This window comes from Clostridium thermopalmarium DSM 5974 (genome assembly GCF_002995795.1).
GTDB lineage: Bacteria > Bacillota > Clostridia > Clostridiales > Clostridiaceae > Clostridium_H > Clostridium_H thermopalmarium.
The window spans coordinates 227,543-342,885 of the sequence record NZ_PVXN01000053.1; the positions used below are offsets into that span (position 1 = coordinate 227,543).

The window sequence follows — 115,343 nt, forward strand, 5'->3', positions numbered from 1 at the left end:
CAGTAAAGCAGAGTATATCTATATTATCTGCTTCCATATCTATATGGAAAACACCAGCAGTTTGTGAGGCATCTAGGATAAATAATAAACCATGGTTGTTGCAAATGTTGCCTATTTTTCTTATGTCCATTAAATTTCCAGTTAAGTTTGATGCATGAGTACATATAATAGCTTTAGTATTTGATTTTATTTTATCTTCTATTTCAGTATAATCTACATTCCCAAGATTATCGCACTTAGCAATAGAAATTTCAACGCCTTTTTTCTCAAGAGCATAAATAGGCCTAAGCACAGAGTTATGCTCCATCTCCGTTGTTATTATATGATCTCCTATGCTAAAAGAACCAGTTATGGCTATATTTAAGCTTTCTGTAGAATTTGAAGTAAAGGCAACATTTAAAGGATTAGATAAATTAAAAAGTTGTGCTATTTTCTCGCGCGCATTATATACAACTCTTGAAGCATTCAAGGATAATGAATAAGAACCTCTTGAAGGATTACCTAAAGTATTTATGGCATTGTATACTGCAAGAGACACCTGGGGAGGTTTTGGAAAACTTGTTGATGCGTTATCAAAATAAATCATATTACATACCTCTTTTTAACAATATACTAAGTATTATTAATTTTATCAAACAATATAATATCACAATTTTTAAATATTTTATCAATATAAAATATAAAAAAATTGCAAGAATATTGTCAGAAAACGGTTTTAAAAGATTGACAAAATGTAAAAACTCAACTAAAATAGACATAACTCAAAATTAAATAGAAATTATAAATTATAAATTCACTTAATATATCCCTTGGATATGGCAAGGAGTCTCTACCGGAAGCCGTAAATTTCCGACTATTAGTGGATTATTGCATATGGAGTTTTTATGCATTAGTCGTACTTTTAGATATAGAGGTGAGACTAATGCATTTTTTGTTATTAAAAATAACATGGGACAATCTTAAATGATTAAAATTTAATAAGATATTTTAAATTTATATGAAAGAGTGATAAAAAATAAATAATTTGAAGGGAAGTTGGTTATAGTGGCAATTATATTAAAACAAGGTTATACATTTGATGATGTGTTGTTAGTACCAAACAAATCAGAGATTTTGCCAAAGGATGTTACTCTAAAAACTAATTTAACTAAAAAAATAAAGTTGAATATTCCTATAATGAGTGCAGGTATGGATACGGTTACTGAGTCTAAAATGGCAATAGCTATAGCAAGAGAAGGTGGAATAGGGATAATCCATAAAAACATGAGCATAGAAAGACAAGCTGTTGAAGTGGACAAGGTTAAAAGACAGGAAAATGGAGTAATAACAGATCCATTTCATTTATCACCAGATAACACCGTGGAAGAAGCTTTAAATCTAATGGCTAAGTACAGAATATCTGGAATTCCTATAACAGTAGAAGGAAAACTTGTAGGAATTATTACAAATAGAGACATAGCTTTTGAAACCAATTATAATCAGCCTATAAAGAACATAATGACTAGTGAGAATTTAATTACTGCTCCAGAAAATACTACAGTTGAAGAAGCTAAGGAAATATTAAAAAAGCATAAAATAGAAAAATTGCCTTTAGTAGATGAAGAAAATAATCTAAAAGGTCTTATAACAATAAAGGATATTGAGAAAGTAAGACAATTTCCAAATGCAGCAAAGGATGAAAGAGGAAGATTGCTATGTGGTGCTGCAGTAGGAGTTACTAAAGATATGATGGACAGAGTAGATGCTTTAGTAGAAGCTAAGGTTGATGTCATTACAATAGATACTGCTCATGGACATTCAAAAGGAGTATTGCTTGCAGTAAAACAAATCAAAGAAAAATATCCAGAACTTCAGGTTATAGCAGGAAACGTGGCTACAGCAGAAGCTACAAAAGATTTAATAGAAGCAGGAGCAGACTGTGTAAAGGTTGGTATAGGACCAGGCTCAATATGTACTACAAGAGTAGTTGCTGGTGTTGGAGTGCCTCAACTTACTGCTGTTATGGACTGCGTTGAGGAAGCAAACAAATATGGAATTCCTGTTATTGCAGATGGTGGAATTAAGTACTCAGGAGATATAGTTAAAGCTTTAGCTGCAGGAGCTAAGGTGGTTATGATGGGATCAATGCTTGCAGGATGTGAAGAAGCACCAGGAGATGTAGAAATATTCCAGGGAAGAAGTTATAAGGTATATAGAGGAATGGGTTCTTTAAGTGCTATGGCATGTGGAAGTAAGGATAGATATTTCCAAGAAGACAGTAAAAAGTTAGTTCCAGAAGGTGTAGAAGGAAGAGTACCATATAAAGGTCTTGTTTCAGATACTATATATCAGCTTATTGGAGGAATACGTTCAGGAATGGGGTATCTAGGAGCTCCTACATTAGAGGACTTATTTAAGAATGCTAGATTTGTAGTACAAACTTCAGCAGGACTTAGAGAGAGTCATCCTCATGATATATCAATAACTAAAGAAGCACCAAACTATAGTACACAGCTATAATTTACAATTATAAAGAGAAGCTTGATTTTAAAGCTTTTAAATAGATAAAAATAAAGAATAAAGGAGATAAGCCTTATGAAGAATGAGTTAGTGCTTGTGGTGGACTTTGGAGGACAATATAATCAACTTATTGCAAGAAGAGTTAGGGAACACAATGTGTACTGCGAAATAATTCCTTATACAACTTCTATAGAAGATATAAAAAGTAAGAATCCTAAAGGAATAATCTTTACAGGTGGACCTAACAGTGTATATGGTGATGGAGCTCCAAGAGTAGATAAGGAAATCTTTGAATTAGGAGTACCTGTCCTTGGAATATGCTATGGACATCAGTTAACTGCTTACACATTAGGAGGAAAGGTTGAAAGTCCTGAAATTAGAGAATACGGGAAAACTGAAGTTAAGATTAACAATAAGTCAGAGTTATTTAAAGGCATAAATGAAATTGACCAATCATGGATGAGCCATACTGATTATGTATCACAAATTCCAGAAGGATTTGAGATAATAGCAACAACAGATCAGTGTTCTGTGGCTGCTATGGAAAATAAGGAAAGAAAAATATATGGAGTTCAATTCCACCCAGAAGTAGAGCATACTTTATTTGGACAAAAAATGCTTTCTAATTTCTTGTTTAATATCTGTAAACTTAAAGGCGATTGGTCTATGGCTTCTTTTGCAGAAGATAAGATAAGAGAAATTAAAGAATTGGTTGGAGATAAAAAAGTGCTTTGCGCATTATCTGGCGGAGTAGATTCATCAGTAGCAGCAGTACTTGTTCATAAGGCTGTGGGCAAACAATTAACTTGCGTTTTTGTTGATCATGGTCTGCTTAGAAAGGATGAAGGAGATCAGGTAGAGCAAATATTTAAGAAACAGTTTGACATGAATTTAATAAGAGTAAATGCTAAGGATAGATTTTTAGGAAAGCTTAAAGGAGTAAGTGACCCAGAGAGAAAAAGAAAAATAATCGGTGAAGAGTTTATAAGAGTATTTGAAGAAGAAGCTAAGAAACTTGGGCAAATAGACTTCCTTGTGCAAGGTACTATATATCCAGATGTAGTTGAAAGCGGAACTAATACATCAGCCACTATAAAGAGCCATCATAATGTTGGAGGACTTCCTGAAGATATGCACTTTTCTCTAATTGAGCCTTTAAGAGAATTGTTTAAGGATGAAGTTAGAGCAGTTGGAGAAGAGCTTGGAATTCCACATCATTTAGTGTGGAGACAACCTTTCCCAGGACCAGGACTTGCAATAAGAGTTCTAGGGGAAGTTACAGAAGAGAAGTTATTTATAACAAGGGAAGCAGATGCAATATTCAGAGAAGAGATTGCAAAAGCCGGACTTGAAGGTAAGATATGGCAGTATTTTGCATGTTTACCTAACATTCAGTCAGTAGGTGTAATGGGAGATGAGAGAACTTACTGTCATACTGTAGCACTAAGAGCAGTAACATCTTCTGATGCTATGACTTCTGACTGGGCAAGAATCCCTTATGAGGTTTTGGATAAGGTTTCTAGGAGGATAGTCAATGAAGTTAAGGGAGTAAACAGAATTGTATATGATATAACTAGCAAACCACCTGCAACTATTGAGTGGGAATAAGTTGAGTTTGTGATAAATTAAGTGCTATCAATAATTTGTTGTTGCTAATGTTTCTGCAAAGTAGGTTTTGATTTTATGGTAAATTTCCGTATATCAAAGCCTACTTTATTTTTATGTTTTTAATACTTTGTAACTTAATTTTAATGAATACATTTGCTATAAAATAAAATTAGAATATAATCTAAATAAAAGTTATACTTTAAAGTACAAGGAAGGGATATTATGCAAATTTCAAAAGACTTTGCACAGAGTATAGTTACTGAAATGAAAAAAATTATTAATCAAGATTTGAATTATATTAATGTAGATGGAACAATAATTGCAAGTACAGATAAAAATAGAATTGGAACTTTTCATGAGGCAGGAAAATTAGCAGCAATGAATGAGAAAAACATAGTAATCGAGTATGATGAACAATATCGAGGTTCTAGAAAGGGAATTAATTTACCGGTTTATTACAATAATGAGGTTATTGGTGTAATAGGAATTACTGGGGAAAGAGAAGAAGTAGAGAAGTATGGAAAGATCATAAAAAGAATGACGGAGATTTTAATTATAGAATTTTCTATGAAGGAATTAGAAAACAAGGAAATTGAGCAGCAGCGATTAATGCTAGAGAATATTCTCTTTAATAATGAAATGGAAGTTAGAACTGTTTTTGATTATAGAAATATTGAAGAATTATTAGAAAAAGAGGGTGGATTAATAATAGTTTCAAAGATTGTATATGATGATGAATATAGCTTGGAAGAGGAAAAAAGGATATTTCACATATTTAAAAATAGTATAGATGACAAACGAAGCCTTATTATGATTTATCAATCTATGATTATTTTACTTTTGTTTGGGAAGAATGATACGCTAATAGATTCTATAATTAAGAAAATTAAAGAAATAATTAATTTAAAGTATGGATATAAAGTTAAATTCGGTATAGGTCAAATAAAATATAATGCTGCAGATATAAAAAATTCATATATGGAAGCCTTAGATGCTTTAAAGTGGATTGAGAAAGATGATGAGAAAGAGATTTTATATTTCAATAATATGGATATAGAGATTATTATTGACATGATTGATAAGGTTACTGCTAAAAAGTATGTTACAAAGGTTTTACAAAACCTTTCACCAAAAGAAATTATAAAATATGAGGAAATAATTAAATATTATGAAAAATATAATGGCTCAATACAAAAAATTTCTGAAAAGTTATTTATTCATAAAAATACTCTTCAATACAAATTAGACAAATTATATAAAAAAACTGGTTTTGATATGAGGCGTTATCATGATTTTGTGATACTTAAAATAGCATTTCTCATTATAGAACATAATGATATGGATTCTATAATAAATTATTAGCGTAGAATTTAGACGAAATTTGGTATAGGTAACATTGAAAACGGTTATTATGTATCGGTATAATAAGTCCATAAAATATATTCTTTTAGAAAGAGAGGTATATTTATGGACGTAACAGTGACAGCATTAGGCGCAATTATAGGACTAGCAGTAGCTATTGTCCTAATTATTAAAAAGGTAAATCCAGCATACTCTCTTATGTTAGGAGCAGTTATAGGAGGTTTGACTGGCGGGGCTAGCTTAGTAGATACAGTTGCTCTAATGGTACAGGGAACCCAAGGAATGGCATCAGCCATATTGAGAATATTGGCAGCAGGAGTGCTAGCAGGAGTATTGATTGAGTCAGGAGCTGCTAGCAAAATAGCAGAAACAATTATTAGTAAGTTAGGAGATAAGAAAGCTATTTTTGCTATTGTGCTTTCTACATGTATATTAACAGCAGTTGGAGTTTTCATAGATGTAGCTGTAATAACAGTAGCACCAATAGCTATGTCAATAGCTAAAAAGGCGAATATATCTAAATCGGCTATTTTACTAGCTATGGTCGGTGGTGGAAAGTCTGGAAATATTATATCACCAAACCCAAATGCTATTGCAGCATCAGATGCATTTAGCATACCTTTAACATCTGTTATGACAGCAGGTATTATTCCAGCGATATTTGGTATTATTGTAACAATTATTATAGCTCAGAAACTTTCTAATAAGGGAGTACAGGTATTAAATTCTGATATTACAGAAGAAAATAATAATGAGAAACCAAGTTTCTTCGCTTCTATTTTAGGACCTTTAGTTGCTATAATTTTATTATCACTTAGACCAATTGCGGGAATAGTGATTGATCCTATGATTGCTTTACCGGTAGGAGGAATTATAGGATGTTTAATGATGGGAAAAATTAAAAACTTTAATTCTTATTGTACAGTTGGATTAGGAAAAATGACAGGAGTTGCTATATTATTAATTGGTACAGGAACTATTTCAGGCATAATTGCTAATTCACAGTTGAAAGATGTATTGATTAATTTCTTAACTGCAACAGGTGCTCCAGAATTCTTACTTGCACCATTAGCAGGTATTCTTATGTCAGCAGCAACCGCATCTACAACTTCAGGAACTACTGTAGGAAGCCAAGTATTTGGTCCAACTTTAGTAGAACTTGGTATGCCAGGACTAAATGCAGCAGCTATGATTCATTCAGGAGCTACAGTATTAGATCATTTACCACACGGAAGTTTCTTCCATGCAACTGGCGGTAGCGTAAATATGGATATTAAGGATAGATTAAAAATTATGCCTTATGAGTCATTAGTAGGACTTACACTCACTTTAGTATCTTCAATTATATATGGAATTATTCTCTAAGGAGGAAACTTATGAAATTCGTAATAGCACCAGATTCATTTAAAGAAAGTATGACTGCAAAAGAAGCGTGTGATGCAATAGAGGATGGACTAAAGATGTCTTTTCCTACAGCAACATTTACAAAGGTTCCTATGGCAGATGGAGGGGAAGGAACAACAAGATCTCTTGTAGATGCTACAAATGGAGAGATGTTTTCAGAAGTTGTATCAGACCCATTGGGTAATCCAGTGAATGCTTCTTTTGGAGTTTTAGGAGATAGAAAGACTGCGGTTATTGAAATGGCCAGTGCAAGTGGAATTGGACTTGTACCAAAGGAAAAAAGAAATCCTTTGTATACCACAACTTTTGGAACAGGAGAATTAATAAAAAAAGCATTAGAAAAAAATATTGATACAATTATCATTGGTATTGGAGGAAGTGCAACCAATGATGGTGGAGCTGGAATGATTCAAGCTCTAGGTGGTAAATTGTTGGACAAGCATGGCAACCAAATTGGATTTGGTGGTGGTGCATTAAGACAATTGGCTAAAATCGACATATCAGGTTTAGATAAGAGGTTGCAAAATGTTAAGATCATTGTTGCATGTGATGTTGATAACCCTTTAACAGGTCCAACAGGAGCTTCATATATTTTTGGGCCTCAAAAGGGAGCTACACCGGAAATGGTAGAAGAGTTAGACAATAATTTAAAGCATTTTGCTAAGTGCATTCGTGAGAGTTTAGGAAAAGATGTAGAAAACATCCCAGGAGCTGGAGCTGCTGGTGGGTTAGGAGCAGGGCTTTTAGCATTCCTTCCTTGTGAATTAAAGAGAGGAATTGATATAGTTATTGAGTATTCTAACTTAAGAGAAAAGATGAAAGATGCAGATTATGTTATTACAGGAGAAGGCAGCATAGATGCACAAACTCGTTTTGGAAAAACTCCGTATGGTGTTGCAAAAGTAGCTAAAGAATTTGATGTTCCAGTAATTGCTGTAGCTGGAAATATAGGTAGAGATGTAGATGTTTTATATGAGTATGGATTTGATGCTTTTTTCTCTATTTTACAAGGTGTAGAGACTTTAGATAAGGCTTTAGCTAATGGAAAAGAAAATCTAATTAGAACATGCAATGCTATTGGACGATTACTTCGTGTTAATAAAAAATAATAATGAAATAATAAAAATGAAAGTACCCATATTATTTGGGGTACTTTCATTTTTATTTAACTAATTCTATAAATTCTTTGCTATTTCTCACATTATCAAAATCTCTTTCTTTTTTAGCCTCTTCTTTTACACTTTCCTGCATATCTATAGCTATTTTTAAGTATTTAACGGTATTAGCAACATCTCCACGTCTTCCATATATGCTGGCTTTACCATAATAACTCCATACATATTTTTCAATTTCTAAAGCTTTATCGTACCAGCTTAGAGCTTCATCATAATATCCGTATAACTCATATGCTAGAGCCTTATTAAATCTTCCATATCCATAGCTTGGATTTATGCTTAAGGCTTTATCTATATTCTTCATGCCTTCTTCAAAATTATTAGAAAAACATTGACTTATGCCTTTTATATTGTAAGCTTTAAAAAAATTAGGATTTTCCTTTATAATCTCATCTGATATTTTTATTGCTTCTTCATATTTATGATCGAAAAATGCAGCGTAAGCTTTACTGTATTTATCTTCAAGAGTAGGTGGAGATTTTACAATTTTATTAAAGTCATAATCAGGAGTGGTTATCCTGTATATAAATGTATCTAGGTTATGAAAACTGCTTATAAAAACTCTATCCAAAGTTAAGAGTCCATCTGATTTATCAGACCATCTTCCGTCTGTGGTAAAGGCTAATTTATATCCAGCATTTTTTACAGCCTTTATAGTATTTTCGTTAAGTTTTCCATAAGGATAAGCTAAATATTTAATCTCTTTGTTTAAAAGCTTTTCAAGGGTTTCTTTTGAACTTTTAAGGGTTGCAAGCTGTTTTTCATAAGAAAGAGTACTTAAATCTTCGTGATTTGCAGTGTGGCTTTCAACATCAAATCCGTTTTTATCTAATTCTTTTATTTGAGAAGTAGTTAAATATTCATCTTTACCTATATAGCTGGATATAACAAAAACAGTAGCTTTGAATCCATATTTTTTTAATATTGGATAAGCTGTTTCGTAGTTATCCTTATAACCATCATCAAATGTAAGAACTATAGACTTTTCTGGAACAGGAACATTTTTCTCCATAAAATCATATAGTTCATCTAAAGTTAAAGTACTATAACCATTGTCTTTTAAATATTTCATCTGAGCTTCAAAATCTTCTTTAGGAATTCTAACTGGATTATCCTTTTCATATTTTATTGAGTGATACATAATAACAGGAATACCCTTATCATTGTATTTTAAAGCAATTATTTCAGTTTTAGGCGATGAATCAGCTGATTTGTCATTGGATTCAATAGAGTTACTTTTCTTTTCAGCATTAGAAACAGAAGAATTGTTATTTTTTAATGTTTGCTTTATACCACATCCATTTAAAGAAAACATGAATATAAGTACAGTCAATATATAAAATATTTTTTTCATAAAATTAATTTCCTCCAAAGCAAAAAAACATATATTTTTAGTATACATTGATTATATATCGTTTTCAATACAGAGGATGTAAGAATAGATACTTTCTTATTTTAGTAAATTATGGTAATATATGATAGTAATAATTTGTTGAAGGAGAGATTAAAATAAATGGGAATAGTAAGTGAGTAGTATGAATGTATTAATAAGGTGATTTTAAAGTATGTAAACGTAACAAACGTTTGTGCTGTTACTTGAATTTATTTAACAAATGAATTAAAATTTTCGTGAAGAAAAATATAACTATTTTATTAATAAGGGAGGGTCAATTTATGTCCATGGGTATAAGTTTAGATTTATCAAAGACTAAGCCTTACTTAAATGATCATGAAATAGAGCAGTTTCAACCTATGGTAAATGCAGCTCATGATATGTTGCATAACAAAACAGGTGCAGGAAGCGACTTTTTAGGGTGGGTTGACTTACCAAATAATTACGATAAAGAAGAATTTGCAAGAATAAAAAAAGCAGCTGAAAAGATAAGAGCAAATTCAGATGCTCTTGTTGTTATAGGAATAGGTGGCTCATACTTAGGAGCTAGAGCTGCTATTGAAATGTTAAATCATACTTTTTATAATATTATTTCAAAAGAAAACAGAAAAGCCCCACTAATATTCTTTGCTGGAAATAATATTAGTTCTACGTATATGGCAGAGTTAATAGAAACAGTAAAAGATATGGATTTTTCAGTTAATGTTATATCAAAATCAGGAACTACTACAGAACCTGCTATAGCTTTTAGAATATTTAAGGATTTATTGGAAAAGAAGTATGGAAAAGAAGGAGCAAAAGAAAGAATTTTTGCTACAACAGATAAAGCAAAGGGAGCACTTAGAACTTTAGCAGAAGCTGAAGGTTATGAAACTTTTGTAATTCCAGATGATGTAGGAGGAAGATACTCAGTTCTAACAGCAGTTGGACTACTTCCAATAGCAGCAGCAGGAATAGATATAGATGAGATGATGAGAGGTGCTCAAGATGCTAGCAAAGAGTACAACACTCCAGATTTGAAGAGCAATGCCGCATACAGATACGCAGCTGCAAGAAATGCCTTATATAATAAAGGAAAAACTATTGAAATGATAGTTAACTTTGAACCATCTCTTCACTACATGGGTGAATGGTGGAAGCAGTTATTTGGAGAAAGTGAAGGAAAAGATAATAAAGGTATATTCCCTGCAGCAGCAGATTTTTCAACAGATTTACATTCTATGGGACAATATATCCAAGATGGTTTAAGAAACTTAATGGAAACACATCTTAATGTTGAAAAGCCAAGAAAGTCAGTTATTATAGGATCAAGTGAGGATAATCTTGACGGATTAAACTTCCTTCAAGGAAAAGATATGGATTTTGTAAATAAGCAGGCATTTAGAGGAACAGTAGTAGCTCACAATGATGGTGGAGTTCCTAATATGATTGTAAATATTCCAGAATTAACTCCTTATTATTTTGGATATTTAGTATATTTCTTTGAAAAAGCTTGCGGAATGAGTGGATACTTACTAGGAGTTAATCCATTCAATCAACCTGGAGTTGAAGCTTATAAGAAAAATATGTTTGCTCTTCTTGGAAAGCCTGGATATGAAGACATGAAGGCAGAAATAGAAGCAAAGCTTAAATAAAGCTCACAATTAAAAATTAATGATGAATAAAATAAAATTAAGATAAGCTTAATTTTATAAAACAAGTCAACCACTACAGTAGTTTGATGTAATGATTGACTTGTTTTTAGTTTTACATTAGAAAAACATTATTAGCTAGAAATTGTAAATTGTCAATTATATTATTTATACACAGGATAGAAATTAGTGCTTACCTCTTTATTTTGCAGTGCTCTAAAGAGTCCAAGAGCAAGATCTTCTGATGTAGCTGTTTTCTTAGGATTTATTTTATTATCTTCTAACTCTATTAAATTAAGTCCTTTAGCTAGAGTAACGTATCCAAGATTATTTTTATCTACATCATTAGCATCATCGCAGTTAAGAGTAAATATATCTAGGCAATTAGCTATATTTTCATATTTAAGGAACTTTATTAAAGCCTTACACATTTCTTCTCTAGATACAGGAGCATTTATATCAAAGTTTTCTAAATCTTTATCTTCTATTATTCCATAGTATTTTGCCATAGTTAAATAATCCTCTGTAGAAAGACCATTTTGATTTGAATCAACGGCAGAGTCTTTTTTATTAGAATCTATCATTGAATTTTCATTAGCGTTTACTATATAAGGAGTATAACCAAGGGCATCAACTAGGTTTTTTATTAAATCCATATATTTAACTTGTCTTTTTAATTTAAAATCCTTTGTATCTATTAAACCTTTATAGGCTAATATACTTATTTCTTTTTCAGCTTTACTTCCTTTTATTTCATTTAGAAAATCTGAAATATCAAATTTAATTTCCTCACCATCATAGTCGTTTAGTATTTTACTATCAAGGGCATCAATAAAAATGTTAGTTGCATCTAAGGAATAAGTCAATTTTAATTCGTTCTTTGGTGTTTTTGGATCAGAGCTTGTGTTTACAATTATATATTTTAGTAAAGGCGTATATTTATTGTAGTAAATAGTTTTAGCCTTTGAGACATCTATGCTTGAATCAGGTTTAGGAAATTCTATGCTGTCATCCCAAGATAGATTCATGTTAGATACTTCACCAGTCTCTGCATTAAATTCTATATAAATATTATCATTTTCATAAGGTATATCATTTACCTTTCTTACAAATGAATATCTATAAAATCTCTCAGGTTCTGTTGAATCAGGTTTTTCACTGTAAATCAATTCTGTATGAGTCAAGTTATATTCTATATCCTTAATTTTATCTTTATAGTATTGTTCTATAAACTCTAAAGATTTATAATAACCTTCTTTCCAGGTTAATTTTGGAGTAAAACTTTCTTTATATTCATAAGGTGTATAATTATAAATAGATAGTATTTGACCATTTAAGGCATTAATTGATATAAATCCTTGTTTTATTAGGGTATTTGCTGTTTGTCCATTTTTATCTTTAACGTCTATTTTCTTTGTAAAAGGAGCAGACCATACTTTAGCTGAATTAGTATTAAGAGAACTGTTATCCTCTTTGTACCTTAAATCCCCTATAGTATATCCTTTACCATATATGCTGTTAATTACATTAGACATGATATTTAAAGCTTCTTCTTTTTTTAGAGCCTCTTTCTTATTTTCAAGCTTTTTATATTTTTTGTATATCTCATCAAGCTCTTTTTTGTTAAGATTTATAGTTTCTACTTTAGAAGTTGGAGTTTCACTTAAGGTTATTGGATTTCCTGTTTTTGCATCTATTATAAAGCCATTTTTTAAAGTAGGTTCATATACAAGTTTTATATTTTTCTTATTATTTGCGTTTTGATATTCATATTTATTTTTAAAGAGTTTATATTTTAAGGTCATATTTGTGTTATTCTTAAAAATAGTTTTTGCTTCATCTAAAGATATAGAGCCATCGCTGTTAGGAAATACTAAGGAATTATTCCAATTGTAATGATAAGATGTGATCTCTCCTGTAACCCCATCTACATTTATATATATACTATCATTTTCATAATAAGCATCATTTATAAATCTAACAAAATTAAAGCTGTAATTTGAAGAATTATCTCTATTTGAAAACCATCTGTCGGTTCCTAACTTTAAAGTTTTTAATTCCTCAGGATTTATTTTTTTAATAGCCTCTTGAGCGATACGTTTAGCTTCATCTATAGATAGAGTTGGAATTGATTTTTGATTGGCATTGTTATAGCTGTTTTTATTCATGGAAATTAATTTTCCACTGTTGCCGTCTAAACATAAACTTATGGTTGTATCACCTTTAAAAGATGAATTTTGCCAGTACATATTCCATACATAAGATTTGGTTTCTTTAATTGCGCTGATTACATAAGGTTCTAGGTTGATGTTAAATTTAAAATCCTTTTCGTTAACATCAATGTTAAAATACTTTTTTAAAATAGCTTTTCCTTTTAAAATAGCAGCTTCCTTAGAGATAGCTACATTTATATCTTCATTAGATGATATTTTATCACTAGATGAGGATACAACTTTTATGTTACTAGCGCTTTCGTAGGAAGTTGCAGCAAGCGCTTGTTGTGCAAAAGGAGAAATAAGAGAAGATGCTAATAAAATAGAAAAAAGTTTTTGTTTATTCATAAATATACCTCCTTATTATATAAATTGGACTCAATTGGGTTCGGCGGAATAATTTTCTTGAATATTCATATATAAATATATACGGTATAAAAATTAATAAGTTATTTAATTATTATTCAAATAATTTATAATTCAAGTTACATATGTGTTAAAATAAGTTTATTAAGGAGGGAAAGAGAGATGAGGATAATAGTTGATGCAGATGCCTGTCCTGGAAGAGAAGTTATTGAAAAGGCAGCTAAAGAAAATAAAGTAGACGTAATAATGTATTGTGATATAAATCATGTTATAACTAGTGAGTACAGCACAGTAAAAATTGTAGACAGCGGATTTCAAAGTGTAGATATGAGGATAGCTAATGAAGCAAAAAGTGGAGATATTATCGTCACACAAGATTACGGCGTAGCTGCTATGGCACTTGGAAAAAAAGCTTATGCAATAAGCCCTAAGGGATATATCTATGATAATGAGAATATAGATAGACTATTATTTGAAAGACATTTATCTTTAAAAGTAAGAAGAGGTGGAGGGAAGACATTTAACCCTAAAAAAAGGACGGAGGAAGATGATGAAAGACTATATAAAAACATTTTAAAGCTTATTAAAAAAGCAAATTATTAAAGTTGCTCATATAATATTATTGATTTATTATTGATGAGGTGGACTGTAGTGAATTACATAAGAAGATTCATAAAGGGAAATATGCATTTTTTATATTTACTTTTATTTGTCCCACTAATACTTGTATTTTGTTTTTGTGAAAAATTCATAACACCTAAGTATATAATTCATTCAAAATATGATGATTATATACCATTTATAAAGTTTTTTATAGTGCCTTATATGTTCTGGTTTGTGTATATGGCAATTGGTTTTGTGTATTTTGGATTAAAATCTAGAAAAGATTTTATAAAACTATTTAAGTTTATTTTTTTTGGTATGAGCGTCAGTTATGTTATATTTATATTATTTCCTAATTGGCAGAATATGAGGCCTATTCTAAAGGATAAGGATGTATTTTCAGTAGTTGTAGGATTTATTTATTCTGTAGATTCATCAACAAATGTTTTTCCAAGTATACATGTTATAAATTCTATTGGAGTAAATATTGCAATTTGTGAAAGTTCATTATTTATAGAAAGAAAGAGTATAAAGATTTTGTCATCATTAGTTATGATTCTTATATGCGCATCCACTGTATTTATAAAGCAGCATTCTTTAATTGATGTTATTGGAGGAATAGTGCTTTCCGCGGTTTTATATGTATGCATTTACTATATTCCTGAAAGACATAAGGCAAAATATAACGGAGAAGTGAAGCTTTCCTAAATGCAAGTTTTCTGTATGATCTTCGATATAAGAAAAATGCTGCGCACTTTTCTTATATCTTTTAGCTTGAATAAAACACATTCAATGATATGCCATCTACATCTATTTTATTAGAGTAAATAGTTTTAAAAGGTGTGGTACCAGCAGTATATTTGTCTACGACTTGGTGCCAAGTGTTTTTAGGAATATTAATTGATGTTGAAATTCTGTTTGCATTGTATATAACTAGTATATTTTCCCAAATATCATTGTTAGCGTGATTTTTAAGTAAGAAAGCCACAGTATTTTTATGGGTATTTTCTATAAATTCTAGATTATTTTTTATATCTTCAACTGAGTGCATTCTAAAAGCAGGATGTTCTTTTCTTAGTTTTATTAATCCTTTATAGTAATTAAACACATCTAAGAATTCAAACTTTCTATCATAATCAAGATTATTTACTTCATCAGAAGCTTTAACGCTGTCTTCAATTCCTTGCTTTGTTCTACAAAATTCCACTCCAGAATGGAGAAAGGCAACACCTTGACTGGTTAGAATTATTCCGTTTGCCAGCTTAACCATATGCTTTTTTTCATCCTCGGTATACTCGGGATTACTAAGCTGAAGCTTATCCCAAAGAGTATTATTATCGTGGCAAGATACATAGTTTATAGCTTGATTAGGAGAAACATATATAGGTTTAAAGTTGTGTGTAGAAATAGTGCATGCAGTAACACAACCCTTTATAATGTCCTCTAAGTTTTCTTTGCCGTTTATAAAGCCTCTGTCTTTTTTTAGAAACACATTTCCCTTTATGGTATCTCTTATAGTATCATTGAAGAATCCAATTTCAGGAATCTTTCTTGCATTAGCTTGTGTGGCTTTTATATTTTCAGGTAGGGTAGTGTTTAATTCCCACCCTTCACCATATATCATTATGGATTTATTTAATTTACTTAAAGCTTCTTTAACAGCTTTCATAGTATCAATATCGTGTAATCCCATTAAATCAAATCTAAAGCCGTCTATATGGTATTCTTTTGCCCAATATAGAGCGGAATCAACAATGAATTTTCTCATCATGCTGTGTTCAGAAGCAGTATCATTTCCACAGCTGCTTCCATTAGAAAAACTTTCATCTTCATTAAATCTGAAATAGTATCCGGGAAATATTTTTTCAAAGTTATTGTCCGTATTATTATACATATGATTATAAACTACATCCATGTTCACGCTGAGATTATTATTATGAAGATGTTGTATCATTTTTTTTAACTCTATAATTCTGCATTTAGGGTCATAAGGGTTAGTGGAATAACTTCCTTCTGGTACATTATAGTTTTGGGGATCATATCCCCAATTATATTTTTTAGGATTCTTCTCATCTGTGCTAATGTAGCTAAAATCAAAAAAGGGCATAATCTGAACGTGGGTTACACCTAATTCCTTTATGTGAGATAATCCAGTAGAGATACCTTTATTTGAAAAAGTATTATCTTCAGTTAAACCTAAAAATTTACCCTTGTAAGTTATTCCGCTATTTTTATTCATGGATATATCCCTAATGCTTATTTCGTATATTATGGCATCAGTATAATGCTTTAGTGATGGTGAAAAGTCTTTATCCCAATTTAAAGGATTCGTTTCTTTTAAATCTATGATAGCTCCTCTGAGACCATTTATTCCTACGGCTTTAGCATATGGATCCACAACTTCATTTATAGAATCATATACATGCACTTTATAAGTGTAGAAGTAATTTTTTAGATCACCTTTTATAGTTATGCTCCAAAGCCCATTAGATTCATTAAGACTTTTCTCTATTGGTTTTTCAGGGATATTTATATCTCCATTTTCATATAAAAGAAGAGAAATTGATTTGGCTGCAGGAGACCATATATTAAATGTAGAAAAATTTTTATTATAGGAAACGCCTAAATCTCCATCGTAGTAAAACCTATCATTAAATTCGGAGCTTGAAAATAGCCTATTATAACTTGCTTTAATCTTATTGTCCTCATAATATACATAGCAATAGAATTTTATATTGATATCTTTATTCAAAAATATTAAAAAGGAATTTTCGCTTTTTGCAGTATAATTATCTATGATTAGAGAATTATCACCATTTTTTACAAATAGCTTTTTTATATCAATGTCTCTAGGATCAGGAAAGCTTATTAGAATTTTTCTAAATCCTAAAACATGAGCTTTTATTTTATACATAAATTACCTCCTGATACATAAATAGGTTGTAACATTCTAATTATAAATCTTAAAGAATATCAAGTCAAAAGATTAATAAAAATCAATAAATATTATTATATTAAGAAAGCTATTAAAATATTCTTTTACAAAATATGGAACTATAGTATAATATTTATATTAGGAAAATTTAATCTATTTGTGCCTTAATACTTAAATTTAGAAATAAATTATTGGGCCATTTGTTTCGATTATGTTATTGAGGGGGGTTGTATGGTATGAATGAAATCATTATAGGATGCAACGTGGAATCTGTGCAAGAAGATAGTGTAGAGATGATTATAGATATTTTAAGTGAGCCTGAAGAAAATTTATTATATAAGTTCATTGCGGGATTTGATGGAACCTGGGAAACCCTAAAAGATTTCGGAAAAGAAAAAAAGGTTATATGGAAACCTAAAAATCAAGGAAATTATATTCTGATGGTACAAGCTAAGAAGGAAGATAGTACTAAAGCATTTGATTACGTATCAAGGAAAATTATATCTGTAGGAGATTTTAGTGAAAAGCTTATATCAAATATATATATAGATAAAGAGCGTATATCTGTAGGAGAAAAGGTTACTGTAAAGGTAGAAGCAAAAAATGAATTTGTAATGTTTAGATATTTGATAAAAGAGAATGAAAGATGGGTGCTTGCAAAAGATTATTGCACTGAAAGTAGTTTTTCATGGAGAGCCAATTCCCCAGGAAAGTATGAAATTTTGATACAGTGCAAATCTTTGGATTCAGATAAGAAGTTTGAAGATGCAATGAAGGTGGAATTTGAAGTAGTAGGTCTTTCAAAGTTGGAAATTACCAATTTCAAATGCCTTAGTCCCTCTTTATTAGTAGATGAAGAACTTTTATTTGAAGTTGAATCAAAGTGTGATGACAGCAGAACTATACTATACAAGTTTATAAAGATAAGTGAAGATGGACAAGCAAAGTGTATACAGGATTACTCTACTAAAAAGATAGTATCTTATACAGAAAAATGCAGTGGAAGTTATAGGTTATTATGTGAAGCTAAAGATATGTATTCTAACAATGAATATGATGATAGAGCTATAATCCATTATAAGGTTAAGCCTTATGAACCTGTAGTTATTGAAAGTTTTACTAGTGATTTAAGCTCTCCTCAAATAGTGACTCAAAAAATTACTCTAAAGGCAGTAGCAAGGGGAGGAAAGGATCTTAGATATAGATTTATAATAGAAGGAAGCAAAAATTATGACAGTGGCTATATAAGAAGCGATACATATGTATGGGATCCAAAACAGGAGGGGCATTATAAGATAAGCTTATGGGTAAAGGACATTTCTTCTAAAGAAAAATATGAGGCTTGTGATGAGTTTGAATTTGATATAGATGAAGTACCTCGGGAACCAATAAAAATAAAAGATGTAATCGTAAATAAGAGAGAAAATGTGCTGATAGGTGAAACTATAAATGTTAAAACAATAGCAGATGGAGGTATAAAGCCGCTGTATAAGTTTATAATTAAAAAAGATAAGAAAGAAATTGAATCTATTGGTTATAGGGAATGCAGCTGTATTAATTTTACTCCAGAAGAAGAGGGAAGATTTGAAATTGAAATAAGGGTAAAAGATAAATATTCAGATAAAGAGTTTGATGCACACCATATAGTTTCTATACATTGTTATGAATACATACCTGCAAAGATAGATTATGTATTAATGGAACCTAGAGAGTATTACTTAGTTGGAGATCAAATTGTATTAAACACTATAACTAGAGATACATCAAATACCCTATTAAAATATGTACTTAGCATAAATGATCATAAGGTAGAGGAAACAGAATATGTGAAAAAGAAAAAATATATACTTACTCCAAAATGTAGTGGAAGATATATAGTTAAAGTATATGCTAAAAATGAAAAGAGTAAGAAAGAATTTGATAGTACAAAACAAATAAGTTTAATAGTTAATGAAGCTCCTCCAATAACAAATACCATTCTAAAGTGTGACAGAATAGAATTCTATCACAATGAACCAATTACAGTTACAGCAGAAAGCTGTGGAGGAAAAGATATAATTTATGAGTTTTATTTAATGGAAAAAGAAGAATGGAATTTAGTACAAAGATACAGTAAAAAAGATTATTATACATTCATTCCATTTTCAAAAGGGATATATAAAGTACTGGTTTTAGCTAAGAATAGTCATAAAAATGTATCATATGAAGATTACTGCATGATAGAAATAAAAGTTAATGAAAAATTGCTCAGTGAAGTGGCCGCTGCACAATAGAACTAAATTGTGACAATCTTTAATATTGAACCTTCCATATTAGATTTACATTTAGGAAAGCTTCACTACGCAAAGAAGCTCTAATATTTCTGCAATTGTTTGTATAAATCAAAAAAACCGAGTAAATTGATGAGGATGTATCAACTTACTCGGTTTTACTTATGCATTTTCCATAATAATTTTAGATTTAGGTGTATCTTTTAAATTGATATTTTCTAAAAATTTCTTTACCTTGCAGTGTCATACTAATACCTAGATCAGTAATTTTTTATCATGTATGTTCTTGTGTATTAATTTTATAAACTAAGATAGATTTGTTAAATAGAGCTTAACACTAACAGATACTTCTTTTTGTCTGAAATAACACATAAAATCTGATAGAATAGTTTAGGATAATATAAATAAGGAGTGAATCATATGGAAAGACTAGATAAGATTTTGTCTAATTTAGGATATGGATCGAGAAAAGAAATAAAAGCTCTTGTTAAAAGCGGTATAGTTGAAGTTAATGGAGAAGTTGTAAAGAGCAGTGATGTAAAGGTGAATCCAGAAAAGGATGAGATAAAAGTATCAGGTGAAGAGATTAATTATAGGAAATATATTTATATCATGATGAATAAGCCAGCAGGAGTGGTTTCGGCTACCTTTGACAATTATGATGAAACTGTAATAGATTTACTTGAACCAGAACTTGCAGTTTTTAATCCTTTTCCTGTGGGAAGATTAGATAAAGACACAGAAGGACTGCTACTTATAACAAATGATGGGGAATTAAACCATAGGCTTACATCTCCAAAATGGCATGTAGATAAGGTTTACTATGCACAAATAGATAAACCAGTGGATGAAAATGATGTTAAAGCTTTTGAAAAAGGAATTGTACTAGATGATGGATATAAATGTTTGCCTGCAAGATTAGAAATTATAGCTTCAGATGAGCATGGTTCAGAAGTGAATATTACCATACAGGAAGGAAAATTCCATCAAGTAAAAAGAATGTTTGAAGCTAGAAATAAAAATGTATTATATTTAAAAAGAATAAAAATGGGAAATCTAGTATTAGATGAGAGATTAGAAGAAGGACAATATAGAGAATTGTCGAAAGAAGAGTTACGCATGATAAAAGAGAGATAATTTAGTAGAATGCAATACCTGGAACAATGAATTTAAAGGGATGTAAAAGATAATTACCTTTGTAATAGTTTATTTATAATTAATTCTGCAAAATGACTTGCATTTTTTTTCTTTATTTAATATAATAGCTTTTGTAAGGGAAAAATAAAAAGAATGAATAGCCCCCTTTTTATTTAAGTCAGTCCAGCCCCAGGACTGAACTTGCCCTAAATAATAAAAAAACACTATCTCCGGAGATAGTGTTTTTTTATTATATGTAGATTATTTTTTTGAGTATAAAAGCATATAAAATAAGGTTATAATATAAAAATGAAATTTTTATTTCATATTTTGCGGATGAAGAAATATTTTATTCACTATTTTATTAATGAGGTTGTCCATTCAAATTGATTTCTAGATGTTTTAAAATCTTTCCTTATGAATCCACAACATCTAATTTTTACAATGTTGAATATGTAAATCTTAAGTATTAAAATAGAGAGATGTGTAAATAAATATGGAGAAAACTACTTTAAAATGTTAAAATCTAAGTATGCTCAAATAGGTTAATAAAAATAGGAGTGAAATTTCATGTCAGAATATAAATCAAAATTAGAAAGCTTGGAAATGGATTATTTATGTGATGCTATTTTATCTTTAAAGACAAGAGAGGAATGTTATAGATTTTTCGAAGACATATTTACCATTAACGAGTTAAAAGCAGTAGAGCAGAGGCTTCAGGTAGCAAAAATGTTAAAACAAAAGAAAACCTATGCAGAGATAGCAGGGAGTACAGGTGCAAGTACGGCTACAATAAGTAGAGTAAATAGATGTTTAAATTACGGAAGTGATGGATATAATTTAGTACTAGATAGAATTGGTTGGAAGTAATACATATAAAGTCATAAGGAGGGATTATATGGATTTGAAGTCGCTATTAAACAAAGAGCAATACGAAGCAGCTGTGACTATAGAAGGACCTGTGCTTGTTTTAGCAGGTGCTGGTTCAGGAAAGACAAGAGTTTTAACCTATAGAATAGCTCATATGATACAGGATTTAGGAATTCCTCAATATAATATATTAGCTATAACATTTACAAATAAAGCTGCAGAAGAAATGAAAGATAGAATCAGAGGACTTGTTAAGTGCGACATAGATAATATGTGGGTATCAACTTTTCACTCTTCTTGTGTTAGAATATTAAGACGAGAAATAGATAAGCTTGGATATAGTAAAAACTTTGCTATATATGATTCTTCTGACCAAAAAACTTTAATAAAACAGTGCATGAAAGAGCTTAATATAAACGATAAAGACATAAGTGAAAAAGAAATAATAAATAAAATAAGTGAGCAAAAGGATAATTTGATTTCTCCAGAAGAATATAAGAAATTAAACGAAAGGGATTTTAGAAAAAATAAAATAGCGGATGTTTATCTTTTATATCAAAAAAAGCTTAAGAGCAATAATGCCTTGGATTTTGATGATTTAATCTATAAGACAGTAGAACTTTTTAAAAAGAATCCAGAAGTTTTAGAGTTTTATCAAAATAAATTTAAATACATAATGGTAGACGAGTATCAAGATACCAATAAGGCTCAATATGAGTTAGTTAAGATGTTAGCTTCAGCTCATAAAAATATATTTGTAGTTGGAGACGATGATCAATGTCTTCCAGGTGGCTCTCTAATACATACTGATAATGGAATAGTAAAGATTGAGGACGTGCTAGAAGGTCAGCAAATATATAGTGCTGCGGGCAATGGAGAGGTTACTAAAAGTACAGTAGAGAAAGTGCTAAAAAAGGAATATAAAGGCACCATGATTAGGGTTAAAACTAAGGGTGGAAGAGAGATTTCAGCTACACCTAATCATATTACTTTTACGTCTTTTAATATAGATGAAGATCTTCATTATGTATATTTAATGTATAAATCAGGAGTGGGATATAGAATAGGTCAAAATCAAAGAGTTAGAAATATATATAAAGACGAGTCTGATAACGGACTAGCAGTAATACTTAACATGGAAGAAGCCGATAAAATATGGATAATAAAGACATGTGAAACAAAATCAGAAGCAAGTTACTATGAGCAATATTACTCTGTTAAGTATGGTATACCTACTGCTGTTTTTAGGGATAAAGATGGAATTTCAGCTGCGGATCAAGAATATATTGACAAGTTATTTAAGAAAATAGATACCTATAGTGCTGCTGAAAAATTAATGGAGGATTTATATCTATTTAAGGATTATCCACATTATTTTAGTAGTGCAGTGACAAATGGAGAAGCTTCAAGAAAAATTATAAACATAGATTATTTTTCAAGTAAAAACTCTGAGGATAAAGGATATTATTGCCATAAAGTTAGTTTTACAACTTTTAATGAGGATGAAAAGAAGAATCTTTTAGAAGATGGATTTAATACAAGACATGATAAAGAAAACACTTGGATAATGGAAATGGAAAAACGCATATATGATGAAGCGGAAGCTCTAGGAAGAAAGCTTTGCTCAAGAGTAGATGGATTAAGTATTATTAGAAAAGCAAAGTTTGTCCAAGATAAATTATATTATTTTATGCCTTTTGGAAGTTTAAGACCAGGCATGAGTATAGCTACATACTGTAATGGAAAGATTGAAGAGGATATTATATCAGAAATAAGCTGCGAAGATTATGAAGGAATTGTATATGATTTAAGCATTCCAGAATTAAGACAATATATAGCAAATGATGTAGTTGTCCATAATTGCATTTATCAATGGAGAGGTGCAGATATTAAGAATATTTTAGAGTTTGAAAAAGACTATCCAGAGGCTAAAGTAGTTAAGCTTGAACAAAATTATAGATCAAAGGCTAATATATTAAATGCTGCTAATGCAGTTATAAAGAATAATTCACAAAGAAAGAGTAAAGTTCTTAGAACTGAAAATGAAAGCGGAGAGAAAATAAAAATATATAGAGCCTATTCAGATATAGATGAAGGAAACTTTATAGCAAATGAAATAAATAGAATCATGGAAAAGGAAAATAGAAGCTATAGAGATTTTGCTATTCTTTATAGAACAAATGCTCAGTCTAGAGTATTTGAAGATGTCTTTATGAAGAGAAATATTCCATATAGAATTTTAGGAGGATTAAAGTTCTACGATAGAAAAGAAATAAAGGATATAACAGCATATCTAAAATTTATAAATAATCTTCAAGATGATATAAGCTTGAGAAGAATAATAAATGTACCAAAGAGGGGTATAGGTGCGGCAACTATTGATAAGATACAGGAATATGCAAATTATATGGATGAATGCATGTATAGTGTGATGCTTGACATTGAAAGCATACCTGGAATTACTAAAAGAACTATAACTGCTGTAAATAAATTTACAAGCCTTATAAACAGTTTTAATAGGACAAAAGATAAAGTTAGTGTTTCAAAGCTTATAGAAGAAATACTGGAGAGTACAGGCTATCTAAAGGCTTTAAGAGAATCTAATGATATAGAGGATATGAGCAGAATCGAAAACATAAAAGAATTAGTATCAGCAGCAGTAGATTTTGAAAATACTTCAGAAGATAAGTCACTTTCTGCTTTTTTAGAGAAAATTACATTGGTGTCTGATGTAGACAACTATGATGAAAATGCAGATACTACGGTAATGATGACTTTGCACAGTGCTAAAGGTTTAGAGTTTCCAGTAGTTTTTATGGTAGGTATGGAAAACGGAATTTTTCCAGGGTTGCAGTCATTGGAAAACTTTTCTGAGATGGAAGAATCAAGAAGACTATGCTATGTTGGTATAACTAGAGCCAAAGAAAAGTTATATATGACTTCAGCAAGTACGAGAAATGTATTTGGGAGAACTGTAGCTTATTCGGAATCAGATTTCTTAAGTGAGATATCTCCAGAGTTAAAAGAATTGGTATCGGAAAGGAACATGAATTTTGAAAGTAAAACAACTAGCAGAGGAGTTTTAAATGGAGCCTTTGGTGGAGGGGGATTTAATTCTTATTCTTCACCAAGTTTTGGAACCAGAAAGGCAGAAGAAAAGATAAATTCAATGTTGAGTGATAGCAGTTTATTACAAGGGCTAGGTGAAAATAGAAAAAAAGCTGTGGAAGATATAAAATTAGACGAAATAACTCCTGGAAGAAAGGTTAAGCATGATAAGTTTGGGATAGGAACTATAGTTAGTGCATCTAAAACAGCTAATGATGTAAAGATTACTGTAGCCTTTGACAATATGGGAATTAAACACCTTATGTTTAGTATGGCGCCGATTAAGCTTATATAAATATTGATCTGATTACTGGCTATTAAAACAGAAGAGAGGTGGAAGGTGTGGAAAATAAAGGACAAAGAATTCATGAGCTGGTAGATGAACTTAATAGGCTGGCTTATGAATATTACACCTTAGATAATCCAAGTGTATCCGATAAAGAATATGATGAAAAGTATGATGAATTAGTAAGACTTGAGAAGGAAACTGGAATAGTACTTCCCTATTCCCCTACTCAAAGAGTTGGGGATGTGATTTTATCCCAATTTAAAAAGTATACACATAAGGCAAAGCTTTGGAGCCTTGGAAAGGCTCAAAATTTAGGAGAGTTAAGAGAGTGGCACAATAAAAATATGAAGGTGGTAGATGAATATAATAGAACTCATGACAAAAAGTTACCGCCTTTAAAATATATCATAACTAAAAAATTTGATGGACTTACTATAAATTGTACATATAACGAAGATGGAATATTGGTTACTGCTGCTACTCGAGGAACTGGAGAAGTTGGAGAAGATATTACAGCTCAAGTTAAAACTATAAAGACTGTTCCCTTAAAAATTGAAAACGATGCTGTGATAGAGGTTCATGGAGAAGCTATAATGACAAAAGAAGCCTTTGAGGAATATAATAAAGTAGCGGAGGTTCCTCTTAAAAACTTAAGAAATGGGGCAGCAGGTGCTCTTAGAAATCTAAATGTAAAGGAAACAGCAAGAAGAAATTTATCTGCCTTTTTCTATGATGTAGGATACAATGAAGGAACACCTTTTAAGACATATACTGAAATGCTTAATTTTATAAAAGAAAAAGGTTTTCCTATGGATGATTATATAAGAGAATGTACAACAGTAGAGGAAATAGAAAGGGAAATCAAATATATAGAAGAAATAAGAGAAGATTTAAATTATGAAATTGATGGAATTGTCATAGCTGTAGATGATATTTTTACTAGACAGCTTTTAGGGTATACAGTAAAATTTCCAAAGTGGGCATTAGCATACAAGTTTGAAGCACAAGAAGCTACCACAAAGCTTTTAGATGTAGAATGGAATGTAGGAAGAAGCGGAAGAGTTACACCTACAGCTTTGTTAGAACCTATAGATATAGGAGGAGTTACAGTAAAAAGAGCTACACTAAATAATATGGATGATATAAAAAGAAAAGGTGTTAAAATAGGAAGCAGAGTATTTGTAAGACGTTCTAATGATGTAATTCCTGAGATCATGGGAGTAGCAGAAGAAAAAGAAGATGCACAAGAAATAGTAGCACCTAAAGTTTGTCCTTATTGTGGAAGTGAACTTGTACAGGAAGGTGTTCATTATTTTTGTGAAAACACTCTTTCCTGTAAGCCTCAGCTGGTTAAATCTATTGTTCATTTTGGAAGTAGGGAAGCTATGAATATAGCTGGTTTTAGCGAAAAGACAGCAGAGCAATTATTTGAGCAATTAGATATAAAATCTATACCAGATTTATATAGAATCAAAAAGGAAGACTTAATGAGGTTAGAGAGATTTGGAGAGAAAAAAGCTCAAAATCTGATAGATGCTATTGAAAAAAGCAAGAATTGTGATTTAGCTTCATTTATATATTCTCTTGGAATTCCTAATGTAGGAAAGAAAACAAGTACAGATTTGGCAAAGAAGTTTAAATCTTTGCATAGGCTAATAGAAGCTGGTTTTGAAGAACTCATTTTAGTTGAAGATATAGGAGATATAGTTGCAAAAAGTATAATTGAATTCTTTAAGGATAAGAAAATATTAGATAGCATAGAAGAACTTTTAAGCTTAGGAGTAAAGCCTTACTTTGAAGAAGAGAACATAGAGGATAATATCTTTAATGGAAAAACCGTAGTTGTTACAGGCTCTTTAGAAAGCTTTACAAGAAGTGAAATAAAGGAAAAATTAGAATCTTTGGGAGCTAAGGTATCCAGCAGCGTAAGCAGAAAAACAGATTATGTTTTGGTTGGAAAAGACCCAGGATCTAAATACGATAAGGCTGTTCAACTTGGAGTTAAAATTATCAATGAAGATGAATTTAAACAAATGCTCAATTAATGAGTATGATACGAAATAGGGGGGAAGAAAAATGAAAAAGTTTATAAGTATATTGGCGTGGATATTTGTAGCGATTACGAGTCTATGTCTAATACTTACTATGCTTTCCACCTGCAGGTTTATAAATATGGATTATTTCAATAATTATTATATATTTCAAGTCAGCACAATTATAACAATGTTCCTGTGGAGCATTAAGCAGCTTGAACTAAAAACAAAAGAATGGATAAACTCTATTCTTTGTATGGCAATGGGATTTTGCACTATTATTTTCATGGTTATGGAAATATATTAAAATTGAAAGTTAGAACTTTAAATTTTTGAGAAAGAGTTATAGAATAAGCAATTAAAAGCTAAAAGGAGCTGTAGAAAAAAGTTATGTCTATAGCTCCTTTTTATATAAGGAAAGAAGGGGAAATTCATATGTCAATTTCAAAACGAGATGTAGAGCTTATAGCAAAGCTTTCTAATCTTAACTTTGGAGAAAAGGAAGAGGAAAAGATAATAAAAGATTTAGAACAGATATTAAAATATATGGAAAAACTTAATGAATTACATACTGATAACATAGAAGAAACCGAGAATCCTTATTATATTGAAAATAATTTTAGAGATGATGAAGTTGAGATATCTTTACATATTGAAAAAGTTATAGAGAATGCTCCAAAGAGCAAAAATGAATACATTTTAGTACCTAGAGTGATAAATTAACAAGGGGTGAAAAAATGGAAATTTATAAGATGAAGGCCCATGAACTTAGAGATATGATAAAAAATAAAGAAATTAAAGTAGAAGAAGTTGTAGGGACTTTTATAGAAAGAATAAGTAAAGTAGAAGGTAAGTTAGAAGCATGGTTATATATAGATGAAGAAAAGGCTTTAGTTAAAGCAAAGGAATTAGACAAAAAAATAGCCAGCGGAGAAGAACTTGAAGGACTTTGGGGAATCCCTGTTGGAATTAAAGATAATATAAGCGTTAAGAATATGAAAAATACTTGTGCATCAAAAATGCTGGAAAATTATATTGCGCCATATGATGCTTATGTTGTATCTAAGATAAAAGAAAAACATGGAATAATTTTAGGAAAGCTTAATATGGATGAGTTTGGAATGGGGTCGTCTACTGAAAACAGCGCATTTAAGAAGACTAAGAACCCATGGGATTTAAGAAAGGTTCCAGGGGGTTCCTCAGGAGGGTCAGCAGCTGCAGTAGCAAGTAGAGAGGTACCTTTAGCTTTGGGCAGTGATACTGGAGGTTCTGTAAGGCAGCCTGCAGCTTTTTGTGGTGTCGTAGGGCTTAAACCTACCTATGGTAGGGTGTCGAGATATGGTCTTACAGCTTTTGGATCAACTTTAGATCAAGTAGGAACCTTTGGAGCAGATGTAGAGGACTGCGCTTTATTGACAGAAGTAATATCAGGATTCGATAGGAGAGATTCCACAAGTGCCAACATACCAGTGCCTAACTATATCCAAAGTTTAAGCAAGAATTTAAAGGGAAAGAAAATTGGTGTGCCTAAAGAATTATTTTGTGGAAACCTACAAGAAGAAGTAACGTCAGCAATAAGAGAAGCTTTAGGAGTATTACAAGATAATGGAGCAGAAATTAGGGAATGTTCTCTTCCCTTTATAGAGTATTCTCTTGCAGATTATTATATAATATCCAGCGCTGAAGCTTCCTCTAACCTTGCTAGATTTGATGGAGTGAGATATGGATTTAGGACAAAAGATGCTAAAACTTTAGAAGAACTATACATAAAATCGAGAAGTGAAGGCTTTGGAGAAGAGGTTAAAAGGAGAATAATGCTTGGAACTTACGTACTATCAAAAGGATATTATGATGCTTATTATAGAAAAGCGTTGAAAGTAAGACAGCTTATAAAAGAAGATTTTAAGAAGGTTTTTAAAGAGTTTCATGCTGTAATTTCTCCAACATCTCCAACAATTGCTTTTGATTTTAATGAGAAGAGTAAGGATATAATGGCTATGTATAGTGCGGATATATACACAGTACCTATAAATTTAGCAGGACTTCCTGCTATATCGGTTCCTTGTGGATTTGTAAAAAATCTTCCAGTTGGGCTTCAGATTATAGGAGATTATTTTAAAGAGGACAATCTTTTTAATATAGCTTATAGCTATGAACAATCAACACAGTGGCATAAGAAAATTCCAAATATATAAAAAGGAAGGTGAGAACATGGAATTTGAAGCTATTATAGGCCTTGAAGTTCATTCGGAACTTTCAACTAAAACTAAGGCATTTTGTGGATGTGCCACAGAATTTGGAAAAAAGCCAAATACTCAAGTATGTCCTATATGTCTAGGACTTCCTGGGGCTCTTCCTAAAATAAATAAAAAGGTTGTGGAGTATGGAATAAAGGCAGGACTAGCATTTAATTGCACAATAAATAAGTCCACTAGAATGGACAGAAAAAATTATTTTTATCCAGATGCTCCTAAAAATTATCAAATAACTCAGATGTATTATCCATTATGTGAAAATGGATATATAGAAATAGAACCAGTTAGTGGAGAAAAGAAAAAAATAGAAATAGAAAGAATACATATAGAAGAAGACGCGGGAAAACTTATTCATACTGATGAAGGAACTTTAATAGATTTTAACAGAGCAGGAACTCCTCTTATTGAGATTGTATCAAAACCTGATATGAGAAGTCCAAGAGAGGCGGTTTTATATCTTACAAGATTAAGAGGTATACTTCAAGCTATTGGAGTTTCAGACTGCAAAATGGAGGAAGGATCCTTAAGGTGCGATGCCAATATATCAGTGAGAAAAAAGGGAAGTAGTGATTTTGGAGTTAAATGTGAGATAAAAAATATGAATTCTTTTAAAGCATTAGAAAAGGCTTTAGAATATGAGTACAAAAGGCAAATATCAATAATAGAGAAAGGAGAGAATTTAAAGCAAGAAACGAGGCGCTGGGATGAAGATAATAATATAACTGTATCAATGAGAAGTAAGGAAGAAGCCAACGACTATAGATATTTTCCAGAAGGAGATTTGATGGCTATAAATATTTCAGAGGAATGGATAGATGAAATCAGAAAAACTATTCCAGAACTACCTCATGAAAAAGAAGAAAGATTTGTAAGGGAATTTAATATTCCAAGATATGATGCTTCCATTCTTACTAGCAGCAATGATTTAGCAGATTTTTTTGAGGAAACAGCAAAGATAAGCTGTGATGCAAAGGCTTCATCCAACTGGATAATGGGGGATATTTCAAGACTTATAAATAAAGAAAATATTTCAATTAAGAATGTTAAGTTTACTCCAGCATATCTTGCAGAACTTATTAAACTCATAAATGAAGGAACTATTTCTAATTCTGCAGGCAAAATAGTTATAGAAGAAATGTTTTATAGAGGGAAAATGCCTAAGGCTATAGTTGAAGAAAAAGGGTTAATTCAAAATAATGATGAAGAAGAAATACTAAAAATAGTAAGGAAGGTTTTAGAGGAAGATCCAGAAAACGTTGAGCAATATAAGAATGGTAAAACTAAGATATTAGGATATTTTGTAGGACAGGTGATGAAAAGTACAGGAGGAAGAAGCAATCCTAAAATAGTTAATAGGCTCATATTACAAGAACTAAATAAGGTATAATGTTTTAATTGAAAGAATTTTACACGTATTTCTAAGTAATAAGCAAAGTATTGTTAATGTGTATTTATTAGCAATATTTTGTTTATTTTTTTTATTATATGGCAATAATTAAGATATATCTTGTATAAAATGGTGATTAATAAAATGAAAAAGATTATATGTGTGTGTTTAAGTATTATGATGTGTATAAGCTGTGGATGCGTACAAAAAAAAGTATACAGTCAAAATCAACGAGATTATATAGTATATAATATGGAAAGCCTTCCTGATGATTTATTAATGCTAAGCAGTAGAAGCATACGGCAGCAAGATCTAATCTTAGCTTTATTTGAAGGATTAGTATCTGTGGATTCAGAAGGCAACATTATTCCTGCTTTAGCTTCAGAATGGACAGTATCAAAAGATAAATTAACTTACACATTTAAAATAAGGGAAAATGCTGCATGGAGTGATGGAAGCAAGATAACTGCTAAGGATTTTGTGGAGTTTTTTGCCAGAATATTAAGAGAAGAAAATAATATTTATGCTAAGCAGCTTGAATGTATTTTTGGAGCTAAAGATTATGCAGATAAGAAAATAGATTTTAATGGAGTGGCAATTACAAATAAAAGTGATGAGGAATTGGAAATAAGGCTTAATTATCCCTGTAGCTATTTTCTAGATATAATCAGTAATCCTGCACTATCATTAAAAGAGAATTTTTATAATTTAAGACAATGGAAAAAAGAATATAAGAAGATAAAATATTCTGGACCATTTATAATTGACAATATATATGAAAATGGAGAAGTTTCTCTTAAGAAAAACAATAAATATTGGGATAAAGAAAATGTAAAAGCTTCAAAAATTCATATAAGAAGTGAAAAAAATGCTGCCTTTGCTTTAGCAAGCTATAAATATAATAATATTGATATTTTAACCAATGTTCCTTTTAGGGAAATAGAGAATATAAATCAAAATGAAAAAATAGTTAAAGAATTTTATAGAGAAGGAATAAGCTTAAACTTTAACTTAGATAAAAATAAAATTGCATCTAATTCTAACTTTAGAAAGGCAGTAAAATATGCAATTAACAAAGAAGAAATTTTAGAGGAACTTAACACTGTTTTAGAAAAAGCATCATTTTATATACCTTCAAATACTAAAGGAATGAATAGAACAGAAGATGAATTGGATATTAAAAAAAGTGCAAATGATATAAAAGATATGCTATATAACAGCGAATATGAAGGAGAAAATATAAGCTTAGTATATTGTAACAACAATGATGTTAATAAGAAAATAGCAGATCATATTGTTAAAAGTTTAAAAGATGTAGGAATTAAGATTACGGCTAAAGGATATAGCCATCAGGAACTAAAAGAAATTACATATAATGGGGACTATGATATGTTCCTTACAAATTATATGGGAGATTACGATTCTCCATATGCATTTTTAGAGAGATGGATTAGTAACTCATCTGAAAATATAAGTCAATATAAGAATTCTGAATTTGATAATAATGTATTAAGATCAAAAGTTATGGATAATAATGATGAAATGATAAAGGGATTCAAAGAAGCTGAGAAAATTTTAATGGAGGATGTGGTTTGTATACCAATTGGATTTTATAAAACTGTTTTATGCAAAAAAGCTTATATAAATGGTGTAGAAATAAATAAAAGGGGAAATATAATTTTAAAAAAGATATATGCTGAAAAATTAAAATAACCCCCTATTTAGGGGGTTTTACTCAAAGTGTAAAGTATTAAGAAAAATAAATTAAGATTTTTTCTACTATCAAAACTAGATTTTCTGGCTTTAAAGGTATGCTTTTCCTTATTATAAACTACATATTTAATAAATATAGGTGCGAATTCACTCATTTCAGGAGTTGGTATGGTAGGTAATTTAAAATATTGGTCATCTAGTAGATTTTCTGGTTTTGAGCTAAAGTCTTTATAATGTTCAACATCATCTAATGTAGGTATGTCAGGCCAGCTTAATACTATTCCAGAATCAATTAGTTGCGACTTAAATACGTCTGTAATAATTTTTTCATCAACATCATCCTCTAGGTGGTATTGATAGATCATAGAAATTAAATATAGTACGATTTCATCACAGGAGAATTTTATTTCTTTAGATTCTGTAGCTTTTATGAACATACACAAGTCTTTGTCATAATGGTTTTTTAAAATATCATTAATTTTGTTGCTTATTCTTTTAAATTTGAACATGTTTGTATGTTTAAAAAGAAAAGCTGAATTTAAGTACATTAGGCAAAGATACTGAATCTTATCGTCTGATAAGGAATTACTATATTCTTCATATAATAAATCAAATACATCTAAAATAAGAGGTTTAACATCCTCTATTTTTGAGTAGGTATAAAAAATATTTAGATTTAGACATAAATTGCACCTATCTTCAAAAGAGATATCGTAAATTTCATCTTTAAATTCCAAAAACATATTTAGAATATCTAAAGAGAAATTTTTATATGATTCTTTAGCTTCTCCTTCTAAGTAAGTGGAGCACTTATAAAAAGCATTCATGAGAAGAGCTTGTTCCCAGAACTTGAAACCTTTGTTCTTATCTTTGATTTTAAGCTTACCAATTAAAGGATCAGTACAATCTTTTTTATCTACAAAAACTCCTTCTAAGTTTCTAAGATTAGAAGCATAAAATTCCAACTGTTTCTTAGCTAGTTCGACATATGCATTGCTTAAAGCATACTTTTTTTTATCTATATCTTTGAACTTTTTATAGTAATCTGCAAGTTCTAAAAGAGCTAAGGTCATATATCCGTTGCTGGATATGTTAATATCTTTTTTAAAGTCATCTTCATCCCAATAAAGTTTATTATTCTTACTTTTTAATTTTGGATTAGCTTTCTTATATATACATAAAAGTGGAGAGTTTAGGTTTATTGTGCTAATATCTATGTTAGGTATGTTTTTTAGATTAGATTCTTTAGGATCTAAAATAATTCCACATTTTGAATTAAATACTAATTGTTTTATACTTTCCTTAGATAAGTGGAATAATTGACTTTCCACTTGTTCTAAGCTAAGCTTATTCATTCGCAGAAAGGGTCCTATATATCTTAACATATCTACACCACCATAAATTAATCCTTATATAAATAATATGAGAATGTATAATAAATGATGATAATTTTTTAAATTTAAGGGGAGATTTTCATGAAGATAGGTAAACTTGATTGGAAAGATTTAAATGAAATAATATCCAATAATAAAGGTTCTTTAAGAAAAGATGTAAGAATAAGAAGCGGCATTGGAGAGGATTGCTGTGTTATAAATTTTGGAGAATATGAATGTGTTATGTCAACAGATCCAATAACAGGGGCTGAAGGCAATATAGGAAAGCTTGCTGTACATATAAATTCTAATGATATAGCCTCTTGCGGGGTGGAACCTTTAGGTATACTTGTAACTATTTTAGTACCTCCTAAAACCGAATTAAAAGAGATTAAAAAAGTAATGGAAGAAATACATGAGGAGAGTAAAGTATTAAATATGGAAGTGTTAGGAGGGCATACTGAGGTTACGGATGCAGTAAATAGAATTGTAGTTTCGTGTACAACTATAGGCAAGACAAAATCGGGAAAGGCTGTATCAACTAGGGGAGCTCAAAAGGGAGATGATATAATTGTTACAAAGCAGTTATGCCTTGAAGGTACATATATTTTAGTTAATGACTACTATGACAAAATAAAGAATATACTCACTAAAGAAGAGATAGATGAAGCTAAGAATTATATTAAAAAAATAAGTGTTGTTAAAGAAGGAAAAATAGCAGGACAATTTGGAGTTAACTCTATGCACGATATAACTGAAGGTGGTTTACTAGGGGCTTTGTGGGAAGTGGCAGAAGGAAGTAAGGTAGGATTTACCATATATAAAAATTTACTCCCAATTTCTAATATAACCAAAAAGATTTGTGAATTATTTTCTATTGATCCACTGAGGTTTATATCTTCAGGAAGTATGCTTATTACTTGTAAAAATGGTAGTGATTTAGTTAAAAGGTTAAAGGAAAATGGGGTAGATGCAGTCGTCATAGGGGAGATTACGGAAGAAGGTAAAGTTTTAGTAGAGAAGGATGAAAAAAAATTAGTGTACCCACCAGAAAGTGATGAACTTTTCAAAGTATTAGAGTTATAATAAATTTAAAACAAGTTCAGGGGGATGAAGAGTATATGAGAAAACTTATTGTAGCAAGTAATAATGAACATAAGATAAAAGAAATTAAACAGATATTAAGGGAATTTCCCCTAGAAGTGCTTTCATTAAAAGAAGCGAGGATTAATATAGATGTTGAAGAAAATGGAACAACATTTATGGAAAATGCACATATAAAAGCAAGTGAGATATATAAAGTTGTAGAGAATTCTATGGTATTGGCAGACGATTCGGGGTTAGCTGTTGATATTTTAAATGGGGAACCTGGAGTATATTCTGCCCGCTATAGTGGGGAACATGGAAATGATAAAAAGAATAATGAGAAGTTGCTTTCAAAATTAAAGGGCGTAGAATTTAGCAAGAGGAGCGGTAAATTTATCTGTGCTATGGAATTAATTATAGATAAGGACAAAATTATAAATGTACAAGGTGAGATAAAAGGATATATAACTGAAAAGGAAAAAGGAGATAATGGTTTTGGATATGATCCATTATTTTATGTCCCAGAGTTTAATAAGACTATGGCTGAGATGAGTGAGGAAGAAAAAAATTCTATAAGTCATAGAGCAAGAGCACTTGAAAAGCTAAAGGAAGAGTTGAAGAAATATCTATAGGAGGTGTTATCATGTTGATAGCTGTAGTTAGTGATACCCATAGGAATAGTACAATAATAAAGAAAGTCGGTAATATTGTAGAAAAGGCAGATATATTAATACATTTAGGTGATAACGTAGCAGATATAGATGAACTGAAAGAAATATATAAAAATAAAATCATAAGTGTGAGAGGAAACTGTGATTTTACTACAAGATCTCCTATTGAAAAAGTAGAGAATATTAATGGATTCAGAGTTTTAGTGACTCATGGACATAAATATGATGTAAAAAGTGGCATATGGCATCTAAAAGATAGGGCAAAGGAAGTGAGAGCAGATATAGCTTTATTTGGTCACACTCATATTTCGGAAATAAATTTTGAAGATGGTATATGGATTATAAACCCAGGCAGTGCTTCCTTACCAAGAGATGGACAAAGAAGCATTGCTTTTATAGAGATAGAAGATACAGAAATACGACCATCCATATATTTAATATAAATTAATATAAAAAAGTTAAAAAAAAGTATTGACTGGGATTTAAATATAGTGTAGAATAATCAATGTCGCCAAGGCAAGTAGTTAAAACTACAAAGCTTAATCGACAGATTACAAGTAAATTTTCGGGGTATAGCGCAGATGGTAGCGCGCGTGGTTTGGGACCATGAGGCCGCGGGTTCGAGCCCTGCTACCCCGACCAAAATGAGCGGGAGTGGCTCAGTGGTAGAGCGTCACCTTGCCAAGGTGAACGTCGCGAGTTCGAATCTCGTCTTCCGCTCCAGAATGTGCGGGTATGGTTCAATGGTAGAACGTCAGCCTTCCAAGCTGAACACAGGGGTTCGATTCCCCTTACCCGCTCCAAATATGCGTCTTTAGCTCAGCTGGATAGAGCAACGCCCTTCTAAGGCGTGGGTCAGGAGTTCGAATCTCTTAAGACGCGCCAAATATGCGCCATTAGCTCAGTTGGTAGAGCAACTGACTCTTAATCAGTGGGCCCTGGGTTCGAGTCCCCGATGGCGCACCAAAATGGAATGTTTATGGTGGACGTAGTTCAGTTGGTAGAGCGCCAGATTGTGGTTCTGGTTGTCGAGGGTTCGAGTCCCTTCGTTCACCCCATTAAAAAATTGGGATGTCGCCAAGCGGTAAGGCATAGCACTTTGACTGCTACATGCGTAGGTTCGAATCCTGCCATCCCAGCCATTATGATCCACTAGCTCAGTCGGTAGAGCACTTGACTTTTAATCAAGTTGTCCGGGGTTCGATTCCCCGGTGGATCACCATTAATTTAATAAATATTTATTACTTATGCGGGTATGGTTCAATGGTAGAACGTCAGCCTTCCAAGCTGAACACAGGGGTTCGATTCCCCTTACCCGCTCCATTTATATTTTTTGCATCCATAGCTCAGCTGGATAGAGTTACGGACTTCGAATCCGGAGGTCGCAGGTTCGAATCCTGTTGGGTGCACCAATTATAAGGTTTTCCTAAGTTTAGGAAAGCCTTTTTTTATTAAATGTGACATAGCTTGTGTTGTGTTAAAAAATTGAAGATGTAACTTTAAAGCTTTTCTCATAATTCTATCCCATCTAAAGTTCAAGTATCGTTCTTAAAAACACTTTTCTTAAATCTTTTTAGTTATTTTAGATATTCCTTGTTTTTGCATCAATCATTTACTAAAAATAACAAAGGATTGGTTAATGAATTAACAAAGTATTCTTTATGAACATAATATTTTTTTAATATTCAAAATATTTAAACAATCAATATTTTATATTATTATTTATTTGCAATAAGGAATTATTAATTTCTATATAAAAATAAATCGGAGGGGTTTGAATGAATTATTTTGAAGAAAGTTTAAAGCTTCATGAAAAAAATGCAGGTAAGGTAAGTGTAGTATCAAAAGTAAAGGTACAGACAAAAGACGATTTAAGTCTTGCCTACACTCCTGGAGTGGCAGAACCTTGCAGAAGAATTTACGAAATAGAAGAAAATGTATACAAATACACTTCAAAAGGAAACATGGTAGCCGTAGTTACAGATGGTTCAGCGGTGCTAGGACTAGGAAATATAGGCGCAAAAGCTGCATTACCTGTTATGGAAGGAAAGTCTATTTTGTTCAAAGAATTTGCAGACGTTGATGCATTTCCTATATGTTTAGATACTCAGGATGTTAATGAAATCGTTATGACTGTTAAACTTATAGCCCCAAGTTTTGGTGGAATTAATCTAGAAGATATTGGAGCTCCAAGATGCTTCGAAATTGAAGAAAGGTTAAGGAAAGAGCTTGATATACCTGTATTTCACGATGACCAACATGGAACTGCAATAGTTGTTCTTGCAGGAATAATAAATGCTTTAAAAGTTGTTAATAAAAAAATACAAGATATAAAGGTTGTCGTAAATGGTGCAGGAGCTGCAGGAACTGCTATAGCCAAATTATTACTTGCCTCAGGAGTAAAGAATCTAATTGTATGTGATAAAGTTGGTATTCTTTACAGAGGAATAGAAAATGTGGATGAAACTAAAAAAGAACTTGCAAAGGCAACTAATCCAGATAATATTAGGGGAACTTTAGCTGATGCATTAGTAGGTGCGGATGTGTTTATAGGAGTTTCAGTACCTGGAATAGTAAATCGAGATATGGTGAGATCAATGAATAAAGATGCTATATTATTTGCTATGGCAAATCCGATTCCAGAAATAATGCCAGATGAAGCAAAAGAAGCAGGGGCAAGAGTAATAGGTACTGGACGCTCAGATTTTCCTAACCAAGTTAATAATGTATTAGCATTCCCAGGAGTATTTAGAGGTGCTATGGATGTTAGGGCAAGAGAAATTAATGAAGAAATGAAAATAGCGGCAGCTTATGCTATAGCTTCTATGATAAAAAATGAAAACTTAAATGAGAATAATGTAATTCCTAATGCGCTAGATAGAAATGTAGCTGTTAATGTTGCTGAAGCTGTAAAAAAAGCAGCAAGAAAAAGCGGAGTAGCAAGAATATAAAAACAATAAAGTTATCTATTTAACGATGACCAAATTTAATATATGACTAAAATAAATGGAGGGATATAAATGCAAATTCCAATTAAGAAAACAATCGATAAAATTCCAGGTGGTATGATGATTGTTCCGCTTTTCTTAGGAGTTTTAGTTAATACATTTTTTCCACAATTTTTACAAATTGGTGGTTTTACAACAGCATTATTCGGCCCAAAAGCATCAACAACTATTTTAGCTTGTTTTATGTTCTTAATTGGTTCACAAATTAATTTTAAATTAGCACCAAAGGCACTAAAAAAGGGTGCAATATTAATAGCAGGAAAGTTTATTGTAGGTGCTGGTATTGGTATATTTGTTGGAAAAGCTTTTGGGTATGGTGGAGTATTGGGTTTATCGCCATTAGCTATTATAGCTGCATTAACAAATTCTAATGGTGGGTTATATGCATCACTCGCTTCAGAGTATGGAGATGAGACAGATGTAGGTGCTTATGCTTTATTCTCTTTAAAAGATGGTCCATTTTTTACATTAGTCGCATTAGGTGCATCAGGACTTGCACAAGTTCCTATTAAGTCACTTATTGCAGTTATAATTCCAATAGCAGTAGGAATGATTTTAGGAAATATTGATTCTGATATGAGGACTTTTCTTGGAAGTAGTAAGTTATTGTTAATTCCATTTTTCTCATTTCCATTAGGTGCAGGAATGGATCTTAGAACTATTATAAATGCCGGAGGACCTGGTATATTATTAGGTGTAATATCTGTATTTACAGGAATAGGACCATATATTCTTCTTAAATTATTTAAAGAAGAGCCAAGAATTGGATTAGGAACAGGATCAACTGCCGGAAATGCTGTAGCTACACCAGGCGTTGTTGCAGCATTAGACCCAGCATTTGCTGCCATAGCATCAAGAGCTACTGCTCAAGTTGCAGCAGCATGTGTAGTATCTGCATTGATTTGTCCATTTATTGTTTCTTATGCATTTAAATTTAAAGATAACAAAACGAAAAAGCTATTACATCATAAAAATGATTGTAAATTTTAATATAATATGAAAAATTGAAGCCATAGTTTCAAATCACCGGGTGATATAAATTGAAAATAAAGGCAGTACACAGGAGGGTTGAGACTATGGTTAAAAATAATAAGTGTTGCATTTAGTATTGCGATTTATAAATTGCGATTTATAACAATAATTAATCTACACGGAAAGATGGAGGACATGGTAGAGGAAATGGTATATAATAGAATTAAATCTATTACTATTAATTCTTCTAGACGCATGCATGGTTTTCTATTATTTCGTGTTTTTTTAAGTCATTTACATATAAACTAAATTAAATTTGTATGCATTAAGATTGAGGAGATAAATATGAAGAAAGCGATGAAGCTGCAAACAAAGATTATATTATTGGTTGTTACAGTAGTATTTGTTTCTATATCTATAATTATTTTATTTGTAATCTCATGGGCAACTGGAAATATTGAAAACAAGGTCAGAACTAATATTATGAATGTAGCTGAAATGGTAGCACATTCTAGAGAGATAATAGATGAGTTAAAGGTTAGAGATCCAAACCAAAAAATTGATTACTACGTTAATACGCAGCTTAAGAATTTAGAATTGGTTGACTATATAATTATAGCAGACAGTGATGAAATTAGATATTCTCATCCAAACCATGAAATGATAGGTAAAAAATTCGTGGGAGGAGATCAGTATAGAGCAATTCAAAAAGGAGAAGCATATATCTCTGAGGCTACAGGAACACTCGGAAAGGCTCTTAGAGCCTTTGCTCCAATATATGATGAAGAAAATAAAAAAGAGATAGGCTTTGTTGCCGTAGGTACACTTACTAATGACATTGAGAAGGCTAAGTATACAGCTGTTTTGTATATAATTTTGATTGGTTTAGTCGGGCTTACGACAGGTATAATAGGAGCAGTTTTATTAGCTAATAACATAAAGAATACTTTGATGGGATTGGAGCCTGAAGAAATAACAAAGCTTTATAATGAAAAAATGGCAATTCTTAATACTATTCATGAAGGGTTAATATCAGTTGATCATATGGGCAGAATCACTCTTATAAGTAATTCGGCATTAAAAATCTTACACTTTGAGGATAATATTAAAAAAGAGAATATTACTGGGAAGAACATAGAAGAGGTTATTCCTGATACACGTATTATGAATGTGTTAAAAACAGGTAAGCCGGAATTTGAGGTAGAACAGAGGATAAATAACACCATAATAATAACTAATATAGTTCCTTTGATGAATAAAGAAAGGGTTATAGGAGCTATTACTAGCTTCAGAGATAAAACAGAGATAACTAAAATGGCAGAAGAACTTACAGGTGTAAAAAAAATGGCATGGTCTTTAAGAGCTCAAAATCATGAATTTATGAATAAGCTTCATACTATTTCAGGGCTTATACAGCTGGAAGAGTATGATAAAGTACTTGAATTTATTTCAGATATAACTAAAAGTAGAAACAATATAAGCAATATTTTAACACAGAATATAAAAGACTCTTCTGTATCAGCTTTATTATTATCAAAATATATCAAAGCTGAAGAGTGTAGAGTTAAGCTAAAAATAGATGAAGATTCAAAACTTACAAAGTTACCAGAGAATATTACATCTGAAGAAATTGTATCGGTTTTAGGCAATCTAATAGAAAATTCTTTAGATGAAGTTAAAAATGATGGAACTGGATTAATATATATAAAAATAGTCCAAAATGAAGAATTTTTAAATATAATAGTTAAGGATAATGGTGGTGGAATTTCTGTTGAATTTAAAGAAAAAATATATGAACGAGGTTTTTCAACAAAAGATGGGCAACGTGGTTATGGAATGTATATAGTAAAGAAAATAATTGATGAATCTAATGGCATAATAAAACTTGATGTGAATAATGGCGTCATTTGGAATATAACAATACCAATGACAAGGAGTGATAAGCTTGATTAATGTAATGATTATTGAAGATGACCCTATGGTTATGGAGATAAATTCTAAGTTTTTGAAAAAGATAGAAGGATTTATTTTATATAAAGCAGTTTCTAATCTTAATGATGCAAAGAAATTTATATCGATTAAAAAGCCAGATTTAATATTACTTGATGTGTATCTTCCTAAGGAAAACGGGATTGATTTATTGAAGTGGATAAGGGGACAAGAGTTAGACATAGATATTATTTTAATTACAGCAGATAAAACAATTGAAAGAGTACAGGAGGCTTTTAGATATGGAGTTGTAGATTATCTTATAAAGCCTTTTAGTTTTGAAAGATTTAAAGAATCACTTATTCGATTTAAGGGGAGACATAATCAATTTAAAGACAATGATGTGATTGAACAAGAGGAACTAGATAAATTAATGTCTAGTCCTAATATTGCTCAAGATGAAAATGATTTTGTTAAGGGACTTAATAAATATACATATAGGGCTATATTGGATGAAATAGAAAAAAGTAATTATGAACATTTTACAGCAGAGGATTTGGCAGAAAAATTAGGTATAGCAAGAGTAACAGTTAGAAGATATCTTGAATATATGCAAAGAGAGAATAAAGTAGATAAATTTGTAGAATACGGTAGGGTTGGTAGGCCACAATATAAATATTATAAAATTTGATGTAGTTGAAGTTTCAGGATATGATTATGTTTTTAAATATCTACATGAGGAAGAAAAAGATATAACAATAAAAGAGTTTAGAGAGAAATATAACATTGGGTATAACAATGCTTATAAGATAATACATCAAAAGGATTTTCCATGTGTGTTTGTAGGAATGGAGTATTTAATAATTAGCTCAGAAGTAGACAAATGGTTTGAGAAACATATAGGAGAATCTTTTTAATATTTATTTGAATTCATTGAGGTTTTATATTCTAGAAAATAAAGATAATAGTCTAATATTAATATAATATAATAAACATGCTCATGCACATAACATTAATGTTGCAGAAAACTTTAAAGATAAAATGCGGTCAATTGATAGAATGATTAATTGTTCTAAATCTTTTTATGAACAACGATGCACCGCAGTTGCTTCTAACAAAAATCATGCAGCTATTATTTTGTCGTATTCAGGAAGGGCTACGTTTTTACCAACTATTGCAGAAATATTATATAAAAAGGAATAGAAATAATTTGGATAGGAGGGCTTGGAAAAATGTGGTTCCAGATTATATAAAGCATCATTTATATATAAGTAATAAAAAAATTTAAGAAATATAATATCTCAGTTTTTATCACATATTGCAATGCAGTATATGTTAGATGTTATTTCTAGTTATATTTTTAAAATTGATTATTAAAAAACATAGATTACATAGAAGAGGTTGCTAGCATTGTTGATGTTAGAAAAACCAATAAAGATAAATAGCTAGTAATATTTTTGAGCTTGCCAGAGAAAATTTCTGACAAGCTTTTTATTTGAAAAATTTTTATACTTATTTTATGTGAATAAAAGGACTTGCTAAACTATTGAAATTAAAAAATATAGCGTCTTTTATATAATGATGTAATAAAATAGCTAAAACAATAATAGATTATAATATAATCAATATAATTTAGGTGATTATTATTAATAATGAAATTGTTCACATGGAACCAACTAAGGAGTTTTTTATAAATGCACTGACAAGGGATATTAAACTTGACAGAACTGTTTTAGATTTAATTGATAATTCTATTGATGCTGCACGTAAGTCAGATAGAGATTTTTCAACATTTGAAATTAGACTAACATTAAATAAAAAATGCTTCATTATAGAAGATAATTGTGATGGAATCTCAAAGGAGTCAGCTAAAAGCTATGCTTTTAAATTTGGGAATAGCCAAGGTAAAAACACAAGACAATTCTCCATAGGACATTATGGTATTGGTATGAAAAGGGCATTCTTTAAAATAGGAAAAATGATTTATGTGGAATCAGCTACAAGAGAAGATTTTTTTTCTTTATTTTTAGATGTTGATGAGTGGAGTAAAAGTAAAGAGTGGAATATACTTTTTAAAGATTCAGGAATAAATGATAATCATAAAAAAATTGGAACAAAAATTGAAATTAATAAACTAACTGATGAAGCTAAAGATAGTTTTTCCGATGAACAGTTTATTAAAAATTTAATAGATACTATATCTAAGACATATGAGAATGATATAAGAAGAGGTATTAAAATTATTGTAAATGGCAGAGGGATTACTATTTCATCAAGGGACAGTGAGACTGAAATATTAAAGTATTCAATCGATTGTAGAAATTATACAGCGGAAATTATAATTAAGAAGGATATACCTAATTATAATGAGTCTGGCTGGTATGTTAAAGTAAATGATAGATTAGTTGTTAGTGCTGATAAAACTGAATTGACAGGATGGGATATTAGTAGCGATTCAAAATATGATATACTTAGAGGATATGCATATATAAAAATATTAAAAGAAGCACCGCCTTTTAATACTATAAAGGAAGGATTAGATACAAGCAATCCAATTTACAAAGAGCTTAAGAATTATATGAGAAAGGCTTTACAAGAGGCATTACCGAAAATAAAAGGTGGCTATTTTGCTACTATAACATATCAGAGACCTAGAAATGAAGCTGATAAGTTAAAGAAGATTCTAAATGTAAAAAGCTATAAGAAGATTGGAGAAATAACTTACGAGGATTATTTAGAGAAAAATAATATAAAAGTATAGTATCAAAATAAATACACTAAGTTGTAATATAGTTATTTTATTAAGCCAATGGCTAAATTTAAGATTAAATTCAAAGCATACTTCTTTGCCTTAGTATATAGTATTAATTCATCTGTAAAAGCAAATACTTTTTCATTTTTTACTAATCCAGTGCCATGTATTTTATCGTATGGAATAATAACTATTGTAGTTTTTAGTTCTTTAAAACTTAAGTCCTTATCAACAAAAATTAATCTCTTATTTGTAAAGCATAAGAAGTCAAATAATATAGTTTAATTTCACCTCATAAAAGGATTGGAAGTACTTCTAATCCTCTACTTCTATTTAGCTCACTAAAATTTCAGTGAATTAATAAGACATTATAATATTAAATAAATAATTACTCACTAAGTATTGATATTATTTTAGATAATAAGCAAAGGAAATTATTAAAAATTTTCTTAGATGCTTATTTCGATAGTATAAAATTTTACTAGAATTAATGAAAAAGATTATACTTTTATCTAAATATTGGTGATAGTATATTTAGAATAGAATATAAAACGTGAATATCATGAATAGGGTGGAGGATGCTATGAAAAGGTATGTAATATTTAATGCAGTTAAGCAATTGATATGAAAGTGTGAGGTGAGTCAATGAACAAGCGAATTATATCAATTATTCAAGAATTGTGTAAATTAGAAAAAAACATAAATATTTCTGATTTAGCAAAACAATTTCAGGTTTCACAGAGAACTATTAGAAATGATTTGAATGCAATCAATGAAATTCTAAAAGAACATGGACTTGCTGAATTGAAATTAGAAAAAGGCGGAAGTATTTCTAGGAATAATAAATTTGTTGATATTTTATCGTTTGTTTCTGAAAAAAGTTTTTATGAGTATAAACTTTCTAAAGAAGAACGAAAGAGAGTTGCATCTGCGTTACTTGTTAATTCCACGGGATACATAACACTCTCTATGATTGCTGATAATTTGTTTGTTAGCCGCGCTACTATTATTAGTGATCTTGATGAGATTAAAGCATTTATAAAAAAAGGAAATTTAAAAGTATTATCGCATCCGAATAAAGGACTTCGTGTAGAGGGAAGAGAAAGTGATAAAAGATTGTTCTTAATGAGGCTATTTGATTCCAATAATGATATTGTAGAACGAGAAATGATAGAAAAATATATTAGTGTGCAGGCAGAAAGTAAGATGATAATTCAAAAAATTATATATGAACAGGAACATGTGCATAAGAGTTTTCTTACAGATGATTCTTTTCAGAAGGTACTGCTTTATTTGGGCATTATGATAAATCGCAATATGCAAGGAGAATATGTTGAAGTTAGAAGAGAAAAAAATAATAGTAAGCATCTTATGGCACAGGACATTCTTAAATATATTTCTCAATATTGTCATATTAATACTACAGAAGATGAAGTACGGTTTTTAAGCGAAATATTAACTAAGGTTAGATATATGAAACAAAGTACCTCAGATAAAAATGCTATAAAAATTCAGTTTATTACAAGGCAATTTATTGAAAACGTTTCAGAAGAGATTGGAATTAACCTAAATGGAGATTATGATTTTTTTGAAAATTTGTCAAACCATTTGGAATCAGTATTTGCTTCAGTACCTATTGTAAATCTAGAAAATTCAATAGTTGACGAAATTATGAAGGAAAATTATGAAATAGTAAAAGCTGTAAGAAAAGAGCTGCCTTTACTTACACAATATATAGGAAGGAAAATTACTGAAGCTGAGATAGGATATATTGCGGTTCATGTATGTGCTGCAATAGAACGAAAAAAGAATAAAGAGATTGCATTTCATGTTATTGTTGCTTGCAATTCAGGAATTGGAACATCTCAACTACTTTTAGAAAAACTAAAAAGGCATTTTAATTTTCATATAGTCGATATCATATCTTCTCATGAAGCAAAAAACTTAGAAACTGAAAAAGCAGACTTTATTATTTCTACAGTTCCATTAAAAGCTTGTAAACTTGATCATGTAGTAGTTTCACCTATGTTGAGAGATGAAGATTATATTAGAATTGGAAATAAAATTGATGAATTACGTAGGATAAGGCATTTACCTTCACGTATGAAAGAAAATAAGATAACACCAAAAGGATTGATGGATGAAATTATACCTGTTATATATGATAAAGCTCCAGAGAAAGCACCTATTTTAATAAAAGAGTTAAAAAAGATAGTGAGAGATTATTTTAAAAAGTCTGTAGAGAAAGATGCGGAAATTTTTTCACCTTATCTGCACCATCTACTTCCTTATAATCATATAGAATTAGATGTAGAATGTAAGAATTGGCGTGAAGCTGTATATAAGTCAGCAGAGAATATATTGCGTCTTGGATATATCGAGGAAAGATATATTGATTCAATGATTAAGAATATTGAGGAGAATGGTCCATATATTGTGCTTTCAAGCGGTTTTGCTGTTCCTCATGCTGGACCAGAATATGGGAGCATTAAAGTAGGAATGAATCTAATTCGATTAAAAAATCCAGTATCTTTTGGAATTGAAGAAATGGATCCAGTGGAATTTGTTTGTTGTCTCAGTGCAGTTGATCATAAAACACATTTGAAAGCATTTCTAAATTTAGTTAATATTTTTAAAAATAAACAGTTTAAGAAAGAATTGCACATATGTAAAACACCAAAAGAAGCGGCTGAAATTATTAGAAGATATGAATATGCTATTGAAAAATAAAAAAGAATGGTTAAAATTTTTTCAAAATATATAGAAAAATTTTTAACCATTCTATTTCTTTGTAAAAACGTTGGTAGAACTTTTGACTGTTTTTAGTAAGAATGGCATGCTACCATATATATAGAAAGATAAAGCCGGCTTATAATCGATCTAATACACTGGAGGAAATTAAAATGATTTGGGAAGAATTAAAAGAATCACTTATTCTCACCGAACTGAGTGCAAAATCTTATGAAGATGTAATGCATAAGTTAGGTTGGGCTTTAGTTAAAGAAGGTTATGCAAAGGAATCCTATATAGATGCATTAATTTCTAGGGAAAAGAATTTTCCTACAGGAATTGATGTAAATGGTGTTGGAATAGCAATACCTCATACAGATGTCAGTCATGTAAATAAAACTGGCATTGCTATAGGAGTTCTAAATGAACCTGTTACATTTTTTCAAATGGGAACAGATGATGAAACGGTTGAGGTGCAACTAGTGTTCATGATTGCTGTTGCGAATCCTAATAATCATATTGAACAATTACAGAGAATTGTCACCATTATTCAGGATAAGGATGTACTTAATCAACTTATAAAAGTAAGAGATAAAAATGAAATTATAAAAATTATTAGAGAAAAGGAGAATGAGATATGAGAAAAAAAGTAATTGTAGCATGTGGGGGAGCAGTAGCAACATCAACAATTGCTGCTAATAAGATAGTAGAATTGTGCAAAAAGAATGGTATTGACGTGGAAATCTGTCAAATAAGAATTTCTGAAATCGATTCAAACCTTGAAGGAGCTGATTTGATTGTAACCACATCTAAGGTAAAAAGAGACTATGGAGTGCCTCTTATTACTGGTATGCCATTTATATCAGGTGTAGGTGTAGAAAAAACAGAGGCATCTATTTTAAAAGTACTTAAAGGTTGATATAGCAAGAATAATGTAATAGGGGGTATGGTATATGTTAAAGGTAATTCAGTATATAGTTGATATGGGTGCTTCGGTTATGTTGCCAATAGTAATTGCAATAATAAGTATTTGCATTGGCGTGAAAGTAGGAAAAGCTATTCGTTCAGGATTGATGATTGGTGTTGGATTTGTAGGAATGGGTTTAATTGTTGATATGATGAATGCACAACTTGGACCAGCAGCACAAGCAATGTCTGAGAAGTTTGGTCTATCTTTAAGTGTTGTAGATATTGGATGGCCAGGAGCGTCTCCTATGACATGGGCGTCTAACATTGCTATTGTAGCAATTCCTATTGCTATTTTGGTAAATTTGTTTATGCTTTTAGCAAAAATGACTAAGACTGTAAATATTGATATCTGGAACATATGGCATATGACTTTTACTGGTGCTATTGCTTATGCTGTTACAGGAAGTTACTGGATTGGAATTCTAGGCGTAGTGTTTCATGCAGCAATCGCATATAAGCTTGGAGATTTATGGGCACCTTTGATGACTGATTATTTTGAACTAGATGGATTGACAGTGCCTCATGGTACTTCTGCTTATATGGCTCCCATTGCTTGTTTGGTAGATGTAGTTATAGATAAGATTCCTGGAGTTAAAAATGTTGATATAACAGCAGATTCTTTACAAGAAAAAGTTGGTGTGCTAGGAGAGCCTATTGTAATTGGTGGAATTTTAGGAGCTGTAATAGGGTTTCTTGCTGGATATTCGCCTAAGGAAGCGTTACCTCTAGGGGTAAATATGTCAGCTGTAATGGTTTTGATGCCAAAAGCTGTAAAATGCATTATGGAAGGTTTAATGCCATTATCAGAACGCGCAAAGGAAATTCTAACTAAGAAGTTTGGAAGTTCAGAATTTTATATAGGATTGGATCCTGCAATTCTTTTAGGAGATGCTCAGGTTGTGACAACTGGATTAATATTTATCCCACTGACTTTATTAATTGCGATTATTGTTCCTGGAAATAGAGTTTTGCCTTTTGGAGATTTAGCTACTATTAGCTTCTTTATTGCAATTGCAGTTGCTGTGCATAAAGGTAATATCTTTAGAACACTGTTATCCGGAAGTGCTATTATGTACATGACTATTTGGATTGCGAATCAGACCATTCCATGGATGACAGCATTGGCTAAAACGACTGGTACAACAGATGGAAAAAACTTAGTGGCAGCGCTAGATCAAGGTGGATCACCGATTACTTATATATACACGGAGATATTTACTAAAGAAAACGTTATCGGAGCTGTAGTTATTGCTGTTATATATGTAATATGTTTATTGTTTACAATTAACCATTCTAAAAAGAGAGCAGAAGTATTGAAAGCAGCAGAAGAATAATTTGAATGGGGGAGTTGATATGAAGGCAGGAGTAGTACATGCTAGAGATGATATCCGATATGAGGAGATAGAAAAGCCAATTCCTAGAAAAGGTCAGGTATTGATTAAAGTAAAATATACTGGAATTTGTGGGTCTGACGTACCAAGAGTTAATGGGGATGCTTGTCACTTCTTTCCAAATGTATTAGGTCATGAGTTTTCTGGTACGGTTGCACAAATTGGAGAGGGAGTTACTTCTGTGAAAGTAGGGGATAGAGTGGCTGGTGTACCATTGGTTCCATGTATGAAGTGTGAAAATTGCCAGAAAGGAGATTATTCCCTGTGCAAACAATATAGCTTCATAGGATCTAGACAATTTGGTAGCTTTGCAGAATATGTGGTGGTTCCTGAGAAAAATGCTATACCATTTGATAATGATGTTTCTTTTGAACAGGGAGCATTCTTTGAACCAGCTACTGTAGCACTTCATGGAATTATGCGTGTCCCTTACGAGGGTGGGAAAACTGTTGCTATCCTAGGTGGTGGAACAATAGGAATGTTTGTGATGCAATGGGCTAGAATTTTTGGAGCCAGGGAAACTGTAATATTTGATATTGCCAGTGAGAGATTGGAGCTGGGAAAACGCCTTGGAGCAACTGCTGGAATAAATACATTGGATGAAGGATTTATGGAAAGAGCAATGGAATTGACTGGTGGAAGAGGATTTGATTATGTTTTTGAAACTGCAGGAAATACAATTACTATGAAAATGGCATTTGAACTGGCTGCTAATAAAGCACACTTATGCTTCATTGGAACACCAACAAAAGAACTAAGCTTTTCTGTGAAAGAATGGGAGAATATGAATCGAAAAGAGTTTACATTAACAGGTTCTTGGATGTCCTATAGTGCTCCTTTTCCAGGCATTGAGTGGAAGCTTGTATCTCATTATTTCAAGACAGGTGATTTAAAGTTTGACGAATCCTTTATTTTTACTAAAATTCCTTTAAGTCGTATTGCAGATGCTTTTCAAATGTATAAGGTACCAGGTGCTGCAAGGGGAAAGATATTAATTGACAGCGAAGGCTAGGTGATTGATATGATAACGACAGTAACTCTAAATGCATCTATTGATAAAGCATATTACATGGATGGAATAATTGAAAATGGAAAGGTTATGCGCGTTGCTTCCTGCAGAAATTCTGCAGGAGGTAAAGGTTTAAATGTTGCTAGGATTGTGAAGTTGTGTGGCTCAGAAGTTCAAGCTACTGGCTTTGTTGGAGGATTTAATGGAAAGTATTTGGAGGCATTGCTGGACATTGATGGAATCCCACATAATTTTAAGCATGTAAAAGGAGAGACTAGAAGCTGTATTAATATTCTGGATAAGAAATATGGTTCTACAGAATATTTGGAACCTGGTTGTGAAATAACATCAGAAGAAGAAAGTCAGTTTATAGAGTTATTTCCTAATATCATAAAAAACAGCAGTATTATTACTATTTCGGGAAGTATACCTAAAGGTGTCAGTAAAGATATTTATGCACAGATGGTTCTTATAGCAAAAAAAATGGGAAAACATGTACTCTTAGATACTAGCGGTGAGCTTTTAAAGAGAGGAATTAAATCCTGTCCAACAATGGTAAAACCCAATAAGGATGAACTAGAGCAGTTATTTCATATAAAAATCAAAGGAATAGAAGATGTAATTAGATATGCAAAAAAGATATTTGATTTTGGAATTCCTTATGTAATTATTTCATTAGGTAGTGACGGAGCTTTAATGGTCTGTAAAGAAGGTGTATTTCTTGGAAGTCCTCCAGTCGTAGAGGTCGTGAATACTGTTGGGTGTGGTGATTCTATGGTAGGTGCTTTTGCTGTTGCCTTAGAAAGAAATATTCCATCAAATGAGATTTTGAGATATGCTATCGCTGTTGCAACAGCTAATGCAATGTCAACTAATACTGGAGATTTTGATCCAGATATATGTAGAAAAATTATTAATGATGTAAATATCAGAAGATTGTAGAAAAGAGAGGTGGGCTTATGCCATTAGTTACAACAAAACAATTATTGTTGGATGCACAAAAAGGTGGTTATGCAATCGGAGCATTTAATGTTGAAAATATGGAAATGGTTCAGGCTGTAGTAGCAGCTGCTGAGGAATTAAAGTCACCAGTCATTATGCAGACAACTCCGTCTACAGTAAAGTATGCTGATATGTCATATTTTTATGCAACTGTAAAGAATGCAGCTGAAAAGGCCAGTGTTCCTGTTGTTATACACTTGGATCACGGAAACAGTTTTGAACTTGCTATGCAGGCTTTGAGGGTTGGATATACGTCAATTATGATTGACGGATCACATAGAACATTTGAAGAAAATATAGCGTTAACTAAATCGGTTGTAAAAGCTTGTCATCCATCTGGGATACCAGTAGAAGCAGAGCTTGGAAAGGTTGGAGGAAAAGAGGATGATTTAGAAGGTGGATATGAGAATCCATACACAGATCCAAAGGAAGCAAAAATATTTGTAGAGAAAACCAGTGTAGATTCTTTGGCTGTTGCAATAGGTACAGCTCATGGTGTATATAAAGGCATACCTAAATTAGATATGGAGCGTTTAAGCGAAATTAGAGAGGTTGTTTCCATTCCATTGGTGCTTCATGGGACTTCTGGTGTTCCGGATGATGTCGTTATGGAATGTATTCAAAGAGGAATTTGCAAAGTTAATTATGCAACAGATTTACGAATTTCCTTTTCAAATGGTGTAAAGTCAGTGCTGAAGGAACATCCGGAAACTATTGATCCGAAGAAGTATAATGCTCAAGGTAGAGAAAAAGTAAAACAATATGTAATGAGTAAAATTAAGGTTTGTGGAAGTGTAGGAAAAGCAAAATAAGAATAGTATATAACATGTAAACTATATTTTAAAAAAAATTAATGTTTAACAGTTTCATTTAAATCTTTTTAAGAGGTTCTCAGCTCTATCAAGATTAAAGATGGAATATATTAATTGTAGTAAGTTGATAAAACCTGCTGGGGTGATCAGGCCCCAGTGCTTTTTTTAAATATGAGGATGTTTATGAAATGATATAGAAAAAATCTGTGACAATAAAGTAACTGAAATGCTAAGACATAGAATTATAGGAAAAAAGAATTTTTACATATATATGTTTAAAAATAGAAAAATTGAATTGTTTTTATCTACGAAAGTTTAACCATTGATAATAAAAGAAAAATGGTACAAAAATTTTAACTAATATAAATTTTAGGAGGATTTAATATGGTAACTAAAAGTGTAACAATAACTAATAAATCAGGCATACATGCAAGACCAGCTTCTTTATTTATTAAAATTGCAACAAATTTTAAATCAAATATTACCATAGAAAATGGTAATAACAAAGGTAATGCAAAGTCTTTAATAAGTGTACTTAGTTTAGCTATAGCTTGTGGGAGTGAAGTTACAATTACTGCAGATGGACCAGATGAAAATGAAGCTATAGATGCTTTAGTTAAATTAATAGAATCTAAATTTGGTGAAGAGTAAAAATTGATCAGAAAGGTGCCGGAAGAATATAAAAATGTATTCTTGCATTTAAAAGAGATGCATAATCTAATCAATTCAGCCGTATTAAGACTTATAAAGATGATAATAGAAATGAAAAATAGCATTATATAGTATAATAAGGCTTGGACAATTTAAATTAATATGTAATGCTCTTGTATTACTCACATTTTTGACAGAAATTTTGTTACATGCTATCATAATTATGGATTATATTAGTTTAATATGGTCATAAATAAAATATGTTTTACGGAGGATATATATGGGCATCTCATTCAGACGTTTAAGGTAATGAAGTACGGAACAAAAACTAACCTCAACCAAGGCATTTTGGCTGAGTTTATTTGCGCTGTACATTTTTCATTTCCTATAAACTACGAATGAATGAGGTGTATTTTTTATGTGTAAAAATAAAATCCAGGAAAATATTGGATTATTTAAATGTCCTATATGTGGCAACAAAATGGATCTTTATAATTTGAAAAGTTTAATTTGTCCTAAGAATCATTGTTTTGATTTATCTAAAACTGGATATGTGAACTTTTTACTGAATTCTGTAAAAACGCAGTATGATAAAGAAATGTTAAAATCAAGAAATATCGTATGCAAAAACAGTTTTTTTGAGCCAATGGTGGAGCAAGTAAGTGAAATAATATTAAGGTATATAAGTAATGTATCCTGTAAAAAAAGCATGATATTAGATGCTGGTTGTGGTGAGGGCTCTCACCTTAATCAAGTTATTAATAAATTGAATGATAAGAGTAGGATTAAATTTGATGGTATAGGAATTGATATTTCCAAAGAAGGAATAAAAATTGCTTCAAAAGAATATCCAGATAACATATGGTGTGTTGGGGATTTAGCCAAAACTCCATTTATGAATAAGAAATTTGATGTGATACTTAACATTCTATCCCCTTCAAATTATTCTGAATTTAACAGGATTATATCAGATAGAGGAATACTTATTAAAGTCGTTCCAGGAAGCAGTTACCTTAAAGAATTAAGAGGATTATTCTATGGTAAAACGGATAAACAAGAATATTCAAATGAGAAAGTCTTGAGGCATTTTAATAATAACTTCCATATGATACATGAGCAGCAGATTCTATATACTGTAGAATTAGACAAAGAATATCTTGAACAACTAATAAAAATGACGCCATTGTCATGGAATGCCTCAAAGGATAAAATTCAAAGAGCTTTTAATATTGGCTTAGAGAATATAACAGTAGATTTTACCATAATATGTGGTAAAAAGAATTAAAGATAAAAAGTAATAAGAGAGAACTAAACTAAACTTAGATTTAGTATAGTTCTCTTATTTTTTATATATTATTGTTTCGTATTTATTTCTTATAGGTATATAATATTATTAGCATAACAATTTAAAGATGTTGGGAAATTGGCATAAACTTCAAAATAGAAAATTTTAATGCGCAAAAAATATACCTTTACTAAACTAATGAATAAGATTTCGCTTTTTATTCTTATTTTTATTAACATTCCGTTATCAGCAATGTGCACTGAAAAGGTAATTAAATTATATCTGTACCAATTTTAAACATGGTGTTATAAATAATAATATACAGAGACTAGTAGAAAGTAAATATTATTTATATAGTATAATATTTATGTTTGCAACAATCGTAATATTTACAAAATAAATCTAGTTTATTAGGGAGAAATTTACTTTTTTTCTTCTGATATTAAAAGCCCTGATTTTTTTAGAGCTGGCATTAAAGCATTATAAATCAGAGTTACTAATATTATAGATACTATTGCATTAACAAAGGTAGTCACTGCACTTAGCTTTGCTAGAATTGATGCTGCTTTCTGAGGCTGCCCTAAAATGTATTGTTTGTAAAAGTACCCTATAATAGGATCAAAAACAACATTAAAGGTTAATCCACAAGTTGAAGCAATAAGTACCCATTTAAACACATATCTTTTATCATTGCTATTATTTATCTTAGCGTAATTATGAGCAACTAAGCCTGTTATTAAACCAATACATAGCTTTAATAGGAAGGTTTTAGGTGCTGATAAAATATATATAGGATCCAATATATCTGCTATGGTCATTCCTATAGCTCCAGCTAAACCTCCATACCATCCTCCAAGAATTAAGGCAGCTAATACACAGAAAGCATTTCCTACGTGGAAGGAGGTTGCACCAGCTCCTGGTACTGGAATTTTAATTTGAATAAATGTGAAAGATATAAAACATAAGGCTGCAAATAATGCAGTTTCAGTTAATTTTAGTAATCTTAAATTTTTATTTTTCATGTAAATCCCCCTATAGTTAATATTTATATTAAGTTACAAAAATTATATAACATGAAGGATAGTTATACCAAGTGTACCCATACATTACTAAAAATATTTTCTCGGAGTACTATAGATGACGCACTTAAATCCTTTGCTGTCAATGGTTACAAGAAAACCTCAATAGGTGGCATAGCTTCAGATGTGAGAAGTTCTAAGGCTATAAAAAAACATCTTTTAATCCCAGTATTTTTATAAGAAAGTTAGATACAGTTAAGAATGAAGAATTTTATACGAATAAATATCAAGAGAAACAATTAGATAAAGAGTTATGTGATATTGAAAATAAAAGATCTTTTAGACTGTGGATTTTCAAAAAAGATGATGAGGATAGAATAATAGGCTCTGTTGGTTTTAATAATATTGTGATGGGGGCCTTTCTATCCTGCCATCTTGGTTACAAGTTAGACAAGGAAGAAGTAAATAAAGGTTATATAACTGAGGCAATTCGAAAGGGTATTGAAATTATGTTTAATGAATTTGGATTGCATAGAATTGAAGCAAATATAATGCCTAAGAATAAGCGTTCTTTAAGGGTGGTTGAAAAGTTAGGATTTTATAACGAGGGATTGGCATACAAATATTTAAAAATAAATGGGAGATGGGAAGATCATATACATATGGTTTTATTAAACCATAAGGTTTAGTAAAGATAATATTAGTTGTGATGGCAGCTAAGTTTTATGTATAGCATTGTATTTAAAAGAAAGTGGTGAGAATGATATGGATAGTTCTTTAGTTAAAAGTTTAAGCTTGAGTTATGAACCAGTAGCAGTCTTACTTAGCAATGAAAAGCCTGAAGGAGCACTTCAAGGGAAAGAAGGGCATAGAAGCTGCACAATTCCATTATTTATTGCTGCAGCAAAGGGAAAAACTTCAGTTTTTGAACGTAAAACTGTAACATGTAATGGTGGTAAAGTAGGATTTGGGTTTGGGCAATTTCCTAATTATCCAAATGGAATCGAGTATTTTTTAACAGTTGGTAAGGAAGGTAAATTTGAAGGAGAAGGATATATGAAAAATCCAGAATTAGGAGATGACTTTGTTAAGTGTTTAGCAATAACTGATATTCCATACCAGTATGTTATCTTTAAACCTTTGTCACAAGTTGATGCTGCTAAAGAAAAACCTGAATTAATTATATTCTATGTTAATCCTAATCAGTTATCAGCCCTTACGGTACTTGCAAATTACTATAGACCAGGGTATGAAAATGTTATGATACCATTTTCCTCAGGATGCCAGTCTATTTTCCTTATTCCCTATGCTGAATCTAAGAAGGAAAATCCAAGAGCAGTAGTGGGATTAATTGATATTACAGTACGTCCTATGGTTGAAGCCGATATGCTTTCATTTTCTGTTCCTTATAAGATGTTTATGGATATGGAGGAAAGTGTAGAAGGAAGTTTTTTGGAGAAAGATTTATGGCACAGAGTAATAGGAAAGGCAGAAAAATAAAACTTATATATGAACATTAATTGGGTTGACTAAATAGTCAAAATGTGACAAAAAATTATACGATAATACAAAGCTATTATATAATATTCATCTTTTAACAAATATTCATATAAATATAAAATCATGGTATAGTACTTATTAAATAACAATTGTTATTGTACTAAATATATAATGGGTTAAATCAAGAATTGTAAAAAAGAAGAGTATTTCATAATTATAATTTTTTTACTAGAAAGGTGGTTAATTATAAAGTTGGAGGACTTGTAACAATGCAGTTTCTCTAATTTTTTACATGTTTGTCTATAAATACACATTTATTTTTTTAGAATTTCTATTTAGTAATATATTTAAATGAAATTTTAGAAGGGGCTTATGGCATTATATAGGCAATTAAAGTGATAATTTTTACTTTAAGATGGAGATATTCATACTTATCCAACAATTAATATATATTTATTCCTATTATTCTGATTATTGTAATCATTCTCAAAAAATGTTTAAAAATTTTACAATCTTAATAAATAATATGATATAATATGTGATAAATAGAATTACATGGCATATTTAAAGGTTTAATAAATTTTTTCTTTATTTTTGTTATAATGATGAAGTGCAATCGTTTACGCTGATGATTTTTGGTGTTGTAGTAAATTTAGATTAGAGGGGATAGAAATATGAAAAAGATAAGTTATAAGATAACCTTAGTAACATTATTTATAGTTTTTGTTACAGGAATAATTATAAGTGGTACTATAACTTATAAAAACATTAAAATCACTAATAAATTATTATCTTTTGAAAGGGAAGCTTTAAATGATGACTACGATGCAAAGATAAAGGAAGAAGTAGAAATTGCAATTTCTATGATAGATGCAATAAATAAAAAGACTAAAACAGGAGAACTTACTGTTGAAGAAGCTAAAAAGCTAAGTGCAGATTTATTAAGAAGTTTAAAATTTGGACAAGGCGGCTATTTTTGGGCGGATACTACTGATGGTGTAAATGTTGTACTCTATGGTTCTGAGTCTGAGGGAACTAACAGGTTAAATTTAAAAGATGCTAAAGGTAAATATCTTATAAAGGAAATAATTGAAAATGGCAAAAAAGAAGATGGTGGTTATACAGATTTTTGGTATCCAAGAGAAGGAGAAACAACGCCATTACCTAAAAGAGGATATAGTAAATTATATGCTCCTTTTAATTGGGTAATAGGTACAGGTAATTATATAGATGATATCGATAAAATAGTAACTGATAAGCAAGCTATTATAAAAGCAGAAATGATAAGAAGCATAGTAATTAATGTATTCTTATTTATAGGGGCATTAATTCTAGGTGCTGTTTTATCGATTATTTTAAGTAAAAAAATAACAAACTCATTAATAACGGTTAAAGATTTTGCTCAAAGATTATCTAATTATGATTTCTCAACTCCGATTATTAATACAAGCAAAGATGAAATTGGACAAATAGGAGAAGCTTTAAACATTGCTCAAAATAATATAAGAGACTTAGTAAAGGTCATAATGAATAATTCACAGAATATGAGTGCATCAAGTGAAGAATTTTCTGCTATAGTACAAGAAATATCATCAAAAACTCAAGAAATAGATGTTGCCCTTCGAAACATAGTAGCTGGAATTCAAGAAAATAGTGCAGCTTCAGAAGAAATAGCTGCTTCTGTACAAGAAGTAGATTCAAGTATTAATGAATTGTCTGGCAAAGCTATGGAAGGAAGCAATAATGCAATTGAATCTAAAGAAAGAGCTATTGAAGTTGTTAACAAAGGAAAAGAAGCTACAAAAGAAGTTAGAAATTTATATGCAGAAAAGAAAGAAAATATGTTAAAGGCAATTGAAGAGGGGAAGGTTGTAGATAATATAAAGGTTATGGCAGATACAATTGCAAGTATAGCAGAACAGACTAATTTGCTTGCATTAAATGCAGCTATTGAGGCAGCTAGAGCGGGAGAAGAAGGCAGAGGCTTTTCGGTGGTGGCAGAAGAAGTTAGGAAACTTGCAGAGCAATCTTCTGAGGCGGTAGCAGGTATTCAGGATACTATCGTAAAGGTCCAAAATGCATTTAAAAATATATCTCAAAATAGTAATGATATATTAAAGTTTATAAATGAAAATGTGGACTTACGATTTGAGGAGTTTGGAAACTTAGGAAATCAATATTATAGTGATGCGGAATTTGTAAGCAAGATGTCAGAAGAGATAGCATCTATGTCTGAAGAAATTACTGCAACAATTGGACAAGTAAGTGATTCGACACAAAACATGGCACAAGTTTCGCAGAAGTCTTCAGAACATGCAGAAATAATATCGGAAAGGATTGGGGAAACATCAAAAGCAGTAGAACAAATGGTTTTAGCTGCAGAAGATCAGGCGAAACTTGCACAAAAACTTAATGAAATGGTGTTGAAATTTAAGATATAGGTAAAAATAGTTAATGTAAAAAAGCCTTTCTAATGTTGTGAAAGGCTTTTTGTGTGCAAATTATATGTGCATATATTTGTGTATATCTTATTAATATATGTATATTTTAATAATATATATGCGCATATATTATTAATGTTAGAAGATATATCAATGATGAATTTTAATGCATATTATATTATGTGCGAGTTTTGTAACTGATTATGTTAATCATTTGCTAAGACAAGCTTCTGAAAAAGGAGGAGTAATGTATGAAAATAGCAATTCGTGGAGGTCATAATTATGGAGTTCCAGGGGCTTCAGGAATATTAGATGAAGTCGCAGAAGATAGAAAGGTTTATGCTAAGGTTATAGAATATCTTAAAAAGCTTGGACATGAGGTATTGGATGTAACACCTAATAAAACATCTACGAGTGCGGAAGATTTATCTTTTGGAGTATCTAAAGCTAACAGCTGGGGAGCAGACTATTTTTGCTCTATTCATTTTAATGCTGGAGGCGGTAGAGGTACAGAAGTTTTATATTATAATGGAAGTACTAAGGGAAAAAGTATAGCTGAAAAAATAGTAAGAAAAATAGCTGAGTTAGGTTTTATTAACCGTGGAGCCAAGGTGGATACTAGAGGGCTTTATGAACTAAGAAATACTAAAATGCCAGCAAATATAATAGAAGTATGTTTCGTGGACAGCAATGTGGATGCAGAGTTATATAGAAAAGTTGGAGTTAGCAATATTGCCAGAGCAATAGCAGAGGGAATAACTGGACAAACCATTAAAGTAGAAAGTGAAGTTAAAGGTAATAAATACACTGTTAATTATTGCCTAGAATTTCAGAAGTGGTATAACAAGATTACTCAAACAAGAGCACCGCTTACTGAAGATGGAGTATACGGACCAGCAACAGAGAAAGCGTTACAGAAAATTATAAATATCATAAGAGAATTTTAGATTTTTCTAGTTAAATCTGAAGAAAATTCCATTTAGTAAATAATGGGATTTTGAGATTTATAGGAAATTAAGTTAAAATTGACGTTAAAATAAATAAAGTGGTATACTGTTTTATGGTGATTATCACTAAATATAACAGTCCTTTAATCAATCAAGACCGCAATTGCGGTCTATGTTTGTATCTATATTATTTTATAAAAAGGTTCTTTGTTATAAAATTTATAAAAGTTATACTTCTCTATTATCTTATTGGAGTATGATTAGTAGCTTTAAAAAGGAGATGTACTAAAATTGAATTGGAAACGTACGCTTGGAATACTATGGGTGTCAAATTTTTTTGTTACCGCTGGCATGAGTTTAGTAATTCCGTTTCTTCCCTTATACATTGACAAACTTGGAGTACACCAACTGCAGAGTATTGAGCGATGGGCAGGATGGGTATTCTCTGCACAATATGTAACATCCGTTATTTTCCAACCAATTTGGGGAAGAGTTGCAGATAAGCATGGTCGTAAAATAAACCTTTTACGTGCTGGAATGGGTATGGGTATAGTGACTGCATTGATGGGTGCTGTTAGCTCGGTAAAACAATTGTTTTTGCTTCGCTTGCTTAATGGAGTTTTTTCTGGATTTATATCTATGTCTGTTTCATTACAAGCTTCTATAACGCCTAATGAAGATGCAGGACGAGCTCTTGGTATGCTTCAAACGGGGGCTGTTGCTGGAAATCTAATTGGCCCACTAATTGGAGGTGTACTTGCTGAAGTTTTTGGATTTCGTACTGTATTCTTCTTAACAGGCAGTTTGCTTATACTTGCTAGTGTTATTGTTATGATATTTGTGCAAGAACAGCATGAACCTAAAGAGATTGTTGAAAGTAATATAAGAGATAATCTTATAAAATTAAAACCCTTGTTTCCAGTATTTTTAGCTTCTACGGTTACTCAAATTGGTATGATGAGTATTGAGCCTATAGTTTCAATTTATGCTAAAACCTTATATACAGGTGCACATCTAGCTACGATTGCTGGCCTTGTTGTTGCAATAAGCGGTGTTGCTAATCTTATTGGCGCGCCAACTTTGGGAAGATTAGGTGATCGTATTGGTCAGCGTAAGGTTTTAATATTATCTTTTTGCGCAGCAGTATGCATGTATATTCCTCAAGCTTTGGCAAAAAATATTACTGTTTTGCTTGTTGGACGATTTCTTTTAGGGCTTTTTATTGGCGGCATGATACCATCATTAAATGTATTAGTAAAACTTAAAGCTCCTGAAGAATTACAGGCTACAGCATTTGGATTTAATTCATCTTCTACATTTTTGGGAAATTTAATAGGACCTCTTATTGGAAGTAGTGTAGCTGCAGCTTATGGAATTAGAGATGTATTTTACATTACTATGATAGTGCTTTTAGCTAATGCTATAATGATTTTTTTTAATAAAAATTTAGATTTTAAGCCATGTATTAATGGACATAAAAGAACATCCTAGTAGATTCTTGAATATAAAAAATATATAAGTTTCGTTTTATAAAAAATAAATATTATTCACATAAAATAATATATTTGATTAAAATAAATTATGAAATAATAAATTAAATAATTATTCATAAGTTATGCAACTATGAAGGAAGTATGATTTTAGAAATTCATATTATATTGAAGAATACATAAAACTTTGATATAATTATCATAAAAATGAATATTATTATATAAATGAAAATCTTTCTTCGGAGGTATGTGAATGAAACAGCATAAGAAAATGTCATTAGCCACTAAAATATTTTTATCACTAGCTTTGGGTATACTCTTTGGATTAATAGCTAATGTATTCTTCCCTACAACAGTAAATAGCGGACTAAGCAAATGGGTTTTATCACCTTTAGGAGATATTTTTTTAAGAGCTATAAAAATGTTGGTAGTTCCTCTTGTACTTTGTTCTTTGATAACTGGAGTTGCTAGTATAGGAGATGTAAAAAAACTTGGGAGAGTTGGAGTTAGAACAATTATATATTATACTTTGACAACAGCTTTAGCCATTACTTTAGCATTAGGAGTAGCTTCTATAATAAAGCCAGGGATTGGTACAGGAGTTGCTCTATCTCAAGTTAAAGAAAGTGTAGAAACTGCAGAAGCACCTTTTATTATGGATGTTTTTGTTAATATGATTCCTACAAATCCTATTGAAGCTATGGTAAATGGAGATATGCTTCAAATAATAGTTTTTGCTATTATATTTGGAATTTGTATAACTCTAATAGGAGAAAAAGTAAAACCGCTTTTAGATATAATAACTGAAATAAATGAAGTACTTTTGAAAATGATAGGAATTATAATGCTTGCAGCACCAATAGGAGTTTTTGCTTTAATTTCTAAAGTCATAATGCTCCAGGGAGCATCAGTACTAATCCCACTTTTAAAATATATATTAACGGTTGCATTAGGGTTAGCAATTCAATGCATACTTGTATATGGATTAGCTTTAAAAGTTTTGGGAAAAGTAAATCCTATCAAATTTTATAAAAAGTTTTGGCCAGTTATGTTAGTAGCTTGTAGTACTTCTAGCAGTAATGCAACAATTCCAATAAACCTTGAAACTTGTGAAGAAAAGTTAGGAGCTTCAAAATCAATTGCTAGTTTTACCATACCTCTTGGAGCTACGATAAATATGGATGGAACAGCTGTAATGCAGGGAGTGGCAGCTATATTTATTGCTCAACTAGTAGGAGCCGATCTTACTATGAATCAAATGCTTATGGTAGTATTAACTGCTACATTAGCTTCTATAGGAACAGCAGGAGTTCCAGGAGCAGGAGCTGTAATGCTTTCCATGGTACTTCAGCAGATAGGACTTCCTCTTGAAGGAGTTGCATTGGTGTTAAGTGTGGACAGAATAGTAGATATGTTGAGAACTACTGTGAATATAACTGGAGATGCTGCAGCTACTATAATTATGTCTAACATGGAGAAAGAACTTGATCTATCTCTATATAATAGTGAGAGCAAAGAAGTTAATAATGGAGTTGTAATATAAAGTTTTTATAGGATACTCAAAGTTATTAAAGCCGCAGTTAGAATTTTTCTAGCTGCGGCTTAAAAATATGTATTGCTTTTTGATTAAATATAATTTATTATATTTAATATAAAGAAACGTTACGAATTATATATGTAAAAAAATAAATAATATTCGCATACTCGTATATGCTGGAAAATATGGTTCCAGTGTTTCTACCAGACAGCCGCAAACTGTTTGACTACGGGTGTTTATATGATAATTTATTAACTTTAATAAATTTGATAATCATTTATGTTCGTATTAACGTATGGACAAATAGTTCTGTTCAATTTATACGTTAATACGAATTGGTGGTTTTAAATTTATATAAGTTAATTTAGAATTTTGTAAATATAAACTCCCTAGTCTTCTAGGGAGTTTTTTGATGCAATTAATGATATGGGGGGATAGTATGGAAGCGCTAAAAAGCAGAATTTTATCTAGTGGAAGAGTTTTAGAAGAAAGGATATTAAAGGTAGACAGCTTTTTAAATCATCAAATAGATGTAAAACTTTTTAATGAAATAGGAAAAGAATTTAGAAGAAGATTTGATAAAAAGAGGGTAACAAAAATTCTTACCATAGAAGCTTCAGGTATAGGAATAGCTTGTATAACAGCTCAATACTTTGATGTTCCTGTGGTCTTTGCTAAAAAACATGAAGGAAGCAATATGGATAAAGAAACCTATGAAGCTGATGTATTTTCATATACAAAAAATAAATCGTATAAAATAAGGGTCTCCAAAAATTACATAACATCAGAAGATAAGGTTCTTATAATAGATGATTTTCTAGCAAAAGGAAGTGCGGCATCTGGACTCATAGATATAGTTACTCAAGCCAATGCAGAGGTTGTTGGCGTAGGGATTGTAATTGAAAAAGGCTTTCAAGAAGGAAGAAAGATTATTGAAGAGAAAAATATCCAGCTAGAGTCATTGGCTATTATAAAGTCTATGGAAGAAGGTAAAATTATTTTTGAAAATTAAAATAAATGAGGGGGATAATTATGAAAAAACTAACAGGAATATTATTAATTTTTATCTTAACATTAGGAATGTTATTAACAGGGTGTAGTTCAAGTGGAGAAAAAGCTGCACAGTCTAACAGCAGTCAATCAAAGGAAAGTGGATCAGGAGAAAAGTTAGAAGCTAAAGATATAAAAGTAGGATTTCTATATGTTGGACCAGTTGGGGATGGCGGATACAGCTATGCACATGATCAAGGAAGAATATATATGGAAAAAGAGCTAGGGCTTCAACCATCAATAGTTAAGGAGTCTGTACCAGAAGATGATGCTGAAGTTCAAAATGTTATTGCAAGTATGATTGATGAAGGCGCAAATGTTATTATTGGTACAAGCTTTGGATTTATGAATGGTATGAAAAAAGCAGCACAAGAATATCCAGATGTTAAGTTCTTGCACTGTTCAGGAAATCAAACTGCTGAAAACATGTCAAATTATTTTGGAAGAATGTATCAAGCTAGATATTTATCAGGTATAGTTGCTGGAATGAAAACAAAGTCAAATATAATTGGATATGTTGGTGCCTTTGAAATGCCAGAGGTTGTAAGAGGATTAAATGCATTTACTTTAGGAGTTCGTTCAGTTAATCCTAAGGCTGTAGTTAAAATAAAATATACTAATACTTGGTATGATCCAGCTAAAGAAAAAGAAGCAGCAAAGGCTCTTTTAGATGAAGGCGCAGATGTAATTGCTCAACATCAAGATACAGCAGGACCACAACAAGCAGCAGAGGAAAGAGGGGCATTTTCAATAGGATATAATACTGATATGCAAAATTCAGCACCAAATGCTAATATGACATCAGCTGTTTGGAACTGGGGAAAATTTTATGTAGAACAAGTGAAAGCTATAATAGATGGAACTTGGAAGAGTGGAAGTTATTGGGATGGTATGGAGACAGGTATAGTTGATTTAGCACCACTTACTAAAAATGCACCTGAAGGGGCAGAAGAAAAAGTAAAGAAGGCTAAAGAAGATATAATATCTGGTAAGAATAAAATATTTGTTGGACCTATAAAAGATAATAAAGGAAAAGAAAGAGTAGCTGAAGGTAAAGTTATGACCGATGAAGAATTATTAAACTTTGATTGGTATGTAGAAGGTGTTGGAAATGGTGGAAAATAAAGTTCCATATATACAAATGAAGAATATTACTAAAAGATTTGGAAAGGTAATAGCTAATAATAATATAAACTTTGAAGTGTATGGAGGAGAAGTTCATGCACTTTTGGGAGAGAATGGAGCTGGGAAAAGCACACTTATGAATATGCTATCAGGGGTGTACACTCCTGATAGCGGTTCTATCTTTATACATGGAAAAGAAGAAAATTTTACGTCACCAAAGGATGCAATAAAAGCTGGTATAGGAATGATATATCAACATTTTAAATTAGTAGAGAATATGACTGCTATAGAAAATGTGATGATTGGGCAAAAGAGTGGAATATTTATAGACAAAAAGAAAAATATAAGAAAAGTTAAAGATATTATAGAGAGGTTTGGGCTTGAAATAAATTTAAACAAGAATGTTTACGAGATGTCTGTTGGCGAAAAACAGAACCTTGAAATATTAAAGGTATTATACAGAGGAGCGGATATACTCATTCTTGATGAACCTACAGCTGTTTTTACCCCTCAAGAAACTGAAAAGTTGTTTAAAATAGTAAAAAAGATGAAATATGAAGGTTGTGCTGTAATATTTATTACTCATAAGATGGATGAAGTTATGGCTATGGCAGATAGAATAACTGTTTTAAGAAAAGGTGAAACAGTAGCAACATTAAATAAAATAGAGACCAATCCTAAGGAACTTACTAATCTTATGGTAGGCCGTTCTATAGATTTATCAATAAAAAATATTCCATTTAAAAAAGAAGGTAAAGTTTTAGAGGTAAAAGATTTAAAAGTTTTAAATGAAGAAAAAATAGAAGTGATTAAAAATATAAGTTTTCAGGTTTACGAAGGTGAAATTTTAGGAATAGCAGGAATAGCAGGAAGTGGACAAAAGGAACTTTGTGAAGCTATAGCGGGAATTCAAAAGAGTGAGAGTGGAGAAATTATTTTTCAAGGAGAAAATATAGTCAACAAAAGTGCAAGAGAGATCATACTAAAAGGCATAAGTATGAGTTTTATTCCGGAAGATAGGCTTGGAATGGGACTTGTTGGTTCCATGGATATGGTAGATAACCTTTTATTAAAGAGTTATCAGAAAGAAAAGGGGTTTTTTATCAATAGAAAACCTGTTGAGAAGAAAGCTGAAGAGATAGTAAAAACCCTTGAAATAAAAACTCCTAATATCCATTATCCTATAAAATATCTATCGGGAGGAAATATTCAGAAAATATTGCTTGGAAGGGAGTTAAGTTTATCTCCTAAGCTGCTTATAATGGCATATCCAGTTAGAGGGTTGGATATAAATACATGTTATACCATATACGATTTAATCAATGAAGAAAAGAAAAAAGGTTGCTCTGTAATTTTTGTAGGAGAAGATTTAGATGTTTTAATGGAATTGTGTGACAGAATTATGGTTATGTACAATGGAAATATAACTGGAGTAGTAGATGCTAAGAATACTTCAAGGGAAGAACTAGGAATGCTTATGGTAGGAAATAAGTTAGATGAGGAGGCTTCTTAATGCTTAGAATTGTAAAAAAAGGTGAGATATATAAGAAAGATAGCATAAAAATAAAAGCTATAGCTATAGTTCTTTCGCTTATAGTAGTAGGAATTTTTATATTCAGCTTAGGACTAAATCCTCTCAAAGTATATACTTCTATGATAGAAGGGGCTTTTGGCTCTGAATATAAAATTAAACAAACTATTATAAAAGCAATTCCTCTTTTGATAACTGCATTAGGAATATCTATAGCTTTTAAAATGCAGTTTCAAAATATAGGAGGAGAAGGACAGATAATAATGGGAGCTTTTGCTGCATCCTGCTTTGCTTTAAATTTTCATAATCTCCCTAAACCTGTCTTATTGATTATTATGGCAGTATCTGCGATGATTGCCGGCGGACTTTGGGCTATAATTCCAGCTTTTTTGAAAATTAAGTGGGGAACTAACGAAACTATAGTTACTTTAATGATGAACTATATAGCTCTAAATTGGATTACATTTCTACAATTTGATTTATGGAAGGATCCAAATGCAGGAGGATTCCCAAGAATTGCGTCCTTTAATGATAATGCTATACTTCCAAAGGTATTTGGAGTTCACATTGGATGGATAATTGCTATAGTTCTCACAATAGTCACATATATATTTATGAAATATTCTAAAAAAGGTTATGAAATAAGCGTTCTTGGAGAAAGCGAAAGTACTGCTAAATATGCAGGAATAAATATTAAAGAGACCATAATCACTGCGGTATTTATAAGTGGAGGGTTATGCGGACTTGTAGGTATGATTCAAGCTTCAGCCGTAAGTAATACTCTATCAGTTGAGGTTACAGGCGGAGTTGGATTTACTGCAATAATAATAAGCTGGCTTGCATCATTAAGTGCTCCTATAATATTTATAACATCCATACTCTTTGCAGCTTTAGTTCAAGGAGGAACATATATTCAAGTAGCTTTTGGAATACCTTCAGCTGCAGCATCAGTACTTCAAGGAACTATATTGTTCTTTGTATTAGGCAGTGAGTTTTTTATAAAATACAGTGTAATTTTTCATAAGCATAATAAGATAAGAAGTCGTAGTAAGGTTTTGAAGGAGGCAGGAGAATGGATTCAATAGTCATATTTCTAAGTGCTGCTGTTGTCGCAGGAACTCCTCTTCTTTTTGCCACCTTAGGTGAAATACTTACAGAAAAAGTAGGTAATTTGAACCTAGGTGTTGAAGGGATGATGCTTATGGGAGCTGTCATGGGATTTTTACTTGCATTTAAGACAGGCAATCTGATGTTTGCGGTAATCGGAGCAGCTGCAGCAGGAGCATTTGGGGCTTTAATATACGCTTTTTTAACTATAGGATTAAGGGCTAATCAAGTTGTATCTGGACTTGCATTAACTATATTTGGTACAGGCTTTTCAAGTGTAATAGGTCAGTCTGCACAGTTAATAGGGGAGAAGGTACCTAATACTATAGATAGATTTTTTGATGTTCTTCCTGTTCCTGGATTAAACAATATACCTTTTATAGGACCTATATTTTTTAATCATGATCCATTTGTTTATTTAGGTTATATATTATCTATAATATTAGGAATATATTTGTATAATACAAATAAAGGATTAAATTTAAGGGCTGTTGGAGAAAATCCTGCCTGTGCAGATGTTGCTAGTATTAATGTAAATTTATATAAGTATATAAATGTGCTTATTGGTGGAGCACTATGCGGACTTGGGGGGGCTTATCTATCTTTAGTATATATTCCTACATGGCAAGAAAACGTAACTGCAGGAAGGGGCTGGATTGCAGTTGCGCTTGTAATCTTTGCGGCTTGGAATCCATATAAAGCTATATTTGGGGCTTATCTCTTTGGTGGATTGAGTATAGTTGCTTTTAGATTTGAAATATTAACAAGATATATACCTCAATATTTTATAGATATGCTTCCGTATTTAGTTACTATAATTGTATTAGTTGTGGTATCTATGAGAAAAAATAAGAAAAATTTAGCACCTATGGCATTGGGAAATGCTTACTTCAGAGAAGAAAGATAATGTGAGAAAATTGCGTTGTAATTTTCTCACATTAATTATTTTGCATATAAAGCATAAAATATAAGCTTAATAGCAAGTTGGTATAAAACTTGCTATTAAATTTTTTGGAGTTATTTATAGATAACTTCAAAAAATTTGCATAAGGTGGGGTTTTAAATGATAGGAAAGACTATTGATCAAATCCAAATCGGAGATAAGGCTTCATTCACTAAAACTATGTCAGAAACTGACGTATATTTATTCGGAGGAATTTCAGGAGATTTAAATCCTGCACATTTTGACCAAGTTGCTTCTGAAAAAACTATGTTTAAAGGAAGAATCTGTCACGGCATGTTAGTTTCTAGCTTAATTTCAACAGTACTTGGTATGTATCTTCCAGGACCAGGAACAATATACATGAGCCAAGAGTTAAGATTTGTTGCTCCAGTAAGAATGGGAGATACAGTTACTGCAGAAGCAGAAGTTATTGAAAAAAATGTAGAAAAAAACAGATTAGTTCTTAAGACAACTGTAACAAATCAAGACGGCAAAGTTGTTATAGAAGGCAAAGCAAAGGTTATGCCTCCTAAAGCAGTATAAGGAAGCTGCTAAATGAGGTTTAAGGCAACTATACTTTTAAGTGTAGTTGCCTTATTTTTGTGGCATTATAATAATGAATTTAAGAACTATATCTGTTAAAATATTAGAATAACAAACAAAATTCGACTTGCTTGTGGTTCTTATTCTATTTAAAATTTAATCTAATTTGCTTAACAGATGAAAGTTAGATTTGTTTAAAGGGGGTAGCAAATATGAAAGGATTTTATATTGGTAATAATTCCGATATAATGCAAGTTATAAATGATAACATAAATATCGGAATTATTATTGTAAGTTTTGACAAAAAGGTTATAAAAATTAATAATTCAGCTAAAAAAATTCTTAAATTAAAAAGTAAAGAGCTGAAAAATCGATCTATTACAGAAGTATTTCCAGAATTAGATGTTGATAGGGTCATATACTCAGGTTCAAAAGAGAAAGGAGTAAGGATACAGCGCAAAGGTAAGGAATTAATAGTTGACAAGTTACCGTTATCAATTGAAAAAGAAAGTATAGGTGCTATTGTTCTTATCTATGATAATACTGACTATAAAAGCGTATTAGAAGAATTAAATAAAGAAAGAAACGTAAGAGAAATACTAAATACTATATTAGAAATTGTGTATGATGGGATTACTGTAGTAGATTCAAATGGGATCATTATCATGATAAGTAAAGCTTATGCTGAATTTTTAGAAGTGGATAGGGAAGCTGCAATAGGTAAACATGTTACAGAGGTTATAGAAAATACAAGAATGCATATTGTAGCAAAAACAGGAATAGCAGAGGTAGCTCAACTGCAAAAAATCAAAGGAAGATATATGATAGCCACAAGAATTCCTATAATAAAAGAAGGTAAAGTTCAAGGAGCTGTGGGTAAGGTTTTATTTAGAAATATTAAGGACTTTAACTCTTTGTATAAAAAAGTGCGGAAAATAGAAAAAGATGCCGAAATGTACGGTGGTTATGTGAAGGAAAGTAATACTGCTACTTATTCCTTCAGCAATATAATTGGGAATAGTAAGAAACTAGAAGAAGCGAAAAATATAGCAAGAAAAGCAGCATTAACAAACTCTAATGTCCTCTTGAAGGGAGAGAGTGGAACCGGAAAAGAACTCTTTGCTCATGCAATTCATAATGCTAGTGATCGAGCTCATGAAAATTTTGTTAAGGTAAATTGTGCTGCTATACCAATGGATTTATTGGAATCTGAGCTTTTTGGCTATGAGAAGGGTTCTTTTACTGGAGCTAATAAAGAAGGGAAAATTGGTAAATTTGAATTAGCAGATGGAGGGACTATTTTCTTAGATGAAATAGGAGATATGCCATTACATATGCAAGTAAAGCTTTTAAGAGTTCTTCAGGAGAAGGAAGTTGAGAGGATTGGCTCTGTAGTTACGAAACACATAGATATTAGAGTCGTGGCAGCAACAAACAGAAATTTAGAGGATATGATTAAGTCGGGGGAGTTTAGAGAAGATTTGTATTATAGACTTAATGTGGTTACCATAAATATACCTCCTCTCAGAGAAAGACCGGAGGATATAGTTACTCTTACATCTTTTTTGATAGATAAAATTTGCAATAAGCTGGATAAAAAAATTAGCGGAATTAGCAGTAAAGCTATGAATTATATGAAAAAGTATAGATGGGAAGGAAATGTACGACAACTTGAAAATGTATTAGAAAGAGCAATAAATATAGTAGAGTATGGTGGAGAAATAGGGTTAGAGCATTTACCTCAAGATATAATGGAGAATATAATTGAAAAACCTATAGAAAAGCTGGAAGATACCTTGAACAAAGCTGAAAAAGAAGCTATATTAGATGCTTTACGCGTATTTAATGGCAATAAAACTAAGGTAGCTAAAGCTTTGAATATAAGTAGAACTACCTTATATGAAAAGATGACTAAGCACAATATACAATAAAACAGAATTGTGTAGTAAAATCATAATTTACGAAATTTTATGAAATATGCAATTTAAAAATCAATATAAACATTAAAATGTACGAAAAACCTTACATGAAAACGACTATAAAAAAGTGGGGTGTACGGAAAACACTACACTTTTTGTTTTAAAATCGATGTAATGTACGAAAACCTTTACAAAGATAAAACTTATATTGGATTATATTACAAAAATACTAAGTGAAATTGGCATTTTAGATAAAAATAAGGTTGCAATATTTTTGGCACGGTAATTGCTTTATGAATAAGTGACTACTAAAAATATTATTAAAGGAGGGGAAAAGGAAGTGGCTTCAAAGGTAAAAACTATGGAAGAAGCTATTGCAATGATTAAGGATGGCGATATGGTTGCTGTATCTGGTTTCCTAGGCGCTGTACATCCAGAGGGTATAACTGCTGCAATAGAAGAAAAGTTCTTAAAAGAAGGATCGCCAAAGAACTTAGGATTAGTTTATGCAGCAGGTCAAGGTGACTCAAAGAATAAAGGCTTAAACCACTTAGGACATGAGGGCTTAGTAGCAAAAGTAATAGGTGGCCATTGGGGACTTGCTCCAAAGCTTCAAAAGTTAGCATTAGAAAACAAGATAGAAGCTTACAACTTACCACAGGGTACAATATCTCAATTAATGAGAGACATTGCAGCTGGTAAAATAGGAACAATCACTCATGTAGGTTTGAAGACGTTTGTTGATCCACGTCTTGAGGGTGGAAAATTAAACGAAAAAACTACTGAGGATATAGTTAAGGTTGTCAATATAGAAGGACAAGAAAGATTATTATATAAAACTTTCCCAATAGATGTGGCTTTGCTTAGAGGAAGCTATGCTGACGAAAGGGGAAATGTTTCACTTGAAAAAGAGGTTGCTACATTAGAAGTTTTATCAATGGCTCAGGCAGCTAAAAATTCTGGTGGAAAAGTTATTGTTCAAGTTAATAAGATAGTTAAAAATGGTTCGTTAGATCCAAAACAAGTTAAGATACCTGGAATATATGTGGATGCTATAGTTGTTGTTGGAGAAGGAGAATGTTCATGGCAAACATTTGGTGAACCATTTAAGCCAGAATATTGTGGAGAAGTTACTATTCCGTTAAGTGACATAGAACCAGTAGAATTGACTGAAAGAAAGCTTATTGCAAGAAGAGCTGCTATGGAATTACCTAAAGATGCAGTTGTAAATTTAGGTATAGGAGTTCCAGAAATGGTAGCTATGGTAGCTAATGAAGAAGGAATTGGCGATAGCATGACTTTGACTGTTGAAGCAGGTCCAGTAGGAGGAGTACCTCTAGGTGGATTAAACTTTGGTGGATCAATTAATGCAGAAGCTGTATTAGATCAAGCATATCAGTTTGACTTCTATGATGGAGGCGGACTTGATGTAGCATTCTTAGGACTTGCACAATGCGATATTAAAGGAAATATCAATGTAAGTAAGTTCGGTCCAAAGATTGCAGGATGTGGCGGATTCATAAATATCACGCAAAATGCTAAGAAAGTTGTATACTGCGGAACATTTACTGCAGGTGGATTAGAAGTTAAAGCTGAAGACGGCAAATTAGTTATCGTAAAAGAAGGAAAAGTTAAGAAGTTCATACCAGAAGTTGAACAAGTTACATTCAGCGGAGACTATGCTAAAGAAATAGGACAACCTGTCCTATATATTACAGAAAGAGCTGTATTTGAATTAAGAGAAGAAGGATTAGTTCTTACTGAAATAGCACCAGGAATAGATCTTCAAAAAGATGTGTTAGACCAAATGGGATTTGCACCAATAGTTGCTGAAGATCTTAAATTAATGGATGAAAGAATATTTAGAGATGAACTAATGGGACTTAATTAAATAGTGTTTGAATTTAAATTAATTATGAAATTAAATATAAAAATAAGTTTTAAACTTATTAAATATAAAAATGAGTTTTAAGCTTAATAATATACCCTACTTTCACTAAAACATTATAGTCTAAACTCCATAATAAGTTAATGGATTTAAATTAAAGAAGTAAAGATAAAAAACACATACCCCCATGATAAATAAAATAGAGACAAATAAAATGAGACAAAACTTACAAACCCCAATAATAAAAGTAAAGACAAAACTCACACAACCCATAGTAAAGTAAACCTCACACAACCCCATAATAATGTAACCAGTGATCAATTATTGATATACAAAATTAGTTTTCTTAGGAGAAGCAATTCTCCTAGAAAACTAAATATTACAAAATAAACTTATGAAAGGAAGATGAATTAATGTTAGGAGTTATTGGAGTTATACTTTCGCTTGCACTATTGATGTACCTTGCTTATAGAGGTATAACAGTGCTTATTCTTGCACCGATTTTGGCATTATTAGCAGCATTATTAAATGGTGGAGTGCCTTTAATGGCAACGTATACAGAAGTGTTTATGCAGGCGTTTGCTGGATATGCTAAGTCTTATTTCCCTATATTCTTGCTAGGAGCTATATTTGGTAAGATTATGGATGATTCAGGTTCAGCTAAAGCAATTGCTCATGCTATTGCTAACAAACTAGGTAAAGATAAAGCAATACTAGCAGTTGTATTATCTTGCGGTATATTAACATACGGTGGAGTTTCATTATTCGTTGTTGCGTTTGCAGTATTTCCAATAGCAATGCAATTATTTAAAGAAGCTGATATTCCAAAGAGATTAATACCTGGAGCTATCGCATTAGGATCATTTACATTTACTATGACAGCGTTACCAGGAACACCACAAATACAAAACGCTATACCAATGCCATTCTTTAGTACTAATGCTTATGCTGCACCAGTATTAGGTATTATTGGTGGTCTATGTATGTTTGGTGGTGGTATGACATGGTTAACAATAAGAGCTAAAAAAGCTGCAGCAGCTGGAGAAGGTTATGGAAATCACCCAGGAGAAAAAATTAACAGTTTAGATGAAAGTAATTTACCATCATTAGGATTAGCAATATTACCAATAATATTAGTTTTAGCTATTAACTTTATATTATCAAAATTCGTTTTTGTAGCAGGTAGATATAATGGTGACTACCTAAAAGGAGAACCATATTTAACTGAATTATCAAAGGTTTCTGGTACTTGGAGCTTAATTATAGCACTTGTTATAGGAATTATATTTACTATAGTATTTAACTTAAAGAGATTTGATGCTAAAAAGAGCGTTAATGATGGTGCAATTGGTTCACTTCTTGCAATTATCAATACATCTTCAGAGGTTGGATATGGAAATGTTATTCAGCTATTAGCTGGATTTGCTATCATAAAAGGAGCAATCCTTGGAATTTCAAACAATCCTATAATTTCAGAAGCTATATCTGTTAACGTACTTGCTGGTATAACTGGTTCTTCATCAGGTGGTATGAGTATAGCACTTGGAGTGTTAGGACAACAATATATGGACATGGCTATACAACAAGGAATAAATCCACAAGTACTTCATAGAATAGCAACAATGGCTAGTGGTGGTCTTGACTCACTTCCACACAATGGAGCAGTTATAACATTGCTTACAATCTGTGGAATGACACATAAAGAATCTTATGCTGATATAGGTATGGTTTCAGTTATAATTCCTGTATTATCAACTATAGTAGCAATTATATTTGCCGTTATGGGAGTTGTTTAATAAAAAGCATATTTCCAATAAAATTATAATTCAATGTCAATTAAAGATTTTGTAAAATAATAATTTCACATTTTTCTATTGATTTTATAGTTTATTTATGTTAAAATTAATCAAAAGTCAATAGAATGCCTTTAATTTGGTACGAGATACCGAGAAGGATGAATGTGAAATGGATACAATAGTTTATTGTGAGTTTAATATAGTTGTATTTTCATGCCTTCTCGTATACGAGAAGGCATTTTTATATACCTTTAAAATTAGTTCAGAGAGACTAAGAAGGGAGATAATTATGATAAAAGGGAGAAGTTTAATTGACCCAGTAGATTTTACTGTAGAGGAATTAGAGGAAATTTTTAACTTAGCACAAAATATAATTCAGAATCCTAAAAAATATTCATCAGTTTGTTCTGGTAAGATTCTGGCCACACTTTTTTATGAGCCTAGCACAAGGACTAGATTAAGCTTTGAAGCAGCTATGCTTAGATTAGGAGGACAGGTTTTAGGATTTTCTGATGCAAACTCCAGCTCTGTGTCAAAAGGAGAAAGCCTGGCTGACACTGTTAGAACTGTAGGAGGTTATGCTGATATTATAGCAATAAGAAGTCCAAAAGAAGGAGCTGCTAAAGTTGCTTCTATGTACTCAAGTATACCTGTGATTAATGCAGGAGATGGAGGACATCAACATCCAACTCAAACTTTAACAGATCTATTAACTATCAAAAATATAAAAGGAAGTTTTTCAAATCATACAATTGGCCTTTGTGGTGATTTAAAATTTGGAAGAACTGTACACTCTTTAGTTAAGGCCTTGTCAAGATATGAGAATAATAAGTTCATTTTAATCTCGCCTAAAGAATTAAAAATCCCAGATTATATAAAAGAAGAAGTATTAGAAAAGAAAAATATAGAGTTTTTAGAAACAGAAAGATTGGAAGAAGCTGTAGAAAAGTTAGATATACTCTATATGACAAGAGTTCAGAGAGAAAGATTTTTTAGTGAAGAAGATTATATAAGACTTAAGGATTGCTATATTTTAAATGAAGAAAAGATGAAGTATGCAAAAAGGGATATGATAATTCTTCATCCACTTCCAAGGGTTAATGAAATATCAATTGAGGTAGATAAGGATCCAAGAGCGTGTTATTTTAAGCAGGCTAAATTAGGAATGTTCGTAAGGATGGCTTTAATATGCAAACTTTTGGGGGTGTGTGATTAATGTTAAAAATAGACAGTATAAAGCATGAAATTATAACTAACACGCAGCTTCCTGAGGAAATTGTGAATGTAATAAAATGCAAGAATCCTAGATGCATAACAACTGTAGAGAAATATGTTCCTCAAAGGTTTTATTTGGCAAACAGAGCCAGAGGAGAGTATAGATGCAAGTATTGTGATGAAGCATATAAAAGTGAAATCTAGGAGGAAGCAAAATGGAAGTGCTAATAAAAAACGTAAGAATAGTAGATTGGGTGCTAGATTTCTATGGAGAAGTCTATATAGATAAGGGAGAGATTTGTGAAGTTGGTAAGCGTATATCTAAAAAGTGCAAGGTTATAGATGGAAAAGGAAAAGTATTAATGCCTGCCTTTGTAGATATGCATGCTCACTTTAGAGATCCTGGATTTTCTTATAAAGAAGACATATTAAGCGGGAGTAGGGCAGCTGTAAGAGGAGGGTATACTACAGTTAATTTAATGGCAAATACAAATCCTGTAAGTTCAGATATGCATATTGTCAATTATGTAAGAGAAAAAGCTAGAGAAATAGGATTAATAGATGTGCATCAAGCAGTTTCAATTACTAAGGATTTGGATGGAAAAACTTTAAGCCATTTAGATGAAATAGAAGGAAATGTGAAGTTTATATCGGATGATGGAAAAGGTGTATCTAATGATAAGATTATGTTTGAAGCTATGTTAAAAGCAAAGAGTCAAGGAATTACTGTAATATCTCATGCTGAAAATCCTGAGATGAGCGGCATAGATATGAGGGCAGCGGAAAATATGATGACATTGAGAGACATATATCTTGCAAAGCATACAGGATGCAGACTTCACATGGCTCATGTAAGTACAAAAGAAGCAATAGGATATATAATACAAGCTAAAAAAGAAGGGGTAAAGATTACCTGCGAGGTAACTCCACATCACCTAGCTTTAACAAGTGAGTATGAGTATAAAGTAAATCCACCAATTAGAGAAAAAGAAGATGTGGACTTTTTAGTTAAAGCAATAAGAGATGGTTTTATAGACGCAATTGCAACGGATCATGCTCCTCATACGGCAGAAGATAAATTGAATAGGGCACCTGGAATTTCAGGAATAGAAACTTCATTTTCTGTATGCTATACAAAGCTTGTTAAAAAAGAAAACATATCATTAAACAAATTATCGGAACTTATGTCGAAAAGGCCAGCAGAAATTATGGGCTTAAATAAAGGACAAATTTCAATAGGCTTTGAAGGAGATTTAGTCTTAGTAGACTTAGATGAGGAATATGTAATAAATTCAAAAGATTTTATGTCAAAGGGAAAGAATACTCCTTTTGATGGGCACAAGGTTTTTGGAAAAGTGCTTATGACAATTAAAGGTGGAAAAATAGTTTATCAGAATAGTTAAAAATTTATAGTGCAAATTAGGGGGCCGAATTAAGTTGATTATAGATAGATTATATGAAGAAGTAGAGAACAAAGGAAATGTTTGTATAGGATTAGATACGAATTTAAGCTATATACCAGCTGTGTTTTTAAATAAATATACTAACATAGAAGATGGAATTTTTGAATTCAATAAAAAAATAATAGATGCAACAATGGACCATGCTGCTTGTTTTAAAGTGCAGATAGCTTACTATGAGGCTTTAGGTATAAAAGGGCTTATGGCATATAAAAGAACTCTAGAGTATATAAGAAGTTCAGGCTGTATAGCAATCTCTGATACTAAAAGAGGTGATATTTCCGATACGGCAAAGATGTATGCAAAGGCACATTTTGAAGGAGATTTTGAAACGGATTTTATTACTGTAAATCCTTATATGGGAATGGATAGTATAGAAGTATATATGGATTATATTAAGAATAAAGAAAAAGGACTCTTTGTATTAGTGAGAACCTCTAATAAAGGAGCTCAAGATTTTGAGTATGTACAAAGTAGTTCTAAAAGAAGAATTTATGAAATTGTAGGAGAAAAGGTACAAGTACTTGGGGAAGAAGTATTAGGAAATTGCGGCTATAGTTCTATAGGTGGAGTAATAGGATGTACCACTGCGGAAGACGGCAAGAAGATAAGAGAGAATTTAAATAAAACATTTTTCTTAATTCCTGGCTTTGGAGCTCAAGGTGGCGGAGCGAAGGAAGCTAGTGTGTATCTGAAGAATGGTAATGGTGGTGTAGTAAACTCTTCTAGAGGAATACTTCTAGCTTACAAGAAGTATGAAAATGGTGAAGAAAAGTTTGATGAATATGCTAGAAAAGAAGTTATGAAGATGAAAAAAGAGCTTGGATTTGCTGAATCCAAATAGAGGAAGGTGCAGGAGATGATATATGCTAAAAAAAAAGTTAAGGATAATATTAAGGTTTCAGCAGATATATTTAAGCTTACTATAAAAGGAAACTTTAAAGCAAAACCTGGACAATTTTATATGTTAAAAGCCTGGGAAGAAGGATTATTACTTCCAAGACCTATAAGTGTACATGAGGTAAATGAAGAGGGAATAACCTTTCTTTATGCAGTTGTAGGTAAAGGAACAAAGATATTAAGTAAATTAAAAGAAAACGATGAAGTCAGTATAATGGGACCGCTAGGAAATGGATTTGATGTTGAGAGTATAAAAGGAAAGGTTGCAGTAATTTCAGGTGGAATAGGCATTGCTCCTATGAATTATCTGATAAAAAGTCTTAAAGGGTGCAGTGTGGATTTGTATGCTGGTTTTAGAGATTCTAGTTATGGTTTAGAGGAAGTTGAAGAGTATGTGAATTCCATATATGTTGCTACTGAAACAGGTAAAACAGGATATAAAGGATTTATTACAGATTTACTAAAGCCAGAAGAATATGATTTAGTAATATGCTGCGGACCTGAAATTATGATGAAAAAAGTTGCATATATGTGCATGGAAAAAGGTGTAGAAGTATATGTTTCTATGGAAAATAGGATGGCCTGCGGTGTAGGAGCATGTTTAGTTTGTACTTGCAAGACAAAAGAAGAAAATAAAAGAACCTGCAAAGATGGTCCAGTATTTAAAGGAAGGGATTTGGTTTTTAGTGATTAGTGTAGATATCTGTGGGGTTAATTTTAAAAATCCTATAATTGCTGCATCGGGAACTTTTGGCTTTGGAGAGGAGTATTCAGACATTTTTGATGTTTCAAAGTTAGGCGGTATTTCTACAAAAGGACTTACAATAAATAAAAAAGAAGGTAATGATGGCATTAGAGTATATGAAACTGCAAGTGGCATAATGAACAGCGTAGGGCTTCAAAATCCAGGTATAGATAACTTTATTAATGAAAAACTGTCAGAAATGAAAAAACTAAACACAGTAATAATTGCAAACTTAGGTGGAGGAACTGTTGAAGATTATATAAGAGGCATAAAAAAGTTAAATAATACGGATGTAGATATGATTGAACTTAACATATCCTGCCCAAATGTAAAAAGTGGAGGAATGGCCTTTGGTATAAAGTCCAAGGTTGCTTTTGAGGTGGTTTTAGAAGTGAGAAAGTTTTGTAAAAAGCCTCTTATAGTAAAATTATCGCCAAATGCTGAGGATATAGTGGATATGGCATGCAAATGCAGGGAAGCTGGAGCCGACGCCTTATCTTTAGTAAATACTTTTAAGAGCATGGCTATCGATATAAAAAAACGAAAGCCAGTCTTTGATAATATCTTTGCAGGATTATCGGGACCAGCAATTAAGCCAATTGCTCTTAGAATGGTTTATGAGGTATGTAAAAATGTAGACATACCTGTAATAGGAATAGGAGGAATAGCTAGTGCGGAAGATGCTATAGAATTCATAATGGCAGGAGCTCATGCTGTTCAAGTAGGAAGTGCAAATTTTATGAAACCAGACATTACTTTGGATATAATAGATGGAATTCAAGATTTTATGGATAAAGAAGGACTTAAGGATTTAAGTGAGATTAGAGGAATAGTTTGAAAAGTAGTTTAGGGAGTTTAGATGCTGCACTGAGTTTAGGTAATTTAGGAAGCTTAGGAAGTGGAAGCACCTTGGGCGCAAGTGAAGGAGAAATAAAAGAATGGGGGAAATAATTATGGATAAAAACATAAACGTATTAGAGATTTTAAAAGAAGTAGAAGCATTGTTAGATGGACATTTTCTATTATCTTCAGGAAAACACAGCAATAGATATATACAATGTGCTAAGCTTCTGCAATATCCAGATAGGGCGGAGAAGGTTCTAAGTGTAGTATACGATAAGGTGAAAAACTTAGATTTTGATATTGTTTTGGGACCTGCTATGGGGGGAATTATAGTTGCTTATGAGCTTGGACGTCAGCTTGGAAAGCCTGCAATATTTACAGAAAGAGTAGATGGAAAAATGACTTTAAGACGAGGCTTTGAAATAAAACAAGGGCAGAAGGTATTGATAACAGAAGATGTAGTAACTACGGGAAAGTCATCTTTAGAAACTGCTGAGGTTATTAAAAGCCTTGGAGGAGAAGTTATAGGAATTGCTTGTATAGCGGACAGAAAAAGCAGTAAAATCGAGTATCCAATATATAGTGCTATAGAATTAGAGGTACAAAGCTTTGAGAAATATGAATGTCCTTTATGTAAGAAAGGAATAGAGTATGTGAAACCGGGAAGTAGAAACATCAAATAAAATATGAAACCTTATGCCTTCTGGCAAAAGGTTTTATTTATGTATTGACAATGAGAAGCTAAAGTGATAATCTTTGTATAAATATAAATGATAAGTGAATAAAAATTACAGTATCGGAAATGCCTTTTTAATAGAATTGTAAGTAAAATCAAGAATTGCAATAAGGCAAACATTAATTTGATATACACAAGGATTATGCATAAAATTTCATAAAAATGTGGATGCATATACAGTAAAGAGGGGGTAAAGTTAATGAATGGAATGCTATATTTGGAAGATGGAACAGTTTATATTGGAAAGGGTTTTGGAAAGAAAGGCACTTCAGTAGGAGAATTGATTTTTAATACTTCTATGACAGGTTACGTGGAAATACTTACAGATCCATCTTATGCAGGTCAAATTATAAACATGACATATCCTCTGATTGGGAATTATGGAGTGAATCAAAGAGATTGGGAATCCAAAAAAATACATGCAAGAGGACTAGTAGTTAAATCTATTTGTGACATGCCTTCTAATTATACTAGTCGAGAAACTATAAACAATATGTTAGAAGATATGAATGTAGTTGGAGTATATGGAGTAGATACAAGAAGTATTACTAAAAAGATAAGAGAAAAGGGGACTATGAGGTGCGTTATAACAAATGAAGAATTAACAATAGGTCAGCTTGCAAGCTACTTAAACACATATAATGATGAAAAAAACTATGTTAAGGAAGTAAGCACTAAAGAAATTTATAATATTCCAGGCGAAGGACATAAAGTAGTTTTAATAGATTTTGGGGCAAAAGCAAATATAATTGAAAATCTGAAGAAAAGAAACTGCGATATTACTGTGGTTCCTTATAACACAAGCTTTGAAGAGATAATGAAGTTAAATCCAGAAGGAGTAATGTTAAGCAATGGACCTGGGGATCCAAAGGATGTACCAGAAGCAGTAGAAACTGTTAAAAAGATTGTAAAAGTTAGTCCAACCTTTGGAATATGTTTAGGACATCAAATATTGGCTCTTGCTTTTGGCGGAAATACCTATAAGATGAAGTTCGGGCATAGAGGTGGAAACCATGGAGTTTATGATATAGAAAAAGATAAGGCTTATATAACAGCTCAAAATCATGGATATGCTGTAGAGAAGGAAAGTATAGAGGATAAGAATCTAATTATTACTCATGTAAATTTAAATGATAATACTGTAGAAGGAATAAGGCACAAGTTTTTACCTGTATTCTCGGTTCAGTTTCATCCAGAGGGAGCACCAGGTCCTGCAGATAGCTCATATTTATTTGATAAATTCATTGATTGTATGGAGCAAAAATTAAAAGAGCAGGCAATGTAGAAAGATTCATCTTAAGGGGGAAGAAATATGTCACTAGATAAAAGTTTGAAAAAGGTTTTAATTTTAGGTTCAGGTCCTATAATCATAGGACAGGCAGCAGAATTTGATTATTCAGGAACTCAAGCTTGTAAGTCTATAAAAGAAGAAGGAATTGAGACTGTTTTAGTAAACAGTAACCCTGCTACCATAATGACTGATTTAAATATAGCTGATAAAGTGTATATTGAACCTCTAAAGGTGGAGGTGATAGAAAGGATTATTGAAAAGGAAAAGCCTAGTGGAATACTCGCAGGATTTGGAGGACAGACTGCTTTAAATATAGCTATGGAACTTCAGAACAAGGGAGTTTTAAAAAAGCATAATGTAAAACTATTAGGGATTAATGCTGACACAATAAAAAAGGCAGAAGATAGAGAAGAATTTAAAAAATTAATGATAGAAATTAAAGAGCCTGTTCCAGAAAGTGCTATTGCAACAAATATGGATCAGTGCAGGGAATTCGTAAAGAAACATGGACTTCCTATAATTATAAGACCAGCATATACGTTAGGAGGAACTGGCGGCGGAATTGCAGAGAACATGGAGCAATATTTAGAGATATGTGAATTAGGATTAAACATGAGTCCTATTCACCAAATACTTCTTGAGCAAAGTGTTGCTGGTTGGAAGGAATTAGAATATGAAGTCATTAGAGATAAAAAGGATAACTGCATTATAATATGTAACATGGAAAATATAGATCCAGTGGGCGTTCATACTGGAGATAGTATAGTGGTAGCTCCCTCACAAACATTGACAGATAAGCAGTATCATATGTTAAGAAATTCAGCCCTTAAAATTATAAGAAGCCTTAAGATTGAGGGAGGGTGTAACATACAATTTGCATTAGATCCTCTTAGCGATAGGTATATAGTTATAGAGGTAAATCCAAGAGTTAGTCGTTCTAGTGCTTTAGCATCTAAAGCTGCAGGTTATCCAATAGCAAAGATTGCTTCCAAAATAGCCATAGGGTATAGTTTAGATGAACTCAAGAATTATGTTACTCAAACTTCCAGTGCTTGTTTTGAACCAGCTCTGGATTATGTAGTGGTTAAGATGCCAAAGTGGCCTTTTGATAAGTTCAGTACCGCTGAAAGAAAACTTGGAACTCAAATGAAGGCAACAGGTGAAGTTATGGCCATTGATAGGAACTTTGAAAGTGCGTTTTTAAAGGCTATAACTTGCTTGGAAGGTAAAATTATTGGGTTAAAGCTTGCAAATGGAGATGAGCTATCAGATGAAGAAGTAATAGACAAAATAAAAATGCAAGATGATGAAAGAATATTTGCCATAGGAGAAGCTCTAAGAAGAGGTGTTTCTATAGATTATATATATGAGCTAACAAAGATCGATAAGTGGTTCTTAAATAAAATAAATAACATAATTAAAATAGAAAAAAGGCTTGAAAGCAAACATGTAGATAATGAATTAATTTGTGAAGCTAGTATTTTAGGATTTACAGATGAACAAATAAGCAAACTATCTAATATAGATGTTGAAAAAATAGAAATAGTTAAGAAATTAAAAGATATATATCCAGTATATAAAATGGTAGATACATGCAGTGGAGAGTTTGAAGCTAAAACTCCATATTATTATTCATGCTATGATAAGGAAGATGAAAATACGGTTTCGGATAGAGAAAAAATTATGGTAATAGGCTCTGGTCCTATAAGAATAGGTCAGGGAATAGAGTTTGATTACTGCTGTGTGCATGGAGCATGGGCAATTAATGAAGCGGGATATGAATCAATTATGATAAATAATAACCCTGAGACCGTAAGCACAGATTTTGATACCTCTGATAAACTTTATTTTGAATCTTTATATATAGATGATGTTATGAATGTGATAAGAAAAGAAAATCCAAAAGGAGTAATACTTCAATTTGGTGGACAAACCTCTATAAATCTTGCAGAGAAATTATCTAAAAAAGGAGTAAATATATTAGGAACTCAGTTTGAGTCTATAGACTTAGCTGAAGATAGAGATAAGTTTAGAAAACTTTTGGAGAGCTTAGATATAAAAACTCCTACAGGCAGAGCGGTTAATAATATAGAAGAGGCTTTCCATGTAGTAGAAAAACTAGGATATCCAGTTATAGTGAGACCTTCCTATGTAATAGGGGGAAGAGCTATGGAAGTGATATATGATAAGATAGCTTTAGAAAAATACATGAATGAAGCAGTAAGCTTAGAAAATGGTCATACTATAATTGTAGATAAGTATGTGAAGGGAATAGAAATAGAAGTAGATGCCATAGCAGATGGAGAAGATATTTTAATTCCAGGTATAATGGAACATGTTGAAAGAACTGGAGTGCATTCAGGAGATAGCATAACAGTATATCCGCCTATGACATTAAAAGAGGAAACTATTGAAAAGCTGGTTGAGAACACTAAAAAGATAGCAAAAGCTCTAAAGACAGTAGGCCTTATAAATATTCAGTATGTATTTGATGGAAAAGATATTTATGTAATTGAAGTTAACCCAAGAGCATCAAGAACTGTACCTATATTAAGCAAAGTAACAGGAGTTCCTATGATAAATATAGCTGTGAAAATCATGCTTGGGGAAAAATTAAAGGATATGTGTTATGGAACTGGTCTTAAAAAAGAAAATTTTCTTCATGCAGTTAAGGTACCAGTGTTTTCTAATGAAAAGCTTGCTGATGTAGATATTTATTTAGGACCAGAGATGAAATCTACTGGAGAAGTTTTAGGAATAGATTATGATTTGGATAAGGCTATCTATAAAGGACTTTTAGGTGCAGGAATAAAAATCGAAACTGAAGGAGCTATATACGTATCTCTCAAAGATGTAGACAAAATAGAAGGAGCGGACATAATAAAGGAATATTATGATTTAGGCTTTAAGGTATATAGTTCAGAAGGAACTGGAAAAATATTAAAACAAAATAATATAGAATGTGAAGTTATAGATACAGAAAAGTTATTTGATTTGATAAATAAGAAAAAAATACAATTTATAATAAACACTCCTACTAAGGGGAATAATAGTGATACCGAAGGATTTAAGATAAGAAGAAAAAGTGCCGAATACAGGGTTCCTATTTTTACATGTATAGATACAGCAAAAATTTGTTTAAGAGCCATAAAGCTAGTTAAACAAAATGAAAAAATTGAATATAGAGCTTTAAATAAGTATTTTGCTAGCTAATAGAAAAAGAGGCTAAGATTTTTGAAATCTTGGCTCTTTTTCTGTATAATATATTTGTTAAAAGGCAGAGAATAGTATTATAATTAAAATATAATAAAATATTTTATTGTAACTAGTTCTTAGGTGAGGAGGTGCATTAATGCCAAAGCCTAGTATTTTTAGCAGTCAATATAATGAAGAAATGAAAAAAAGAAAAAGAATAAAGTTGATAGTAGCTATAGTTCTTTTAATCATTGTACTAGCGGCAGCGTTTGGCGGGAGCATAAACGATAGTATTATAGAAAAGGTGAAGTCAGGGTTTAATAAATCTAAAGAAAAAGATAAAGAACAGGAAGGTAAAGCTGATAACATAAAGCAAGGGAGTAGAAATGAGCAAGAGTATGAAAAAAGTCAGGTAAATGAAGTAAAAAACAAGGAAGTAAACAAGGAAGAAATAAGAAATAATGCTCCTAAGACTGGAAGCTATAATATCAAACTTTCAAATGGAGAAGAAGTAAAACTGACCTATAATATAGTAAATAATGAAAAACAGTATACTGAGGTTCTTCCAAAAGGAATTAATTATGATATAAGTCCTTCCAAGAAAAATATAGTTATTTTAGAAAATAAGACTCAAAATATGATATTGGTTGATTCTAATGGCAATACAAAGGACATAACTAAAAAAGAATATGTATCTAGTAAAAATGATGTGTTTAAAAAAGATAATATTTTAAAATACAAATCTAATTACGTATGGTGTAGTTCACCTAAGTATTTAAATGAGGATAATATAGTCTATGTTTCACAGCTGCCATGGTTTAATAAGGAAAATCAAAAATATCTTTGGAAGTATAATATAAGCAGTAATACTCATTATCACAATCTATCGCAAACAGGGGGAGAACTTACAGGTGTGGATATAAAATATGGGGACAATACTCCAGAAGGTCTAGAAGTAATAGTTGATGGAGTGAAAAACATTATAAAATAAGATAAGGATGGTTTAAGGTATTGGAAATAGGTATTTCGTCAGCATGTTTTTATCCAGATATAAATTTAGAAGATAGTATAAAGCTAATGAAAAGTCTTGGATTTAATAGAGGAGAGATTTTCTTTAACTGTCCAAGTGAATTTACTGAGGAATTTACGGAAATATTATTAGAAGAGAGTAAAAAACATGAGTTTTTTATAAATTCTGTTCATGCTTTTTCATCCTTTTTTGAACCATATATTTTTGATAGTTACAAAAGAAGAAAAAAAGATATGATAAAATACTTCAAACAAGTATGTAAAGCAGGCAAGGCTCTTGGAGCAAAATCATATACATTCCATGGCATAAGAAAAATAGATAACATATTTTTAAATAAGAAACATATAATTGACACATACGATGAATTAATATATATATCGGAAGAAATAGGAATAAAGCTAGCTCAGGAGAATGTATCATGGTGTATGTCATCAGATTTAGATTTTTTGAAAGAGCTTCAGGAGAAATGCAGGTATCCAATAAGTTTTACTTTAGATATAAAACAAGCCTATAGAGCAGGAGTAGCTCCTGAAAGTTATATAGATATAATGGGAAATCAAATTATAAACCTTCATTTAAATGATAAGGATGATAAAAGTTCATGTTTGCTTCCTGGAAGAGGAAATGTAAATTTCAAAAATTTGTTTAAAAAACTAAAAGATGTAGAATATAATGGTATAGGAATATTAGAAGTATATAAAAATAATTTTTTGAAAGGTGAAGAATTAATAGATTCTAGTAAATATTTAACAGAAATTCAATAAATGTTTTTATATAAAATCATTGTTGTAATCTAAACTTTTTAGTATATAATTAGTATTATGATAAAATATGCATATATATATTTGTAAAAAAAGTATATTGTGTGTTATAATATATGAAGTCAAAATAAGTATTTACGGTGATTGGGAGGAAAACTTAATGAACACTAAAATTGAAAGAGTAGAAAATAATGTTGTAAAATTAGAGATAACAGTTGATAAAGAAAAATTTAACGAGGCTATACAAAAGGCATATAAAAACAATGTTAAAAAATTTAATATTCCTGGATTTAGAAAGGGAAAAGCTCCATTAAGCATAATAAAGAGATATTATGGAGAAGGGGTATTTTATCAAGACGCTATAAATTATTGTTGCGAAGATACATATCCAAAGGCTGTAGAAGAACATAACTTATCACCAGTTGACTACCCTAAAATAGACATAGTTGAAATTGGAGAAGGTAAGGATTTCGTGTATACTGCTGAAGTTACAGTTAAACCTGAAGTAAAACTTGATGATTATAAGGGTGTAGAAGTAAAGAAGAACTCTTATACTGTAAGTGATGAAGATGTTGAAAAACAATTAAAGAATATGCAAGAAAAGAATGCAAGAATATCAGTTAAAGAAGAAGGCGCAGTAGAAAAAGGTGATATAGCTATAATAGACTTCAAAGGATACATAGATGATGTAGCATTTGAAGGCGGAGAAGCAACTGACTATTCATTAGAAATAGGTTCTGGTACTTTTATAGATACTTTTGAAGATCAATTAATCGGCTTAAAGGCTGGAGAAGAGAAAGATGTAAAAGTTACTTTCCCAGAAAACTATGGAAGAGAAGAACTAAATGGAAAACCAGCAGTATTTAAAGTAAAGGTTAAAGAAATAAAAGTTAAAGAATTACCAGAAATAGATGATGAATTTGCTAAAGAAGTTTCAGAGTTTGATACTTTAGAAGAATTAAAAAATGATATAAAGCAAAAATTAGAAGAAAGCAATAGAGCAAGAGAAAAAGCAGAATATGAAGAAGCTGTTATAGGAGCTGTAACTGATAGAGCTGAAGTTGAAATTCCAAAGGTTATGATAGATAAAGAAATAGATATGATGCTTAAAGATTTAGAGATGAGATTAAAATATCAAGGATTAGATCTTGAGTCATACTATCAGTACACAAATAACACAGAAGAAAAAGTTAGAGAGTATATGAAAGAAACAGCTGAAAAGAGAGTAAAGACAGAATTAGTTCTTGAAAAGATAATTAAAGATGAAAATATAGTAGCTACTGATGAAGAAATAAAAGAAAAGGCTATGGAAATGGCAAAACAATATGGCGGAAGCGAGCCAGAAAAGTTAGTAGATGCTATAGTTAAGTCACAAAAAGAAATGTTAGCTACACAAATAGTAAATGAAAAGGCTATAAAGCTTTTGGTAGATAACAGCAAGGAGATAGCATAATATGTAATAGGATAAAGCTAATTGCCAGAAAGTATTCTGGCAATTAATTTTACAACAAATTATAAAATTATGAATATGATGCATAATATGGGCGATAATTTAAAGAGTAGACTATTAAAAAAGGAGGAAGATTTTGTATGAGTTTAGTACCAGTAGTAGTTGAACAAACTAATAGAGGGGAAAGATCTTACGATATATATTCTAGATTATTAAAAGACAGAATAGTCTTTCTTGGGGAAGAAGTAAATGATGTAACTGCTAGTTTAGTTGTAGCACAATTATTATTCTTAGAAGGGGAAGATCCAGACAAAGATATATACCTATATATAAATAGTCCTGGTGGTTCAATAACAGCAGGAATGGCTATATACGATACAATGCAGTATATAAAGCCAGATGTATCAACTATATGTGTTGGTATGGCTGCTTCTATGGGGGCTTTTCTTTTAGCTTCAGGGGCGAAAGGAAAAAGGTTTGCTCTTCCTAACAGTGAAATAATGATTCATCAACCTCTTGGAGGATTCCAAGGTCAGGCTACAGACATTGATATTCACGCTAGAAGAATTTTAAGAATTAAAGATAAATTAAATAGGATTCTAAGCGAGAGAACTGGAAAACCATTAGAACAAATACAAAGAGATGTTGAAAGAGATAACTTCATGGAGGCTTATGAAGCTAAAGAGTATGGTCTAATTGACGACGTTATAACTAACAGAAAAAAATAAACCTTAGTGAGGTGTTTGAATGTCTAAATACGATGATAAAAAACAATTAAAGTGCTCCTTTTGTGGTAAGGGACAGGAGCAAGTGAGAAGACTTATTGCTGGCCCCGGTGTATATATATGTGATGAATGTATAGATTTATGTTCTGAAATAATCGAAGATGAATTTGAAGAAAACGCACAGGTTGATTTAACTTCTCTTCCAAAGCCAAGTGAAATTAAATCATACCTTGATCAATATGTAATAGGGCAAGATGATGCTAAAAAGTCATTAGCTGTTGCAGTATATAATCACTACAAAAGAATAAACTCAGCTATTGATGTAGATGATGTTGAACTTCAGAAAAGTAATATACTTCTTGTAGGACCTACTGGCTCTGGAAAAACTTTATTAGCTCAAACTTTAGCTAAGCTTTTAAATGTACCTTTTGCTATAGCTGATGCAACTACATTAACTGAAGCTGGGTATGTTGGAGAAGACGTCGAAAATATATTGTTAAAGTTAATTCAAAATGCAGAATATGATATAGAGAGAGCCGAAAGAGGAATAATCTATATTGATGAAATAGATAAAATAGCAAGAAAATCAGAAAATCCGTCAATAACAAGAGATGTATCAGGAGAAGGCGTACAGCAGGCCTTGCTAAAAATATTAGAAGGAACTGTTGCATCTGTTCCTCCTCAAGGCGGAAGAAAACATCCACATCAAGAGTTTATACAAATAAATACATCAAATATATTATTTATTTGTGGCGGTGCTTTTGATGGTCTTGATAAAATTATAGCTAAAAGGACTAGAAAGAGTTCTTTAGGGTTTGGTTCAGAAGTAAGATCTAAAGAAGATAAAGATATTGGGGAACTATTAAGAGAAGTTGTTCCAGAAGATCTACTAAAATTTGGACTTATACCTGAATTTATAGGAAGATTACCTATACTAGTAACTCTACAATCATTAGATATTGAAGCTCTTGTAAGGATCTTGAAAGAGCCAAAAAATGCTTTAGTAAAACAATACCAGAAGTTGCTACTAATGGATAATGTTGAACTAGAGTTTAAAGATGAAGCTTTAAGACTAATTGCGAATGAGGCTATTGAAAGAAAAACAGGAGCTAGAGGCCTTAGAGCTATAATTGAAGACATAATGAGAGATATAATGTTTGATATACCTTCAAAGACTGATATAAAAAAGGTTATAATAAGCGAGGAAGCAGTAAAATCTAAGAAACCAGAAGTTGTTTTAACTGATGGTGAAGAAAGGCCAGTGATTTCTCAACCAAAGCTTAAAAGAAAGAAGAAAGGACCTGAAACAGCGTAGAATATAAGTAGAAAAAGTTTAGAAATTTAGGAAGGTTTTTTCCTAAATTTTCTAAACTTTTTTTATTTGTGAGAAACTGTATTGAATTATCCCTATTTGCACAAAATAGAAAAAGAGATTACATAACTATAAATATGATAAATTAGGGGATGATATATCAATGGCAGGTTCAATATTAAGTATTATAAGTTTAGGTGTTACCATTATTATGGGTATGTATTTCTTTAATGCTCTTAAAGAACAAAATAGCAGTAAGACTATTTTGAATAGAGAAAGCAGAAAAGAAATGGAAAAGTTAAAAAGAATGGAAAGTTTTAAATTGACTGAGCCACTTACAGAAAAAAGCAGACCAACTTCCTTTGAAGAGATAATAGGCCAAGAAAAAGGAATAAAAGCTCTTAAAGCTGCAATATGTGGTCCTAATCCTCAACATGTCATAATATATGGTCCTCCGGGTGTAGGAAAGACTGCAGCTGCAAGGTTAGTACTAGAATATGCTAAAAGAAAAAGTTTTTCGCCATTTAAAGAAGATTCAAAGTTTGTTGAAATAGATGCAACAACTCTCAGATTTGATGATAGAGGAATAGCTGATCCACTTATAGGCTCTGTGCATGATCCTATATATCAAGGTGCAGGTCCGCTTGGAAGTGCAGGGATACCTCAACCTAAGCCTGGAGCAGTAACAAAAGCTCATGGAGGTATACTGTTTATAGATGAAATAGGAGAACTTCATCCTATAGAAATGAATAAACTTTTAAAGGTTATGGAAGATAGAAAGGTATTTTTAGAAAGTGCCTACTATAATTCGGAAGATCCTAATATACCAGCATACATAAAAGAAGTATTTGATAAAGGACTTCCAGCAGATTTTAGATTAATAGGAGCTACAACAAGAAGTCCAGAAGAAATATGTCCAGCTATACGTTCTCGATGCGTTGAAATTTATTTTAGGCCTCTTCTTGGAGAGGAAATAGAGATAATAGCTCAAAATGCAGTAGATAAGATAGGTTTTAAGATAGAAGAAAAGGCTAAAAAGCTAGTAGGAAAGTATGCTAATAATGGAAGAGATGCAGTAAATTTAATACAGTTAGCATCAGGAATAGCTTTAAATGAAGAAAGAGACCTTATAAAGATTGAAGATATAGAATGGGTTATAGAAAATGGTCAGTATTCACCAAGACCAGAGAAGACTGTTCCGGAAGAACCTCAAATAGGATATGTAAACGGCCTTGCAGTTTATGCTGCTAACATGGGAATTGTTATGGAAATAGAGGCTAGTGCAACAAAAACTATTGAAGGAAAGGGAAAACTCATCATAACAGGAATAATAGAAGAAGAGGAAATAAGCAGTATTAATAAGAAAATAACTAGAAAAAGTACGGTGAGAAGCTCTATAGAAAATGTTTTAACTGTACTTAAAAATATATTTGGCATAAACTGTGATGATTATGATATCCATGTAAATTTTCCAGGTGGAATGCCTGTAGATGGTCCGTCTGCTGGAATAAGCATGGTTACAGCAGTTTACAGTGCAATAATGGGTATACCAGTAGACAATAAAGTTGCTATGACCGGGGAGATTTCTCTTCATGGTATGGTTAAACCAGTAGGAGGGGTAAATGCAAAGATATCAGCTGCTAAAAAGGCAGGAGCAAATACTATAATAATTCCAAAAGAGAACTGGCAGGATAGATTTAAAGATGAGAAAGATGTTAAGATTATTCCAGTAAGATATATTAAAGATGTAATTGATGCAGCGCTGTTGAAGGAAATTAAAAAGGAAGAAAAAGAAGGTGCCGTTATAGAAGTAAACCCTAAAATAGACGTTCTTACAGCTGAATCTGTGATGAACTAGTTAAAATTTCATAGAAACTAAATGGCTTCAAATGAAAATTAATTGAAAAAAAATGTGTTTATGGTTATAATAGCATAGTATAAATTATTTTAATTATGCTACACGACGTAGAGATAATATAGATAGAAGTGAGGGAAAAGTATGGAGAAAAACTTGAAAGTTCTTCCTTTGATTCCATTAAGAGGCCTAACCATATTTCCTCATATGGTGCTGCATTTCGATGTGGGAAGAGAAAAATCTCTTCTAGCAGTTGAAGAAGCTATGCTAAATGGTCAAGAAATTTTCTTAGTATCACAAAGAGAAGCTAAGATAGAAGAGCCAGAAGAAGATGATATCTTCAAAGTAGGAACCATTTGTAATATCAAACAGATATTAAAACTTCCAGGTAACACAGTTAGGGTATTAGTGGAAGGAGAAAACAGGGCAAAGTTAGTTAAATATGTGGATAAGGAACCTTTCTTTAAAGTAGAAATAGAAATATTGGATGATAACACCTGTGAAGATCCTATAAAGTGCGAGGCTTTAATTCGTTCTGTAAAAGAAGCCTTTGAAGAATATACAAAACTTTCTAATACAGTTTCATCTGAAATATTATTGAACATAGATGAATTAGATGAGCCGGGAAGATTTGCTGACGTGGTAAGTTCATATCTAATATTAAAAGAAATAAAAAAGCAAGAGCTTTTAGAGGCATATGATGTAAATGAAAGATTAGAAAAACTTCTTATAATCTTGAAAAATGAAATTGAGATCTTAAAAATAGAAAAGAAAATCGGATTAAAAGTAAAAAGCAAGATTGATAAATCTCAAAAAGAGTACTTTTTAAGAGAACAGCTAAAGGCAATACAAGAAGAGCTTGGAGAAGATGATGAAAATAAAAAAGAGATGGATGAATATGAAAAAAAGATAAAAAAAGGGAAGCTTCCTAAAGAAGTAAAGGATAAGGTTTATTATGAATTAAATAAACTTAAAAATGTTGGATCATATTCATCAGAAGGTGGAGCAATAAGAACCTATTTAGATTGGGTTTTAGATATTCCGTGGAGCAAAAAAACTTCAGATAACTTAGATATAAAAAGAGCTAGAGAGATTTTAGAGAATGAACATTACGGATTAGAAGATGTTAAAGATAGAATAATTGAGTTTTTAGCAGTTAAAAGTATGAGTAAATCAATAAAGGGACCTATACTTTGCTTAGTTGGTCCCCCAGGAGTAGGAAAGACTTCCATAGCAAAATCTATTGCTAATGCTCTAGGTAGAAAGTTTGTAAGAATGTCTCTAGGTGGAGTTAGGGATGAGGCAGAAATAAGAGGACATAGAAGGACTTATGTTGGAGCTATTCCAGGAAGAATAGTATATGGCATGAAAGAAGCTGGCTATAAAAATCCACTATTTTTATTAGATGAAATTGATAAATTAAATGGAGATTTTAGAGGAGATCCAGCTAGTGCATTATTAGAAGTTTTAGACCCAGAACAAAATAAAACTTTTAGGGATCACTATTTAGAATTAGATTTAGATTTATCAGAGGTTATGTTTATAACAACTGCTAATACTTTAGATACAATTCCAAGGCCACTTTTAGATAGAATGGAAATAATAGAGGTGTCTGGATATACCTATGAAGAAAAATTTCATATTGCTAAAAGACATCTCGTAAAAAAGCAGCTTTTAGAGCATAAAATAGATGAAACAAAAGTTTCTTTTTCAGATTCAGCTATATATAAGATTATAGAAGATTATACTAGAGAATCCGGAGTTAGAAATTTAGATAGAAATATTGCTGCTATTATAAGAAAAGCAATTGCAGAAATGTTAGAAAAGGATAAGAAAAAAATTCATATAACAGCTAACCATGTAAGGAAGTATTTAGGACCAGAAATATATACTTATGACAAAATTGACAAGGAAGACAAAATAGGTGTGGTAATGGGAATGGCTTGGACTGGATATGGTGGAGATACTCTTCCAGTAGAAGTTACAGTGATGAATGGCAAAGGAAATCTTCACCTTACTGGACAATTAGGAGATGTAATGAAAGAATCAGCAGAGGCTGGATACAGTTATGTTAGGGCTAATGCTGAAAAGTATAATATAAATCCTGACTTTTACAAAGATAAGGACATACATATCCATGCACCGGAAGGTGCTGTACCTAAGGATGGTCCTTCTGCAGGTGTTACTATGATAACTGCTATGGTGTCAGCTTTAAGCAATAGAAAGGTAAAGCATAATGTAGCAATGACAGGAGAAATAACTTTAACGGGAAGAGTTCTACCTATTGGTGGATTAAAAGAGAAAACTTTAGCTGCTTTTAGGGCAGGAATAGACACAATAATAATTCCAAAAGCAAATGAAAAAGATTTAAGAAAAATACCTAAATCAATTTTAAGTAAAATGAAGGTGATCACAGCAGAAAAAATAGAAGATGTACTTGAAAATGCACTTATAGGGGAGAAATATAATGAAAATTAAAAAATCGGAATTTATAATTTCAGCAGTTAAACCTTCACAATATCCACAGGATAATAGAGTAGAGATAGCTTTTGTTGGAAGATCAAATGCAGGTAAATCATCTTTAATAAATGCTTTAACAAACAGAAGAAACTTAGCTAAAACAAGTTCTACTCCTGGTAAGACAAGATTAATAAATTTTTTTCTTATAAATGATGATTTCTATTTTGTAGATTTACCAGGATACGGATTTGCTAAAGTTTCTAAAAGCGAACAAGAAAAATGGGGACATATGATGGAAGCATATCTCATGGATAGACTTCAATTAAAAAAGATAGTTTTATTAGTAGACTCAAGACACAAGCCTACTAAAGAAGATGTTCAAATGTATGAATGGATTAAATACTATGGATATGAAGCTATAATTGTAGCAACTAAAAGCGATAAATTAAAGAGAAACGACTTTAACAAGAATAAAAAAATAATAAAAGAGACTTTAGGTATTAAGCCGGAAGATAAGTTTACTTTCTTTTCTTCTCTTAATAAAGAGGGAAAAGAAGAGCTGATAGATCTTATTTTAGAAGGAGTAGTAAAGGAAGAGATATTATAAAACATATTTAAAAAGACCATTAAATTATCCTTAGAAGATAATTTAATGGTCTTTTTTTAGTTCTAAAAAGTAGTTAAGGCTTGGTATTTGTTATTTAGTGAATCCACTATAAAATTTAACTATTTGTGTGTCAAATTAAAGAAGGGATACATAGTATATAATATACAAAAGATAAATGAGGATGGGCAGAAAGGGGGAGGTAAAGTGGATCCAAACAATTTAGAGAGCTTAGGCTCTTTAATAAACAATCTAACAGGCGGGGCAGGTATTAAGGGGCTCGGCGACCTTAGCAAACTTGTAGGCCTATTAGGAAATAAAGAGATAGGAGGAAAGGGAAGCAATAAGTTTCCGTTACTTTTAATCCTACTCTTGATAATCCTATTTGGCAATAAAGGTTATAGCTATGGTTATAATTCCCCACAATATGTGTGCTGCTGTTGTAACAAAAAGCATCACAAGCACCGCAGGAGAAAAGATTGCTGCTGCAACTGTGGCTACGGCGGATATAGTTCATGTGGTAGCTATGGAGCCTATGGAGGATGCGGTAGCTATGGCGGCTATGGAGGTTTTAGCAATATAATTTTTATAATAATAATATTGCTGCTTATTCGTTTAAGTAAAGGTGCTAGCCCAATAATGTCACCTGCTACACGCAATATCTTCAACCTTAACGCCACAGATAATTTAGATACAGATGATGAAAATATAGAATGTATAGATGCAAATGAAGAAGAATAAATTACATTGAAACCATGGCCCAAGAAAGGGGGGTATATCATGTCAAGAAGATGTAAATGTGGATGTGCTTGCGGTTACCCAGCTAGAGTAGCTGGAGTAGCAGAATTCCCAGTATCAGGATGCGGAGGATTTGATCCATGCAGATTAGCACTATTCTTATTAATATTGAAGAGAGCATGTATCATCGATCATGAAACTGCAACAATATTAATATTCTTATTCTTGCTTTGCTGCAGAGGATTTGGATCAAGAAGCATATGCGCAGGAGGATTTGGTTACTAAAATTCATGGAGGGCTTTATGCCCTCCTATTTATAGAGAGGTGAGGTAATGGGAAAGCATAGAAAACATAAATCGAAATATAGCAAAAATTATGATGAGGTAAATGGAGGAAGTGATTTAAATGTTAATAATTTATCCTCCATACTAGGTAATATAGACATAAATCAAATAGCCTCTCTTTTAAACAGAACAGGTATTCTAGATAATTTTGCAGGCAATCAAGCAGATCAAGATGTTTCAAATACAGCTCAAAGAGAGATTAATACAGATGGGATTAATGGTATAGATTTTCTTCAATTACTCAATCAAGCTAATAATTTAAATAATATGATTATGAATAATGAAGAAAATATAGATGAAAAAGATAGAAATAAACATAGTAAAGATAAAGAAAATAAAGGGAAAGAAATTGAAGAAAATTATATGGATGGATTACCACAAATAACAGACGATCCAGTTGTAATGCTTTTAAAAGCTATAAAACCTATGGTAAACATGGAGAAGGCTCAGATATTAGATAAAATAATAGATTTATACATCCAAGGTAAAATATAAGTTCATAAAAAATAAATTCGTAAAAAATATAAACTTCCAAATTGGAAGTTTATATTTTTGGAACTATGTTACATTTTCCGTTGAGTTTACCACCTTCGTCTATTACAAGCTTTGTTACGTTTATATCTCCAAATATCTTTCCGCAGTTCTGTATGAGTAAACTCTCTTCGCAAATTACATTTCCTTCAACAGTTCCATTTACAATAGCATTTTTGCAAGAGATATTTCCCTTACATACAGAAGAAGAATCCAAAATTACATTATCTTCCCAGAGAACATCTCCTTCTATAGTTCCATCAATTTTAAGCAAACCACTTCCATGAATTTTACCGATGATTTTACAGTCTGCACTTATTAAATTTTCAATTTTATTTATATCCTTTTCACTAAACATAATAAAATCCTCCAATATATGTACTTAATTAAAAATATGATTGAAATTTAAAAATTATGCTAGTATATTTTTAAATTTTATATAAAATTGCACCATAAAGTACTTAAGAATAAATAAAGGAAAAATAATACCTAAGATTTCATATATGCTAAAATCAATTATCATATTATAAGGAAGATTATAGAAAAATATAAAAAATATTAAATGTTAGTGAATAAAATATACAAAATAGGATAACATATATAATGTACAATGGAGGAGTAACAATACATAAATAAAATGTTACCCTCTTACTAGTGCTAAAACCCCCCATCCCCCTTTTGATTGGGACCGCCAAATGCGGTCCATTTTTTATTATTTCTTAACATATAATGAGGATATTTTAAAGCAATACTTTTCTTTAGAATCCTTAAAGAAATTTAGTTTTAACTTTAATGTATGGTTTCTAATATCTTTTAATGATTTTATAGAATTTGCTCTAAAATTTAGTGTCCATTCTACCTGTATAGGGTCACCATCTTTATTAGACTTAGTATCTATAAAGCTTGCATCCTGAAATATAAAATTAGAACTGGAATTAGCCATACTTTCAATAATAGGCAAGGCTTTATCATAAGTCTTAGGATCAAAAATCTCCTGTGGAAGCTGAATATTTTCTGGGTTGAGAGAAGTTATTGCGTTAATAAAGCTTAGTATAGTGTCCTTTCCCATGAATGTTTCCTCAGCTCTATAATTATATCTTTCTAGTTTACCTTGGAGCAATATGTAGTTTGAAAAAGAAAAATTATTCTTAGATATATTGCCTGATATCATCTTAGGAGTTTTATTATTTGTACAATCTATAAATCCTAGTATGTTATTATAGCTGCAAAATATATCTTTAAACCTATTTTTTTCGTATAAAAATACATGCTGAATGGGTCTATTTTCTTTGGAAGATTGAATAAAAATCTCTGGAATTTTATCTCTAGAAATATCCAAAATATTAACTCGCATAGGCCAATATGGACAATAATTTCCAACTGAAGCTAAATTTTTACTAGGTTCAAGATAAAAGCTATCTTTTTCCGTGTTTACCTGGAGACAATACTTGTCTTTATTTAAGGTTATGTAGAGGACATCTTGCTTACCATCACCAGTAAGATCAGACTTATAAACCTTGTCTATTGAACCTATACTGAATGTGGTATAAGAGGTCCTGTTATCCGATAAAATAGAAAAACCAAAGAATATTAGTACTATAACAATAAGTAAAAAATAATAGATTTGCTTACGCTTTAAAAACAATACTTTGAATTTCAAAATTAACACCCCCATTTACTTATATTTATGAATGAGGATAAAAAAATATTTGCAAAAAAGAAAAATAGGCAAATTAATGCCTATTTCTTATCTTTACATTCGGGACACATTCCGTAAAAATAAACTTTATTTGATATTACTTCATAGTCAGTATGGTTCTTTACTCTATCGTTCAAATCATCCAATAAAAGACCCTCAATATCGTCTACTTTTCCGCAACACATACACTGAATATGAGGGTGAGGAGATACATTGGCATCATATCTAAAATTGCCTTCACCTACATTTAATTCCCTTACAAGATTTACTTCTACTAAAGTTTTTAAAGCTTTATATACAGTAGCTAAACTCATTGTTGGATAGTCTTTGTGAAGGGCTTTATAAATAGTTTCTGCTGATGGATGCTCACTAGTTGAACGTAGATACATATAAACTGCAATTCGTTGAGGTGTTAATTTTAGTTTATTTTCTTTAAATATAGCTGTTATATTATCCATAGGCACCACCTTTTTTATTCTATTATTTATTATTATATAATAGAAATTATTCTTAGTCAAATGCTATAAGTGAACCTAAATCTTTTTTCCTTTTTTTCATACATATATAACCTTTATAGCATAATATAATAATAGAAAGAGAGGGGGAATTGAAGTTTGAGAAAAACTTATGTTCTGGATACTAACGTAATTTTGTATTCTCCGCGTTCTATTCTTTGTTTTGATAATGCTGATGTAGTCATACCTGAAGTGGTACTAGAAGAATTAGACGCTTTAAAAAAAAATAATGGCGAACTTGGGGCTAATGCACGGATAGCAGCACGTCTTATAGATTCTATTAGAAAACAGGGAAACCTTATAAAAGGTATAGAACTGCCTAATGGCGGGAAACTTAGGGTAGAGATGAATCATTATGATACAAAGATACCTTCCTATTGGGATAAGATGAAAGCAGATAACAGGATAATACAAGTATGCATAGGATTGAAAGCTAAAGGGGAGGATGTTTATCTCATTACTAAAGATATATTTGAAAGAATTAAAGCTGACACAGTAGGCATTAAAGTTGATGATTATTATGAAAAAGTTGTTCCTGAATATGATGATCAATATACAGGAAGAATTGATGTATATGTTTCTTCCGATAAAATAGATTTTTTCTACAAAAATAGATGGCTAGATGCTGAATCCTTAAATGTTTATTCGCAGGAGGCAGAAGAATATTCTGTTCCAACCTTATATCCTAATGAGTTTCTTATAATCCATTCTTTAGAGAATCATAAACAAACTGCATTAGCTAAATTTGATGGAGAAAAGGTTGTTCCCCTCATATATAAGGATAGCTGTCCTATGGGAATTAGTCCAAGAAATGTAGGACAAAAATTTATGCTAGAAGCATTATTTACTGAAGCAAAAAAGGCACCTTTAGCCATAATAAAGGGACCAGCAGGAACTGCTAAAACTCTTTTTTCTCTTGCTGTAGGACTTCATAAGATTTTAGAAGAAGATAGCGGTGAGTATAGAAGAGTATTAGTTTGTAGGCCTAATGTGACTATGGATGAAGAAATTGGATTTTTACCAGGAACTGAGCAGGAAAAAATTGCTCCTTATATGAGACCTGTTTTAGATAATTTAGAGATTTTAATAGATTCTGATGAGAAAGAAAGATACAAAAATGAAAAAGAACTAGATGATAAAATAAGAGAATTGTTTGATAGGAGAATTATAACTACAGAAGCTGTAGCTTTTTTAAGAGGAAGGTCTATAGTTAAGAATTGGGTTATAATAGATGAAGCACAAAATCTATCTCCAAAACAAGTAAAAGCAATTACAACAAGAGTTGGAGAGGGAACAAAATTAGTGCTTATAGGAGATCCAGAGCAAATAGATCAACCATTTTTAGATTATAGATCAAATGGACTATGCTATGCATCAGAAAAGATGAAAGGGAGTAAATTGTGTTATCAAGTAACTCTTAAATATGATGAATGTGAAAGATCAGAGCTTGCTCATGAAGCTTCACAGAGACTATAAAGCACCAAGTTTTCGGTGCTTTTTTCATATGAATGATAGTTCCTTATTTTGTAAAATATTTATAAAGACACTATGTAAAATAATGGCATTATTATATAATTATTATTGTAATGTAATTGATTTAAAAATACGAAGGGGTGAGGTGTTTGACTAAGCATGAAAGAAATACAAAAAAAGATATAAAAATAAAAAAGATAATATTAACTTTTATCATATGTATATTCGTTATATTTTTATCTATTGGAGGATATTTATGCTGTTCCTTTATATATAATTCCTATATAAATGACAGATATAGACAAGGTAATGAGGGAGATTACATGGAAGTTGATGGAATAACTAATATATTGCTGCTTGGAAGCGATGCTAGAAATTTAGACGAACAAGCAAGAGCTGATGCAATTTTAATATTGTCCATAGACAATATACATAAGAATTTAAAATTGGTTTCTATTATGAGAGACAGCTATGTAAAAATACCAGGTCATGGAGAACAGAAAATTAATCACGCATATTCAATAGGAGGAGTAGATCTGCTAATTGAAACAATAGAAGAGAACTTTAACATAAAGCTAAATAACTATTCTATAATCAACTTTAATGGATTTCAGCAGTTTATAGATTCAATAGGAGGGCTAGATTTAGATGTATCTTCTATAGAAATGAATGAAATGAATAAATTTATACCAGAGGTAAACCCTAAAGATCCTCACCTAGTGCAAAATCCCGGATTTCAGCATTTAGATGGTCAGCAAGTTTTAAGCTATGCCAGAATAAGAAAGGTAGGAAATGGAGATTATGATAGAACTAAAAGACAAAGAGAAGTAATCTCTGCTATAATAGATAAACTCAAAGATACGAGTATATTAAAGTATCCTTTAGTAGCATCAAAACTGTTTCCTTGTATCAAGACCAACACAGATATAGGAGAAATATTAAATTATGCTTACACTGTATATAAAATAAATAACTTTACACCAGAGCAAATGCTTATTCCAGTTCCAGAGATAACAGAATCAAAAATATTGAAGAATAAAGGATGGGTTCTTCTTATGGATATAGAGCAAAATGCAAAAATAATGAATGACTTTATTTTTAATAATATAAAATATGATGCTAAGGATTTAGATATGGATTCTTTTAGAATGGCTATGAAAAAATATAATGAAGACATCAGCACTAATCCAAAAGATGCAAAAGATGAGGAGCCTATATATAATAAGGAAGATGCTATAAATGAAATAAGAGAGGAAGAAGAGAACATTGAAAAAGAAATATATGATGAGGGGAAATATGGGAAACCGAAACATAAGAAAGAAAATATAAAAGAAAATACAGAAAAAAATGAAAATGCAGTACAAAATAATAAAAAAGAAATAAATTCAAATCACAGTAAGAATGAGAATAAAGACGCTAAGCAACAAAATAAAGACAATAAAGAAATAGAAAATGAAAATATAAAGCAAGATGAAGATGATAAAAAAGATAGCACAGAAAATACAGAAGATAAGAAAGAGACAGAAAACAAGGACGTAAATATGAGTGAAAAAGACAAAATAGAGACTTCCACCAATAAAGAAGATACTGTTGATAATATATCTAATACTGGTATTGATATAAAAAATAAGATTTCATAAATAAAACTATATAGGGCATAAGAGGAAAATTTGGCGATAAAAATTACAATAATTCCAAAAAATCAGTTTGAAAAAAGTCGAATTTGTTGTACAATATAATTTGTACTATTATAAGATAAAAACCAAAAAGGATGATCAATAAATGAAGAAAGCTGGTAAAAAAAATAACAAGAGAAAAAGAAAAAAAAGATTTTCTTTTAAACTGTTTTTAGCTTTTATTATTTTTGAAGTTGTATTCACAGGTATAACTGGACCTTTTATGCTTTATTATGGACCATTTACAAATGCAAGAGATGCTATGGTTGGAGCTGCAATGACTACTTTAAGTCATCAATGGATTGCAACTACATTTTTATCACAGGAACGAATAAATGAAATTTTAAATGCTAATAAGATACGTGATTTAGATCAGAATAGTACAAGCAGTGGAGGAGAGATAGATATAAAGGGGATTAATGATGATACCATAGAAAGATATGAAATAGATGGAAAAACCTTTAAAGGGCATCTCTTGGTTATTCATGATCCAAGACGTGTTAGAGTAGGTTATAGCAGTAAGCTTGGAAAAGTAGGAGAAACTACAAGTAAGATTGCTAAGGATAATAATGCAGTAGCAGCTGTGAATGCAGGAGGTTTTATAGATGAATCTGCTAGCGGTAAACAATGGGCTGGTACTGGTGCAATTCCAAGAGGAATTATAATGTCAAAGGGAAAGATTATATACAATGATTATAAAAATGAAAATGTAAAGGATGATATTGTTGCGATTACAGAAGAAGGTGAATTGCTAGTAGGAAAACATACTGTAGGAGAGCTTAAGAAAAAAGGAGTTAGTGAAGCAGTATCCTTTGGTCCAGCACTAATAGTTAATGGAGAAAAGGCTATTACAAAAGGCGATGGAGGTTGGGGAAAAGCCCCTAGAACAGCTATAGGACAAAGAAAAGATGGAAGTATACTTTTATTGGTTCTTGATGGTAAGCAAATATCAAGACTTGCTGCAACTTTAAGAGATGTACAAGATTTGCTTTATGAGTATGGTGCTTATAATGCCAGTAATTTAGATGGGGGTTCATCAACTACTATGTATTATAATGGTAAAGTTATAAATGAACCTGATAGTGCTTTAGGTGAAAGATCAATACCATCTGTTATATATGTAGAGCCTTAAAGGAGAGAAATAAATGAAAGCTTTAAAAAGAATAATAGTATGGATACTTATATCTTTAAGTTTACAGATAGCTGTTTTATACTATGTAGATAATTATTTCTTTGCCACAGAAAGTGTGAGTAATACAATAGTTTCTACAAAAGTTGATGATGAACAAGAGAATAAGAAAAAGGATATAGATATATCAATTCCAGATGAAGCAGAAAATATATCTTTATCCTATGATGGAATGTATTTATCTTATTATTATGATGATGTTTTAAAGATAGTTGATACTTATACTGGAAAAGAAAATAATATAGAACTTGATGACGAAGTTAAAGTATCTTTCTATAGATGGGCACCAGATAGAAATATAATGCTTATATCTGGGAAAAAAGAATATAATAACAGCTCAAAGTTTTTATTTTATTCTTATGATGCAGAAAGAGATGCATTGGAAAAATTAGAGACGAAAGAACAGGATGAAACAGCTATTACATCAAGTAAATCAGCAGAGGTTGAAGATTTACAGTTATCACCTCTTACCAACATGATTTATATAAAGACTGCTTTAAAAGGTGGTAGAAGTAGTATTCATAATATAAACATAATGAAGAGAATAGAAAAAGTAAGTACTAGAGTAACTTTCATAGGGGATATAAGAATAATACCTAATGATGACAGGATAGCTTATGAAGGAATTAATAAGAGCAAAGTATATGTAACAGGAAATGAGTCAGCTATATCTATTGATGGAGTGGATAAATTATGCCTCATAGACGTGGATGATAATGATAACATTTATGTAGGAGAGTTAGACGAAGGCAGTGCTTTGGGAGAATATAAGATTAAGAATATATATTATGGTAGAATAGATGAAGATACAGATGAATGGAATAAAATCAATCTTCCAGAAACTATTAATAAAAAGGATGTATATATATCAAGAGATGGTAAGATTTATATAAATGATAATTTAAAGGGAGAAGTTACAGAGCTTGATTCTCAAAAGAAAATAGAATATAAGGGAATTTTCCTTCAGATGTATGATGGAGGAATAGCTTCTATAAGCGAAGGGAAATTGCTAGAGACCTCACTAAAATAAATAAAAAATCCTTACTGGTGACCAGTAAGGATTTTTTATTTTGACTAAAAATTAATTAAATTTCTAATATTTGTTTACATATAATAACAAAATTTGTATAATTTAATTATGAAACAAATTATTTAAATCAATTACAATATAATTATTAGATTTAATAATTTGGATTTGGATAAGGGGGGATAAAATTGTTGAAAAAATTGAAAGTGAAAAAGGTCATGTCTTTATTAATGACATTTTTCATGATGTTCACACTATTAACGCCATCAACGGTTTTAGCTTCAACTGCAGATGATGATGTAGTTACACTTCAAATACTTGCCACAAGCGATGTACATGGTGTGTTTTATCCTTATGATTATGCAACTAATACAGCCGATGAATCTGGAAGTTTAGCTCAAATAGCAACAGTAGTAAAGAAGCTAAAGAAAGAAAATCCTAATACAATATTAGTAGATGCTGGAGATGTTATAGAAGGAAACTCTCAAGGATTGTTTTTAAATGAAACAAATCCTATGATTGTGGCTATGAATGAAATCGGTTACGATACGTGGACACTAGGAAATCATGAATTTAATAAAGGAATTCCAACTTTAGAGAAGAATATGAATCAATTTAAAGGTACTGTTCTTGCAGGAAATGTATATAAAAAAGATGGTACCACTCTTGGAAAGCCTTATACTATAATAGAAAAATCAGGAGTTAAAGTTGGAATAATAGGAATGACTAACCCTAACATAACTAGATGGGATGGCCCAAGATTAACAGAGTATAAGGTAACTAGCCCAATAGAGGAAACTAAAAAGGTAATTTCAGAGATAAAAGATAAAGTAGATGTAATAATAGCTGTTGACCACATGGGAGATACTCAGGAATATGTTCCAGAAGATTCAGCAGAAAATTTGGCTAAAGAATGTCCTGAGCTTGACGCTATTGTAGCTGCTCATGCACATAAGGCTGTAGAAGGAATAAAAGTTAATGGTACTACAATAGTTGAAAATAAGAATACTGGAGATACTTTAGCAAAGATAGATATAAAAGTAACTAAAAAGAATGGCAAATATGTAGTTGAAAACAAAGAAACAGATGTAACATCTAAATTAGTTTATATGCAAGATCCAAATACTAAAGAAGTTAACTATAAAGCTGATGAAACTTTATTAGAAATGTTAAAACCTTATCATGAAAAAGCTTTAAATGATGCTAATACCATAATAGGTGAATTAAAGGGTGGAGACTTAGTAGGACCTGAAAAGATAAAAGGAATACCTAATGCTCAAGTTGAAGATACAGCTATGATTGATTTCATTAATGCTGTACAAATGTATTACACTGGAGCAGATGTATCAGCTGCTGCTGCATTTAGAGAAGATGCTAATATGAAAGAAGGTCCAATTAAAAAGTCTGATGCAGCTTTAATTTATAAATATGACAATATGCTTTATCTATTAGAAGTAACAGGAAAACAACTAAAGCAGTATATGGAATGGTCAGCTAGTTTCTATAACACATATAGACCTGGAGATTTAACTGTATCCTTCAATCCTAATATAAGAGGATATAATTATGACATGTTCTCTGGTGTTAAATACGAAATTGATGTAAGTAAAGAGCCAGGAAACAGAATAGTTAATTTAAGAAGAATGGATGATACTCCAATAAATGATACAGATGTATTAAAGCTTGCTGTAAATAACTATAGATATGATTCTCAACTATCAAAACCAGGTATAATATATGCTGAAGGAGAAGAACTTCCAAAATTACTACAATCAGATGTAGAAAATACTCCTATAAGAGAATTAATCAAGATTTATATTCAAGATGTTAAAGGTGGAGTTATAACTCCAGAACTTGATAACAACTGGAAGATAATAGGAACAAACTGGGATGAAACTAAGAGAGCAGAGGCTATAAAACTTGTAAATGAAGGAAAGATTAAAATACCTACATCAGCTGATGGAAGAACTGCTAATGCTGCTGCAGTTACTGAAAAAGACCTTATAAAATATAATGGTGGAAAAGTTATTGATATAGTATCATTTAATGACTTGCATGGTTCTGTAGAGGAAAGTGGAAAGAATCAAGGTATAGCTAAACTTGCTGGAGCAATTAATGAAATGAGAAAGCAAAATCCAAGTACTATAGTTGTATCAGGCGGAGACATGTATCAAGGAAGTGCAATATCTAACTTAACCTATGGTGCTGTAGTTAATGAATTCTTAAAATCAGTAGGGATTGAAGCATCAGCAGTAGGAAATCATGAGTTTGACTGGGGAGCAGATAGAATAGCAAACTGGGCAAAGGATGGAAATTTTGATTTCTTGGCATCTAATATTTATGATAAAAATACAGGAAAAGCAGTAACATGGGCTAAACCTTATAAGATAGTTGAAAAGGATGGAGTTAAAATTGGATTAGTAGGTCTTGCAACTCCTGAAACAGTATACAAGGTTAAAGCTGAAAATGTTAAAGATGTAGAATTTAGAGATCCTATTGAAGCAGCAAAGGAATGGGCAAAAGTAGCAAGAGAAAATGGTGCTGACGTAGTTATAGCATTAACTCACTTAGGATCAACTCAAGACAGTAATACTAAAGAAATTACAGGAGAAGCTGCAGAACTTGCAAAACCAGGAGTAGTAGATGCTGTTATTTCAGCTCATACTCATGAACCAGTATGTGGAAATGTAAACAATGTACCTGTAGTTCAAGCTTATTATAATGGTAGAACATTAGCAAAATTAGAGTTAACATTTGATAAAGATAACAATCTTTTATCAATAGAACCATCTCTTGACCAACTATATAACAGATCAAATACAATAGTAGAGGATGAAAAAGCAAAAGCAATACTTGAAGATTACAAAGTAAAGGTAGGACCAATACTAGCAGAAGTTATTGGAACAACCGATAAAGATTTAACTCATGACAGATATGAAGGAGCTTCATTGCTTGGCGAATGGATTTGTGATGTTATGAGAAAAGCAGCGGGAACGCAAATTGCAATAACTAATGGTGGAGGAATTAGAACTTCAATAGTAAAAGGCAATATAACTATGGGAAATCTTTATGAAGTTATGCCTTTTGATAACACATTAGTTAAGATGGAACTTAAAGGTTCAGATTTGAAGGCTAATATTGAATATGGTATAGACAATCAAAATATAGGTTGGGTTCAAATATCTGGAGTTATGGTAACTTACAAAGATAAAAAGATAAATTCTATGACTCTTTTAGATGGAACTCCAGTAGATATGGATAAGTATTATACAGTAGTTACAAATGATTTCATGGCTACAAATGGTGATGGATATAACTTTGATAATGCTAGAAACGTAGTTGATACAGGAATACCAGTTAGGGATGCTATGGTTGATGCTCTAAAGAAAGTTAAGAATCTTTCAATTACTAAAGTTGGATATTTAACTGAAGGAGAAGCACCAGCAGTTAAGCCAGAAGTAAAACCACAACCACAAGAAAAACTTTCAAACGTATATGTAGTAAAGAGCGGAGACACTTTGCGTAAGATTGGAGAAAGATATGGAGTAGACTATAGAGAAATAATAAAAGCTAATAACATTAAAAATCCTAGCATGATCTTCCCTGGACAAAAGATTAAGATTCCAGGAAAGATAGTTATAAATAAAGATACAGTTTACACTGTAGTTAAAGGAGACACACTTAGAAAGATAAGCGATAAATTTAGTGTGGATTATAGAGAAATAGCTAAGAAGAACAATATTAAGAATGTAAATATGATTTATATAGGACAACAACTAGTAATACCGGCAGCTTAACTTATAAATCATAACAAGTACTATAAAAAAACCACCAACTAGACTGGTGGTTTTTTTATAGTTGATGAATCTTTTTAATTATAAAGCTTATGAAAATAAGTATTAAGCATAATGTTTTTTATCCTCTATTTTGATATAATAAAGTTATTAAAGATTAGGAGGAAAGACATGTTTAATAGCGAAAATATATTGTATACAATATTGTTAATACCTGGAATATTATTTGGACTTACATTTCATGAGTATGCTCATGCATGGGTAGCAGATAAATTAGGGGATAAGACTCCTAAATTTCAAGGGAGACTTACTTTAAATCCATTAGCTCATATAGACCCAATAGGTTTTATTATGATATTGATTTTTAAATTTGGGTGGGCAAAACCAGTGCAAACTAATCCAAGTGCTTTTAAAAATTATTATAAAGATGACTTAAAGGTATCTATAGCAGGAATAGTAGGTAATTTATTTGTAGCATTTATATCATCTATAGTTTTAGCTGTAATCTTTAAATTGCCAATGCAGAATAAAAACTTACTGCAGATACTAACCTTAATAGCACTTTTTTCAATACAAATGAATTGTTTATTGTTTGTACTAAATTTACTTCCTCTTCCAGGTTTTGATGGATTTCATATTTTAAGGGATTTGTTTCCTAAAATTTTCTACAAAGCAGGAAATGTTCTTTATAAATCGCAATTTTTAATATTATTAATATTTATTATGCCTATTTTCGGAGGAAACTCACTTATTGGAATTATTGTAGGTGGACCTGCAGCTATAATGTCTAATATATTTGTTAAATTTACTTATACATTAATGAATCTTGTTTAACTAAAAATTATATATACATGGAGATTAGCACAGAAATTTAGAATTTACCATTATGCATAATTATTGTTTAGAATTTATGATTAAAGTATAATATGAAGTAAAAAGGCTAAGAAGAATAAACTCTGAGGAGGAGAATAATGAGACTAAGGAAAAAGAGATGGGCAAGACCAGAATTAGAGGCAAGTCCTTTATTTAAATCATTTGAAGAAGCAAAAGAATTAAAAGGAAGATGGAAAGAAGAATTTAAAAATGATAATGATATATATCTAGAATTAGGCTGTGGAAGAGGTGGATTTGCAAGACAAATCGCTGCAAGGTATCCTGATAAAAATTTTATTTCTGTGGATATTAAAGATGAGATTTTAGTTTATGCTCTTAGAAATGTAGTAGAAGCAGAACTTACAAATGTAAGAATTATAGCTATGCAAATAGCTTTTATAGAAGAAGTATTTGATAAAAATGAAATAAGCAGAATATATATAAACTTTTGTAATCCTTGGCCAAAGGCAAGGCATAATAAAAGAAGACTTACTCATACAAGATTTTTAAATAAATATAAAGCCTTTATAAAGCCTGGTACAGAAATTCACTTTAAGACAGATGATTTAGACTTATTTGAAGCTTCTATTGAATACTTTGAAGAAAGTGGCTTTGATATTATTTACAAGACTTATGATTTGCATAATAGCGATTATGCTGAAGAAAACATAATGACGGAGTATGAAAGCAAATTTAAAGAAAAAGGGATAAAGAGCAAGTTTCTTATAGCAAAACTTAGATAAAAAAGTTAAAAAGTTAGAAAAATAAGTTGAAAAGTTTTTCTAACTTTTAATATTAATAAACTGATTTCTGCAGTTGGTTCCTTTAATTACTATAATATATAATTGCAAAAATAGAAATAATATCTCTTATAGAAGTATATTTTCAATAAATCAAATGAGAAAATAAAAAAGTAACTATAGGAGGTATATGATAATGTATATAGATTTTACTTTTGCACATGTAATAACTGATTTAGTAAAGGGACCTGATAATAATATTACAGGATATAGATTAGAAAATGGAGATGTAATATCAAAAGGAGAAGCTATAGATCTTTCAAAGCAAGGAGCTATAAAAGGCATAAGCGAAGAAGTTTACAAACAAAAAGATGAGTTTTTGAAAAGCATACCTCATGAAGAATTTAGCAATATTTTAGAGTTGCCAGTTATTAAAGACTACGACTAAACTTAGAATATTTTACCAAGTAAAATATTTCTGAGTTAAGGCACCTATGGTGCAAGTAGAGAATTGTCTTTATTTATTTCCTATAAAATTTCGATGAATTGATGAGATATTAAACATCACACATGGGATTTGCATTGTAGAAAGTGTTGAACAAGCAATTAGAAGCTCTTTTATTTATGGATTTAAAACAATATAAGAACATTCTATCCCATGCGTGATGTTATATATAAGAAATTTAAAATACAACGAGGAATAAGATATGATTAATGATAAGGGTTATATACATATTTATACTGGAAATGGAAAAGGGAAAACCACATGTGCTTTAGGTCTTTCTTTAAGAGCAGTTTGTGCAGGCAAAAAGGTGTTTTTTGCACAATTTGTGAAAGGCATGGATTATAGTGAGTTAAAAGCTCCGAAATATCTTCCTAATTTTTGCATGAAGCAGTATGGAAAAGATACTTTTATAATAAAGAAACCTAAGGAAGAAGATATTAAATTGGCTAGAGAAGGGCTAAAGGAAATAGAGGAAATACTGATGAGTGAAGAGTATGATTTAGTTGTAATGGATGAACTTAATATAGCTCTTTATTATAAGTTATTTTCAACAGAAGAAATAATAAATATTTTAAATAAAAGAAATAAAAAAATCGAGGTAGTAATTACGGGAAGATATGCACCACAAGAACTCATAGATATGGCGGATTTGGTGACGGAAATGAAGGAAATAAAACATTATTATACCCAAGGGGTTGAAGCGAGAGAAGGGATAGAAAAATAGTCCCTTCTTTTTTATGTTATGAATTAATTACATAATCCATACAATATAATACACATAATAAATATATACAAAAGTTTAAAATATTATAGGAGATATTTTATGTGTAATGAATTAGCTAAAAATTTTATTGATAGTATAGAAAAATTTGATGACAAAACATATCTTTTATCTATAATAATATATAATATAGCTCCTGTTATAGCAAAATATAAACCTTCTTATCTAATAATATTTCACGATAAAGGAAGAAGAAATCTATATGAGGCTTGGGAGAAATATAAAAATTTTATAAAAAAAGAGTTAAAGATGGAGTTCTATCAATTAAAAAAAGCAAATTACAATACAGCAGTGCTTTTCTATAATGAGGATGATTTAAGCTCGGTACTTAAGCAAGAAAGACACGTAGAATTTTTAAGCACTTATGGATACCAAAAAAATATGTCTTTAGAAAAAAGCTTGGAAAGGTTAAAAGAGAGATATGAAAAAGAATGTCCGCATGAGATTGGAATATTTCTAGGATATCCAATAGATGATGTAATTGATTTTATAAATTCTTCAGGTAAGGATGCATTAACCTTTGGATATTGGAAGGTTTATAATAATAAAGATGAAGCCATTAGTACATTTAAAAAGTATGATGAAGTAAAGGAAAAAGTTATGAAATTAATTATGCATGGAGTGGAACCATTGAACATTATAAATGATATGTTAATTTAACATATATAGTAAAAAATAACTGGATATTTCTTGACAATGACAGTGAAAATGGTATATTTTCATTTGTAGAACGATTAAAAGTAGGTGAATTCATGAACTTTAATGGAAAAGTCATTTTAATTACAGGAGGAAGTCGAGGCATAGGGAAAAGTATATCTAAAGAATTTGCAAAATTAGGAGGCAATGTTATAATAAACTATGTTCATAATGATGCAGCAGCAGAAAAAACTTTAGAAGAGATTAGAGCTTTTGGAGGATATGCTATAAGTATTAAAGGAGATATAAGTAATTATAATTTTGCTAAGGACATGGTAGAAAAGGTTTTAAATAAATTTGGCAAAATAGATGTGCTTGTAAACAATGCTGGTATATCAAAGGTAGGACTTTTTATAGATATGAAAGAAGAAGATTTTGATGATATTATAAATACCAATCTAAAAGGAGTATTTAATACTTGTCATAATGTAGCAAAACATATGATTTGTAGAAAACAAGGAACCATAATAAATATATCTTCTATATGGGGTGAAGTAGGAGCATCATGTGAGGTACTTTACTCTGCTTCAAAAGGTGGAATTAATTCCTTTACAAAGGCTTTAGGAAAAGAGCTAGCTTCATCAGGGGTGAGGGTAAATGCTATACAACCAGGAGTTATAAATACTGAAATGAATAAATGGCTTACTGAAGAAGAAAGGAAAGAATTAGAAAGTGAAATTCCTATGATGAGATTTGGAGAGGGGGAAGATATAGCTAAAATTACAACATTTTTAGCTAGTGAAGATTCAAAATACATAACTTCTCAGATTATTACTGTAGACGGAGGATATTTGTAAGTTAAATAGTGGGGATTCATAATTTATAAGGTTAAGGATGGGAGGATTTTATGTTTAAATCATTAAAAAATAAAATAATATTAGGATTTATTTCAGTAACTTTGATAACCATAATAATGCTTACGAGTTTAGGTGTTTATGGAGTAAGCAAAGCAGTAAATAGGCAGATGGGTAATATAAGCAAGTTTGTTGCGACCACAGCAAGAGAATTAGTGGAAAATTATTCTATTGATAATATTGATGAATTAAGTGAAGCATTAAAAAATATACAAGAGGATTCTAATGAAGGAGTTAGCTATGCATTTATAGCGGATAAAAACAATAATGTTATAGCAAATGGAACTGATTCTATACCTAATATAGAACAAGGAGATTTTAATAGAGCTATAAATGGAGAAGTAGTAGGTAAAATATTTAAAAATGATGGACAAATTGTATATAATGTGGTAACTCCATTTTATAATAAAAATGAAGGAGAAATAGATGGAGTAATTTCTATCGGTATAACTCTTCCAGGTATTACAGGAACATTAAAATCATACATGAAAGATACAATTATTTTGACTATTGGAGTATTAGTAATAGTTACAATAATTGGGTATGTAATTTCAATGAATATTGTAAAGCCAATAAATGTTATATCAAAAAATATGAAGAGGGTAGTTAAAGGAGATTTTACTGTGGAATTTCACCCTAAAAATAAGGATGAAATTGGAGAACTTATGAATAGTTTAAATTATGTTACCAATACTTTAAGGGATATTATTGGTAAAATACAAGAGTCTACTAAAAAAATAGATGATATGTCTCAAAGCTTAAGTGCTTCTAGTGAGGAGATTTCAGCTACAAGCTCAGAAATTACAAGTAGTGTGGATGGAATAACTCAGAATTCTAGTGAGCAATCCGTAGCTATGGCAGATACTGCTGAGAGTATGGAAAGATTCTCAAAGAATATTGATGTTATTTATAATAGAGTAGAGAAAGTATCAGTTAGTGGTGAAAATATAAGACAAGCAGCTGAGCTTGGAGAAAAGGAGCTAAAAACTTTTGTATCAATTATAGACGATATGAAGAATGCTTTTGAACAGTCAGCAGAAAAAATAGAATTCTTAGACAGCAATATAGGAAAGATAACAGAAATTACAGATGTTATAAATGCTGTGGCAGAGCAAACAAATCTTCTTGCTCTTAATGCAGCTATAGAAGCAGCAAGAGCTGGAGAATCAGGAAAGGGCTTTGCTGTAGTAGCAGATGAAATAAGGAAGTTGGCAGAGCAAGTACTTCATTCTTCTAAAAGTATTACAAACTTAGTACAAACCATAATGTTAAGCACTAAAGAAGTATCCGAAACTACTGACCTAGTATCAAATAAGATGAAAACAGAGATGAAGACTGTCGATGGTACAGTAGGTTCTATAAAGAATATACTTGATGAAGTTGAAGCTATAATGCCTCATATTCAGGAAGTTTATAATGCTTTAGATAAGTCTATAGGAGAAAAGAATAAGGTTCTTAAGAATGTAGAAAATATAAATGAAAAGTCTCAACATCTAACATCTAGCATTGAAGAAATATCAGCTTCTATTCAAACTCAAGAAGGTTTAGTAGAGGAATTTTCCGCATCTGCTGGAGAATTAGCTAGCATTGCTTCTGAGTTTTCAGAAAGAATAAGCAAGTTTAAGATTAAATAAAGTATTAATTGAGAAATAATCCTGTTGTAAAATTTTAGAACAATATTTTTATATAAAATTATGCTATTATGTTATTGAGACGATTAAACAGGAAGGAGAAAAAATATTGAATAAATATTTAAAAACAAAAGATAAGTTAAGGAAGTATTCTATAATACATTTGCTAATTTTCATAATAAGTATTATGTTTTTATTTACTTCTTGTGGAAGCAGTAGCCATATAAGCAATAGCAATATAAAAAATCAAGATAGCATAGAAGCATCTAACACATCTAAACACAATAAAAATTCATCTGAAGAAAAAAAGGATGAATTACAAGCAAGTTCTAATGAAAAGGACAAGACTAAAAATAATGGAACATCTACAAATGGCAGCGGCGATTTAAAGGTACATTTTATAGATGTCGGTCAAGCTGATAGTATATTGATAACTCAAGGCAGTAATAATATGTTAATAGATGCTGGAAATAATGAAGATAGCGATTTAGTTGTTAATTATTTAAAAAAACAAGGAATTACAAAACTTGACTATGTAATAGGAACTCATCCACATGAAGATCATATTGGAGGATTGGATGCTGTAATAAGAGCCTTTGATGTGAAAAAGGTGTATATGCCAAAGAAAACAAGCACGACTAAGACCTATAAAGATGTAATAACAGCTATAAAAGACAAGGGATTAAAAATAGCAATACCATCAAGAGGAACTACTTTTAAGTTAGGAGAAGCTGTGGCTACAGTAGTAGCTCCATCTGAAAGTTCTGATTATGAAGATGTTAATAACTACTCTATAGTAATTAAGTTAAAATATAAAAATACTAGTTTCCTATTTGCAGGAGATGCAGAGGATATATTAGAAAAAGAAATAATAAAAGGTGGATATGATATAAAAGTTGATGTACTAAAAGTAGGTCATCACGGAAGTCGTTCTTCGACTACACAGGAGTTTTTAAATAAAGTATCAC

General features: G+C 31.1%; 93 protein-coding genes, 10 tRNA genes, 4 pseudogenes and 2 riboswitches (2 of these 109 running past the window's edge). Of the genes and pseudogenes, 96 read left to right on the forward strand and 11 right to left on the reverse strand.

Features of this window, described 5'->3' with window-relative positions:
* Positions 1 to 586, reverse strand: the 5' portion of a protein-coding gene (locus tag CPAL_RS10280) for an aminotransferase class V-fold PLP-dependent enzyme (RefSeq protein ID WP_061857936.1). The gene continues 551 nt to the left of window position 1, outside the view; only the first 586 of its 1,137 coding nucleotides appear in the window; the start codon lies at positions 584 to 586; the stop codon falls past the left edge of the window.
* 191 nt (positions 587 to 777) lie between these two features.
* Positions 778 to 876, forward strand: a riboswitch (purine riboswitch).
* A gap of 168 nt (positions 877 to 1,044) precedes the next feature.
* Here CPAL_RS10280 and guaB point away from each other — a divergent pair.
* From guaB to CPAL_RS10310, 5 genes are all read left to right on the forward strand, one after another.
* Positions 1,045 to 2,499 carry an IMP dehydrogenase gene (guaB, locus tag CPAL_RS10290; RefSeq protein WP_061857934.1) on the forward strand — a complete coding sequence of 485 codons (1,455 nt, stop codon included), beginning with the start codon at positions 1,045 to 1,047 and terminating at the stop codon, positions 2,497 to 2,499.
* Positions 2,500 to 2,574: 75 nt separating this feature from the next.
* Positions 2,575 to 4,107, forward strand: a complete 1,533-nt coding sequence (guaA, locus tag CPAL_RS10295; RefSeq protein ID WP_106024569.1) for a glutamine-hydrolyzing GMP synthase — start codon at positions 2,575 to 2,577, stop codon at positions 4,105 to 4,107.
* A 222-nt stretch (positions 4,108 to 4,329) separates the two neighbouring features.
* On the forward strand, positions 4,330 to 5,469 hold the full coding sequence (locus tag CPAL_RS10300) for a CdaR family transcriptional regulator (protein WP_061857932.1): 1,140 nt from the start codon (positions 4,330 to 4,332) through the stop codon (positions 5,467 to 5,469).
* A 105-nt stretch (positions 5,470 to 5,574) separates the two neighbouring features.
* Complete coding sequence (locus CPAL_RS10305; protein ID WP_061857931.1) at positions 5,575 to 6,834, forward strand: GntP family permease; 1,260 nt, start codon at positions 5,575 to 5,577, stop codon at positions 6,832 to 6,834.
* Positions 6,835 to 6,845: 11 nt separating this feature from the next.
* Complete coding sequence (locus tag CPAL_RS10310; RefSeq protein ID WP_061857930.1) at positions 6,846 to 7,982, forward strand: glycerate kinase family protein; 1,137 nt, start codon at positions 6,846 to 6,848, stop codon at positions 7,980 to 7,982.
* Positions 7,983 to 8,034: 52 nt separating this feature from the next.
* On the opposite strand, the pseudogene CPAL_RS10315 reads toward CPAL_RS10310, so the two are convergent.
* Together CPAL_RS10315 and CPAL_RS10320 are read right to left on the reverse strand one after the other, a co-directional pair.
* Positions 8,035 to 8,568 (reverse strand): annotated as a pseudogene (locus tag CPAL_RS10315) (tetratricopeptide repeat protein); the annotation flags it as partial.
* Positions 8,545 to 9,402, reverse strand: a pseudogene (locus CPAL_RS10320) (polysaccharide deacetylase family protein); the annotation flags it as partial. The pseudogenes CPAL_RS10315 and CPAL_RS10320, both read right to left, overlap by 24 nt.
* A 320-nt stretch (positions 9,403 to 9,722) precedes the next feature.
* Here CPAL_RS10320 and CPAL_RS10325 point away from each other — a divergent pair.
* Positions 9,723 to 11,075 carry a glucose-6-phosphate isomerase gene (locus CPAL_RS10325; protein WP_061857929.1) on the forward strand — a complete coding sequence of 451 codons (1,353 nt, stop codon included), beginning with the start codon at positions 9,723 to 9,725 and terminating at the stop codon, positions 11,073 to 11,075.
* 161 nt (positions 11,076 to 11,236) lie between these two features.
* Here the strand turns inward: CPAL_RS10325 and CPAL_RS10330 are convergent, their stop codons facing one another.
* Positions 11,237 to 13,633 carry a YcdB/YcdC domain-containing protein gene (locus CPAL_RS10330; RefSeq protein WP_061857928.1) on the reverse strand — a complete coding sequence of 799 codons (2,397 nt, stop codon included), beginning with the start codon at positions 13,631 to 13,633 and terminating at the stop codon, positions 11,237 to 11,239.
* 180 nt (positions 13,634 to 13,813) lie between these two features.
* Here CPAL_RS10330 and CPAL_RS10335 point away from each other — a divergent pair, with 180 nt between their 5' ends.
* Together CPAL_RS10335 and CPAL_RS10340 are read left to right on the forward strand one after the other, a co-directional pair.
* On the forward strand, positions 13,814 to 14,254 hold the full coding sequence (locus CPAL_RS10335; protein WP_061857927.1) for a YaiI/YqxD family protein: 441 nt from the start codon (positions 13,814 to 13,816) through the stop codon (positions 14,252 to 14,254).
* Positions 14,255 to 14,302: 48 nt separating this feature from the next.
* Positions 14,303 to 14,962: a phosphatase PAP2 family protein gene (locus CPAL_RS10340; RefSeq protein WP_061857926.1), complete on the forward strand. Its 660-nt coding sequence runs from the start codon at positions 14,303 to 14,305 to the stop codon at positions 14,960 to 14,962.
* Positions 14,963 to 15,023: 61 nt separating this feature from the next.
* Here CPAL_RS10340 and pulA read toward each other — a convergent pair whose 3' ends face one another.
* Positions 15,024 to 17,168: a type I pullulanase gene (gene pulA / locus CPAL_RS10345; protein ID WP_106024570.1), complete on the reverse strand. Its 2,145-nt coding sequence runs from the start codon at positions 17,166 to 17,168 to the stop codon at positions 15,024 to 15,026.
* A 257-nt stretch (positions 17,169 to 17,425) separates the two neighbouring features.
* Between pulA and CPAL_RS10350 the strand changes: the two genes are divergently transcribed.
* The 11 genes and pseudogenes from CPAL_RS10350 to CPAL_RS10395 all read left to right on the forward strand — a co-directional run bounded on the left by CPAL_RS10350 (position 17,426) and on the right by CPAL_RS10395 (position 32,251).
* Positions 17,426 to 19,462, forward strand: a complete 2,037-nt coding sequence (locus tag CPAL_RS10350; RefSeq protein ID WP_061857924.1) for a triple tyrosine motif-containing protein — start codon at positions 17,426 to 17,428, stop codon at positions 19,460 to 19,462.
* A 417-nt stretch (positions 19,463 to 19,879) separates the two neighbouring features.
* Complete coding sequence (locus CPAL_RS10355) at positions 19,880 to 20,596, forward strand: pseudouridine synthase (RefSeq protein WP_061857923.1); 717 nt, start codon at positions 19,880 to 19,882, stop codon at positions 20,594 to 20,596.
* Between the two features lie 570 nt (positions 20,597 to 21,166).
* Entirely contained in the window at positions 21,167 to 21,466 is a 300-nt protein-coding gene (locus CPAL_RS10360; protein ID WP_061857922.1) for a YerC/YecD family TrpR-related protein, read from the forward strand.
* A 28-nt stretch (positions 21,467 to 21,494) separates the two neighbouring features.
* Positions 21,495 to 22,199, forward strand: a pseudogene (locus tag CPAL_RS14265) (ATP-dependent helicase); the annotation flags it as partial.
* Entirely contained in the window at positions 22,194 to 24,869 is a 2,676-nt protein-coding gene (locus CPAL_RS10365) for a 3'-5' exonuclease (RefSeq protein WP_423237155.1), read from the forward strand. The pseudogene CPAL_RS14265 and the gene CPAL_RS10365, both read left to right, overlap by 6 nt.
* Positions 24,870 to 24,916: 47 nt before the next feature.
* Positions 24,917 to 26,908: an NAD-dependent DNA ligase LigA gene (gene ligA, locus CPAL_RS10370; RefSeq protein WP_061857920.1), complete on the forward strand. Its 1,992-nt coding sequence runs from the start codon at positions 24,917 to 24,919 to the stop codon at positions 26,906 to 26,908.
* A 31-nt stretch (positions 26,909 to 26,939) separates the two neighbouring features.
* Positions 26,940 to 27,203 (forward strand): hypothetical protein, encoded by a 264-nt coding sequence (locus tag CPAL_RS10375; protein ID WP_061857919.1) that lies wholly within the window; start codon positions 26,940 to 26,942, stop codon positions 27,201 to 27,203.
* Between the two features lie 128 nt (positions 27,204 to 27,331).
* Positions 27,332 to 27,619: an Asp-tRNA(Asn)/Glu-tRNA(Gln) amidotransferase subunit GatC gene (gatC, locus tag CPAL_RS10380; RefSeq protein ID WP_061858056.1), complete on the forward strand. Its 288-nt coding sequence runs from the start codon at positions 27,332 to 27,334 to the stop codon at positions 27,617 to 27,619.
* A gap of 14 nt (positions 27,620 to 27,633) precedes the next feature.
* Positions 27,634 to 29,091: an Asp-tRNA(Asn)/Glu-tRNA(Gln) amidotransferase subunit GatA gene (gatA, locus tag CPAL_RS10385; RefSeq protein WP_106024571.1), complete on the forward strand. Its 1,458-nt coding sequence runs from the start codon at positions 27,634 to 27,636 to the stop codon at positions 29,089 to 29,091.
* Positions 29,092 to 29,107: 16 nt separating this feature from the next.
* Positions 29,108 to 30,538, forward strand: a complete 1,431-nt coding sequence (gatB, locus tag CPAL_RS10390; RefSeq protein WP_061858055.1) for an Asp-tRNA(Asn)/Glu-tRNA(Gln) amidotransferase subunit GatB — start codon at positions 29,108 to 29,110, stop codon at positions 30,536 to 30,538.
* Between the two features lie 144 nt (positions 30,539 to 30,682).
* On the forward strand, positions 30,683 to 32,251 hold the full coding sequence (locus CPAL_RS10395; protein ID WP_106024572.1) for a peptide ABC transporter substrate-binding protein: 1,569 nt from the start codon (positions 30,683 to 30,685) through the stop codon (positions 32,249 to 32,251).
* A gap of 8 nt (positions 32,252 to 32,259) precedes the next feature.
* Here CPAL_RS10395 and CPAL_RS10400 read toward each other — a convergent pair whose 3' ends face one another.
* The gene (locus tag CPAL_RS10400; RefSeq protein ID WP_061857916.1) at positions 32,260 to 33,636 is read right to left on the reverse strand and encodes a hypothetical protein; all 1,377 of its coding nucleotides are present in this window, start codon (positions 33,634 to 33,636) and stop codon (positions 32,260 to 32,262) included.
* 90 nt (positions 33,637 to 33,726) lie between these two features.
* Here CPAL_RS10400 and CPAL_RS10405 point away from each other — a divergent pair, with 90 nt between their 5' ends.
* The 19 genes from CPAL_RS10405 to CPAL_RS10505 all read left to right on the forward strand — a co-directional run bounded on the left by CPAL_RS10405 (position 33,727) and on the right by CPAL_RS10505 (position 44,051).
* A complete protein-coding gene (locus CPAL_RS10405; RefSeq protein ID WP_106024573.1) occupies positions 33,727 to 34,710 on the forward strand; it encodes an AIR synthase family protein in 984 nt (327 codons plus the stop codon).
* A gap of 35 nt (positions 34,711 to 34,745) precedes the next feature.
* Entirely contained in the window at positions 34,746 to 35,342 is a 597-nt protein-coding gene (locus tag CPAL_RS10410) for an XTP/dITP diphosphatase (protein WP_061857914.1), read from the forward strand.
* An 11-nt stretch (positions 35,343 to 35,353) separates the two neighbouring features.
* A complete protein-coding gene (locus CPAL_RS10415; RefSeq protein ID WP_061857913.1) occupies positions 35,354 to 35,824 on the forward strand; it encodes a metallophosphoesterase in 471 nt (156 codons plus the stop codon).
* 123 nt (positions 35,825 to 35,947) lie between these two features.
* Positions 35,948 to 36,023, forward strand: a tRNA-Pro gene (locus CPAL_RS10420).
* 6 nt (positions 36,024 to 36,029) lie between these two features.
* Positions 36,030 to 36,104, forward strand: a tRNA-Gly gene (locus CPAL_RS10425).
* A 6-nt stretch (positions 36,105 to 36,110) separates the two neighbouring features.
* Positions 36,111 to 36,184, forward strand: a tRNA-Gly gene (locus CPAL_RS10430).
* A gap of 5 nt (positions 36,185 to 36,189) precedes the next feature.
* Positions 36,190 to 36,266 (forward strand) — tRNA-Arg (locus CPAL_RS10435).
* Between the two features lie 5 nt (positions 36,267 to 36,271).
* A tRNA-Lys gene (locus tag CPAL_RS10440) sits at positions 36,272 to 36,347 on the forward strand.
* A gap of 16 nt (positions 36,348 to 36,363) precedes the next feature.
* Positions 36,364 to 36,439, forward strand: a tRNA-His gene (locus tag CPAL_RS10445).
* A gap of 9 nt (positions 36,440 to 36,448) precedes the next feature.
* Positions 36,449 to 36,523: transfer RNA gene (locus CPAL_RS10450), tRNA-Gln, on the forward strand.
* A gap of 4 nt (positions 36,524 to 36,527) precedes the next feature.
* Positions 36,528 to 36,603: transfer RNA gene (locus CPAL_RS10455), tRNA-Lys, on the forward strand.
* A gap of 27 nt (positions 36,604 to 36,630) precedes the next feature.
* Positions 36,631 to 36,704, forward strand: a tRNA-Gly gene (locus tag CPAL_RS10460).
* Between the two features lie 12 nt (positions 36,705 to 36,716).
* Positions 36,717 to 36,793, forward strand: a tRNA-Arg gene (locus tag CPAL_RS10465).
* Positions 36,794 to 37,159: 366 nt separating this feature from the next.
* Positions 37,160 to 38,332, forward strand: a complete 1,173-nt coding sequence (locus CPAL_RS10470) for an NAD(P)-dependent malic enzyme (protein ID WP_061857912.1) — start codon at positions 37,160 to 37,162, stop codon at positions 38,330 to 38,332.
* A gap of 69 nt (positions 38,333 to 38,401) precedes the next feature.
* Positions 38,402 to 39,379, forward strand: a complete 978-nt coding sequence (locus tag CPAL_RS10475) for a 2-keto-3-deoxygluconate permease (RefSeq protein ID WP_061857911.1) — start codon at positions 38,402 to 38,404, stop codon at positions 39,377 to 39,379.
* Positions 39,380 to 39,706: 327 nt separating this feature from the next.
* Positions 39,707 to 41,314, forward strand: a complete 1,608-nt coding sequence (locus tag CPAL_RS10485; protein ID WP_061857909.1) for a Spo0B domain-containing protein — start codon at positions 39,707 to 39,709, stop codon at positions 41,312 to 41,314.
* Complete coding sequence (locus CPAL_RS10490; protein ID WP_061857908.1) at positions 41,307 to 41,981, forward strand: response regulator; 675 nt, start codon at positions 41,307 to 41,309, stop codon at positions 41,979 to 41,981. The genes CPAL_RS10485 and CPAL_RS10490 overlap by 8 nt, the downstream gene beginning before the upstream one ends.
* On the forward strand, positions 41,947 to 42,207 hold the full coding sequence (locus tag CPAL_RS10495; protein ID WP_061857907.1) for a helix-turn-helix domain-containing protein: 261 nt from the start codon (positions 41,947 to 41,949) through the stop codon (positions 42,205 to 42,207). Before CPAL_RS10490 ends, CPAL_RS10495 begins: the two co-directional genes overlap by 35 nt.
* Positions 42,208 to 42,956: 749 nt before the next feature.
* On the forward strand, positions 42,957 to 44,051 hold the full coding sequence (locus tag CPAL_RS10505; RefSeq protein ID WP_061857906.1) for an ATP-binding protein: 1,095 nt from the start codon (positions 42,957 to 42,959) through the stop codon (positions 44,049 to 44,051).
* A 32-nt stretch (positions 44,052 to 44,083) separates the two neighbouring features.
* Here CPAL_RS10505 and CPAL_RS14270 read toward each other — a convergent pair whose 3' ends face one another.
* Positions 44,084 to 44,320 carry a PH domain-containing protein gene (locus tag CPAL_RS14270; RefSeq protein WP_082787843.1) on the reverse strand — a complete coding sequence of 79 codons (237 nt, stop codon included), beginning with the start codon at positions 44,318 to 44,320 and terminating at the stop codon, positions 44,084 to 44,086.
* Between the two features lie 367 nt (positions 44,321 to 44,687).
* Here CPAL_RS14270 and CPAL_RS10515 point away from each other — a divergent pair, with 367 nt between their 5' ends.
* The 10 genes from CPAL_RS10515 (at position 44,688) to CPAL_RS10555 (ending at position 53,891) form a co-directional block, all read left to right on the forward strand.
* A complete protein-coding gene (locus CPAL_RS10515; RefSeq protein ID WP_106024574.1) occupies positions 44,688 to 46,772 on the forward strand; it encodes a BglG family transcription antiterminator in 2,085 nt (694 codons plus the stop codon).
* Positions 46,773 to 46,945: 173 nt separating this feature from the next.
* Entirely contained in the window at positions 46,946 to 47,413 is a 468-nt protein-coding gene (locus CPAL_RS10520) for a PTS sugar transporter subunit IIA (RefSeq protein ID WP_061857904.1), read from the forward strand.
* Complete coding sequence (gatB, locus tag CPAL_RS10525; protein ID WP_061857903.1) at positions 47,410 to 47,691, forward strand: PTS galactitol transporter subunit IIB; 282 nt, start codon at positions 47,410 to 47,412, stop codon at positions 47,689 to 47,691. The genes CPAL_RS10520 and gatB (CPAL_RS10525) overlap by 4 nt, the downstream gene beginning before the upstream one ends.
* A 34-nt stretch (positions 47,692 to 47,725) precedes the next feature.
* Positions 47,726 to 49,075, forward strand: coding sequence for a PTS galactitol transporter subunit IIC (locus CPAL_RS10530; RefSeq protein WP_106024575.1), 1,350 nt, complete (start codon positions 47,726 to 47,728; stop codon positions 49,073 to 49,075).
* A 19-nt stretch (positions 49,076 to 49,094) separates the two neighbouring features.
* Positions 49,095 to 50,144, forward strand: a complete 1,050-nt coding sequence (locus CPAL_RS10535) for a galactitol-1-phosphate 5-dehydrogenase (RefSeq protein ID WP_106024576.1) — start codon at positions 49,095 to 49,097, stop codon at positions 50,142 to 50,144.
* Between the two features lie 9 nt (positions 50,145 to 50,153).
* A complete protein-coding gene (pfkB, locus tag CPAL_RS10540; RefSeq protein WP_061857900.1) occupies positions 50,154 to 51,083 on the forward strand; it encodes a 1-phosphofructokinase in 930 nt (309 codons plus the stop codon).
* Between the two features lie 17 nt (positions 51,084 to 51,100).
* Positions 51,101 to 51,955 carry a class II fructose-1,6-bisphosphate aldolase gene (fba, locus tag CPAL_RS10545; protein ID WP_106024577.1) on the forward strand — a complete coding sequence of 285 codons (855 nt, stop codon included), beginning with the start codon at positions 51,101 to 51,103 and terminating at the stop codon, positions 51,953 to 51,955.
* 384 nt (positions 51,956 to 52,339) lie between these two features.
* Positions 52,340 to 52,606, forward strand: a complete 267-nt coding sequence (locus tag CPAL_RS10550) for an HPr family phosphocarrier protein (RefSeq protein ID WP_106024578.1) — start codon at positions 52,340 to 52,342, stop codon at positions 52,604 to 52,606.
* A gap of 3 nt (positions 52,607 to 52,609) precedes the next feature.
* Positions 52,610 to 52,738: a hypothetical protein gene (locus CPAL_RS14200; RefSeq protein WP_273091983.1), complete on the forward strand. Its 129-nt coding sequence runs from the start codon at positions 52,610 to 52,612 to the stop codon at positions 52,736 to 52,738.
* Between the two features lie 286 nt (positions 52,739 to 53,024).
* Positions 53,025 to 53,891, forward strand: coding sequence for a putative RNA methyltransferase (locus tag CPAL_RS10555; RefSeq protein ID WP_106024579.1), 867 nt, complete (start codon positions 53,025 to 53,027; stop codon positions 53,889 to 53,891).
* A 422-nt stretch (positions 53,892 to 54,313) separates the two neighbouring features.
* Here the strand turns inward: CPAL_RS10555 and CPAL_RS10560 are convergent, their stop codons facing one another.
* Positions 54,314 to 54,913 carry an ECF transporter S component gene (locus CPAL_RS10560; protein WP_106024580.1) on the reverse strand — a complete coding sequence of 200 codons (600 nt, stop codon included), beginning with the start codon at positions 54,911 to 54,913 and terminating at the stop codon, positions 54,314 to 54,316.
* Positions 54,914 to 55,164: 251 nt separating this feature from the next.
* Between CPAL_RS10560 and CPAL_RS10565 the strand changes: the two are divergent.
* The 35 genes and pseudogenes from CPAL_RS10565 to CPAL_RS10735 form a co-directional block, all read left to right on the forward strand.
* A pseudogene (locus CPAL_RS10565) lies at positions 55,165 to 55,599 on the forward strand (GNAT family N-acetyltransferase); the annotation flags it as partial.
* A gap of 76 nt (positions 55,600 to 55,675) precedes the next feature.
* Positions 55,676 to 56,410, forward strand: coding sequence for a DUF169 domain-containing protein (locus CPAL_RS10570; RefSeq protein ID WP_106024582.1), 735 nt, complete (start codon positions 55,676 to 55,678; stop codon positions 56,408 to 56,410).
* Positions 56,411 to 57,084: 674 nt separating this feature from the next.
* Complete coding sequence (locus CPAL_RS10575; protein ID WP_106024583.1) at positions 57,085 to 58,851, forward strand: methyl-accepting chemotaxis protein; 1,767 nt, start codon at positions 57,085 to 57,087, stop codon at positions 58,849 to 58,851.
* 251 nt (positions 58,852 to 59,102) lie between these two features.
* Positions 59,103 to 59,798, forward strand: coding sequence for an N-acetylmuramoyl-L-alanine amidase (locus CPAL_RS10580; RefSeq protein WP_106024584.1), 696 nt, complete (start codon positions 59,103 to 59,105; stop codon positions 59,796 to 59,798).
* 291 nt (positions 59,799 to 60,089) lie between these two features.
* Positions 60,090 to 61,289 (forward strand): MFS transporter, encoded by a 1,200-nt coding sequence (locus tag CPAL_RS10585; RefSeq protein ID WP_106024585.1) that lies wholly within the window; start codon positions 60,090 to 60,092, stop codon positions 61,287 to 61,289.
* A 252-nt stretch (positions 61,290 to 61,541) separates the two neighbouring features.
* Entirely contained in the window at positions 61,542 to 62,831 is a 1,290-nt protein-coding gene (locus CPAL_RS10590) for a dicarboxylate/amino acid:cation symporter (RefSeq protein ID WP_106024586.1), read from the forward strand.
* A gap of 141 nt (positions 62,832 to 62,972) precedes the next feature.
* Positions 62,973 to 63,074, forward strand: a riboswitch (purine riboswitch).
* Positions 63,075 to 63,264: 190 nt separating this feature from the next.
* The gene (locus tag CPAL_RS10595; RefSeq protein ID WP_061857890.1) at positions 63,265 to 63,837 is read left to right on the forward strand and encodes a xanthine phosphoribosyltransferase; all 573 of its coding nucleotides are present in this window, start codon (positions 63,265 to 63,267) and stop codon (positions 63,835 to 63,837) included.
* A gap of 20 nt (positions 63,838 to 63,857) precedes the next feature.
* A complete protein-coding gene (locus CPAL_RS10600; protein WP_061857889.1) occupies positions 63,858 to 65,000 on the forward strand; it encodes a BMP family ABC transporter substrate-binding protein in 1,143 nt (380 codons plus the stop codon).
* Positions 64,987 to 66,513: an ABC transporter ATP-binding protein gene (locus CPAL_RS10605; protein WP_207654931.1), complete on the forward strand. Its 1,527-nt coding sequence runs from the start codon at positions 64,987 to 64,989 to the stop codon at positions 66,511 to 66,513. The genes CPAL_RS10600 and CPAL_RS10605 overlap by 14 nt, the downstream gene beginning before the upstream one ends.
* Complete coding sequence (locus tag CPAL_RS10610; protein WP_061857888.1) at positions 66,513 to 67,616, forward strand: ABC transporter permease; 1,104 nt, start codon at positions 66,513 to 66,515, stop codon at positions 67,614 to 67,616. The genes CPAL_RS10605 and CPAL_RS10610 overlap by 1 nt, the downstream gene beginning before the upstream one ends.
* Positions 67,604 to 68,545 carry an ABC transporter permease gene (locus CPAL_RS10615; protein ID WP_061857887.1) on the forward strand — a complete coding sequence of 314 codons (942 nt, stop codon included), beginning with the start codon at positions 67,604 to 67,606 and terminating at the stop codon, positions 68,543 to 68,545. The genes CPAL_RS10610 and CPAL_RS10615 overlap by 13 nt, the downstream gene beginning before the upstream one ends.
* Positions 68,546 to 68,701: 156 nt before the next feature.
* Positions 68,702 to 69,124, forward strand: coding sequence for a MaoC family dehydratase (locus CPAL_RS10620; RefSeq protein ID WP_061857886.1), 423 nt, complete (start codon positions 68,702 to 68,704; stop codon positions 69,122 to 69,124).
* Positions 69,125 to 69,336: 212 nt separating this feature from the next.
* Positions 69,337 to 71,055, forward strand: a complete 1,719-nt coding sequence (locus CPAL_RS10625) for a sigma-54 interaction domain-containing protein (protein ID WP_165815365.1) — start codon at positions 69,337 to 69,339, stop codon at positions 71,053 to 71,055.
* Positions 71,056 to 71,383: 328 nt separating this feature from the next.
* Positions 71,384 to 72,934 (forward strand): acyl CoA:acetate/3-ketoacid CoA transferase, encoded by a 1,551-nt coding sequence (locus tag CPAL_RS10630; protein ID WP_273091966.1) that lies wholly within the window; start codon positions 71,384 to 71,386, stop codon positions 72,932 to 72,934.
* A 410-nt stretch (positions 72,935 to 73,344) separates the two neighbouring features.
* Positions 73,345 to 74,727, forward strand: coding sequence for a GntP family permease (locus CPAL_RS10635; RefSeq protein ID WP_106024587.1), 1,383 nt, complete (start codon positions 73,345 to 73,347; stop codon positions 74,725 to 74,727).
* Between the two features lie 289 nt (positions 74,728 to 75,016).
* Positions 75,017 to 75,943: an aspartate carbamoyltransferase gene (gene pyrB / locus CPAL_RS10640; protein ID WP_061858052.1), complete on the forward strand. Its 927-nt coding sequence runs from the start codon at positions 75,017 to 75,019 to the stop codon at positions 75,941 to 75,943.
* Positions 75,943 to 76,146: a hypothetical protein gene (locus CPAL_RS10645; protein ID WP_106024588.1), complete on the forward strand. Its 204-nt coding sequence runs from the start codon at positions 75,943 to 75,945 to the stop codon at positions 76,144 to 76,146. The genes pyrB and CPAL_RS10645 overlap by 1 nt, the downstream gene beginning before the upstream one ends.
* A gap of 11 nt (positions 76,147 to 76,157) precedes the next feature.
* Positions 76,158 to 77,345, forward strand: coding sequence for a dihydroorotase (locus CPAL_RS10650; RefSeq protein WP_106024589.1), 1,188 nt, complete (start codon positions 76,158 to 76,160; stop codon positions 77,343 to 77,345).
* A gap of 34 nt (positions 77,346 to 77,379) precedes the next feature.
* Positions 77,380 to 78,246 (forward strand): orotidine-5'-phosphate decarboxylase, encoded by an 867-nt coding sequence (gene pyrF, locus CPAL_RS10655; RefSeq protein WP_061857881.1) that lies wholly within the window; start codon positions 77,380 to 77,382, stop codon positions 78,244 to 78,246.
* A gap of 15 nt (positions 78,247 to 78,261) precedes the next feature.
* Positions 78,262 to 78,996: a dihydroorotate dehydrogenase electron transfer subunit gene (locus CPAL_RS10660; protein ID WP_061857880.1), complete on the forward strand. Its 735-nt coding sequence runs from the start codon at positions 78,262 to 78,264 to the stop codon at positions 78,994 to 78,996.
* Positions 78,989 to 79,885: a dihydroorotate dehydrogenase gene (locus CPAL_RS10665; RefSeq protein ID WP_061857879.1), complete on the forward strand. Its 897-nt coding sequence runs from the start codon at positions 78,989 to 78,991 to the stop codon at positions 79,883 to 79,885. The genes CPAL_RS10660 and CPAL_RS10665 overlap by 8 nt, the downstream gene beginning before the upstream one ends.
* A 115-nt stretch (positions 79,886 to 80,000) precedes the next feature.
* Positions 80,001 to 80,573, forward strand: a complete 573-nt coding sequence (gene pyrE, locus CPAL_RS10670) for an orotate phosphoribosyltransferase (RefSeq protein ID WP_061857878.1) — start codon at positions 80,001 to 80,003, stop codon at positions 80,571 to 80,573.
* 252 nt (positions 80,574 to 80,825) lie between these two features.
* The gene (gene carA, locus CPAL_RS10675; RefSeq protein ID WP_061857877.1) at positions 80,826 to 81,911 is read left to right on the forward strand and encodes a glutamine-hydrolyzing carbamoyl-phosphate synthase small subunit; all 1,086 of its coding nucleotides are present in this window, start codon (positions 80,826 to 80,828) and stop codon (positions 81,909 to 81,911) included.
* 27 nt (positions 81,912 to 81,938) lie between these two features.
* Positions 81,939 to 85,130 (forward strand): carbamoyl-phosphate synthase (glutamine-hydrolyzing) large subunit, encoded by a 3,192-nt coding sequence (gene carB, locus CPAL_RS10680; protein ID WP_106024590.1) that lies wholly within the window; start codon positions 81,939 to 81,941, stop codon positions 85,128 to 85,130.
* A 139-nt stretch (positions 85,131 to 85,269) separates the two neighbouring features.
* Positions 85,270 to 86,103 (forward strand): hypothetical protein, encoded by an 834-nt coding sequence (locus CPAL_RS10685; protein WP_061857875.1) that lies wholly within the window; start codon positions 85,270 to 85,272, stop codon positions 86,101 to 86,103.
* A 20-nt stretch (positions 86,104 to 86,123) separates the two neighbouring features.
* The gene (locus tag CPAL_RS10690; RefSeq protein ID WP_061857874.1) at positions 86,124 to 86,906 is read left to right on the forward strand and encodes a sugar phosphate isomerase/epimerase family protein; all 783 of its coding nucleotides are present in this window, start codon (positions 86,124 to 86,126) and stop codon (positions 86,904 to 86,906) included.
* Positions 86,907 to 87,063: 157 nt separating this feature from the next.
* Complete coding sequence (tig, locus tag CPAL_RS10695; RefSeq protein WP_061857873.1) at positions 87,064 to 88,356, forward strand: trigger factor; 1,293 nt, start codon at positions 87,064 to 87,066, stop codon at positions 88,354 to 88,356.
* A gap of 137 nt (positions 88,357 to 88,493) precedes the next feature.
* Positions 88,494 to 89,081: an ATP-dependent Clp endopeptidase proteolytic subunit ClpP gene (gene clpP, locus CPAL_RS10700; protein ID WP_061857872.1), complete on the forward strand. Its 588-nt coding sequence runs from the start codon at positions 88,494 to 88,496 to the stop codon at positions 89,079 to 89,081.
* A 19-nt stretch (positions 89,082 to 89,100) separates the two neighbouring features.
* On the forward strand, positions 89,101 to 90,393 hold the full coding sequence (gene clpX / locus CPAL_RS10705) for an ATP-dependent Clp protease ATP-binding subunit ClpX (protein WP_061857871.1): 1,293 nt from the start codon (positions 89,101 to 89,103) through the stop codon (positions 90,391 to 90,393).
* A 160-nt stretch (positions 90,394 to 90,553) separates the two neighbouring features.
* On the forward strand, positions 90,554 to 92,248 hold the full coding sequence (gene lonB, locus CPAL_RS10710; protein ID WP_061857870.1) for an ATP-dependent protease LonB: 1,695 nt from the start codon (positions 90,554 to 90,556) through the stop codon (positions 92,246 to 92,248).
* 141 nt (positions 92,249 to 92,389) lie between these two features.
* The gene (gene lon / locus CPAL_RS10715) at positions 92,390 to 94,723 is read left to right on the forward strand and encodes an endopeptidase La (protein WP_061857869.1); all 2,334 of its coding nucleotides are present in this window, start codon (positions 92,390 to 92,392) and stop codon (positions 94,721 to 94,723) included.
* The gene (gene yihA, locus CPAL_RS10720) at positions 94,713 to 95,312 is read left to right on the forward strand and encodes a ribosome biogenesis GTP-binding protein YihA/YsxC (protein WP_061857868.1); all 600 of its coding nucleotides are present in this window, start codon (positions 94,713 to 94,715) and stop codon (positions 95,310 to 95,312) included. Before lon ends, yihA begins: the two co-directional genes overlap by 11 nt.
* 204 nt (positions 95,313 to 95,516) lie before the next feature.
* Positions 95,517 to 96,050: a hypothetical protein gene (locus CPAL_RS10725; protein ID WP_242862616.1), complete on the forward strand. Its 534-nt coding sequence runs from the start codon at positions 95,517 to 95,519 to the stop codon at positions 96,048 to 96,050.
* 39 nt (positions 96,051 to 96,089) lie between these two features.
* On the forward strand, positions 96,090 to 96,332 hold the full coding sequence (locus CPAL_RS10730; protein WP_106024591.1) for a hypothetical protein: 243 nt from the start codon (positions 96,090 to 96,092) through the stop codon (positions 96,330 to 96,332).
* 47 nt (positions 96,333 to 96,379) lie between these two features.
* Positions 96,380 to 96,886, forward strand: a complete 507-nt coding sequence (locus CPAL_RS10735; protein ID WP_061857866.1) for a hypothetical protein — start codon at positions 96,380 to 96,382, stop codon at positions 96,884 to 96,886.
* 49 nt (positions 96,887 to 96,935) lie between these two features.
* Here CPAL_RS10735 and CPAL_RS10740 read toward each other — a convergent pair whose 3' ends face one another.
* The 3 genes from CPAL_RS10740 to perR all read right to left on the reverse strand — a co-directional run bounded on the left by CPAL_RS10740 (position 96,936) and on the right by perR (position 99,079).
* Positions 96,936 to 97,280: a bactofilin family protein gene (locus tag CPAL_RS10740; protein WP_061857865.1), complete on the reverse strand. Its 345-nt coding sequence runs from the start codon at positions 97,278 to 97,280 to the stop codon at positions 96,936 to 96,938.
* Positions 97,281 to 97,634: 354 nt separating this feature from the next.
* Positions 97,635 to 98,591 (reverse strand): FG-GAP repeat domain-containing protein, encoded by a 957-nt coding sequence (locus tag CPAL_RS10745; RefSeq protein ID WP_061857864.1) that lies wholly within the window; start codon positions 98,589 to 98,591, stop codon positions 97,635 to 97,637.
* Positions 98,592 to 98,662: 71 nt separating this feature from the next.
* The gene (perR, locus tag CPAL_RS10750) at positions 98,663 to 99,079 is read right to left on the reverse strand and encodes a transcriptional regulator PerR (protein WP_061857863.1); all 417 of its coding nucleotides are present in this window, start codon (positions 99,077 to 99,079) and stop codon (positions 98,663 to 98,665) included.
* A 156-nt stretch (positions 99,080 to 99,235) separates the two neighbouring features.
* Between perR and CPAL_RS10755 the strand changes: the two genes are divergently transcribed.
* The 13 genes from CPAL_RS10755 to CPAL_RS10815 all read left to right on the forward strand — a co-directional run.
* Positions 99,236 to 100,612 carry a PhoH family protein gene (locus CPAL_RS10755; protein WP_061857862.1) on the forward strand — a complete coding sequence of 459 codons (1,377 nt, stop codon included), beginning with the start codon at positions 99,236 to 99,238 and terminating at the stop codon, positions 100,610 to 100,612.
* 146 nt (positions 100,613 to 100,758) lie between these two features.
* Positions 100,759 to 102,249, forward strand: coding sequence for an LCP family protein (locus CPAL_RS10760; RefSeq protein WP_061857861.1), 1,491 nt, complete (start codon positions 100,759 to 100,761; stop codon positions 102,247 to 102,249).
* A 142-nt stretch (positions 102,250 to 102,391) separates the two neighbouring features.
* Complete coding sequence (locus tag CPAL_RS10765; RefSeq protein ID WP_061857860.1) at positions 102,392 to 103,417, forward strand: phosphodiester glycosidase family protein; 1,026 nt, start codon at positions 102,392 to 102,394, stop codon at positions 103,415 to 103,417.
* A 13-nt stretch (positions 103,418 to 103,430) separates the two neighbouring features.
* Positions 103,431 to 104,504, forward strand: coding sequence for a hypothetical protein (locus CPAL_RS10770; RefSeq protein ID WP_061857859.1), 1,074 nt, complete (start codon positions 103,431 to 103,433; stop codon positions 104,502 to 104,504).
* A 185-nt stretch (positions 104,505 to 104,689) separates the two neighbouring features.
* Positions 104,690 to 108,298, forward strand: a complete 3,609-nt coding sequence (locus tag CPAL_RS10775; RefSeq protein ID WP_061857858.1) for a 5'-nucleotidase C-terminal domain-containing protein — start codon at positions 104,690 to 104,692, stop codon at positions 108,296 to 108,298.
* Positions 108,299 to 108,466: 168 nt separating this feature from the next.
* Complete coding sequence (locus CPAL_RS10780; RefSeq protein WP_061857857.1) at positions 108,467 to 109,129, forward strand: site-2 protease family protein; 663 nt, start codon at positions 108,467 to 108,469, stop codon at positions 109,127 to 109,129.
* Positions 109,130 to 109,266: 137 nt separating this feature from the next.
* Positions 109,267 to 109,911 carry a tRNA (guanosine(46)-N7)-methyltransferase TrmB gene (gene trmB / locus CPAL_RS10785; RefSeq protein WP_061857856.1) on the forward strand — a complete coding sequence of 215 codons (645 nt, stop codon included), beginning with the start codon at positions 109,267 to 109,269 and terminating at the stop codon, positions 109,909 to 109,911.
* A gap of 193 nt (positions 109,912 to 110,104) precedes the next feature.
* Complete coding sequence (locus tag CPAL_RS10790) at positions 110,105 to 110,356, forward strand: DUF3892 domain-containing protein (RefSeq protein WP_061857855.1); 252 nt, start codon at positions 110,105 to 110,107, stop codon at positions 110,354 to 110,356.
* 259 nt (positions 110,357 to 110,615) lie between these two features.
* Entirely contained in the window at positions 110,616 to 111,137 is a 522-nt protein-coding gene (cobO, locus tag CPAL_RS10795) for a cob(I)yrinic acid a,c-diamide adenosyltransferase (RefSeq protein ID WP_061857854.1), read from the forward strand.
* A 99-nt stretch (positions 111,138 to 111,236) separates the two neighbouring features.
* Entirely contained in the window at positions 111,237 to 111,854 is a 618-nt protein-coding gene (locus CPAL_RS10800) for a DUF3793 family protein (RefSeq protein ID WP_106024592.1), read from the forward strand.
* Positions 111,855 to 111,946: 92 nt separating this feature from the next.
* On the forward strand, positions 111,947 to 112,687 hold the full coding sequence (gene ymfI, locus CPAL_RS10805) for an elongation factor P 5-aminopentanone reductase (protein ID WP_061857852.1): 741 nt from the start codon (positions 111,947 to 111,949) through the stop codon (positions 112,685 to 112,687).
* A gap of 50 nt (positions 112,688 to 112,737) precedes the next feature.
* A complete protein-coding gene (locus tag CPAL_RS10810; RefSeq protein ID WP_061857851.1) occupies positions 112,738 to 114,378 on the forward strand; it encodes a methyl-accepting chemotaxis protein in 1,641 nt (546 codons plus the stop codon).
* Positions 114,379 to 114,484: 106 nt separating this feature from the next.
* Positions 114,485 to 115,343, forward strand: the 5' portion of a protein-coding gene (locus tag CPAL_RS10815) for a ComEC/Rec2 family competence protein (RefSeq protein ID WP_242862615.1). 479 nt of this gene lie beyond the right edge of the window; the window shows 859 of its 1,338 coding nt (coding positions 1-859); the start codon lies at positions 114,485 to 114,487; the stop codon falls past the right edge of the window.

Coding starts and splice junctions, on each gene's coding strand:
- CPAL_RS10550 (WP_106024578.1), top strand. CDS start 52,340: ATGGTAACTAAAAGTGTAACAATAACTAATAAATCAGGCATACATGCA.
- CPAL_RS10400 (WP_061857916.1), bottom strand. CDS start 33,636: ATGTTAAGATATATAGGACCCTTTCTGCGAATGAATAAGCTTAGCTTA.
- CPAL_RS10625 (WP_165815365.1), top strand. CDS start 69,337: ATGAAAGGATTTTATATTGGTAATAATTCCGATATAATGCAAGTTATA.
- CPAL_RS10740 (WP_061857865.1), bottom strand. CDS start 97,280: ATGTTTAGTGAAAAGGATATAAATAAAATTGAAAATTTAATAAGTGCA.
- CPAL_RS10800 (WP_106024592.1), top strand. CDS start 111,237: ATGTGTAATGAATTAGCTAAAAATTTTATTGATAGTATAGAAAAATTT.
- CPAL_RS10650 (WP_106024589.1), top strand. CDS start 76,158: ATGGAAGTGCTAATAAAAAACGTAAGAATAGTAGATTGGGTGCTAGAT.
- fba (WP_106024577.1), top strand. CDS start 51,101: ATGCCATTAGTTACAACAAAACAATTATTGTTGGATGCACAAAAAGGT.
- clpX (WP_061857871.1), top strand. CDS start 89,101: ATGTCTAAATACGATGATAAAAAACAATTAAAGTGCTCCTTTTGTGGT.
- trmB (WP_061857856.1), top strand. CDS start 109,267: ATGAGACTAAGGAAAAAGAGATGGGCAAGACCAGAATTAGAGGCAAGT.
- CPAL_RS10555 (WP_106024579.1), top strand. CDS start 53,025: ATGTGTAAAAATAAAATCCAGGAAAATATTGGATTATTTAAATGTCCT.
- gatC (WP_061858056.1), top strand. CDS start 27,332: ATGTCAATTTCAAAACGAGATGTAGAGCTTATAGCAAAGCTTTCTAAT.
- CPAL_RS10530 (WP_106024575.1), top strand. CDS start 47,726: ATGTTAAAGGTAATTCAGTATATAGTTGATATGGGTGCTTCGGTTATG.
- CPAL_RS10685 (WP_061857875.1), top strand. CDS start 85,270: ATGCCAAAGCCTAGTATTTTTAGCAGTCAATATAATGAAGAAATGAAA.
- CPAL_RS10580 (WP_106024584.1), top strand. CDS start 59,103: ATGAAAATAGCAATTCGTGGAGGTCATAATTATGGAGTTCCAGGGGCT.
- CPAL_RS10595 (WP_061857890.1), top strand. CDS start 63,265: ATGGAAGCGCTAAAAAGCAGAATTTTATCTAGTGGAAGAGTTTTAGAA.
- CPAL_RS10610 (WP_061857888.1), top strand. CDS start 66,513: ATGCTTAGAATTGTAAAAAAAGGTGAGATATATAAGAAAGATAGCATA.
- CPAL_RS10415 (WP_061857913.1), top strand. CDS start 35,354: ATGTTGATAGCTGTAGTTAGTGATACCCATAGGAATAGTACAATAATA.
- pyrE (WP_061857878.1), top strand. CDS start 80,001: ATGGATAAAAACATAAACGTATTAGAGATTTTAAAAGAAGTAGAAGCA.
- CPAL_RS10520 (WP_061857904.1), top strand. CDS start 46,946: ATGATTTGGGAAGAATTAAAAGAATCACTTATTCTCACCGAACTGAGT.
- CPAL_RS10645 (WP_106024588.1), top strand. CDS start 75,943: ATGTTAAAAATAGACAGTATAAAGCATGAAATTATAACTAACACGCAG.
- lon (WP_061857869.1), top strand. CDS start 92,390: ATGGAGAAAAACTTGAAAGTTCTTCCTTTGATTCCATTAAGAGGCCTA.
- CPAL_RS10810 (WP_061857851.1), top strand. CDS start 112,738: ATGTTTAAATCATTAAAAAATAAAATAATATTAGGATTTATTTCAGTA.
- CPAL_RS10570 (WP_106024582.1), top strand. CDS start 55,676: ATGGATAGTTCTTTAGTTAAAAGTTTAAGCTTGAGTTATGAACCAGTA.
- CPAL_RS10790 (WP_061857855.1), top strand. CDS start 110,105: ATGTATATAGATTTTACTTTTGCACATGTAATAACTGATTTAGTAAAG.
- CPAL_RS10410 (WP_061857914.1), top strand. CDS start 34,746: ATGAGAAAACTTATTGTAGCAAGTAATAATGAACATAAGATAAAAGAA.
- CPAL_RS10330 (WP_061857928.1), bottom strand. CDS start 13,633: ATGAATAAACAAAAACTTTTTTCTATTTTATTAGCATCTTCTCTTATT.
- ymfI (WP_061857852.1), top strand. CDS start 111,947: ATGAACTTTAATGGAAAAGTCATTTTAATTACAGGAGGAAGTCGAGGC.
- CPAL_RS10310 (WP_061857930.1), top strand. CDS start 6,846: ATGAAATTCGTAATAGCACCAGATTCATTTAAAGAAAGTATGACTGCA.
- CPAL_RS10485 (WP_061857909.1), top strand. CDS start 39,707: ATGAAGAAAGCGATGAAGCTGCAAACAAAGATTATATTATTGGTTGTT.
- yihA (WP_061857868.1), top strand. CDS start 94,713: ATGAAAATTAAAAAATCGGAATTTATAATTTCAGCAGTTAAACCTTCA.
- tig (WP_061857873.1), top strand. CDS start 87,064: ATGAACACTAAAATTGAAAGAGTAGAAAATAATGTTGTAAAATTAGAG.
- CPAL_RS10660 (WP_061857880.1), top strand. CDS start 78,262: ATGATATATGCTAAAAAAAAAGTTAAGGATAATATTAAGGTTTCAGCA.
- CPAL_RS10360 (WP_061857922.1), top strand. CDS start 21,167: ATGTCAGAATATAAATCAAAATTAGAAAGCTTGGAAATGGATTATTTA.
- CPAL_RS10615 (WP_061857887.1), top strand. CDS start 67,604: ATGGATTCAATAGTCATATTTCTAAGTGCTGCTGTTGTCGCAGGAACT.
- clpP (WP_061857872.1), top strand. CDS start 88,494: ATGAGTTTAGTACCAGTAGTAGTTGAACAAACTAATAGAGGGGAAAGA.
- gatB (WP_061858055.1), top strand. CDS start 29,108: ATGGAATTTGAAGCTATTATAGGCCTTGAAGTTCATTCGGAACTTTCA.
- CPAL_RS10475 (WP_061857911.1), top strand. CDS start 38,402: ATGCAAATTCCAATTAAGAAAACAATCGATAAAATTCCAGGTGGTATG.
- guaA (WP_106024569.1), top strand. CDS start 2,575: ATGAAGAATGAGTTAGTGCTTGTGGTGGACTTTGGAGGACAATATAAT.
- CPAL_RS10770 (WP_061857859.1), top strand. CDS start 103,431: ATGAAAGCTTTAAAAAGAATAATAGTATGGATACTTATATCTTTAAGT.
- pfkB (WP_061857900.1), top strand. CDS start 50,154: ATGATAACGACAGTAACTCTAAATGCATCTATTGATAAAGCATATTAC.
- CPAL_RS10780 (WP_061857857.1), top strand. CDS start 108,467: ATGTTTAATAGCGAAAATATATTGTATACAATATTGTTAATACCTGGA.
- CPAL_RS10375 (WP_061857919.1), top strand. CDS start 26,940: ATGAAAAAGTTTATAAGTATATTGGCGTGGATATTTGTAGCGATTACG.
- CPAL_RS10635 (WP_106024587.1), top strand. CDS start 73,345: ATGTTAGGAGTTATTGGAGTTATACTTTCGCTTGCACTATTGATGTAC.
- CPAL_RS10620 (WP_061857886.1), top strand. CDS start 68,702: ATGATAGGAAAGACTATTGATCAAATCCAAATCGGAGATAAGGCTTCA.
- pulA (WP_106024570.1), bottom strand. CDS start 17,168: ATGTATAAAATAAAAGCTCATGTTTTAGGATTTAGAAAAATTCTAATA.
- CPAL_RS10335 (WP_061857927.1), top strand. CDS start 13,814: ATGAGGATAATAGTTGATGCAGATGCCTGTCCTGGAAGAGAAGTTATT.
- carA (WP_061857877.1), top strand. CDS start 80,826: ATGAATGGAATGCTATATTTGGAAGATGGAACAGTTTATATTGGAAAG.
- CPAL_RS10305 (WP_061857931.1), top strand. CDS start 5,575: ATGGACGTAACAGTGACAGCATTAGGCGCAATTATAGGACTAGCAGTA.
- CPAL_RS10325 (WP_061857929.1), top strand. CDS start 9,723: ATGTCCATGGGTATAAGTTTAGATTTATCAAAGACTAAGCCTTACTTA.
- CPAL_RS10535 (WP_106024576.1), top strand. CDS start 49,095: ATGAAGGCAGGAGTAGTACATGCTAGAGATGATATCCGATATGAGGAG.
- pyrB (WP_061858052.1), top strand. CDS start 75,017: ATGATAAAAGGGAGAAGTTTAATTGACCCAGTAGATTTTACTGTAGAG.
- CPAL_RS10765 (WP_061857860.1), top strand. CDS start 102,392: ATGAAGAAAGCTGGTAAAAAAAATAACAAGAGAAAAAGAAAAAAAAGA.
- CPAL_RS10350 (WP_061857924.1), top strand. CDS start 17,426: ATGAATGAAATCATTATAGGATGCAACGTGGAATCTGTGCAAGAAGAT.
- gatA (WP_106024571.1), top strand. CDS start 27,634: ATGGAAATTTATAAGATGAAGGCCCATGAACTTAGAGATATGATAAAA.
- CPAL_RS10515 (WP_106024574.1), top strand. CDS start 44,688: ATGAACAAGCGAATTATATCAATTATTCAAGAATTGTGTAAATTAGAA.
- CPAL_RS10560 (WP_106024580.1), bottom strand. CDS start 54,913: ATGAAAAATAAAAATTTAAGATTACTAAAATTAACTGAAACTGCATTA.
- CPAL_RS10730 (WP_106024591.1), top strand. CDS start 96,090: ATGTCAAGAAGATGTAAATGTGGATGTGCTTGCGGTTACCCAGCTAGA.
- CPAL_RS10395 (WP_106024572.1), top strand. CDS start 30,683: ATGAAAAAGATTATATGTGTGTGTTTAAGTATTATGATGTGTATAAGC.
- CPAL_RS10575 (WP_106024583.1), top strand. CDS start 57,085: ATGAAAAAGATAAGTTATAAGATAACCTTAGTAACATTATTTATAGTT.
- CPAL_RS10405 (WP_106024573.1), top strand. CDS start 33,727: ATGAAGATAGGTAAACTTGATTGGAAAGATTTAAATGAAATAATATCC.
- CPAL_RS10300 (WP_061857932.1), top strand. CDS start 4,330: ATGCAAATTTCAAAAGACTTTGCACAGAGTATAGTTACTGAAATGAAA.
- CPAL_RS10470 (WP_061857912.1), top strand. CDS start 37,160: ATGAATTATTTTGAAGAAAGTTTAAAGCTTCATGAAAAAAATGCAGGT.
- CPAL_RS10600 (WP_061857889.1), top strand. CDS start 63,858: ATGAAAAAACTAACAGGAATATTATTAATTTTTATCTTAACATTAGGA.
- CPAL_RS10505 (WP_061857906.1), top strand. CDS start 42,957: ATGGAACCAACTAAGGAGTTTTTTATAAATGCACTGACAAGGGATATT.
- gatB (WP_061857903.1), top strand. CDS start 47,410: ATGAGAAAAAAAGTAATTGTAGCATGTGGGGGAGCAGTAGCAACATCA.
- perR (WP_061857863.1), bottom strand. CDS start 99,079: ATGGATAATATAACAGCTATATTTAAAGAAAATAAACTAAAATTAACA.
- CPAL_RS10365 (WP_423237155.1), top strand. CDS start 22,194: ATGTTAGCTTCAGCTCATAAAAATATATTTGTAGTTGGAGACGATGAT.
- CPAL_RS10355 (WP_061857923.1), top strand. CDS start 19,880: ATGGAAAGACTAGATAAGATTTTGTCTAATTTAGGATATGGATCGAGA.
- CPAL_RS10605 (WP_207654931.1), top strand. CDS start 64,987: ATGGTGGAAAATAAAGTTCCATATATACAAATGAAGAATATTACTAAA.
- CPAL_RS10590 (WP_106024586.1), top strand. CDS start 61,542: ATGAAACAGCATAAGAAAATGTCATTAGCCACTAAAATATTTTTATCA.
- lonB (WP_061857870.1), top strand. CDS start 90,554: ATGGCAGGTTCAATATTAAGTATTATAAGTTTAGGTGTTACCATTATT.
- carB (WP_106024590.1), top strand. CDS start 81,939: ATGTCACTAGATAAAAGTTTGAAAAAGGTTTTAATTTTAGGTTCAGGT.
- cobO (WP_061857854.1), top strand. CDS start 110,616: ATGATTAATGATAAGGGTTATATACATATTTATACTGGAAATGGAAAA.
- CPAL_RS10735 (WP_061857866.1), top strand. CDS start 96,380: ATGGGAAAGCATAGAAAACATAAATCGAAATATAGCAAAAATTATGAT.